We start from the raw sequence: 84244 nt of genomic DNA on the forward strand, positions 1-84244 counted from the left end.
CTTTGACTGTTTGGTGATGATGGCGGAGGGGACCCACGCGTTCCCATCTCGAACACGACCGTTAAGCCCTCCAGCGTCGATGGTACTTGAACCGCAGGGTTCTGGGAGAGTAGAACGTTGCCAAGCAACTATAAAGAGTCTTTTTGGAAGAAATTCCAAGAGGACTCTTTTTTTTACATCACTACAAAATAGCGTAAAAAACCATACTAGCCCTATAAGGAGGGATTAGTATGAAAGCATTTTTGGGTATGAAATGGATAGGTATTTTCTTAATTTGTCTTTTGGTTGCACAAGGTTGCTCGGTGAAGCTGGACGCAGTGAAGGAGGAGCTGGGGCCCCTTCAATCCTTGAATCATTTGGCCAGAGCTGATACATTCCTTGCTCCTAAGTTAGAAGCAGTTGCGAAGCAAGAAGCTCTTCCGGCAAAAGTAAACTCCCAGCATCAGATGCCTGCTAAGCAAGTGGTCAAAGGCATTTACGTATCGGCATGGTCTGCGGTAGGCAGCAAACTGGAACAATTGATTCGTTTAGTGGATGAAACGGATTTAAATGCCATGGTTATTGACGTGAAGAACGATTCGGGACAAGTTACATACGCCTCGGCAGTGCCTTTGGTGAATGAGATAGGAGCCAATAGCAGCGTCATCATCCGTGACCTGAAAGGGACGCTGAAGAGGCTGAAGGATAAGCATATATATACGATAGCACGCGTTGTCGTGTTTAAAGACCCCTATTTGAGTAAAAAGAAAAGCAATTATGCGATGAAGACTTATCAGGGCAATGTTTGGCAGGATAATAAAGGGACGGCGTGGGTCGATCCATACAAAGAAGAAGTATGGGAGTACAACCTTCAGATTGCCAAAGAGGCAGCGGAGCTGGGTTTTGATGAAGTACAATTCGACTATGTGCGATTCCCCGAAAACAGCAAACGGGTCGATGCTGAGGTCAAGTTCGATAATCCAAGCAAACGGAGCAAAGCACAGGTCATTGAATCTTTTCTCAGTAAGGCTAAGGAGCGACTAGGTGATGAGGTTTATTTATCCGCTGATGTATTTGGATTAACGACGTCCTCCGACAATGATATGGGTATAGGACAAGACTGGTCAATGATCAGCAAGCAGGTTCATTATATCTCGCCAATGCTGTATCCTTCGCATTACTCAAATGGGATGTACGGTATCAAGTATCCAGATTTGCAGCCCTATGCGGTTATTCATAAAGCGATAAGCGATGCGAATGGGAAAAACATGAGCCTTATGCGAGCAAGTGCACCAACGGCAGAGATTAGACCATGGTATCAAGACTTTACGGCTACATGGGTGAAACCTCACAAGAAGTACGGAAATATAGATGTGAAAGAGCAAATTAAAGCGGCTAAGGAGCAGGGTGTGGAACAATTTCTGTTATGGAATTCAAACAGCACATATTCCTATCGTTAACCGAATGTTCTTATTCGGATGGCTGCTGATCTCTGGAGAAGCCCTTTTCCTTGACACGAAAAAAGGGCTTTTGTTAAGATTGCAATCATATACGGTGAGCAGGATGTTTAGTCGAGGTTTTGAATAGACAGATCTAAGGAGGAATATGTGTTGTGAGGGAAGACAAGTTTGGTAAGGAAGGTTTAACGTTTGACGATGTGCTGTTGGTGCCAAGGAAGTCTGAAGTGTTCGGTAAGGAGATCGACGTTTCAACGGTTCTTGCTCCTCATGTGAAATTGAATATTCCGTTCATCAGCTCCGCAATGGATACTGTTACAGAATCTGCCCTAGCGATCGCAATGGCCAGAGAAGGCGGAATTGGAATTATTCATAAGAATATGCCTATCGAGCTTCAAGCTGAGCATGTAGACCGTGTTAAGCGCTCAGAGAGCGGGGTTATCACAAACCCTTTCTCCTTAACGCCTGAACATCATGTTTATGATGCAGAAGAGCTTATGGCGAAGTACCGGATTTCTGGTGTACCTATCGTGGATGAGACGAACAAGCTTGTTGGGATTTTGACGAATCGCGATTTGCGCTTTGTTCATGACTACTCAATTAAAATTAAAGAAGTAATGACGAAAGAAGGCCTTGTTACAGCTCCGGTGGGAACTACGCTTCAACAAGCGGAAGGCATTCTTCAAAAGCATAAGATTGAGAAACTTCCTTTGGTCGATGATAATTTTGGTCTGAAAGGGCTAATTACGATCAAGGATATTGAGAAGGCGATTCAGTTCCCTAACTCCGCGAAGGACGCACAAGGCCGTTTACTTGTAGGGGCAGCTGTAGGTGTTTCTAAGGATGTAATAGAGAGGGCTGCTGCGCTTGTCAAAGCAGGAATCGACGTAATTGTAGTAGACTCTGCACACGGTCATCACATTAACATTGCTGAAACTGTGAAGAAGCTTAGAGCGCAGTATCCTGAACTGCCTATCATTGCTGGAAATGTAGCAACAGGGGACGGTACACGTGATCTGATCAAAGCTGGAGCATCCATGGTTAAGGTTGGTATTGGGCCAGGATCCATTTGTACGACACGAGTTATTGCAGGAATTGGTGTTCCGCAAATTACAGCCATCTTTGATTGCGCGCAAGCAGCAGCTGAATTCGGTGTTCCCGTTATCGCCGACGGTGGTATCAAGTACTCAGGTGACGTGGTAAAAGCGATCGCGGCTGGGGCGAGTGCCGTTATGATTGGTAGTCTTTTTGCTGGAACAGATGAAAGCCCAGGAGAATCAGAAATTTTCCAAGGACGTAAATTCAAAGTTTACCGTGGTATGGGTTCCCTAGGCGCCATGAAGGAAGGCAGTAAAGACCGTTATTTCCAAGAAAACGAGAGCAAACTTGTTCCTGAGGGTATTGAGGGACGCGTGGCTTACAAAGGGCCATTAGCTGACACAGTGTATCAACTTGTTGGCGGACTTCGTTCAGGAATGGGCTATTGCGGTGCACGCAACATTCAAGAATTGATCCACGACACGCAATTTATCCGGATTACAGGTGCAGGTTTAAAGGAAAGTCACCCGCACGATATTCAAATTACAAAAGAAGCTCCTAACTACTCATTATAATTGTAACAATATGGCTATAATTGGAGGCGCAGGATTTGAACCTGTGTCTTCTTTTTTTTGTCTAATAGGGTGTGTTACAATATAAAATGTTATAAAAATTACTAGGGAGAGTGAAGTTGTGAGATTTTTTAGTTTTACAAGGAAAAAGATTGCTTTGGTGTTAGGTGTTAGTTTAATCGCTCAATCCGTACTTTTACATATACAACCGGCGTCCGCCGCAGATACCAAAACACCAGCCGCAACGCCAGCTCCAACGACAACTACAGCACCTGCGGGGAGCGAGTTGAAGGTCAACGCTAAATCCGCGATCATTATGGAAGCAAGCACAGGCGCTATTCTCTATGAAATGAATGCAGATGAGGCGCTTCCGCCGGCAAGTATGGCGAAGATGATGACCGAGTACTTAGCGATGGAAAGTATCAAAGAAGGCAAGTTCACCTGGGAATCCCAAGTCACAGCTTCTAAGAATGCTGCTGATGTTATTGGTTCTGGCCAGTTGATCGCAGAGAATGAAACACTATCTTTTAAAGATATGTTCAGTGCGATGTCCATCTATTCCGCGAATGATGCATCCGTGGCTTTCGCTGAGCTCCTTGGCGGGGGATCAGAAGAAAATTTTGCGAAAATGATGAATGATAAGGCTAAGCAATTAGGCATGTCCGACAAGGCTCATTTTATCAGCGCTACAGGACTCTCTCGTGCCGATTTGAAGGATCCACCGCAATCCATTGAGGGCGAAACCAAAATGACAGCGCGGGATGCGGCTATTCTTGCCTACAACATCCTTAAGGATCACAAGGAAATTCTCGATTTCACGAAAATTCCTACGTTAAAGCTGAGACCAACCGATAAAACACCTATGATCAATTGGAACTGGATGCTGGAAGGCAATTCAACGAATGCTAATTTCAAAAAGTATGCTTATCCAGGTCTGGACGGTTTAAAAACAGGTTCTACGGATGACGCGGGTTACTGCTTTACGGGAACTGCAGAAAAAAACGGGATGCGCCTTATTTCCGTTGTCATGGGAACGAAGACAGAACCGGAGCGTTTTAATGAGACTAGAAAGCTGCTGGATTATGGATTTAATAATTTCGAAATAAAACCTTTCCTAAACGCGAAACAAGCAATAGATTCTTTGAAAATCGTAAACATTAAGAAAGGCGTTCAAACGCAAGTGCCTCTAGTAACCAAAACAGGTCTAACCTTCGTTACGAAAAAAGGCGCGAAAGATACGGACTTTACAATCACGGCAGAGGCATTGGAAGAAAGCAAACTGGTAGCGCCAATTGCGAAGGGCGATACACTGGGTAAAGTAAAAGTTACTTACAATGGACAAGAAAAAACGGCAGATCTTATTGCTGATGATGATGTCGAAAAAGGAAGTTGGATTCGGCTGCTATTCCGCTCCATCAAAAACTTCTTTAGCGATATGTTTAAAGGCATCAAGGGTGGTTCCTAGACCAGATAATGGGTTGTATAATGCCCCTCCTTCATGTAAAATGTTTGTTTAGAAGTTTACTATCGAATCGTGTAGGAAACTGTATAAAATCGCACTAAGGTATAGGAGGAAATAAAGAATGGAAACAGGAACATCCCGCGTTAAAACAGGTATGGCCGAAATGCAAAAAGGCGGCGTAATTATGGACGTTATGAACGCCGAGCAAGCAAAGATCGCAGAAGCAGCTGGTGCCTCTGCTGTTATGGCGCTAGAGCGCGTACCTGCTGACATTCGTGCGGCTGGCGGGGTATCCCGTATGGCTGATCCAACTATCGTTGAAGAAGTTATGAAAGTCGTATCCATTCCGGTTATGGCGAAAGCAAGAATCGGGCACTTTGTAGAAGCAAAAGTCCTGGAGTCTCTGGGCGTTGATTATATCGATGAGAGTGAAGTTTTGACACCTGCGGATGAAGTGTTCCACATCAATAAACGTGATTTCACCGTTCCTTTCGTGTGCGGTTGCCGTGATCTAGGCGAAGCTTTGCGCCGTATTGGGGAAGGAGCTTCCATGCTTCGTACCAAAGGTGAGCCGGGAACTGGCAACATCGTTGAAGCTGTTCGTCACATGCGTCAGATTCAAGGTCAAATTCGCAAAGTTCAAGCGATGTCCAAAGATGAGTTGATGTTTGAAGCGAAAACAATCGGTGCTCCTTATGAATTGATGCTGCAAGTACATGAAACAGGCAAATTGCCGGTTGTTAACTTCGCTGCAGGCGGCGTAGCGACTCCAGCTGATGCTGCTCTAATGATGCATTTGGGTTCCGATGGGGTATTCGTAGGTTCTGGTATCTTCAAATCCGATAGCCCTGAGAAATTCGCAAAAGCTATTGTTCAAGCTGTAACACACTACACAGACTTTAACTTGATTGCAGAAATCTCCAAAAACCTAGGCAGCCCTATGAAGGGAATCGAAATCTCCAAGCTACAAGCTTCCGAGCGTATGCAGGAGCGCGGCTGGTAATGACGAAAATTGGGGTTCTCGCGCTTCAGGGCGCGGTAGCAGAGCATATTCGTGGCATCGAGATGGCAGGCGCCGAAGGCGTTGTAGTTAAGCGTACAGAGCAGCTTGCTGATCTTGATGGTATTATTCTGCCAGGTGGAGAAAGTACGACAATTGGTAAGCTTATGCGCACGTTTGGCTTTATCGATGCGCTTAGAGAATTTTCCGCCGCAGGGAAGCCGATCTTCGGAACCTGCGCAGGGTTGATCGTCATCGCGAAAGAGATCACCGGACAGCCGGAAGCTCATCTTGAGCTGATGGATATTACGGTGGCTCGTAACGCGTTTGGACGTCAACGCGAAAGTTTTGAGACGGATTTGCCGATCAAAGGCATAGACGAGAACGTTCGCGCGGTCTTCATCCGTGCCCCACTGATCGAGAAAGTGGGTCCGGATGTTGAGGTTCTGGCTACGTATAACGGCCAGATCGTCGCGGCGCAGCAAGGACATCTCCTTGCGGCATCGTTCCACCCTGAGCTGACAGACGATTTCCGTTTGCATAGTTATTTCTTAGATATGGTAAAAGAAAGTCAAGCATAATTGATGGTACAAGCACCTTGAAATCACCGAATACTTCGGTAAGGGTGCTTGCTTCCATATACAACCATTTTGCGCTAACGGAGGAATCTCCTTGTTTGATGTAAAGTTACTTCGAAACGATTTGGCTGCCGTGCAAGCAGCCATGCAAAACCGTGGTAAGCAGATTGAAGAGCTGAACGGTTTTACAGCCTTAGATTTAAAGCGCAGAGAGCTTCTGCAAGAAACAGAGCAGCTCAAAAATCGCCGCAACACCGTTTCCCAAGAGGTGGCTGGTCGTAAAAGATCCGGTGAGAACGCCGATGAGTTAATCCAAGAAATGAAAGTTGTCGGAGACCGCATTAAAGAGCTGGATGATGAGATTCGCGTATTGGACGAGTCCTTACAACAAGTTCTCCTCTCCATCCCGAATATGCCCCATCCTAGCGTCCCTGTAGGCCGCTCAGAAGAAGAGAATGTGGAGATGCGCCGTGTAGGGGATATTCCACAGTTCGATTTTGAAGTGAAGCCGCACTGGGAAGTAGCGCAGGAGCTGGGTATCCTGGATTTCGAAGCGGCGGCGAAGGTAACGGGCTCGCGTTTCGTCTTCTATAAAGGGCTTGGCGCAAGATTAGAGCGCGCATTGATCAACTTCATGATGGACCTGCACAGTGATGAGCATGGTTATGAAGAAATGCTGCCGCCTTATATTGTTAACCGCGATAGCTTAACAGGTACGGGTCAACTTCCGAAGTTCGAGGAAGATGTCTTTAAAGTAGAGAATTCGGAGTATTTCCTAATTCCTACGGCAGAGGTACCGGTTACGAATTATCACCGGGATGATATTTTGACAACAGAGCAATTGCCTGTTAATTTCGTTGCGTTCAGCGCTTGCTTCCGCTCAGAGGCAGGTTCAGCTGGTAGAGACACACGCGGCTTAATCAGACAGCACCAGTTCAACAAAATTGAGCTCGTTAAGCTTGTTAAGCCCGAAGACTCCTACGATGAGCTAGAGAAGCTCACAGGGCACGCTGAGCGCGTTCTACAGCTGTTGAAGCTGCCATACCGTGTGCTTTCCCTATGCACAGGTGATATCGGCTTCACATCAGCGAAGACGTATGACTTGGAAGTATGGCTTCCAAATAGCGGCGCGTACCGCGAGATCTCTTCTTGCAGTAACTTCGAAGACTTCCAAGCACGCAGAGCGAACATTCGCTTCCGTAGAGACTCTAAAGCGAAACCCGAGTTCGTACATACATTGAACGGTTCAGGATTAGCACTTGGACGTACGGTTGCGGCGATCCTCGAAAATTACCAGCAGGCGGACGGTTCGATTGTTGTGCCTGAGGTTCTTGTTCCATACATGAACAACGTAAAAGTGATCACGAAAAAATAGCACTTGCTTCTTAGCGGGAGTATGTGATATAATGCTTTTTGTCACTGCACAAGGTTGTCTCCTCTAGAGGGGACAGCTATCGTGGAGAGGTGGTCGAGTGGTTTAAGGCAGCGGTCTTGAAAACCGCCGAGGTCGCAAGGTCTCCGTGGGTTCGAATCCCACCCTCTCCGTAACCATGGTAATACCCCAATAGTTAAACGACATGGGGCATAAAACAACGAAACGCACTGGACTGTTGAGTACACGGTCTGGTGCGTTTTTTTTTTGCGTTCGTGACCGTTGGACTAGAATCCAAAGAAGATATTTATATGCTTAATATATTCTTTAAATTAGCTGGTGCAGGGATTCTTCAATTTTTCTAGAAGACCTATTGATAATCGTGAATGAGAGTGAGGACTTACTGGGTATGAAGAAAAAGAAAATAATGATCGGCATGGTCGCATTATTGCTATGTTTTGCCGGTGCTGTTCAGGCTGCCAGCAAGAATGGAGACTATAAGGGGAACCCCATTGTAAAAGTGTTATTTGGTGGAAAAGAGCTGAGCGTCGAAGATATGCCGGGTATCATTCAAGATGGGCGTACACTTGTGCCACTTTATTTGTTGAAACAAACCGGGGCGAGTGTAAACTGGGATGGGGACAAGTATGCGGTCGATATCTCGTACCCGAATCCGAATCCGACGAAGGATTTTGCGGCGACGATTCCTGCTCTGAATGAAAAGGCGAAGGCTTCTTCGGGGAAAAATGTGCAGCTGATCTATAACGAATTCGGTCCTTACCTGAAAGTCGACCTTGAGATGGCAAATGACACGAAAACCGATAATGATCATATTCTTGCTCTTTCGCAGCTTATCTTAAATTCTCCAGCCGAGGTCTTAATTGTTGGTGTGGTTCAAAAAAATATGGTGATGCGTTATATAACGGTAAAACGGCCGGATGCTGAAGCGTTCAGCCAGAAGAAGCTTTCGGCATATGATTTTTTTAGAACTTGGACTGCTCAAACAACTATGGTGCAAACCGACGCAATGATGCCGAATCGTCCGCAACAGGCACAAGCAACAATGCCTTCTTCAGTGCCAGGAGGTGGGCCATTCTGTCAGCAAATAACAGCAAACTATGATAAACAGATGCGGGATGCCGTTGAAAGGCATAATGCCAATCCAAATTCTCAATACGATGGTATCGATGAAACATTAAAGCAGTTAAAAGAGAACATGGATACGTCTTTGAAGGAAAATTATTGTCAAATTAATTAATCGGCTATTTCCATGGTAATACCCCAACCAAAAAGTCATGCGATTCCAATGAATCATGTGGCTTTTTTTGTTATTTCATTTAATGACACCGATTTACAAACAATTAACAATAAATTGACACAAAGTGGTATTTAGTGGTTTTCATTTTTTTTATAATGGACGAGGTATACCAAGCTAAGGAGAGTGAGCAACAGTTGAATACTGTTAGGAAGAGATTAATGTCCGTTATGTTATCGGCGGCTGTAAGTGTATCTTCGTTTGGCTCCATCGTTTCAACCGCAGCTGCAGAAGTCATCGTTGTACCAGGTACTCCGTATCAAGCGAACGGCAATTATGATGTTAATGTGCCGCACGTGTTTATTAACCAAGTTTACGGTGGGGGCTTAACCGTAGATTCTGGCAATACGGCCTCATCGCATGGTTTTATTGAGCTATACAATCCTACAAGTCAAGATGTCGTACTCAATGGATGGTCCTTGCAATACGCGGACCGCGGTTCATCGGCAAAGACAGGGCCAACGGGTGATTGGCAGAAGCTGGATCTCGAAGGTACGATTAAAGCAAAATCTTCTTTCCTTGTTCTTGGACAAGCTACAGGGGCAGGTTCTCCTAAATTTAATTTGTCAGCTACATATGACCAATTATGGACAGGACGCTGGATTAATAATAAAGGCCTGAAAGTTGCACTTTTGAGTAATCAGACGAAGTTAGAGAGTACGAATAAGAATCCTTTTGCCAATAATCCAAAGCCTGCTGGGTATGTAGATATGGTCGGTACGGGAAGCAATGATGGCGATAATGAGGATATTCAAACGGATATAGATGGCTATGAGATTGACTATCCAAAGGGGTCCGCGGAAGGTACATCCAAACAGAAGTCTATCCGTCGGAAAGCGTTAGTGGATACAGATAATAATAAAGTTGATTTCGGACAGTTTGATATCACTGGTGCCGCAACAACCGATCAGGATAGAGCAGTCAAAGGTCCAAAATACGGGAGTTATGGTTCATGGTTTTCCCAATTAGGATATACGAACAAAAGTTTGCCTAATGCGTATGAACAAACGGCATACTCCGTCACGATGAACGTATATGGAGGTAAACCACCGTACGCATTCACAGCTACGGGGCTTCCCAATGGTTTATCGATCAATTCAACCACGGGGGAAGTATATGGCTCACCTGCACAAGGAACGTCAGTAACAACAAACGTATACGTTAAAGTAACAGACAGCTCGCTTGCCCAGTACGGTCAGAATCTGTCCTTGACTGTTCTTGCTGCACCCGTTGCTAATGACGCTTTGAGCATAACCAAAATTGGACAATTCGCTGTAGGAGTTACCAATAAAGACGGCGGAGTAGCTGAAATTGTTAAGTACAACAAGGATAATAATAAGTTTTATTTAGTAAATGGTTCAGGTAATCCACCTAGTTTGGAAATTGTTCGCCTAGACCTTGAGCAAGGCCCAGTCAAAGAGAAAACGATCACGATGAAAGATTTGGTTGAAAAGGAAGGTTTCTTATATGGAGACCTGACAAGTGTGGATGTCAATACAAAGACGAAACGCGTTTCCCTTTCTGTTCAAGAGTTGGACTCTAAGAAGCCTGGGAAAATCCTTGTTATGGATTATGACGGTAACGTTCTGAAATCCTATGCAGCAGGTGTTCAGCCGGACATGATCAAAACTACTGCTGATGGTAGATATATTTTGACCGCCAATGAGGGTGAGCCGCGCACAAGTGGAGCAGATCCTGAAGGTAGTATCACCATTGTTGATACAACGAATGATACGGTTTCTAATGTTAGATTCAACAATGTCTCCGTTATTGATGCTAAGGTACATATTCGCGGTGCATCGGATGTAGCGACAGGCGCAGTTACGGGAGAAGGACAGAAAGCGGATGCGGTTTTTGATTTGGAGCCGGAATATATCGCAATCTCTGAAGATAACTCCAAAGCCTATGTTTCATTCCAAGAAAATAATGCAATCGGAACGGTGGACATTGCTTCCAAAACCCTTTTGTCTGTAAAAGGATTGGGTTTCAAGGATTTGAATCTTCCGGGTAATTCGCTAGACCTCGTCAAAGACAATGCGATTAAGTTTGAGAATGTTCCTTTCTACGGTATGTATATGCCAGATGGTATTTCTACGCAAACGATCAACGGCGTTCCGTATATCTTCACAGCTAATGAAGGTGATGTGACAGAATGGCCGGGCGTCAGAACCAATGGAAGCACGATTGGTGCTATGAAGGGCAGTTTGGTACCTGGTTCAGCGGCAGCCATCTTCCTAGCGGGAAAAACCGCCTATGACGGTGTTGAAGTTGCTGGTGATATGGGTCATGACAGCATTTATCTCTATGGCGGACGTTCCTTCTCGATCTGGCAAGCTAATACGATGGATCCCGTTTATGATAGCGGCAATGAATTTGAGAAAGTGACGGCACAGCGTTTACCTAACAATTTCAATGCAAGCAATAGTAAAACGGCGATGGATGACCGCAGCTCGAAAAAAGGTCCAGAACCAGAAGATATTAAGGTTAGTAAAGTTGGCAGCAAGGTACTAGCTTTTGTAGGATTAGAGCGCATAGGTGGTATTATGACTTATGACGTTACGGATCCCGTCAATGCAAAATTTATTAACTACACGAACTCGCGGGTATTTACGCCTAAAGATAACTTGAACACGGATACAGGGCCTGAAGGTATTGAATTTATTCCTGCAGCGATTAGTCCGAATGGTAACCCGCTCCTGCTAGTAGCTAATGAGGTGGGCGGAACTGTAGCGGTATACCAGCTGAACGTTCAAAAAGTTGCTTTGGATAAGACTGCATTATCTGTACCGACAGGTACTGCATCAACAAAACTAACAGCGAATATAAAGGATTCACAAGGAAATGGCGTCACAACGGGTACGGTGCAATGGAAATCGTCTAATCCTTCCGTTGCAACTGTTGATGCAGAAGGGGTTGTATCTTTCGTAGCTGTCGGCAACGCAATGATTACTGCTACTAGCCCGGATGGATATGGGGCTGCAGAAGCCAGCGTAACCGTATATTCCACTAGTAATTCCGATGATGATGGAGATGGAGAGACGCCAGCACAGTCTGGACCATCAGCTCCATCTACTGGACCAACTGTGCCAACAACTAGCGGTGACAAAGCAACGATTACTCCTTCTGTAACAAAAGATAGTGCAGGAACTTCGGTTGCTAACGTTTCTATTGATCAAGTCACTCAAGTTTTAAAAGATATGACAGAATCGACAAGCAAAGCGACTGTTCTTCAGATCCAAGCAGCTGTAGATGCAACTTCGAATCAAGTGGACGTCAAGCTGCCTGCAGAAGCAATGAATAAGATTGCAAACAGTACAACGACAGAAATGAAAATTGCGGCAGGCATCGGGCAAATTTCTTTTGACAAGCAAGCCGTATCCACGATCTCCTCTGCCGCGTCAACGGGGGATGTTTCGTTCTCCATACGCAAAACAGATGTGAATACCATTACGCAGAATATGGATGCCGCGGCGAAAGAAGCATTCGAAGAGGCAGTGAAAGACCGTCCGATCTTTGACTTTACGGTAACAGCCGGCGGTAAAACTGTTTCCAGCTTCAACGGGGGATCAGTGCAAGTTGAGATTCCTTACAAGCCAAGTGCAAATGAAGATGTTAACGCAATTGTGGCTTACTACATTGCAGATAACGGTGAGCTTACGAAGGTAACGAATAGCCATTTTGATTCAGTTACAGGGACATTAAGTTTCAATGTGAAGCATTTCTCGAAATACGCTGTTGGTTATCAGAAAGCGATTTACAAGGATACAGCGTCGAGCTTCGCAAAAGATTACATTACGTACCTGTCAGCACGAGACATTCTGAATGGTGTCAATGAGGATGTTTTCGCTCCAGAAGCGGATATTACCAGAGCTGACTTCACTTTGATCCTCGCTCGTATGGCTAATGCTGATTTAAGCTCTTACAAAGGCACTGGCTTCAAGGATGTTAAAGCGGATAGCTACTATGCCAAAGCCATTCAATGGGCAGCTGAGAAGGGCATTACGAGCGGCGTACGCGCAGGCGAATTCGATCCTCAGGCGAACATTACTCGCGGCCAGATGGCAGCCATGATTACCCGCTTCGCTTCTACTATGGACTATGTGTTGCCTAAAGCAACACAGGCGACAGATTTCGCAGATCAATCGGTCATTCCTGCTTATGCGGTAGAGGCAGCGAAATCTCTGCAACAAGCTGGAATCATTTCCGGTAAGCCGGGTAATCTCTTCGCGCCGCAAGACACGGCAACGCGTCAAGAAGCAGCTAAGATGCTGGCGGTACTTCTACAATTGATGGTGAAATAAACAGCAATTTCAAACAACTCCCCTTCGGCAAGAACTTAGGGGTGTTGTTGTTTTTTTACATGGATAAAAGCCGAGCGCCTTCCGCATTTTAAACATGTGGAGGTGTTACCTATGAGCAATGATAAGCTGTCAATTGATCAAACGGAATTGGTACAAGAGTGGAGCAATGTTCTCCCTACTACACTGCAGCCTACAGATCAGGCGCGTGTATGGGCCGATGAGGCCGATCCTCAGACCGTTAGGGTTCATATTGAGGCGGGTGGACATACGGGCTACAATTTCGATTTTAAAGTCAACTACGTGGATGCTAGAGAGGTTAAAGTGGAGTTGATGGATGTCCAACAGGGGACTATGCACATCGACGAGACAGGCGATGTTGTACAAAACCTTGTGGATGACTATGTTCGCCACATTCATGAATGCGCGCAAACGCTCCACAGAGTCACACACGTTTAAATGCGGAGGGGAGTTCACTCACATGACCAAGCAAAAAGCGCCAGATAAAAATTTGCAAAATGTAGACAAAGACTTCCGAACGAAGGCTGTGAACAGCCACAATAGACAGCAACAGCAGCAACAAGTGAACGATCGCAGACATCAAGATGCACTTAATCATGAAGAATAACTAGGAGGGAATGATCTCAATGAAATCAGATGCCTATGGAGTAACGGATACATCTCAGAACCAGTCCAGTGGGAATAGCCAGCGCCACAAGCAGCAAGAGCCCCTCTCAGGATCGAAAAAAGTAAAAAATCGTAACCATTCTAGGAATAATGGCCACGGTGAAGGCGCCGGTCACGGTCATTAAATAATTTGCCTTAGGATGATTAAAGTTCAATGATCCGGACATACTATATTTGTCGGTGAGCAGAGAGGTGTGGTTCCGTTGGAGCATTCCGCGAAACAAAAACCGTTGCATAGAGGACTTTCATACCTGTTATAATCAGGCTGGAGGGGATGTGCCAAAGACACTTACCGTGTTTTATAAGCAGATTTTCCTAAAGGTTTACGTGTAACACGTTTAAAAGAAATCAAAAAACACCGACAAAAAAAGAACCCCTTAAAAAGGGTTCTTTTTTTCGTTTATTTCTAGGTAAACCTTAGATGAATCGGAGGAGTCTGACTCTGTATGATCTCTCTCTGTGTCTCTCTCTTTATCTTCTGGATAATAGGAGGAGGAATAAGAAGTGGCAAACGGTTCAGCATGAACAGGCCGCGTTTTTCGATAAAGCAATAATTTGATGCCCCCACCGATAAGAATCACGGCTACAATCAACGTTTGGCCGAAGTTGTTCAGCCAATACATGTAGTTCATATTCGGGAAAAGCTGATGCAGGAACTGGACAATGACTTCTTTGAATATATAGTAGCCTCCGAGGAGGATGAGGACAAACCCGATGGAGCGATGATACGCTGACCAGTTTTCAACGATAGGCTTATCTACCAATGTGCCATTTTCATACTTCGAGATACTCTGTAAGCCATCAAAGAAGCTGAAGAACCACAGAATCGGAATCAAGAAGAAGAAAAAGGACAGCCGCAGCACATCCAGCACATAAATGGAGAACAAGAAAATCGCCATCAATTGAATGCCCCGCTTATTCATGGACAGATACAAATGAGCTGCACCTGGAAAAATGGCGATAATCGTTGCCAGTGTTCGGTTCTTACGGCCAGAATCGTCGCCTAAATGAAAATCATCGAACAGGCTGCGATCCACAAGAACAAGCCCCGCTTGCTTATGTTCTTGCTGCTTAAGCGCATCAAACATGGTGTAAAACCACAATACCGGCATAGCCAGGAGAAAAGCTACGAAACTTTCGTTATGGGTCATCATGGTGATGAAAAAAACGAGAACAGCAACGCCGAAGAACGAAACCATAGCAGTTAAACCACGCTGCATAAGACCTAGCTGGAAATGACCCAGGCCAGGGATAAAGGAAAGCAGCATTACTCTCGTTCTTTCTTGCTGCGCGGCAGCGTGAACGGCATAAGGATTAGGTTCCCAGGCGGGCGTGTGGTGGTCGTACGGCGGTTCAGCACCGTATGGCATCCCTTGCGGTCCGTAATAGGGGCGCGAGCGCAGTAAGTAGACGATCATATCAATCATATTGACGACAGCAACGAAAGCTGCGAACAGGAAAAGCGGAATTAGTATATCATCATCTGTATGACTGGCCGCTACACTGACGAACATGAGCAGTGAGGGACCAAAGAATCCTACCCCGTATAAAATGGCACGTAAGGGCCGATTCATATAGAGATGACCCGCTCCGGGGATGAATGACAATAGGAAAGCGACGATGCTGCTTTTATTAGGCATTAAGTGTGTAAACCTCCTTGTGGCTTATTTATTTTGCAAGGTATCCAGCCAGGTTAATGTTTTATTTAGCAATTGGTCTGATATCGGTTGATCGATCTTAATTGCTGAAGGAGGAGCGGGCTGTAAGGCGCCTTGAGGTCCCAACTCCTGTGATAATCCATGGAAAAAGCCAGTAGCCACTAATATCAGCGTTGCAGCCGCGGCAATCCCATAATGGAGCATCGTGGAGTGGTACCAAGAGCGCTTGGTACCCAACGTTCGTGTGAGCACGGCATCTACATACGTTCGTTCATCTATTTCCATGGTGGGCAGGGTCAGTGCCATTTGCTCCATACAAATCATATATCGAGTCAAACAATCATTGCATCGGTATAAATGAAGCTCCATTTCACTGATTTCATTTGGCAGCAGCCGCTCATTGATGTATAGACTCCAAGTTTGTTCATCATAATGTTTCACATGAAATCCTCCTCCTTCCAGTTGTTGCGGAGCCACTGCTTGGCCCTATACAGCTTCGATTCAATCGTTTTTACCGTTACCCCGTGAGCACTTGCTATATCTTGATAAGACTGATGTTGAATATAATAGGCCGTTAAGACTTCATGGTAATTAGCTGGGATTTCGTGCAGCTTCTTGCGGACGAGCTCTGTGGTCTCCTTCATCAACACTTCATGCTCCACACCATTAGAGGAAAAAGCAAAGGTTCCTGCGGGCTGGGCGGCTTGAGCTTGCATCGGAACTTCCATCTCTGCCGTCATTTCTTCCCTTCGCCTGCTGGCCGAGCGTTTAAAATCAATAGCCCGGTTCACCGCAATGCGGGTCATCCAGGTTTTGAGACCTTTCATCTGGTACTGAGGGAGGGAGAAATATATTCGGGACCAGACGTCCTGTGATAAATCCTCGGCATCTTTGGTATGGCGTACAATGGCGTAGATCGTTTGGAACAAGTATTGACGATAAGTCGCAACAAGTTCTCGGAACGCCGCCTCATCACCATTCAATATGCGTGTTACAAGCTCTTGTTCCTGAATGTGCTTCTCCTCCTCTCCGCATGAATAGACGAAGGCAACGATGGTTACCCCTGCACTTTACACAAAAAAAAGAGCGAATCGCTTAGATTCGCTTATTATCTGTTAAAGAGCAGCGGTAGATCCACTGGACGGGACTGCGGGAATCTTAGGCGTGCTTCTTACGAACCACTGAGATAGAAGCGCACTGAATACGCCAAGAATACCAAGCACGATAAAGCCTTGATTCAATGAGAACCAATCCCCGATCACGCCCATTAGCACGGGACCTACGAACATCCCTAGTCCATAGATGGCTTGGAAAAATCCCATCGCGGTTGCCCGCTTTTCCGCTGGCATATGTTTAATACTCATTCCCATCAGCAGTGTAAACGAAAGTCCCCGGCCAAAGCCAGCCAAGGCCTGGGTCATCATAAGCACCCATAAATGATGCGTGAAAGGTATCGTGAATGTAAAAATACCCATGAGGATAAAGCCCCATACAACCATTCGCTTCTCGCCGTATTTAGCTGCCCATTTCCGCCCACCGAATAAGGAAGCTAGCGCAACAGGTACATTGGCGAATAAAGAGAGCATGGATAGGGAGAACTTATCAGCGCCAAGGGCTGTAGCATAAACGGGGGTAAACCCGAAGACCGTGGCGAAGATGAGCACCTGCGACAAAATTGCCAGTAAGGACACGAAGAGCAGCGTCCGGTCTGCAGCCACATCTCCGATGGCACGCATCGTGATTTTGGGCGCATCTGGCTCTATTTTTTCAATCAAAAAGAAAGAACCGACAAACCCAAGCACCCCTAGCAGCGCCCCCAGAATAAAGGCAGCCTCCCAACCTAGCGAATCCGCCGCCCATCCCGCGGAGAGAATGCCGAGCACTTGCCCTAAGGAGTTGAAAAAAGAGATCGTTCCGATCGCTTTCGTCGATTCTTCGTGCTTATAGTAGCTCGTAAATAGAACGGTGAAGTCGACCCACGTTGCTGCGGCTGCACCTGCCAGTGCTCGGAGAATCAGAATCCACGTGAAATCGTGGGTGAACCAAAGACCTAGTCCGCCGATGGCTGTAAAAAACAATCCAAACGTAATAAAAAGTTTTCGCTTATGAAAGCGATCCGACATAATGCCTACAGGTATGCGCAGCAGCATTTGGGAAATCCCATACATGCCAACGATCCATCCCGCCAGTTGATGATTCCCGCCTAGGAATTCCACATAAGGGGCCATGATGGGAACGCTCGTATACATGGACATCCAGAACAACAAAGTGACTGCGCAAAACAAAGGAATGCGATAAGAGCTTGGGATTTTGTTTATTGTCACGGGGAGCTCCTTTCAGACCTAATCTATTACCGTTTTATTATAGAACATCGACTATGGCAAGGCTATGATTCCTTGTTTGCAAAATAAGACAACGGGTGGAAATTGCCTAGAAAACCCTTGATTTCCCGCTATATCTGGGTCACAAAAATGGATGATTGTAGGAAACAGGTGCACCATGTAAATTGAATCTTGTCGCCAGGCAATTACCTGCCGGCTGACATCATTACAACGAGAATGGAGGAATACAAGTGGGCGCGAGTCGATTGAAACAAGTCTGGTCAGGCATCGCTCGGGACAAATTTTTATATGTGTTAGCGCTTCCGGGGCTGCTCTACTTCCTTATTTTCAAATATGTGCCTATGTGGGGAATCGTTATCGCCTTTCAAAACTATTCACCCTATCAAGGCATGTCGGGGAGTCCGTGGGTGGGGCTGGAGCACTTTGCGCGGTTCTTCTCCAATCCGGATTTCTTCACACTCTTCCGAAATACGCTAGCTATTAACGTCTTATCCTTAGTGCTCTTCTTTCCGCTGCCGATTCTATTATCCCTAATGCTGAATGAAGTGCGCCATATGGTTTATAAGAAAATCATCCAATCGATTGTCTATTTACCTCACTTTTTATCATGGGTCATTATCGTAGGGATCACGTTCCTATTGTTTTCGACAGGTGATGGGGCGATCAACCAAATGCTAGTCGCCATGGGCTTCGATAAAGTTGATTTCTTAACGAACAAGAACTATTTCTGGGGCATGCTGACGGCTCAATCCATTTGGAAAGATGCTGGCTGGGGCACGATTATCTTCCTGGCGTCGATGGCGAGCATTGATCCTCAATTATATGAAGCGGCCAAAATGGACGGCGCCGGCCGGTTCCGCCAAATGTGGCACATTACTCTGCCAGGTATTCGTTCCGTTATTATCATTCTTCTCATTCTCCGGATCGGTCATATCATGGATGTCGGGTTCGAACAGGTCTTCTTGATGATGAACGGGGCTGTGTCCGAAGTAGCGGACGTGTTCGATACTTATGTGTACAGGCTTGGTGTGAAACAAGGTCAATTTAGTTACAGTACGGCAGTCGGATTGTTCAAATCAGTTGTCGGCTTGCTGCTGGTCATTGGTGCGAATAAGCTGGCCAAGAAATTTGGCGAAGACGGCGTTTATTAGAAAGGGAAGGAGGAATCCTAGATGTCATCTGAACATGTATCTACCAATATTGCTTCCAAAAGCGATCGCGTCTTCAACGCGGTGAACGCCATCCTGCTAGGAATAATGGGCATTATTACATTCTTCCCGCTCTATTACGTGTTCGTCGTTTCGTTCAGCGATCCATCCAGCTATATCTCCAGTGAGTTCAAGCTGCTTCCTGCCAAATGGAGCTTAGCATCATACAAATACCTGATGTCTACCGATGCTTTCTTGCATGCTATAGGAAACAGCGTTTTCCTAGCTGTGGTCGGGACAGTGCTTAGCTTGCTGGTAACATCCTGTCTGGCTTATGCGATTTCTCGTAAAAGGCTTCAGGGCCGTAAGTTCATCATGCTGCTCATCTTGTTAACGACCCTGTTTAATCCGGGGATCATTCCCCCTTATTTGTTGGTGAGAGACTTGCACTTGATTAACAGCACATGGTCGCTCATCCTGCCCGTCCTCACAAGCGGCTGGTATGTGCTGCTGATGAAAGGTTTCTTCGACAGCATTCCAGCTAGCCTGGAAGAATCGGCACGTATCGATGGCTGTAATGATATCAGCGTCTGGTATCGCATTATTTTGCCACTGTCGCTGCCTTCGCTTGCTGCATTCGGGCTGTTTTATGCGGTGGCCTACTGGAACACCTTCTTCACAGCTCTTCTCTATATCAACGATTTCACGAAGCAGCCGCTTCAAGTGTTGCTGCAGAATATGTTGATTGACGCTTCAACGGCAGCAGGCGGCGGTGCCGCAGCTGAAATGATGTCCGAGCAGCGGATTCCTCCGGAAACGCTCAAGATGGCGGCAGTCGTTATTGCGACTATCCCAATTTTGTTGGTATACCCGTTCCTGCAAAAACACTTTGCCAAAGGTGCAATGGTAGGTTCGGTTAAAGAATAGGTAATTGATGATAATTTGGGGAGGTTGTACAATAATGGTTATGAAAAAGAAAGCAATAAGCGTAGTAGCATCCACCCTTCTAGTTTCCTCTGTGCTCGCTGCATGTGGAAGCAAAGACAGCGCACCGGCTAGCAGCGGGGGAGAAGCAGCATCCGCCAAGCCAACAGAGATCAGCATTATGACAATGTATTACACACCGGAGCCTCCGGGGCCGGACAATGTCATCGTCAAAGAAATCGAAAAGAAAACAAACACAAAGCTTAAAATCACTTGGGTTTCACCAAACAACTATGGTGATAAAATCAACGTAACACTAGCTTCAGGCGATATTCCTGATCTGATCTTGCTCGATGATCCATTCAGTGCTCAAGTACGCGGCATGGTCGCTCAAGGCGCCTTCTGGGAACTGACTCCGATGCTCAAGGACTATCCGAATTTGATGGAATATCCGAAGGAATCCTGGGACAACACCAAGCAAGCAGATGGTAAAACGTACGGTATCCCGCGTGCTCGTCCTACGGATGGCGGAGGTTTCCCTTACCTGCGTAAGGATTGGCTCGATACGTTACATTTAGAAATTCCGAAAACAACAGATGAACTATATACCGTATTGAAAGCTTTTGTTGAGAAAGATCCAGATGGCAACGGGAAAAATGACACCATCGGTTACATCGGCTTCGTCGATCAAAATGGGATGGCTTACATGGGTCAGCTGCAAAACAGCTTCACGAAAGTCAATGGTGATTGGAAACTTGTAGACGGCAAATTGGTTAACGTAAACGTGCTGCCTGAAATGAAGGATGCGCTTACTTGGATGAACCGTGCTTACCAGGAGAAATTGATTCCTGAGGACATCGCGGTACTCAAGAATACACAAGCCAAAGACTTGTTGAAAGCAAATCGCGGCGGAGGCTTCCAAGATACAGCTGAAGCAGCATGGGAACCAACGGAAGAACTGCGTAAAACGAACCCTAAAGCTGACTTTATCCCACTAGTTTCGTTAAATGGCTATTCGAACAAAGACAGCGGATTCTTCGGTATGTACGCTATTCCGAAATCTGTGCCAGAAGCGAAAGTGAAACAATTGTTGAAATTCATGGATTACGGCGCTACGCAAGAAGGCTATGATCTAGCAAGCTTTGGCCAGAAGGATGTCCACTATACCGAGAAAGACGGCATCAAGACACCGACAGAGCAAGCAAAGAAAGATATTGTAGCTCAACAAGCGCTAGGTCAAATTTTCTTGAAATATGATAAGTACCTGCGTGCTTACCGCACAGGTATGCCGAATGATTACTTGGAACGAAACAGAAAAATCATTGATGAAAAAGTAAAAATCAGCGCTGGTGACCCATCGCTAGGTCTAAATTCCGATACGAACCAGAAGGTCGGTACGGAACTTAGAAAGAAAATTCAAGACATGAAGACCAAAGTCATTATGGGGAAAGAATCACTCAGCGCATGGGATAGCTATGTAGCTAAGTTGAAAACAGATCCGGATATGGTGAAAATTACGGAAGAAATGAATGCAGCTTATCAGAAACGCAATAGCGCGAAATAAATAAATACCGCCCCCCCGACGCCAAAAAATTGCGGCAGTCGGGGGGGATTTCGGCATTTGATGAAAGAGGGACAGATGATGTGGAGTCGATGGAGGCAGAGTTGGTATTTGTGGGCACAACGTTCCGGCAGGGGGAATTTTTATCGCAGAAGCTTGATCTTGGTGTTGTGCATTACCAGCTTGCCTACAGCCATCATCGGGTACACTTCTTACATTACGGGACGTGCGCATATTGAGAAGGAGATCATGCGCAACCATGATACCCTGCTGAAGAAAACGATGGATCGTATGAATGATAATCTGGCTCAGCTCGAGCTGGCTGCTACGCAGTGGTCTCTCGATATCAGGATGGATGCCAGAATTGCGGATATGAACCTGAAAGATGAATACAATACTACGCAAAATCTATATCGTTTTCTCGGTCTCATGAAGGGAGCGTACCCTTTAATTGATCAGGCGCAGCTATATTTGGACCGACAAGATCCTGTTATTATTTCGGATAGTGAGGGTATAGTTCCGATTGCTACTCAGGAGGAGCGGGATATTTTCCACACGTTAATGAAGCAAGCGCGAGGAGTTTTCTGGTGGGAGTCTCTGCCTAGAGGCAACGGGAAACCAGATTCGACCTCCATTGCTCTTATTGAGAAGCTTCCTAGCGTGGGTGAGCCGTATGGGGCTCTAATTTTATATTTAAATCGTGAAAAGCTGGTAGAGATGGTTGAAGAAATGGCCACGGATCCCAACGGTGCCGCGTTTCTCATGAGCAAGGATGGACATATTATCATTTCCTCAGGTAATGGGAATGAGGAGCATGCTGAATTAGAAGCAGCTGTTAGGGAAAGCGTCATAGGGCGGTCTGAGGAGATAGGCTCTTACATTCTAGACCGTAAAGGCCAGTCCTACTCGGTTGCTTTCGGCCAGTTCTCTCGTTCAGGCACACTGTGGAAATTCGTTACGGCAACCTCGTTATCGCAATTGACGGCACCCGTAGAGTTTATGTCTAGAAGTATGCTCAGTATTGGGGGAATCGGGCTTCTCTTGGCTGTGCTGCTTTCATGGGTGGCTTCTAAGCGCATTTATCAACCGATTGTGCGGCTGGTGAATGTGATCAAGGATTATAAGCCTACACAGGAGAGCCAAGCGGATGACCTTGCCTTTATTGAGCAGGAGTGGAGGCATTTAAGCCAGGAGAGCAGGGTGCTCGAATCCAAGCTGGATAAGGCTTATCCTGCCTTAAGGTCGGCGTTCCTTCTGCAGTTGGTACAGGGACATTTTTACTCCCTAAGCGAGGCAGAACTAAGAGGGCGGATGGCGAGCTTCGACTGGCAGACGGAGTCCCAGTGGTTCGTTCTGCTGCTGGTGCAGATCAGCGGTTTTGCAAAGGAAGATGGTCGATTCCTGGAAAATGAGGAACAACTGGCGACCTTCGCGGCAGCGAATATTGCGCAAGAGATCGTGAAGACGCAGAGCCAGAACGCGGAAATTATGAACTTTCAGGATATGACCGTAGGTATTCTGCTTTCCTACCCCATGGATCAGACGAAACAGCAGGCCAAAGACGAGTTGTATCTGCTGGCAGATGATTTGGGACAAACCATTAGCTCCCTTCTTAAAATGCAGACCACTGTTTCCATGGGGCGTTTAACAGCTAACGTGCAGGATCTGCCGCAGCTTTTGGTATTTCTGCGCAGCTCTATCCGCTATCGGGACTTGAAAGCAGCCCATCAAGTTCTGGACTTGGAGGAGATGCTCCCAAGCACCAATGACGATGTGCATTATCCGTTCGCTTTGGAGAAAGAGCTGATGCAAGCCATTCGTATGGGACAAAGCGAGCAGTCGCTGAGCCTGATCGAGAGTTTCATTCATGAGCTCGTCAGCCAGTCGAGCAAAGAAAAGATCCTCCAGGAAGGCGCTATGCAGGTACTGGGCAGTATGCTGCATACTATGCTGGAGTCAGGCTTTAATCCGCATCATTTCTTCGAGGGCTACAACCTGTACGAACAGTTGAATCAGCTTCGGGAACCTGAGCAGATGGTGCGCTTCTTCCAGACGAAGGTTATATCCCCTTATATTGAAGGACTGAATGAGTACCAGGACATCCATATGAAGCGGCTGGTGGAGCGCGTTACGGAGCGGATTCAGGAGCGTTTCATGAGCAGTGATATATCCTTGGAGGAGTGCGCGGACGCTTTTAATACGACGACCTATGCGCTTAGTAAGGCTTTCAAGCAAATCAATGGTGTGAATTTCATTGACTATTTAATTACTCTGCGTATGGATAAAGCCAAGAAACTGCTCGTTAGCACGGACCTCAAGGTCAACGAGATTGCCGAGCAGATTGGGTATCAGCCTTCGTATTTCATACGTCTTTTTCGAAAATATGAGAATATGACGCCGGGACAGTATCGGGATCGAATGAGATAAATGGAGCCTGCCGCTTTTGAAGCGGTGGGCTCTTTTTAATGAGGCTAAACCTGATGTGTAGGGATCTGCTTCACACGGTCTGCTTCATACCGAAGCAGGCCATGTTGCACTTTGTACAACACAGAAGCGGCTTTTGCCTAGCAATTGTCTGCTTCATTGCATGAAGTACACTCATTTGGACCTGTATGGTGTAAATACCTCCCCTCCCTCTCCATAATGTTGCACAAAGTACAACGAAACTGGGAATTCAGGCCGGACCTCAGTCATTTTGTTGCAGAAAGTACAACGTAGCGTATGCTTTTTCTTGAGTGCTACTGCTTAGTCCCTCTTCCTCTAATTTGGGGATAACCCTCCCTCTTTTTCGTTGTTAATAACGTTCGAAAAAGTCTGTATTTATGCTCCTGTTAGTATCACGGATTGACTTGGCGGCCTTTCATTTTATTAACATGTGGATAGGTAAAAGGAATTGAGTTTTTGCTGGAGGGAAAGAACTTTAAGCCGAGGATGTTTCTGCAAAGTGTGAAAACAGCTTTAAAAGAAAATAATTGTCTTGAGAATAAAAAATAAACGCCAGTTAGCGGCTAATACCGTTAACTGGCGTTTATTTGTATACGCGCCCGAGATGATTCGAACATCCGGCCTACAGTTTAGGAAACTGTTGCTCTATCCTGCTGAGCTACGGGCGCATGGCAAAGATTATGATAGCACGAAGCCTTAGGTGGCGCAACCTTTGAGTGGCAAGATTTAGGCATGTAATTGAATTTCGCTGAACGCTTCGTGCGATGAGGAACTACAGGCCACTATCTCTGCCAGATCACAGATTCCAAGGTTCAGACGGAACTACAGGGTCCTATTCAGCCAAGATAGCTTATATTGACGCTAAAAATGAAGATATAGCGGACCACAGTTCCTCTTCCCTCGCTAAAATGCTCAATATCCGGTGAATAACGGATCATAGTTCCCGCCCGTTCGCAGAAGTGGAAGCCACCGCTTACGACGAAACTTGCTCGCTCAACCGTTTACTCCTTGCCGCGCAGCTTCCGGAAGAACTGCGTCAGCATCGTCGCGCACTCCTCTTGCAGCACGCCGCTGACGACGTCGACCCGGTGATTGAACCGGTCCTCCTGCAGCAAGTTCATCAACGTTCCCGCGCAGCCAGCCTTGGGATCGGTAGTGCCATAGATCACTTGCGGAACGCGCGCTTGGACAATGGCACCTGCACACATCGGGCATGGCTCTAACGTGACGTAGAGCTTACAGTCAAGCAATCGCCAAGCTTGCAAATGTTCACTCGCCTGCTTGATAGCAATCATTTCAGCATGGGCAAGTGGATCCAGCGTAGTTTCACGTAGATTATAGCCGCGGCCAATAATTTGCCCTTGATGGACAACAACAGCACCAATCGGCACCTCGCGAATCGCTTCAGCTTTACGTGCTTCCTCTATAGCTGCTTTCATCCATGGAATATGCTCCATATATTCATCCACAGGGGGACACCTCACTAAAAATTATCTTATCCACATGTGAACAAAGGATCGAACAAATATTCGTTGTTAACAACCTGTGGATAACAATGTGTATAACTTAAAAAGTTGTGGATATTTATTTCTTTTTTCATTCATACAACAAATACAAGATGTATGCAAGAGAATTAGTTGATAATAGGGAAATCCAACCGTATAATGAGAGTTGATGTAGGTCTTTTAGACCATATAGCATGATATTGTACGACAAACCATGACATGACATGTGCAGGGTTCGATAATGGCAAACTTGCCGAAAGGTAAGGACGCAAAGCCGAGGGTCTACGGTTCCTATGGAACTACGACAGCCTGGTTACCGAAAATCGATGCTTTTTTAGATTGAGGTAATAGGCTGTCCCCGACAAAAGGGGCAGTCTATTTTTTTATATGAAACGCGGGGGAGGGTGATCAAGAAATGGTTAGCAAAGATAAATCAGCGAAGTATGGCAGCAAGGAAGGGTATGACGCTGATGTGATGATTGACAGCAAAGCAATGCTGAGCAAGGAAGATTTCGTAGCCACTGGCGTATTGACCTATGCACTCGGTGATATCATTGAAGTGGAGCTGCCGGAATATGATGTTTTTGCGCTGGGAGATAAGTGTAAAATGACGGTATACACGAAATCCGGGCTGTTCGTTATGGACACGACAGTTGTGGCCAAAGAGCGGGGCTCATTAATTGTTCTGAATCCTCCTGAAAACCGCAGGAAGTTCACGGAAAAGCGGGAGTTCCCCCGCGTGGATGTGAAGAATGAAGGGCTTCTCTTCGGACTTCAAGACAAAAACAAGAAACTTAAACATCAGTTTGAAACACCGATGCGGTTTTCTATCAAGAATCTATCCATTAATGGCCTAGGATTCACAATTAATGAGAATGTGATGCTAGAAAAAGTCATTCAGAAGAATTCCCAACTGGAAGTAGAGTTGATTTTGGGCTTTTTGGTGCCATGTACAATGGAAATTGTTCGGCAAGAAAAAACGAATGACGGCTATTATTACGGGGCTAGTTTTATTAGCATTCCAGAGGAGAAAACGAACGCGCTGCGCGGATTTATTTTAAAAAATCAGATTGAAACCTACTTCGTCCAGAAGCGGGAAAATGAAACAAAAAAAGCACTGGAAAAAAAGTCTGCGGCTAATCAGTAGCCTACAGGCTTTTTTTTGCGTTCCAAGTACTATATAATAAGAAGGATGATTTTCGAAAATTAAGGAGTTGTAACTACGATGGCTTTGAAAGCAGGTATCGTCGGTCTACCGAACGTAGGAAAATCGACATTGTTTAATGCAATTACACAGGCGGGGGCAGAATCTGCAAACTATCCGTTCTGTACGATAGATCCGAATGTTGGGGTAGTTGAAGTACCTGACGAGAGATTGCACAAGCTGGTAGAGATGATTGTCCCTAAAAGCATTGTTCCGACAGCCTTTGAATTCGTTGATATTGCGGGTTTGGTGAAGGGCGCGAGCAAAGGCGAGGGGCTTGGAAATAAATTTTTGGCACATATTCGTGAAGTGGATGCCATTGTGCATGTTGTCCGCTGTTTTGAGGATGATAATATTACTCACGTCTCCGGTAAAGTAGATCCGATTGGCGATATCGAGACGATTAATCTTGAATTGATCTTGGCTGACATTGAGTCTGTCGAGAAAAAGATCGAGCGCTCCCGCAAAAACCTGAAAGGCGGCGACAAGAAAGTTGTAGCTGAGGTTGAGTGTCTGGAACGCATCAAGGAAGCTCTTTATAACGATCTGCCAGCGCGCAGTATCGATTTGAGCGATGATGAGAAGCTGCTCGTTCGCGACCTTCACTTGCTGACAATGAAGCCTGTTCTTTATGCGGCCAACGTGAGCGAAGACGAAGTATCCACAGCAGATGAGAATCCATTCGTCAAAATCGTTAAAGAGTACGCAGAGAAAGAAAACAACGAAGTTGTTTCGATCAGCGCGAAAGTGGAATCCGAGATTGCTGAGCTCGAAGAAGAAGAAAAAGCAATGTTCCTCGAAGAGTTGGGACTTCAAGAGTCCGGCTTGAATAGATTGATTAAAGCAGCATATCGCAAGCTTGGCTTGTATACGTATTTTACAGCTGGGGTGCAGGAAGTTAGAGCTTGGACGATCCGCAAAGGAACGAAAGCTCCTCAAGCGGCGGGTGTTATTCATACCGATTTCGAGCGTGGATTTATTCGTGCCGAGGTTGTATCTTATACGGATTTGGTAACGGCTGGCTCCATGAATGGCGCGAAGGAAAAAGGGCAAGTGCGTCTGGAAGGTAAAGAGTACGTGGTAAATGACGGCGACGTTATGCACTTCCGATTTAATGTTTAATCAATAAAAAATAAAGAAAGGAGTGATCCGTTATGTTGGATCGACTTCAGTCCGTTGTGGACCGCTATGATAAATTAAGTGAGCTGCTGTGTGACCCGGATGTGACGAGTGATACTAAGAAGCTTAGAGAGTATTCGAAGGAACAGTCCGATCTTCAGGAAGCCTACGATGCTTACAATGAATATAAGAGCGTAAGCGAGCAATTGGCAGACGCGAAAGCGATGCAGAATGAAAAGCTTGATGATGAAATGCGTGAAATGGTGAAAATGGAGATCGATGAGCTTAGCGAGCAAGCAGCTAGTCTGGAAGAACAACTCAGAATGCTCATGATGCCAAAGGATCCGAATGACGACAAGAACGTCATCGTTGAAATCCGCGGAGCGGCAGGTGGCGATGAAGCCGCGTTATTCGCAGGGGATCTTTACCGTATGTATACCCGCTATGCGGACGGGCAAGGATGGAAAACGGAAATTCTGGATGCTTCCGTCAATGATTTGGGCGGATTTAAAGAGATTATTTTCATGATCACAGGTAAAGGCGCTTTTAGTAAGCTGAAGTTTGAGAGCGGGGCGCACCGTGTACAGCGTATTCCAGTAACTGAATCAGGCGGACGTATTCATACTTCTACTTCGACAGTTGTTGTGATGCCTGAGGCGGAAGAAGTGGAGATCATTATTAATGACTCGGATATCCGCGTAGATACATTCTGTTCAAGCGGAGCGGGCGGTCAGTCCGTTAATACGACGAAATCAGCGGTTCGCGTGACGCACGTGCCTACGGGAATTGTTGCAACATGTCAGGACGGCAAATCGCAAAACTCCAATAAGGAGCAAGCGCTTCGCGTACTGCGTGCACGGATTTCCGATAAGATTCGTGAGGAAGAGGAAGCGAAATACTCAGGCGAGCGTAAAAGCAAAGTCGGTACAGGTGACCGTTCCGAGCGAATTCGCACGTACAACTTCCCTCAAAGCCGGATTACGGATCACAGGATTGGTTTGACGCTCCACCGACTAGATACAGTGCTTAACGGTGACATGGCAGAAATCGTGTCGGCGCTAACGATTGCTGCACAGTCGGATGCTTTGGATAATGGGGAGCAGGCAATGTGATGCCGACTGCCTCGAAGACGATTAGAGAAGCCTATGTAGAGGCTTCTTCTTTTTTAGGGAAGTTGGGTGTAGCTGAGGCTGCTTCCTGTGTGGAGCTTTTGCTGCAGCACCTACTGGGCTGCAGTCGGACGGAACTGCTGTTCCGTTTCCAGGAACAGTTCCCTGCTGAGCTGGAGGGCGCTTGGCGCCAGCTAGTGGAGAGGAAGGCCGCGGGTGAGCCGGTACAGTATGTAATCGGCGAGCAGGATTTCTACGGCCTTACGTTCGCGGTTAGCCCGGCGGTGCTGATTCCGCGGCCGGAGACGGAGCTGCTCGTGGAGGCTTTGCTCCACGAGGGCTCGCGTCTGTTCCCGCAAGGCGCTCCGCTGCTTGCGGATGTTGGCACCGGGAGCGGCATCATCCCGGTGACCGTGGCTCACGCGCGCCCTGACTGGCGCGTGGCTGCCAGCGACATCTCCGCGGCAGCGCTGGAGATGGCCCGCTCGAACGCGCAGCGCCACGGCGTGGCTGCGCGGGTGGAGTGGCTCGAGGGTGACCTCCTCGAGCCTTATATTGAGCGCCGGATCGCTCCGGATATACTGGTGTCTAACCCACCATATATCCCTGATGGCGAGCTCCCGGCGCTGATGCCGGAGGTGCGGCTGTTCGAGCCGCACACGGCTTTGTTCGGCGGTGTCGAGGGACTCGACCTGTACCGCCGGATGGTTGGGCAGCTGCCGCTATTGCCGCGAATCCCGACTGTGGTCGGGTTCGAGGTGGGCATCGGGCAGGCGGAGGCTGTTGCGGCGATGCTGCGCGCCGCCGCGGATTGGGAGGAGATCCGGTTCGTGCCGGATCTCCAGGGGATTGATCGCCACGTGATCGCGATCCGGGCGCGGGAGCTCTAGGGTTCTTGATCTGTACGCACTTGATCTGTACGCACTTGATCTGTACGCACTTGATCATTTTCCCTTGATCTGTACGCACTTGTTCTCACTTAGCTATTAGGGAACTACAGTCCGCTATTTGCTTACAAAGGCACTTCTTCCACCTGTAAGGGGAACTACGGTCCGCTATATTGCGGCTTTGGCTCGAAAAACGTGCTAGGAGGCCCAAATAAGACCCTGTAGTTCCCCCAGAAAGAGGAAACAGCCTGTTTTCCTCGCAATAGAGTACTCCAGTTCCCTTAAGATGATCGGAATGCTGGTTTCGCTCTTACAACTCTATCAAATCTACCAAATTTAAATAGATTACTAGGTTTAGCCTCTCCTCTTTTTGCCTATACTGGCTAGTAGAAGCGAAGGGAAAGGGGCTTTTCCTCATGGTAAAAAGAACGGATCGCCATTCATTCAAGCACTTATTATTCGTGGCTTTTGCACTTATTGTTATGATAACTAGCTGGGAATCCAATCGTACCAATGCGGCGGTTATTTCGCCTACTATACCGGAAGAATCTATTCGCTTGCGTATTCTAGCAAACTCTGATTCAGCGCAGGATCAGGCTCTGAAACGTGAAATTCGTGATGCGATTATTGTGCGTATGCAGGACTGGGTTGTTGGCCCGCACTCTTTGGATGAAGCAAGAGCAGTGGTAGTGGCTCATTTGCCAGAGTTCGATGCGCTGGTAGGGCAAATGATCGAATCTCGTGGATATCGCTATACACATACGGTTGAACTTGGCAAAGTTCCTTTCCCAACGAAAATGTACGGCAACGAAGTTTACCCTGCAGGTGATTACGAGGCGCTTCGCGTCACGATTGGCAGCGGGGAAGGTCAGAATTGGTGGTGTGTGCTGTTTCCACCGCTTTGCTTTGTAGACTCTGTTTCAGGAGAAGCGGTAGCAGCAGCTGCTGTTGTAGCCAAAACAGAGAGCCAAGACAAGATTAAAACTTCACCTGCACCAACAGCAAAAGCAAAACAGGCTAAAGAGGTGAAAGTTAGCGCGGAAGAGAAAGTGCAGCCTGTTATTGCTGACGCTACTACTGATGCAGCTGCGGACTCACAGCCCAAAGTGAAGTTTTTCATTTGGGAAATGACTAAAAAGATCGTTTCATGGTTTAGTTAATTGGTTTAGTTAATAGGTTTAGTTATTTGTTTTAGTTTGTCTAGTTACTTGGTTGAATTAATACCTACAATTCATTTCGGAAGTAAGGATGATAGATCGTGACAAAATACTGGAAAGTGGACCCGGATAGGGTCAGTGACAACGGTGGAGAAATAGTAGAGGCCGCAGCGCTTCTGCGGAGCGGAGACACCGTAGCTTTCCCAACGGAAACGGTATACGGCCTTGGAGCTGATGCTACGAATACCACTGCGGTAGAACGTATCTTCTCAGCCAAAGGACGACCATCGGATAATCCACTGATCGTCCATATCGCGGATGCCGGGCAGCTCGCAGATCTCGTTGAGCCGACTAGTGTCACGCCTGATCATCATAGGCTTATGGAGGCTTTCTGGCCTGGCCCTCTAACGATTGTGCTGCCTGTGAAAACAGGTAGCATTTCGTCGTTGGTGACTGCCGGTCTTACGACCGTAGGCGTTCGTATACCCGATCATCCTGTAGCGCTGGAACTGCTTCGCAAAGCAGAACTTCCAATTGCAGCGCCAAGCGCCAACAGCTCTGGTCGACCGAGTCCGACGCTGGCTTCACATGTTCGAGAAGATCTTGATGGCCGAATCGGTGGGATTGTGGATGGCGGCGGGACGGGCGTAGGTGTTGAATCGACGGTGATTCAGCTTGTAGAAGGTGGGCTGTATATTTTACGTCCAGGCGGCGTTACGGCAGAGCAGTTGCAGTCCACGCTGCCAGCTATTCGAATTCATGAAACAGAACGGGAAGATGTACAAGCTTCAGAAACACCCCGTGCTCCGGGCATGAAGTACACGCACTATGCGCCGAAGGGATACATGCATATCGTATATGGAGATGATGCCCCTGCAGTGGCTGCTTGGATTCAGCGCGACATTCAAGCGGCTATGGAACGCGGGGAATCGACGGGTATTCTTACTTTTGAAGAGAGAGCCTCTCAGTTTGAAGCTGATCTGGTCATTGCGTGCGGCTCGTTAGCTGAACCAGAAACGATTGCTCAGGAGCTTTACGCCGCATTAAGGAAATTTGACCAGCAAGGGATTCAGTATATTGTCGCAGAAGGCTGCCCAGAAACGGGGATTGGTCAGGCAATTATGAATCGTCTGCGCAAGGCAGCCGGTCACCGGCTTGTACGTGTTTAGCTAGCATGATTCCCAGTTTGTCCGCATATCTTGGTTAAGAAAGCGGACAAGGGGGACAGCACTTATGCTCGTAAACGGCGTTGAATTTGGACAGATAATTACCATATTCATTATGGCGATAGCCTTGGGTTTGGATGCTTTTTCCTTGGGAATTGGTATCGGCATGAAGGGGATTCGCTTGGTGGATATTTTTAAAATAAGCATGGTGATTGGCATTTTTCATATCATAATGCCATTAATGGGCATTTTTATGGGGCAATATGTCTCGCTTCTCCTTGGTAATGTGGCTACTGCAGCTGGCGGATGTTTGCTCATTCTTCTGGGCTCCCATATGGTATATAGTTCAATTAGAGGAGAGGAAGCAACTTCTTTTGATCATAGATCCTTATGGGGGCTGACGATTTTTGCGCTTAGTGTCAGTATTGATTCATTCTCGGTAGGTGTATCCTTAGGGATGTTTGCGACGGATATCCTGTTAACCGTGCTTGTATTTGGTTTGTTCGGTGCGTTGCTTTCTGTAGCTGGATTATTGGTGGGCAGGCGGGTGAACGGCTGGGTTGGCGAGTATGGCGAAGCGTTTGGCGGGCTTATTCTGCTCGCGTTTGGGATCAAGTTTTTGCTATGATACAATAAGAGGCGGAGCTGGATCTGCTTATGTAAGTTAGAAAGCTCAGTTCATGTATAAATTAAAAGTTTGCTTATGCACAAGAAGTAAGTTTTCCTACGGAAAACTCAGCCTATGCTTACGAAGTAAGTTTTCCTACGGAAAACTCTGAGGAGGATCTCATGTTGCGAATTCTATTTGTCTGTACAGGAAATACGTGCCGCAGTCCATTAGCCGAAGGTTTGCTGCGTATCAGGGTGCACCAAGAAGGACTTGCGGCGGAAGTTCGTTCAGCTGGCGTATCCGCGATGACGGGCACTCCGATCTCCCGAAATAGTGCAGCGCTGCTGCAGGAAGCAGGGTTCAAAGAGTCTATTCGTTCATTAGCCATTCAAGAGTCTGAGGTGAAGTGGGCAGATCTCATTTTGACGATGACGATGGGGCATAAACGTACGGTTATCCAGCGGTTCCCGGGTGCAATTGATAAGATTTTTACGCTCAAAGAATATGTAGAGGACGATCATCGAATCCTTCAGGCGATTGAGGAAAGGGAGAGGCTGGTAACGGAAGTTCAGCTTAAGCAGGCTCTTTCACAAACGGTAACCGTCGAGGAGCGAAATCGGATTTATAAGCTTGAAGATTCAATTCCGGATTACGATATTTCTGACCCATACGGTGGACCATTGGAAGTTTATCGGCAGACGGCGAATGAAATTAACGGAAGTTTAGATAAATTGGTTAAAAAGATCCGCGAGCGAAAAGATGACCCGCAGCCTGGCAAATGATTTGCGGAGACATCTTTACACCTCACGTATAATGCGATAAGATGGATGTATCAAGCAAGACTCAATGTAACTGGCGACGAGTGGGAGTAACCACAATGGAGCATTGAGCTATACGGCCGGTCGCCTGGGCAAAAGAGCAACGCGCTATTTCTAGCGTGTCCGCTCTTTTTTTCGTTTTCTGGTGGACTTTGGGATATAATAGAATGGTCGAATTCGAACAAGCAAAGGAGCGTTCTATCCATGAAAATTGCCTTAGGTGCGGATCATGCAGGCTACCGTTTGAAAGATGTTATCATTCCTTTTATTGAATCATTAGGCCATCAGGTCATAGATTACGGGTGCAGCTCAGCAGATTCCGTTGATTATCCGGATTATGCGATGAAGGTTTGTGACGATGTAGTCTCAGGTCAAGCTGACAAGGGGATTCTGATCTGTGGAACAGGCATCGGGATGTCGATCGCCGCGAATAAGGTTCCAGGCATCCGCTGCGCGCTGGTCCATGATCTATTCTCTGCTAAAGCTACACGGGAACACAACGATACGAATGTATTAGCGTTAGGCGAGCGTGTTATTGGACCGGGTGTTGCTGAGGAAATCGTGAAAATTTGGCTGGAAACAGAATTTTCGCAAGGTGTTCGTCACCAGAACCGCATTAACAAGTTGCAAAGCATCGAAGATCGCTTCGCGATTCATCCATAAGGGTGACCACTATGACAAATTCCATACTTCACACGATCGCAGAGGATTTGGAAACAAATCTTCGTGAGTTGGTTAAGGTGGGCAATCTACGACCAGGACAAATTCTGGTCATTGGTACAAGCACGAGTGAAATACTTGGTCACCGGATTGGGACATCAGGGACGCTGGATGCAGCTCGGCCGATTTTTGAAACAGCGCAGCGCATAAGCCGCGAGTTCGGCTTGCACCTGGCTTTTCAATGCTGCGAGCATTTGAATCGAGCGCTTGTCATTGAGGAAGATCTACTCACGATCTCCCCTCAACTGGAGCCTGTGTCGGTCATTCCGGTGCCAAAAGCCGGCGGTTCCATGGCCTCATATGCGTATCGCCACTTCGCGAAGCCTGTTGTCGTTGAGACGATTCAGGCACACGCCGGAATTGATATTGGCAGTACGCTGATCGGGATGCATTTGCGCCGCGTTGCTGTGCCTGCACGGCCGCCCGTACGGAATATGGGTCATGCTTATGTGACCATGGCATTTACACGGCCTAAGCTGATTGGCGGTACAAGAGCTGTTTACACGCCGGAGGCTGCTGAGCAGCTCTACCAGCAAGCCGCGCCAGATGCGGATTGCTAGGCTAACTTATAGATATAAATTATCCTTTAGGAGGAATTCCATATGACAAACTTTCTAAGTAAACAAGATCCGAAAATCGTAGAAGCAATGAATCTAGAACTGGGTCGTCAACGTGACAAAATTGAGCTTATCGCTTCCGAAAACATCGTAAGCGAAGCCGTGCTTGAAGCAATGGGCACAGTCCTTACCAACAAATATGCAGAAGGTTACCCAGGCAAAAGATACTACGGCGGCTGCGAATACGTAGACATCGTGGAAGATATCGCTCGTGACCGCGCGAAAGAGCTTTTTGGAGCTGAACACGCGAACGTTCAACCGCACTCTGGTGCGCAAGCGAACATGGCGGTTTACTTGGCAGCTCTAAACCCTGGTGACACTGTTCTGGGTATGAACCTGGCGCATGGCGGTCACTTAACACACGGCAGTCCTGTTAATGCTTCCGGTATTCTTTACAACTTCGTTGCTTACGGCGTTAGTGAAAAAGATTTCCGCATCGACTATGACGATGTTCGTAAAGCAGCATTCAAACATAAACCTCGCATGCTAGTTGCTGGTGCAAGTGCATACCCGCGCACGATCGATTTCGAAGCGCTGGCTTCCATCGCAAACGATGTTGGCGCATTGTTCTTCGTTGATATGGCGCATATCGCTGGTCTGGTTGCTGCTGGTTTGCACCCGAACCCAGTGCCGCATGCACATTTCGTTACAACGACAACGCACAAAACGCTTCGCGGTCCTCGCGGCGGTATGATTCTTTCGCGCAAAGCTTGGGCAGCTGCGATCGATAAAGCTGTATTCCCTGGTTCCCAAGGTGGTCCTTTGATGCACACGATTGCTGCAAAAGCCGTTTCCTTCGGTGAAGCTCTGCAACCAGAATTCAAAACTTACGGCCAAAACGTCATCAACAACGCGCAAGCATTGGCGACTGCACTGACAGCTGAAGGCATTAACCTTGTATCCGGCGGTACGGATAACCACTTGATGCTGGTTGATCTGCGTAACCTGAACATTACAGGTAAAGACGCTGAGCACGTGCTTGATGAAGTCGGTATTACGGCGAACAAAAACGCGATTCCTTTTGACCCAACTAGCCCGTTCATCACTAGCGGTATCCGCTTAGGTACACCAGCTGTTACGTCCCGCGGTATGAATGAAGAAGCTATGCAAACGATCGCGAAAGTAATTGCTATTACATTGAAAAGCCCGAAAGACGAAGCTGTGCTTGAGAAAGCTCGTGGCATGGTGAAAGATTTGACGGCGCAATACCCGCTTTACCAAGGTTTAACTTACTAATTAATATAGAAAGGGCTGTACCAGAAGGTCATCTAAGACCTTTGGTACAGCCTTTTTTTATACGGCAGCATGATGCACCTTTTGCTCCGCTTCCTTCAGGCTAGGCAGAATGGATGCCATCAAGCCTATTCCGGCGACACCGGTCAACAGAATGAACAGCGCCATTGCCCCGGATGGTAGAAAACCGCCGATGATCATGTTCAATCCGCTAAGCATAATAGCCACACGATTCGTCATGCTGCTGAGCGCCATATAGGAGCTGCGAGCGTGGTCAGGGACAAGCTGTACCAGCAGCGACTGCTTTAATGGCACATAGGTCAGTTCACCTATAGTAGCAATGAGCATTAGCAGCATAAGCATGATCGGTTGATTGCCGAACACCAGATAGGTATAGCCGGCTACGTTAAGAAACATGGCGAACAGCATCATCCTGGTGTCGGAATTTCCCTTGAGCAGGCGGCCAACAAAGAGGGAGAGCAGGACGACAGCGAGCGTATTCTCCGTGCGTAGTACGCCGACGAGCGGCAGGCCATCGATGGTGGCTGACATACCAGGAAACCAAGGGGTGTGGTGAATATCTTGTGCGAGTCGGATACCGATATAGCCGTTTAAATTCATTTCGACCGAAACGATGAGTACACTGGAGATGAGATAGATAAGGAATCTGCGGTCGAGCAGCACTTCTTTATATCGATCATACATGGAAACCCGTTTAGGACTTGAAGGTTGGACTCCGTCATCCGTGAACTTCATTTCTTCGGCTGGCATTGTTTCTTTCATGAAAAAGGCGGTCACCAACAGCGCAACAAGTGACATTACGCTAGCAACGAGCAGAAGTTCAAAGAGATAGTCGCTAAAGAAGAAGCCACCAACCATCCCCGCAATGGAAATGGCCAGATTGTTGGACCAATAATTGATCCGATAAATGGCTTTACGAGTATCAGTTCCTGATACATCAATCAGCATGGCTTCTACGGCAGGCTTGCTTAGTCCCCAAGAAGCTGTGCTGATGACTGTCATAATCAGCGTAAGTCCTGCTGAATGCCAGATCGGCGAATTGGCGAATGTCATGATGACATAGGCTAGAAGGGCAACGCCTTCTCCAATTAGCATCATTTTCTTGCGACCGACTCGGTCCGCGTAATGGCCGCCGATTGTCGCGCTGATTAGAGCGACAGCAATAGAGATGGTCGTCGCTGTGCCAGCAATCGTTGTGCCGAGTGTGCGTGCAAAATAAATCGACATGAAAGGAATAACCATATTGCTGAGTATGTTGGTCAGAAAGCTCAGAGCAATGCGCAGTCGCACATTAGGGTGGAATTGAAAGAATGTCATGCGCCGTCACCTGTTTCAAAGTATCGTCAACGTCTGTGTTGTGTTCACCCATCATAACAAATGACCATGAGTTAAAAAGTGTACGGATCTTTGGAAAACTTTCACCTTTTATCCCATCTGCAGACGGTTGACGAAATGGCAAGGCAGAACTATACTCTTTGGTAATTCGTGTAAAGGAGGGGACTTTCATGCAGCTTGCCTTGCAATATGCGCAATTGAAAACATCAATCATGCGTGTTTCACAGATCCCTCACACGTATATGGACGTGCCTGTCTCCGTTGAAGAAATCTCCGGCTACCTGTATTGTACGGAACGCAATGTGAAAATTTTGATTCGCAAAATGACCGAAATGGGTTGGATTGTCTGGACGCCGGGGCGAGGCCGAGGACATCGCTCAATGATCCGGTTTCTGGTTCCAGCTGAGGATGTGCTGATGGCGGAAGCGAAAATTCATGTTGAACAGGGAAATTTGAACAATGCGATGAGTTTGTTTCAAATGGAAGGTTTGGACGGGGGCGTGATGGATCGTTTTCTTGCCTGGTTAGGCAGTTATTTCGGATACACAGGGAACTGTGAATCCGGAAATCTTGAAACTCTGCGGCTGCCGATGCAAATTCGTGTGTTGACGCTTGACCCGGCAGATGTGCTATTCTCGCGGGATCTTCATTTTGTGAAGCAAGCCTTTGACACGCTGCTCTATTTCAATCCGATCTGCGGCAGCCTGGAGCCAGGTTTGGCTCATGAGTGGGAATGCAATGCGGATGCGACCGTATGGACTTTCTATTTGCGAAAAAGGGTGAGATTCCATCATGGCCGGGATCTGACGGCGGACGATGTTGTGTTTTCTTTCAATCGGTTGCGCTCGCTGGGCACAGAGGATTCTCCGAGTCGTTGGCTGTTGAAATCTGTGAAGGATATTCGTGCTGTCGACCGGCTGACAGTTCGGATGGAGCTTACTGCGCCGAATTATATGCTTCCACATTATGTTAGTTCCTACCAAGCAGCGATTGTACCTGCTGATGTTTACAGTGCGAATAAGGTAGCGGATGCTAGTATGCTTCCCGTTGGAACAGGCCCATTTCGGATTACGAGACACGATGCAGGAGGCATTACCTTAGAAGCCTTCGAGGATTATTACAAGGAGAGCGCTCATTTGGATCGCATCGAGCTGCTTTATGTACCGGATAATGTCAGTGACCGTAGATGGCAGCAATTGAATTTCCAGATGGGGAAGCTTAACCATTATAAACAGCCTGCGCCCGCGCATTGGTGTAAAAAAGAAGTGATGATGCTGGGTTCCAGCACAGTTGTGTTCAACTTTCGCAAGAATGGTCCCCAGCAAGCGTTTGAATTCCGTCAGGCATTTCAGCTTATCTTGGATCGATGCGGATTGATTAAGGAGCTTGGTCTTTATCATGCGAGGCCTGCGGCCGATTTCCTGCCATCCGAATCGCCAGCAGCTGAGCCAGATGATTATCAGCCAGAACGCGCGAGGGAACTGCTCAGGGAGTGTGGATACAATGGGGAACCCATTACTATGGTATCTACGCAGAAGAACCAGGCCCAAGCCGAATGGATTCAAGCTCGCTGCGAAGAGGTGGGCATTCCCGTTGTTCTGAAGTTGTACACCTTTGAACAAATGGCGAAGGTACCGCTCTTGTTAGAGGTCGATGTCATCATAAGCGGAGTTGTTGCAGATGATGATGAGGCTCGCTGCCTCATCGAGATGTATAAAGTAGGCAGCCTGGCGGTTCGTGTCTGTGCAACGGATGAACAGCGTCAAATTTTTGATGATACCATTTCAGCCATTGAAATCGAGCCCAATAGCCAGATGCGTCTACTACGAATTCGCAGCATGCAAGACCTCGTATCGCAAAACTGCGCCGTCTTATTCCTTTTGCATACGACGCAGCAATTGGTGTACAGTCCTCATCTACAAGGCATAACGTTTAATACGCTCGGATGGTTTGACTTCAAAAACATTTGGTACCACCCGGGCCCCGTCGAAGAATAAATGAGATGCAAGAACGCTTGGGAGATGCTCTCAGGCGTTTTTTTACGTAAATAAGGATATTCATGGTAGGTTTGGTTTTTCGGAGGATAAGTTGGATAACATATGATATAATGAACGAGGTTTGTCGTACCTTGACGCTAAAATGGGTAAAATACATATAACATTGTGGTTTTTTAGGAGGCAATTATGGGGAAGTTATTTATTTGTGATCATCCGCTTATTCAGCATAAGCTGACTTTCATTCGGGATGAGAATACGAAAACAAAAGATTTCCGGGAGCTCGTAGACGAAGTAGCTACTTTAATGGCCTATGAGATCACGAGAGATATTCCACTTGAGCATGTGCAGGTGAAAACACCTGTAACGACGGCGGATTGCCGCATTATTTCCGGCAGAATGCTGGGACTTATTCCTATTTTACGCGCTGGATTAGGGATGGTTGATGGCGTGCTTAAGCTGATTCCTGCAGCAAAAGTAGGACATGTTGGTCTATACCGTGATCCTGACACGCTACAGCCTGTCGAATATTATGTGAAGTTGCCGACAGATGTCCTGGAGCGGGAACTCATTGTGATCGACCCAATGCTCGCAACAGGCGGTTCAGCGAATGCAGCGATTGAAGTATTGAAACGCAGAGGCTGTACACAAATGAAGCTGATGTGTTTAATTGCTGCGCCAGAAGGAATCAAAGCGGTTCAACAAGAGCATCCAGATGTAGATATTTATGTGGCGGCCGTGGATGACTACTTGAATGATCATGGCTATATCGTACCTGGATTGGGAGATGCGGGAGATCGCCTGTTCGGCACGAAATAATAGACTTATGACGATGGGGGAGAAGAACCAATGAAACGTTTGAAAGTCATTACGATTTTCGGTACTAGACCTGAAGCGATCAAAATGGCTCCGCTGATTAAGGAGCTGGAGAAGCATCCAGAACATATCGAGTCTCTTGTCTGCGTGACGGCTCAGCATCGCCAGATGTTGGATCAAGTGCTCGATATTTTCAAAATTACACCAGATTATGACCTTAATGTGATGAAAGAACGTCAGACGCTGAATGAGATCACGATGCGTGTGCTGCAAGGCTTGGAGCCAGTTTTCCAAGAGGCGAAGCCGGATCTGATACTCGTGCACGGCGATACGCTCACAACATTCCTAGCTAGCTATGCGGCATTCATGCAGCAGATCCAAGTTGGTCATGTCGAAGCGGGTCTTCGTACGTGGAACAAAATGTCGCCATATCCGGAAGAAATGAACCGTCAATTGACGGGCGTTTTGGCGGATTTGCATTTTGCACCAACGCAGCAATCAGCCGATAATTTGCGCAAAGAAAATAAATCGGAATCGCAAATCTATGTAACAGGGAATACAGTTACAGATGTCTTCCAATATACCGTGCAGGAATCTTTTGAACATCCTGTTCTGGAATGGGCGAAGGGCCGTAGGCTGATCTTGATGACAGCGCATCGCCGTGAAGCTCAAGGTGAGCCGCACCGCCAAATTTTCCGTGCAGTGAAGCGTATTGCGGATGAATTTGATGATATTGCAATCGTCTATCCCGTGCACCCAAGTCCAGCTGTCAAAGAACCAGCACATGAAATTCTGGGCAACCACCCGCGTATCAAGCTAGTAGAACCATTCGATGCTAGTGAATTCCATAACTTCTATCCGAAGACGCATATGATTCTGACAGACTCAGGCGGTCTTCAAGAGGAAGCGCCATCATTTGGCGTGCCAGTTCTTGTCCTTCGTGACACAACTGAGCGTCCGGAAGGCATTCAAGCGGGCACTTTGGAGTTGGTTGGAACAGACGAGGAGAAGGTCTATGAGCGTGCACGCGCGCTTCTGACAGATCCAGATTTATACAACAAAATGAGCCAATCCGCTAACCCTTACGGCGATGGCAAAGCATCCCAAAGAATCGTTCAAGCGATTCTGCATCACTTTGGCAAGGTCTCGGAGCGCCCTGAAACATTCTAACCGTGACAAAATCATGACAAACGCTACAGCGTACAGTTCGACTGTTTGGTTTGGAAACTCGCAAACCTTAGAGCCGCAAGGCTCTGAGGAGTTTCGGGCTGCGAGTACTGTTAAGTTTCGTCAATTGACAAACATCGCATTGCTTCGATACAATAAATGAGGATTCGTAGCACTATGTCTACGAAACAGGTTTTCCTCAGAGGAAAGCCTTCAGGAGGGATGCTATGAAACGGCAAAATCCCAATGATAATCCGTGGCGAGCAGTAGCGTTAACTAGTGCAATTGGTATTGACCTTGTCGTTTGTTTAGGAGCCGGATACTTGTTCGGTGATTGGCTGACACGCGTACTAGGGGGACAATTCTGGTTGTTAGGCGGATTTTTGCTAGGGCTTGTAACCGGAATCATTAGCATTTACTTCATGATAAAGCGGTACGGAGGGCTATGATGGATGAATTTTCAGCCACTCTGAAAACGGTTCAAAATGTGTTTCTTTTCTTTTTATCCTTTTGTTTGGCTGCATGGGCGCTTCTTGTCGATTACCGGGTTTATTTGGCGGGCATTATGCTTGGATCTATCGTAAGCATGATCAATGCTAGGTTCTTGGCCTGGAAGATTAACAAGTTGGCAGCAGCTGCGATAGAGCAGAAAGGGCGCAAGGTGACCCTAGGTTTTCTGACAAGAGCAGCAATTGCTGGCTTCGCAGGTTTGGTTGCCGTTCGGTATCCGGAACATGTCGCTTTAACCACGACGATTGTTGGATACTTTTTTGCTCAATTGGCAACACTCGTACTGGGTATTCTTTCTATTAGGAAGTCTAAGAAGTAATTCCATTCGATGAAAGGGGTGAAAATGGAAAACATGGAACATCACGTACCAGAATTTGAGTGGTTAGGTATTCACTTCGACGCATCAGCACTGATGATGATCGGAATTACCACTATTATCGTGCTTATCCTTGCAATCGCAGGGGCTAGCCGTGCATCCGTAACGAATCCTTCAAAAATTCAAAACTTCATGGAATGGACGATTGAGTTTGTAGAAGGCATCATTGGAAGTACGATTGGTTCTAAGCATGGCAAAGGCTTTATCGCGCTTGGTCTTACGCTCATTATGTACATCTTTATCGGCAACATGCTCGGCCTTCCTTTCTCGATTGTAACGGAAGATCATGTATCATGGTGGAAATCACCAACAGCTGATATCGCAGTAACAGGAGCATTAACGGTTATCGTTATCGTACTAAGTCACTACTTAGGCATAACACGTAACACGAAACATTACTTCGCGCATTACTTTGAGTACAAAGGGGCAATGTTGATCCTTCATTTAATTGAAGTCGTATCAAAGCCGCTTACGCTCGCTTTCCGTCTTTACGGTAACATTTATGCAGGTGAAATTATGATATCTGTCATTATCGGAGCTGGTTGGTTTGGAATTGCGCCTCTCTTTGTATGGCAGGGCTTCAGTGTGTTCGTAGGTGCGATTCAAGCGTTCGTATTTACAATGCTAACAATGGTTTACATCTCACAAACGTTGATCCATGAAGAACATTAAGAGTAAGACTTACCTCGGGTAGTCTCGAGTCACTTATACACAAAACAAACCTAAGAGTTTAAGGGAGGATTTTATCAATGGGAGCAATAGCATTAGTAGCAGCAGGTATCGTATTCGGTTTAGGAGCACTAGGTGCAGGTATTGGTAACGGTTTGATCGTAGGTCGCGCTTTGGAAGGTATTTCCCGTCAACCAGAACTACGTGGTACGCTTCAAACAACAATGTTTATCGGGGTAGGTCTAGTAGAGGCAATGCCGGTCGTTGCATTGGTTCTTGCGTTCATCTTTATGGGAAAAGCTTAAGAAACCGTTTGGCGGGGATGGCCGTAGTCGCCACCACGCCTTCGTTTTGCCCATGTTATCAGAAGGGAGTGACGTTACTTGCATATTGAATGGTCCACATTTTGGATTCAACTTATCGCGTTCTTAATTTTATATTTGTTGCTTTCTAAATTTGCGTTCGGTCCTCTATTCGGAATGATGGAGAAACGCAGACAATTAGTTAAAGATCAAATTCAAACAGCTGAAGCGAGCCGCAAGCAAGCTGATCAACTGTTAGAGGAACAAAAACAAGCACTACAACAAATGCGTAAGGAAGCTTACGATATCATCGAACAAGCGAAACAAACAGGTTCTAAACAGGCTGATGATATTGTTCGTGCAGCTGGAGCAGAAGCATCTCGTCTGAAAGATGAAGCTTTAAAAGATATCGAGAACGAGAAGAACAAAGCGGTTGCCGCTCTTCGCAGCCAAGTTGGCGCAATGTCCGTTCTGATTGCCTCCAAAATTATTGAAAAACAAATCGACGAAAAGTCACAAGAGCAATTGGTTGAGCATTACCTCAAAGAGGTAGGAGGCAACGTATGAGTGACATCGTCGTAGCGAAGCGTTATGCCAGAGCTCTTTTTGAAGTTGCTAAAGATAAGGGAATTATTTCCCAAGTCGAAGAAGAGTTGAAATCTGTAGCTAGTGCGATTAGGGACAATGCAGACTTGCAGAAGTTCCTGAACCATCCGAACATCGGGGACACCGTCAAAACGGACCTGCTGAAGCAGATTTTTGAAGGCAAAGTTTCCGAACCGGTGTGGAACACGCTGCTGGTCTTGATTGATAAAAGAAGACAAGCCATTTTGTCCGCTCTTGTGGGCGATTATGTGAAGATTGCGAATGAAGCGCTTGGACAAGCGAGTGCAAAAATTTATTCCGCTTTTACACTGACAGAAGCTCAACAAGCAGAAATTGCATCACATTTTAGCAAAGTTACGGGAAAAACGATTCGTGTTGAAACTGTTGTTGAGCCTAAGCTGCTCGGCGGCATTCAAGTGCGCATTGGTGACCGTTTATATGATGGAAGTTTGGCAGGCAAGCTAGACCGTTTGTCCAAAGCTTTGGTTTAATAACAAGCACTGTAAGAATAGGGGTGACGTTCGTTGAGTATCAAACCTGAAGAAATCAGCTCATTGATTAAACAACAGATTGAAAACTATAAATCCGATATGCAAGTGGTTGATGTAGGTACAGTCATTCAAGTTGGGGACGGTATCGCTCGTGCTCATGGTTTGGAAAACGTAATGGCAGGCGAATTGCTTGAGTTTTCGAATGGCGTTTTGGGCTACGCGTTTAACCTTGAAGAAAGCAACGTAGGTATCGTTATTCTTGGACCTTACAAAGATATCCGTGAAGGCGATCCAGTAAAACGTACTGGTCGTATCATGGAGGTTCCTGTAGGGGAAGCTTTACTCGGCCGTGTTGTTAACTCCTTGGGTCAACCTGTTGATGGTCAAGGACCTATTGCTACAACAGAATTCCGCCCTGTAGAGAACATGGCTCCAGGCGTTATGGCTCGTAAATCCGTTCATGAGCCAATGCAAACAGGTATCAAAGCGATTGACGCGATGGTTCCAGTTGGTCGTGGTCAACGTGAGTTGATCATTGGTGACCGTCAAACAGGTAAAACAGCGATTGCAATCGATGCTATCCTTAACCAAAAAGGTAGCGGTGTGAAATGTATCTATGTTGCTATCGGTCAAAAACAATCCACAGTTGTAGGCGTTGTTGAAAAACTTCGTGCTGCTGGCGCTTTGGACTACACAATCGTTGTAACAGCATCTGCTTCCGAGCCTTCACCAATGCTTTGGTTGGCTCCATACGCAGGTTGCGCAATGGGCGAGTACTTCATGTACAAAGGCGAGCACGTATTGATCGTATACGATGACTTGTCCAAACAAGCCGCTGCCTACCGTGAGTTGTCCCTCTTGCTACGCCGTCCACCAGGTCGCGAAGCATACCCAGGTGACGTATTCTACTTGCACTCCCGTTTGCTGGAGCGCGCTGCGAAATTGAACGATGAGCTTGGCGGCGGTTCGATTACTGCGCTTCCATTCATCGAGACACAAGCGGGCGATATCTCCGCTTACATTCCGACGAACGTAATTTCCATTACGGACGGTCAAATCTTCCTTGAGTCCGACCTGTTCTACTCCGGTCAGCGTCCAGCGGTTAACGTTGGTAACTCTGTATCCCGTGTAGGGGGCTCTGCTCAAACGAAAGCAATGAAAAAAGTTGCCGGTACACTGCGTGTAGACTTGGCTCAATACCGTGAGCTTGCTGCGTTCGCTGCGTTCGGTTCTGATCTTGATAGAGCAACAAAAGCCCGCCTTGATCGTGGGGTTCGCACACTCGAAATCTTGAAGCAAGGCGTGCATCAGCCGCTTTCCCTAGAGAAACAAGTTTGCTCCCTGTACACGGTTGTTAAAGGCCACTTGGATGACATTCCAGTACAAGACGTAACTCGTTTTGAAGAGCAATTCTTGGCTTACTTGGAATCCAATCGTACGGAAATTTTGAATAGCATTCGTGATACCAAAGATATTACTGCGGATAACGACAAAGCGCTTGTTGATGCTATCAACACGTTCAAAAAGAGCTTCGCGGTTTCTGAATAATAGTTGAATGCCTGAACTTTCCTTGCGAAAGGAATCAGGCGACGTGTTATGCCTGAGATTGGGCAGCAAATAGGCTGCCTGAGATCAGGCCTTCGAATGAAGGCTTTCCAAAGCCTCAAAAGAGAGGTGACAGGTATGGCAAAAGGAATGCGCGAGATTAAGCGCCAAATCAAATCGACACAAAACACGAAGCAAATTACGCGTGCGATGGAAATGGTTTCAGCAGCGAACTTGCGTAGAGCTCAGCGAGCAGCGGAAGCAGCGCGTCCTTACTCGGATAAGCTGAAAGAAGTGGTTGCTAGCATTGCAGCAGGTTCCAAAGGTGTGAAGCATCCGATGTTGCAAACACGTGAAGTGAAGAAAACGGCTTACTTGGTTATCACTTCGGATCGTGGTTTGGCTGGAGGCTACAACGCGAACGTATTGCGGAAGGTTATGACGGAGATTCGCGAAAGACATCAATCCCCGTCGGAATATGCTATTTTTGTAATCGGACGTAAAGGTAGCAATTTCTTCAAAAAACGTAATGTTGAGATCGTTCAAGAAGTTACAGGACTTCCGGATTCTCCGAAGTTCTCGGATATTAAATCAATTGCTGCTTCTGCTGTTGCTAATTTTGAGAAGGGTGCGTACGACCAATTGTTCTTGGTGTACAACAAATTCCAAAATGCAATCAGTCAGATACCGACTATGATTCGCTTGCTTCCTATGGAAGACGTAAAAGGTGCTTCAACGGCTAGTTACGAGTACGAGCCGTCTGCGGAAGGCGTTCTAGAAGTACTGCTGCCTAAATATGCGGAAACGATTATTTATAGCGCAGTATTGGAAGGTAAGGCAAGTGAGTTCGGTGCAAGAATGACAGCGATGAACTCCGCAACGAAAAATGCAACGAAGATGATCAGCAGCTACACATTAGCATACAACCGTGCACGTCAAGCTGCCATTACGCAAGAGATTGCGGAAATCGTCAGCGGCGCGAACGCGAACGCTTAATTGATAAAACGCCTCGCTTAGAGGCGAAGCTTTTCTTAGGAGGGAAACCATGAGCAAAGGGCGCGTTGTGAATATTACAGGGCCTGTCGTCGACATTGAGTTCGGACGCGGACAACTCCCTGAAATTCTGAATGCAATCAAGATTGAAAAAAATGAAGGCGGAAAATCGGTTACGATTACGGTTGAAGCGGCGGTTCACCTTGGTGATAACCTCGTTCGTTGCGTAGCGATGTCTTCCACTGACGGACTTGTGCGTGGCGCTGAAGCTACTGACACAGGAGTTCCAATTACTGTACCTGTAGGCGCAGCAACTTTGGGACGCGTGTTCAACGTAGTTGGAGATCCTATCGATGGGATCGAAACTATTGACCGTACGTTAACTAGTCCAATTCATAAAGAAGCTCCTGCTTTCGAGAACTTGTCCACGAAATCAGAAGTTCTTGAAACGGGAATTAAAGTTATTGACCTTATGGCTCCTTACGCAAAAGGTGGTAAAATCGGTCTCTTCGGCGGTGCGGGTGTAGGTAAAACCGTAACAATGCAAGAGTTGATCCATAACATTGCACAAGAGCACGGCGGTATCTCCGTTTTCGCAGGCGTTGGTGAGCGTACTCGTGAAGGTAATGACCTTTACCACGAGATGAAAGACTCCGGCGTTATTGAGAAAACAGCGATGGTATTCGGTCAAATGAACGAGCCTCCAGGCGCGCGTCTTCGTGTAGCATTGACTGGTTTGACAATGGCTGAATATTTCCGTGATGTTGAAGGAAGAGACGTTCTTCTGTTCGTTGATAACATCTTCCGTTTCACACAAGCAGGTTCCGAGGTATCGGCTTTGCTTGGACGTATGCCATCAGCGGTAGGTTACCAACCGACTTTGGCTACAGAAATGGGTCAATTGCAAGAGCGTATTACATCCACGAAAAAAGGTTCCGTAACTTCGATTCAAGCGATTTACGTTCCTGCGGATGACTATACGGATCCAGCTCCAGCTACAGCGTTCGCTCACTTAGATGCGACAACGAACTTGGAGCGTAGTATCGCAGCTGCGGGTATTTTCCCAGCGGTAGATCCACTTGCTTCCTCTTCCCGTATGTTGACGCCAGAAATTCTAGGCGAAGAGCACTATAAAGTAGCACAAGGAGTTAAACAAGTTCTTCAACGTTACAAAGAGCTTCTGGATATTATCGCGATCTTGGGTATGGATGAGTTGTCCGATGAGGATAAACTAGTTGTTACTCGTGCGCGTCGTCTCCGTCTGTTCTTGTCTCAGCCGCTTCACGTTGCTGAGCCGTTCAACGGTTTCCCGGGCTTGTATGTTCCATTGAAAGAAACTGTGCGCAGCTTCAAAGAAGTTCTTGAAGGTAAGCACGACAACCTTCCTGAAGTAGCGTTCCACAACGTAGGTACGATTGAGGACGCAATCGAGAAAGCGAAAACGCTGTAAGGTTACCTTTGGTAAACTGCGCGTTAGCTGAGGAAGGAGAATCCAAGTGAGTACATTCCTACTTGAAATTGTTACTCCTGAGCGCAAAGTGTACGCTGAACAAGTGAACATGTTGGTCGCAAAGGGTGTCGAAGGGGAGCTTGGAATTCTGCCGAACCACATTCCACTCGTGACTCCATTGAAAATTAGCACGATTACTGTGAAGAAACAGGGCTCCAAAGACGAAATCATCGCAGTGAACGGCGGATTCATGGAAGTGCGTAAGGACAAAGTGGTCATACTGGCGGAAAGCGCCGAGCTGCCAGAACAAATCGATGTGGATCGTGCGAGAGCAGCGAAAGAACGTGCGGAGAAACGCCTTGCTGAAAACAAGCAAGATAACGTTGATTTCAAGCGTGCGGAAGCCTCTTTGCAAAGAGCATTGAACCGGATCAGCGTGTCCGGCAAATAATAGATGTATAACGAAAAAGCGGTGGAACTTCGGTTCCGTCGCTTTTTTTGTTGCCATGGATTAATTTTGATAAATATGGAAATTATACTCACAAAGTATGTAAAAGATAGGGTTTGGAATTAGTCATCGACTCTCCAGAGCTCTTTTGGTATAATATTGAAGGTGATTATTACCAATTCGAATCAATGATTTGAGAAAGCAAATAAGAATGGAGGCGGTTACATTCAGATGATGTATACAAATAACTATGTAATCGTAGCGATTTTTCTTGGGTTAGGTATTCTCCTCCCCGTGGTAGCGCTTACGATAGGCAAATGGTTAAGACCGAGCAAACCCGTTGTGGAGAAGTATACGACGTATGAGAGTGGGAACGAGCCCGTTGGTGAAGGGCAAATCCGGTTTAACATTCGATATTATTTGTTTGCTTTGATGTTTGTCATCTTTGATGTAGAGACCGTGTTCCTGTATCCCTGGGCTGTTGCATTTAATCAGCTTGGACTTTTTGCTTTAGTGGAAATGTGCATTTTTGTAGCCTTGCTAGCCATAGGATTAATATACGCTTGGAAGAAGAAGGTGCTGCAATGGACTTCAGTCTAGAGTCGATCTCCCCAGAAGAACGCGAAGAGTTAAACCGCAATGTATTTATGACGACACTGGAGCAGGTGAAAGCTTGGGCTCGCAGTAATTCACTTTGGCCTTTAACGTTTGGTCTTGCTTGCTGCGCCATTGAAATGATGGGTACAGGCGGATCGCATTATGATTTGGACCGTTTTGGAGTCATCTTCCGTACGTCCCCTAGGCAATCCGATGTGATGATTGTAGCAGGGACAGTTACGAAGAAAATGGCTCCTTTGCTGCGCCGTCTTTATGAGCAGATGCCTGAGCCGAAATGGGTCATCGCGATGGGCTCCTGCGCAACTGCGGGTGGTCCGTATGTGAAATCTTACTCCGTTGTCAAAGGTGTCGACCAGATCGTTCCGGTGGATGTCTATATACCGGGTTGTCCGCCGAACCCGGCAGCACTCATCTATGGAATCAACAAGCTTCAGGAGAAGATTCGCTATGAAGCGAAGACGGGTAAGCAGGTGATTAATCGATGAGTGAGGATAAGAAGCCGGAGGAGAAGGTCGAGTTCGACAAGGCAGCCTCTGCGGAAGAGAGCAAGGCTGAAGAGACCAAGGCTGAAGAGAGCAAAGCAGAAGAGAGCAAAGTAGAAGCGAATTCAGCGCAGACGGCGTCTGCATCTGAGGAGAAGCCCGCTAGCGCAGCACCGGCGGCCCCCGCGGCGGAGAAGCCTGCCGAGGAGAAGACCGCCGAAGAGAAGGCAGCGGAGCGCGCCGCGGCGAGAGCCGCCCGCCTCGCGGCGAAGGCGGCTGCCGCTGAGCCGACGGGCGAGCCCGCGTCGGCAGCAACACCATCCCCTGAAGCTGCAGGGGATGACGAGAAGGCGGCCAAAGCGCAGGCCGCCGCAGAAGCCCGCGCAGCGCGAGCTAGCGCGCGCGGAGCGAAGACCGATGCGGCGGATCCAGCCGCGCCGAAAGAGCCTTCACCGAACCAGCCGCTGCTAGACCGGCTGGTTGCGATCTTAAAAGAGGGCGTAGGCGAAGACGCCGTCGTCGATCAATTCATCAACGAAAGGGACGGGCACCGTCCTTACGTTATCATTCACAGCTCCCGCTGGCCGGAGGCTGCGGTGACGCTGCGGGATCACGAAGAGCTGCGCTGCGACTACTTGCGCAATCTCTCCGGTGTGGACCAAGAGACGCATCTGGAGGTAGCGTATCATTTGCTTTCCCTCACTCACAAGCGTGAGTATTGTGTGAAGGTGAAAACAGACCGGGATCAGCCGAGCATCCCATCCGTTGCTCTTGTGTGGCCAACCGCCAACTGGAACGAGCGGGAAGTGTATGACCTGCTGGGAATTGATTTCCCCGGGCATCCCAACCTAGTAAGAATTATGATGCCTGACGATTGGGTCGGCCATCCACTGCGCAAAGATTACGAACCGCATGACCCGGAGGTGTAGCATTTGTTACGGACAGAAGAGCTCCTGCTAAACGTTGGTCCTCAGCATCCTAGTACGCATGGCGTTTTCCGCGTGATTGTGAAGCTGGATGGAGAAGTCATCAAAGAAGCTATACCCGTTATGGGCTATCTACATAGAGGCACAGAGAAGCTAGCTGAGAATCTGAGTTACACGCAAATTATTCCTTATACAGACCGTATGGATTACGTCTCTGCTATGACAACGAACTATGTTCTTGTCCATGCCGTTGAGAAAATGATGGGACTGGAAGTCCCGGAACGTGCCGAATTTCTTCGTTTGATCGTGATGGAACTTCAGCGGGTTGCCTCCCATATGGTGTGGTGGGGAACGTATTTGCTGGATATCGGAGCCATGAGTCCGTTCTTATTCGCTTTCCGCGATCGGGAAATTATCATTGATCTGTTTAATGAGCTTTGCGGAGCCCGTTTGACTTACAACTACATGCGTGTAGGCGGGGTGAAATGGGACGCTCCAGACGGTTGGATCGATAAAGTTAAGAAATTTATCCCGTATATGTACGGCAAATTAGAAGAATATCATACCCTTGTATCCGGAAATGAGATTTTCCTTTCCAGGATTAAGGGAGTAGGTAAATATGACGCTGACACAGCCATTGCGTATGGGCTTAGCGGCGCTAACTTGCGATGTACGGGTGTTGACTGGGATATCCGCAAAACGCAGCCGTACAGTCTATACAATCGCTTTCAATTCGATGTGCCTGTACGAAGCGGCGGCGATTGTTATGATCGCTATCTAGTACGTATGGAAGAAATAAAGCAGTCCCTGCGTATTTTAGAGCAAGCTGTGGCACAGTTCCCTGAACAAGGCGAGACTATGGGCAAAGTGCCTAGGGTTATTCGCCCTCCAGAAGGAGAAGTGTATGCGGCTATTGAGTCTCCTCGTGGAGAGATTGGCTGCTATATTATTTCCCGAGGCAAGCAAGAGCCATTCCGCTTGAAATTCCGCAGGCCATCTTTCGTTAATCTGCAAATTTTGCCCAAACTCCTGGTCGGTGAATCGATGACCAACCTGATTACGATACTGGGCGGCATCGATATTGTCGTTGGGGAGGTGGATGCCTAATGGTAAATCTGCTGGAAGAGAGTCTAACATGGACGAACTTCTTTGTATTCCTTTTCTGGGGCATCGTTATGCTGCTGTTGGTCCTTGGCTTCGTTACTTATGCGATCTACTTTGAGCGGAAGGTCATTGGCTGGATGCAGCTGCGAATTGGACCGAACCGGACGGGGCCGTTTGGGCTTCTGCAGAGTGTCGCGGACGTGTTTAAACTGCTTATTAAAGAGGATACCATTCCCAAAAAGGCGGAGCGCGAGCTGTTTATTCTAGCGCCTGTCATTACGTTCATTCCTTCGTTTACGATTATTGCGGCTATTCCTTTTTCGGATCGGATGTTTAATGCGAATTTGAATGCGGGTCTGCTTTATTACGTTGCCCTTACGGGGATTTCTACGATTGGGATTATTCTTGGGGGCTGGGCATCAAACAACAAATATGCCCTGCTAGGCGGTATGCGTTCAGCAGCGCAAATGATCAGTTATGAGGTTCCGCTAGTTATCTCCGTTATTGGTGTCATTATGATGACCGGCAGTTTGAATCTGCACACCATCGTTGACCACCAAGCCGGAGGCTTCTGGCATTGGAATTTCATTCCCCAGATTCTAGGTTTTATCATCTTCGCAATTGCCGGTGTTTCGGAGCTTAACCGGACGCCCTTCGACTTGCCGGAAGCAGAGTCCGAGCTTGTTGCGGGCTACCACGTGGAATATAGCGGCTTCCGCTTTGCATTTTTCATGCTGTCGGAGTACGTCTATGTGTTTATTATTGCTTCACTCACTAGCCTGATTTTCTTAGGCGGATGGCATTCACCTTTCCCTTTCCTTGATTTTATTCCGGGGATCCTATGGTTCCTGCTGAAATTCTCCCTCGTTGTGTTTGTCTTGTTCTGGCTGCGGGCGACGTTGCCTCGTGTACGGATTGATCAGCTCATGGGATTCGGCTGGAAAGTGCTGCTGCCCTTGGCGTTAGTCAATATGCTGGTGACGGCGATCATTATGACGATCTTTTAACAAAGCCTACGATGCAAGTTTCCTAAGCAAAACTCTAAGGAGTGAAACGAATGAAGGGCATAATTAAAGGCTTAGGCGTAACGTTGAAAAGCATGACACAGAAAAAAATCACGTACGCATACCCTGAGGTCCCGATAAAAATGCCGGATCGTTTTCGCGGTATTCAACATTTTGACCCAGAGAAATGCATCGTGTGCAATCAATGTGCGCGTATTTGCCCAACCGAGTGTATTACACTGACGGGGAAAGCGAACCCAGACCCTGAGAAAAAGGGTAAGGTTATCGATACGTACGATATCAACTTCGAAATTTGTATCTTGTGCGACCTTTGCACAGAGGTGTGTCCGACGGAAGCGATCGTGATGACGAATAATTTCGAGCTAAGTTCATATAGTCGCGATGACCTTTTCAAAAATTTGGAATGGTTAAATGAAAACAACCAAAACATTCGCCAGGAGAACAACTCGGCCATGCCAAAAGGGGGGGCCAAGAAAGATGTTTAACGGAATTGGTGATTTCCTCTCCAGTGGATCAAGCTGGGCATTCTTCATTTTTGCCCTTCTTGCCATCGGCGGAGCGATCTTTATGATTTCTTTTACCAAAGTTGTTCATATGGTCATTGCCGTTGCGCTTACGTTCATTAGCTTGGCGGGGCTATATATTATCCTTGAGGCTGAGTTTGTAGCTTTCGTACAGGTGTTGATCTATGCAGGGGCTATCTCCATCCTCATGATTTTCGGCATTATGATGACGAAGCACAGACAAGGGGAAGAGGAAGAGCCGAGGCGTCCTTGGCTCGAAGGTTTGGCGATTGTTGGCGCTTTAGGCTTGTTCGGAGTGTTATTTTATGCGATTCAAAAAACGACTTTCGTCTCACAAGGCGCTCTAGATGCCGGCAAAGACAATACATTAGAAATCGGTAAGCTGCTGTATAACCAGTATGTAATTCCGTTCGAAATCATGTCTGTACTGCTGACGGTAGCTTTCATCGGTGCCATTGTCGTCGCGAAGAGAGAGGAGGATTAGCTATGGGTAATATCATTACTCCCTATCTCACGTTGGCAGCAATCCTGTTCTGTATCGGTCTGTACGGCGCTTTGACGAAGAAAAATGGGGTCATCGTGCTATTGTCTATCGAGCTCATGCTCAATGCGGTGAACTTAAATTTGATCGCGTTCTCCAAGCTTGGGGATCATCCAGCGCTGACAGGTCAAATATTCTCGCTCTTCAACATTACAATTGCAGCTGCAGAAGCAGCTGTCGGAATAGCGATTCTTATTACAATTTACCGAAATAAAGGGACAGTAGATGTAACGGATTTGGATTCTATGAAGCGCTAGGAGGCTAACAAGGATATGGTATCGGACTATTCACAGTACGCCTGGCTCATTCCGTTGTTTCCGTTGATTGCTTTTCTAGCGCTTACGGCTATGGGACGTCAATTAAAGGACTTGGGCATTTATATCAGTATTTTTGCGATGTTCGCCTCGTTTATTGTCGCTGTACTGATATTTGTTGAACGCATCGGCGGCAAAGTTGAGGATTATACATGGGATAAGCTGAATTGGCTGCAGGTAGGCGATTTCACCTTGAATATGGGGTTTGAGGTCAACAATCTGAATGCCTTAATGCTGGTTATCGTCACGTTGGTCTCTCTCCTCGTTACGATTTACTCAAGAGGATATATGAAAGGCGACGAGCGAATCCATGTGTTCTTTGGTTATATCGCTTTGTTCTCTTTCTCCATGTTAGGCTTAGTTATTTCGGAAAACATGTTAGAACTCTACATTTTCTGGGAGCTTGTTGGGGTTTGTTCCTTCCTGCTCGTAGGTTTCTGGTACCACAAGCCAGAGGCGAAGGCTGCTGCGAAAAAGGCATTCATCGTTACCCGTATCGGGGACGTGGGTCTGTTCCTTGGCATCCTGCTGCTGTTCTGGTACATGCCAGGTCATGCGCTTGATTTTACATCTATACATAATGCCTTTACTACGGGCAAAATCGATCCGACAATCGTTACTTGGATTGCTGTTCTGATCTTCATCGGGGCAATGGGGAAATCAGGCCAGTTCCCGCTGCATACCTGGTTGCCAGAAGCGATGGAAGGTCCGACGCCAATTAGTGCGTTGATCCACGCAGCAACAATGGTTGCCGCAGGGGTGTACTTAGTTGCGCGTACGTTTGATATTTTCCATGCTTCGCCGGATGCCTTAATGGTTGTTGCTTATGTGGGGGGCTTTACGGCTATCTTTGCGGCAACGATTGGGATCGCGCAGAATGATATCAAACGGATTCTCGCCTATTCGACTGTCAGTCAACTCGGCTACATGATGATGGCACTGGGCATTGGCGTTTCGTATACGTCCGGGATGTTCCATTTGTTCACACATGCGTTCTTCAAAGCATTGCTCTTCTTAGGCGCAGGCAGCGTGATTCACGCCGTGCATACGCAGGATATTAATGAAATGGGCGGCTTATCCCGCAAAATGAAAATAACGACGTGGACATTCGCAATTGGCACATTGGCTCTCTCAGGGATTTTTCCTTTCGCAGGGTTCTGGTCGAAGGATATGATTCTGACAGAAGCGTACGAGCATAACCAGCTGTTGTTCTGGGTTGGTGTGATTGCGGCTTTCTTCACAGCCTTCTATATGTCCCGACTCTTCTTCCTCGTTTTCCTAGGTTCGCCTAGAGGGAAGGCGCAAGGGGCGCAAGGGCATGACAATCACGCTCATGAGCCGCATGAGTCGCCGTCCACGATGACGATACCGCTTATCATCCTGGCTGTACTTGCTGTGGTTGCGGGTTTTGTGAATACGCCGTTCAACGAGTGGCTCGGCCACTGGTTAACGGGTCAAGAACACGACGAGAAAGCCAACTGGATCGTTATTATTTTATCCACACTCGCAGGGCTGCTTGGTATTGGTCTAGGCTACTTGATCTACTTGAAACGTACGATTCCACGAGATGTCATCTCTAGTAAACTGCCATGGTTGTATACGCTGCTCAACCGTAAATATTTTGTAGATGAAATCTACGACGGCATTATCGTCAAACCACTGCGCGGTCTGGGATGGATTCTTGAACTGATTGATGTGTACATCATTGATGGTATCGTGCGTTTGGTCGCCTTTACTGTCGTCAGCCTTGGCCGTTTGGGCTCCCGTCTTCAAAATGGTCAGATGCAGACCTACGGTGTCATCATGATTCTAGGGATGCTGATCTTGGCGCTCGCCATCGCAGGAAGGAGGTTCATCCATGCCGGCTAATCTACCTATACTCAGTCTAATCGCTTTCTCACCGTTGCTCGGCGTGCTGGTCCTGCTCTTCATTCGAAGTGATCGCGGCCGTTTAATCAAAACGATCGGTATCGTCACGACATTGATTCCACTTATTTTGGCAGCGTGGCTGTATGTGGACTACAACTTTCAAGGTGATCCGATTCAGTACAAAGAACAACTCGACTGGATCAAAGTCCCTCTTAATCATGAGGGAATTCAACAAATTACATCATATTTCTTTGAATTCAAATACAGCGTAGCCGTAGATGGAATTTCATTGCCGCTTGTCTTTTTAACCGCTCTTGTGTCGTCCATGGCTGCTCTAGCCTCGGTGTACATCAAGAAACGCTGGAAAACGTACTTTATTTTATTCCTGCTGCTGGAAACCGGTATGTTTGGCGTCTTTATGGCTCAGGACCTGTTCTTGTTCTTCTTGTTCTTCGAAATTACGCTCGTGCCGATGTTCTTCCTGATCGGAATATGGGGGTATATGAACAGAGAGCAGGCGGCTAACCGCTTCCTTCTCTACAATGGTCTTGGCTCAGCGATCATGCTGATTGCCTTCCTTATTCTTGTCAGCACGGCTGGATTCAACCAAGACCCGTCGCAGACAGAGGCTATCATTTACTACAGCGGAGATATTCATACGATTGCACATAATTTGCTGCAAGATCCAGCCGCTTACGTGAATCAAGAGGGAGCTCCATTCTTCTTAAGCCCAGCCATGAAATGGACCGTGTTCATTATGCTGCTGGTCGCCTTCGGTATTAAGCTGCCGATCTTCCCGTTCCATACGTGGATGCTAAAAGTACATACAGAGGCTCCGCCTGCTGTCGTTATGATTCACTCCGGTATTTTGTTGAAAATGGGAGCTTACGGCCTTATCCGCTTCGGGATTCTCTTCTTCCCAGCGGAAGCGAAGCAGTGGGCCTGGATGCTAGCGCTCCTAGGTGTAATCAACATCGTGTACGGCGCCATTCTCGCGATGGTGCAAAAAGACTTCAAACTCGTGCTGGCTTACTCGAGTATCAGTCATATGGGCATCGTCCTGCTCGGTCTCGCTGCATTTAATGTATCGGGCCTGCAGGGAGCCGTGTTCCAATTGATCTCACACGGTCTGATCTCGGCCCTGATGTTCCTGCTCGTCGGCAGCATCTACGAGCGGACGAACACGACCGAGCTCGATCGCTTAGGCGGTCTCGCCTCGTCGGTTCCCTTCATCAGCGGGATTCTGCTGATTGCGGGGATGGCCTCACTCGGATTGCCGGGCTTATCCGGTTTCATCAGTGAGTTTCTCGCGTTCCTCGGACTCTTCGAGACACACCGGGTGTACGCGATTATCGGTACACTGGGGATCATTCTCGCAGCGGTTTATGTGCTGCGCGGGGTGCTGAACATCACGTTTGGCCCTAAGCAGCCAACCTTGGTCCTGCAAGGGATACGCGACGCGCGGTTAATCGAGGCGGTGCCGATGATAACCTTAGTAGCGTTCATCCTATTGCTCGGGGTGTACCCAAGCGTGCTGAGCCAGCCGCTTCAGCAAACGATAGGCAGCTTGGATCAATTGATCCAAAGTGTAGCCGGGAAGATAGGAGGTTAGTCCGGTGGAACAGCTTCGACTCCAAGTCTCCGATTTAGTACATCTGCTGCCTGAGCTTTCGCTGGTTGCCACCGCGATCATCCTATCTCTCTTGGATTTGATCCTGCCAAGCAGGTTAAGTCGTTCCGTTATTGGATGGTTGACCTTGGTCGGCCTTGTGATTTCTGGTGTATTCGTCTTGCTTCAGCTGAATCCGGATGAGGCGATTCAGCTGCTCAATCAGAGTTATAGAGTGGATGACTTCTCCAATCTGTTGAAATTATTCACTATAGTAGGAACCGGATTCGTTGTTCTGATGAGTCTAAGTTTCGTGAAGGAAGATACAATCCCGCATGTAGGCGAGTACTATTACTTCTATCTGCCCGCAGCGTTAGGTGCAATGATTATGTCATCCTCCGGTGATTTAATTACGTTGTACGTAGGGCTGGAACTGCTTAGTATTACCTCATACTTACTTGTAGCGATGAAGAAGAAGGATAGCAAGTCCAATGAAGGAGCGTTTAAATACCTAGTAATGGGCGGCATATCTTCAGCCATCATTTTGTATGGCATGTCCTTCTTGTACGGCATGGTGGGATCGAGCAATCTTTCGCAGATTGGCGCTGCGCTCCCATCGCTCATTGGTTCGTATGAGCCGCTGCTCTATGTTTCGTTCTTCATGCTGCTTGCTGGATTCGGCTTCAAAATCGCCGCCGCCCCTTTCCACAGCTGGGCGCCGGATGTCTACCAAGGCGCACCGACGCCAGTGACGGCTTTCTTGGCTGTCGTGTCCAAAGGTGCCGGTTTTGCCATCCTTTTCCGAGTTTTCTACGTCTTGTTCGGATTTACGTCTTTTGAGGAATCGAAATTCCAATCCGATGTGTTCCTGGCCATTTCGGTCATGGCTGCAATCGCTATGGTGGCGGGTAATTTCATCGCCCTGAAGCAAACGAATATGAAAAGGCTATTGGCTTACTCGGGAATTGCCAATGCAGGATATTTGCTGGTTCCAATTGCTACGTACTTCTCAGGTGTCCATTACGCGAATTTCTCTGAATTCATTTTCTATCTGATCGCGTACTTGTTCATGAATATCGGGGCTTTTGCGGTGCTGATGATTATCGAGCAAGCAGAGGGGCATACCGAGGCCAAAGGCTTTGGAGGCCTGTATTATCGGGCTCCTTTTACAGCTGCTGCGATGGTATTGATTGTGTTGTCCTTAACGGGAATCCCGATTTCCGGCGGATTCTTCGGTAAGCTGTACATCATACTCGGTACGATGCAAACCCACCAATACTGGCTCGGCTCTTTAATGATCGCGACAAGTGTTGTATCGTTTTACTACTACTTTGGCGTCGTTCGCCAAATGTTCATGCGCAGCGATTATGAGCCGGCTGAGGTGAAGGTGCCTATTACCCTGGGCATAACGGTCTGGTTATGTGCTATTATTGGCGTAGTGCTAGGCTTTGTGCCGCATCTCGTACTCAGATGGATTGAATCCATCTTCATGCTAACGAAGGATTTTATCTTGATGTAAATGTTATGGAGTCCTCCCTTCGGTGGGAGGGCTTTTTTTTGTTTTGCCCACTAGAAACTGTATGTGGTAATTGCCTCCAAATCACACACAAATCCCATAATTGCATGTACAATAGACAGAAGTGGATAAGCTCCCTAAACTTTTCTTAAAAGTTCTGAACTTTTTGCGAAGAAAAACCGTTATATGTATCGAGAAGACGGGTAATGTGGTATAGATAGATAAGGCAAAAGACCATTACGAGATAAAGGAACTGTGATTTCATGAAATTCATTCGACACTTATGGCTCATCGTCCTGATGATGCTCGTTGTGGAACTTACAGTGATGGTTACAAAAACAGAAGCAGCGTATCCCGTTTCGACGGATCCCATGAGGGTGAAACAAACCTATCTGGATATGATCCATATAGATCAAGCGTGGGCTGCGGCTGGAGATTCCCGTGCGTCCATTGTAGTAGCAGTGGTTGATACGGGTGTTGATCTTACTCATCCTGATTTAGTAGGTAATTTGGTAGATGGTGTGAACTTGCTTCAGCCTTCAAAAAAGCCAATTGACGATAATGGACACGGAACGAATGTAGCTGGCATCATTGCGGCATCGATCAATAACGATAAAGGTATTGCAGGTATAGCTCCGATTGCCAAAATCATGCCGATTAAAGCGCTGGAGTCAGATGGAACCGGCGGAGAAGCGAAGCTTGGTGAAGGCATTAAGTATGCCGTGGATCATGGAGCGAAGATCGTCGTACTTTCCCTGGGACTGAATAAGTACTCGGATTACATGGCAGGTGTTGTACAGTATGCAGAGGACCACAATGTATTGTTGGTTGCTGCTGTCGGCAATGAAAGCATGAGTGTGAAATATCCTGCGGCATATCCAACGGTATTAGCTGTAGGAGGCGTTACGGCTGATAAGCAGGCAGACTCTCGTTCGAATTTTGGGCCTGAGCTGGATTTAGTTGCACCATGGGATGTGTATACCACAGCTCTAGGCGGCGGCTATCAGTATCAAGACGGCAGTTCGATGTCTGCACCGCAGGTTGCTGGGGCAGCTGCACTGGTGTGGAGCAAATTTCCAACGATGACCGCGTATGAAGTGAGATCTCAGTTGGAGCAGACGGCAGATGATCTGGCAGAAACCGGATGGGATGCCAAAACAGGATACGGACTGCTGCGGGTGGATATGGCGCTGACTAAGCCTTATAAAGAGGATCGATTTGAGCCCAATGATCGTCAGAATCAAGCGGCTAAGTTGCCAATACATACCTCTGTGAAAGCGACATTATCCTCCGCGCTGGATGAGGATTGGTACGCGATTGATGCGGCCTATGACGGATATATTGAGCTGTGGTTGCAGAACACGGATAGCTCAGGTATTCGAGTACGCTTTGATTCGGGCGAAACCTTTATTGCGAATAATTCCTCGGATAGAACTCAGCCTTTCAAGGTGAAAGTGACCAAAGGGCGAACGTATTTGCAGCTTCAGTCCGTAGATCGTGAGCGGAAAACGGGAATTAATTATAGCTTGCGAACGGATTTTGTTATTTACACAGATCCATTTGAAGATAATGATAAGCAGTACAAAGCATTTGCTCTACCCGAGCGCAGCCAAACGATTCACGGAACCTTTCATCAAAAAGGAGATATCGATTGGTTCGTCTTAAATCTGGAGCACTCGGGCTCAATGAGGTTGAAGCTCTCCGTGGATACGGGTCGTATAGATCCGATGATTCTCTTTCAGAAGGAAGGGGAGAAGTCGATATCTATTGACCAAGGCGGTGACGGTGGAATTGAGATCAGCTCGCTCATGGATGTATTTCCAGGGCAATACTATATTCGAGTCAGTAATACGAAGGATTATACCGAACCGATTACAGGTGAATATACACTGGAAATCGAATATACGCCGAAGTTGATTGATCCGAATGAACCTAATGATAAATCGTATCAAGCGACTTTTGCAGCGATGAATTCGGTGTACGAAGGTTTGTTTAATACCAACGATGACGTTGACTGGTTCGAATTCCGGATGGGCCAAAACGGTCTGGCACAAGTACGATTGACCAACATCCCAACTTCAAGGACGATGTACGCAACACTATATGACAGCACCTTGAAGGAACAAGGCTTTTATAGAAATGAATACGGTACGGATCAGCTGTTTCTTGAGAAAACACTGAATGCAGGCACCTATTATATTAAGCTGCAAGCAAATCAATGGTTCATGAGTCAAATGTACAGGTTGAAAATTGGCAGCTACACGCTGGTAAGCGGTTTTGCCGATATTGAAGGGCACTGGGCTCAAGATGCGATAAGCAAGCTTACGGAGCAAGGCGTGATCAGCGGTTATGGAAATTACCGTTTTGCTCCGAATCAGTCGATTACACGTGCAGAGGCGGCGACGGTGTTGACTCGAGCTTTGAAGCTGACTAAGCGCAAGGATCTGAAGTTCTCCGACATGGATGCTTCACATTGGGCTTATGAGAATGTAGCCAAAGCGCTGCAAGCCGATATCGTCGCAGGATACCCGAATGGAACATTTGGACCCGATCGCACGCTTACACGTATGGAAATGACACAAATGCTTGCCCGCAGCATGAATATGACAGGGAAGAAGCGAGGGAACTCACCTTTTAACGACGTAGATGAGTCTTACTGGGGTCTGGGTATTTTGAAACAAATGTCGGCTGATGGTTGGATCACGGGCTATGCAGATGGCTCGTTCCATCCCGATGAGCAAGCCACACGCGCTGAATTCGTCTCGATGCTAGTGAAAGTAATGAATCGGTAGAACCGAAAAGGAGTGGCCTATGGGAGAAACAGACAAATGGAATGAAGCCGCGAAGTATGCTTCGGTAATGAACATGGTCGATATTGTGGTTTACATCCTATGTATCGGCCTCGCGTGGTGGGCGTTGCAAGCGTTCCGCTTTGATGTGCTGCTTAAGAATCCAAAAGGCGCTCAAGCCATTATGCTCCAAATCTTGCTTTCTATTGGGCTCGGGCACTTAGTCGCTAGTTTTTTCATCCAATATTTAGGTCTCTCCATGGGCTTCGGAAAGATGTTTTAATTCCTTTTTTCGAATAATGATTTAAATTGTTGTCAACAATGGATAGTAGAACGGATCGAAAATGGAGATCCTATTCGAACTCTATGTAAGTGTTTCAGAATACCAAAAGAACACAGTTGTAACTATGTGGCTTGTGATGATAAACTTAGGAAATGTGCAAAACCTTGTAATTAAAATAAGTGCGCGGAGGGACCATGATGAGCAAAATTATCGTCCGCGGTGGCCGAAAGTTAGCTGGCAATGTGAAAATCAACGGAGCGAAAAATGCGGTACTGCCGATTATTGCAGCTTCCATTCTGGGGTCGGAAGGTGAAAGCGTCATCCACGATGCGCCTCCCCTTGACGATGTACTAGTCATTAATAAAGTATTGCAAAGCTTAGGTATCGAAGTATCCTATGACCGACAGGTGATTCGTGTTCGTGCGGAACGCATTGACACATGCGAAGCATCCTATGATCTAGTCCGTAAAATGAGAGCCTCTTTCCTTGTTATGGGGCCATTGTTAGCAAGACGTGGGCAAGCGAGAATTTCTCTCCCAGGCGGTTGTGCGATTGGCACGAGGCCGATTGATCAGCATCTCAAGGGCTTTGAAGCGATGGGTGCCGATATTGAATTGGGTCAAGGGTATATTGAAGCTAGAGTGAAAGGGCGCCTGAAGGGTGCCAAAATTTATTTGGATGTAGCCAGCGTTGGCGCAACCGAAAATATTATGATGGCTGCTACGCTTGCTGAGGGCACAACCATCATTGAGAATGCAGCCAAAGAGCCGGAGATTGTCGACTTGGCTAACTATCTGAATGCGATGGGTGCGGTTATTCGCGGCGCAGGAACAGGCGTTATTCGTATTGAAGGCGTAGAGAAACTTTGTGGGGCCGTACATACGGTTATACCGGATCGTGTAGAAGCGGGAACATATATGATCGCTGCTGCTATTACTGGCAGTGAACTGTACATGGAAAATGCGATTGGTGATCATCTCCGTCCTGTTATTTCCAAAATGCAGGAAATGGGCGTTATCATCGAAGAAGATGAGAACGGCATTCGCGTGCGTGCGTCGGGGCCGCTACGTGCAGTTGACGTGAAAACGCTGCCGTATCCGGGCTTCCCAACCGATATGCAGTCGCAAATGATGGCGCTGCTGATGGTGGCGGATGGCACGAGTCTTGTGACGGAGACGGTGTTTGAGAATCGCTTCATGCACGTAGAAGAATTCGCGAACATGAATGCCCACATTAAAGTCGATGGGCGCACAGCGATCGTCAGCGGTAATGCTACGCTTCGCGGTGCAAAAGTGTGTGCAACCGACTTGCGTGCTGGAGCGGCGCTGATTCTGGCGGCTTTGGCAGCGGAAGGTGAGACCGAGATTACAGGCGTTCACCATATTGATCGCGGCTACGTCGATATTACGGATGTATTGCGCGGACTTGGTGCCGATATTTATCGGTCGGTGCCTCAACAAGTGGAACAGGAAACGGCAGAGCTGGGGTTTTTCAATATCCAGCCAACCTTAGCGTAGGATGAATAGAAAGAACCGTCGGAGTGAGCTCCGGCGGTTTTTTTATTTTAAATAGTTGGGGGTAGTGCTCGGGGAACTATGATCCGTTATTTCCACGAAAATGCATGATTTCCAAGGCAAGAGGAACTATGATCCGCTATTGTACTGATGTCACCTCAAAAACGCCATATGGAGGACAATTAAGACCCTGTAGTTCCGCTCAGAGAGAAAATAGCTCATTTTCCTCGAAATAGAGGACTCCAGTTCCGCTGAGCTAACTATTTATCTATATTTTGGATCTATTTATCTTAAATTGAAGGTGGGAGGGATTTGTGCCAGTTGATTATCTGGGCAGATTCCTCTTTGTTTTATGCATTTATACAAATTTTGTAAAAGTTTACTATTGCTTAAATCTCATAAAATAGTATTATTAATTATGTATTTAATTCCATTTTTTAACACTAATAGAAAGGAAGGATGAGTTTAACTAGAACGTTGAAGTCTATTACTCGAACCAATCGGGTAAAACATTAATCGAGCGAGGGAGAGATAATTAATGATGATGAGAAGAAAAGGTTTTACTTCAATGCTTACTATTATTTTAACCGCAATAATGATCGTACCTGCATCAGCTCATGGTAATCCAACTAATCCGCCTCCATTTAAGACAGTCCTGACAACAGGATGGGGTCATTCGTTATTTTTGAAGGCAGATGATACTTTATGGGCCTGGGGTGATGCGAACTTCGGACAATTCGGCAACGGTCCAGGTCAGAACAGCAGCGCTGTTGCTGTTCAAAACACACTTGTGCAAAATATTATTGATGTTTCGGCAGGAGATGAACACCACAATTTGGCTTTACGCAACGATGGCATCGTATTCGCGTGGGGTACTAACGGTGTTGGTCAACTGGGAGATGGCATGACCTATATAAATCGTAACAACCCGGTTCAAGTGAATAATTTAACAGATGTAATCGATGTCGAAGCTGGGTTCTACCATAGTTTAGCATTAAAGTCGGATGGAACGGTATGGGCTTGGGGGAGTAATATTTTCAGTGAATTGGGTGATGGAACAACAACGACTCCGTTAACTCCGGTGCAGGTGTCCGGGCTGAGTAATGTATCCTACGTGTCGGCCGGCTCCACTCACAGTCTTGCCATAAAGTCGGATGGAACGGTATGGGCTTGGGGCAATAATACAGACGGACAATTCGGAGACGGCACTACGACGAGTCATACGACTCCGGTTCAGATTCCAGGTCTGAGCAACGTAAAAGTAGTAGAAGCGGATGAGCAGCATAGCTTTGCGATTAAAAATGACGGAACGCTATGGGCATGGGGTTATAACGATTTTGGCCAACTGGGAGACGGAACGACAGGTTCGACATATCTAAGCCCTGTTCAGGTAGCAGGCCTAAGCGGGGTAACGGCTGTCTCTGCGAGTGGAACTTTCACTGTGGCACAAAAGTCAGACGGAACGGTATGGGCATGGGGTCATAACTATTGGCGCGAACTTGGAGACGGCACAAGGATTGACCGTTATACGCCGGTTCAAGTAACAGGTCTGTAAATCTTAAGTTGCAATGAACAAATGTTCCACGAGTTCTAAATGATAAGATCCCCTCATGGTTGACAATGATAAAAGGTCATCTGCCAAGATGAAGTTGACCGTTGTTGACCGGAGGGGATTTTTCTATTTGGACGCAAAATTAGATTCATAAACTACCTTACGTGTTCTAATCTATTAGCGCCTCTCATAAGCTAAGTCATACCAAAATACCTGCTAGTAAACGCGCTTATGGAGGCTGCTGAGACGATGTTGAAGAAAAAACGTGTTCCTGGCCGCGGGGCCATCCTATGGATGGCTGTTTGTTTGTCTTCTATGCTTTGCGTCATCCTTCTTGTTCCCGGATTGCTAGTCAAGAAGATTCCGGGCGGAGACGATCCACCGCCTGGACAGCTAGCGATCGATGGCTCTCATCAAGAGACGGTGACCGCTCAAGGGCTGATGATCCCTGTCTATTTGACCAAAAAAGATGAGATCGAAACGGTGCCGCTGGAGCAGTATGTGAAAGGTGTGCTTGCGGCAGAAATGCCAGTAGAATTCGAGCTAGAAGCGCTCAAAGCGCAAGCAATGGCAGCGAGAACGTACGTTGTACGCAGGGTGCTGGAGAAAGATTATAGTAATGTGCCTGTTAATGATGCGCTTGTAACGGATACAACCGCACACCAAGCCTATCTGACTGATCAGCAGTTAAGAGAGAAGTGGACGACAGAGACGTATGAGAAGAATATGGCGAAGATCGATAGAGCTGTGAACGAAACGAAAGATATGATTTTGACTTATGAACACAAGCCTATTAACGCTACTTTTTTCTCAACAAGCAATGGGTATACGGAAAACTCAGAGGATTACTGGCCATTCATGAGTCCCTATTTGCGCAGCGTGCCGAGCCCATGGGATGTGAAATTGTCTTCCCGTTACCAAGAAACCGTAGATATCACTTACAAGAATATGCTGCAGAAGCTAGGCGTTACGAGTATAGCGACCACAGGTACCGGGACAAAGAGTATGAAAGTACTAGAATGGTCAACGGGACATCGGATCAAGAAGATGACGATTGGAGGGAAAACATTCTCTGGCCGTGAAGTAAGAGAGAAGCTAGGGTTAGCATCCTCTCAATTCGCTTGGAAATGGTCCGGCTCCAAAATTACATTTACAACCTACGGATACGGTCACGGTGTTGGCTTAAGCCAATGGGGCGCTAACGGAATGGCCAAGGAGGGCAAGACTGCAGCGCAAATCGTAACCTACTATTACACAGGCATATCTATTGAAAAAGCGACGCCTTTTATCCAAAAATCTTAGTTTATAACGTTTCTATAAAAATATCTTTCTTCAAGTATAAAACCTTTAAATGTGTCAAGAATGGTTGATGAGGTGATTAACCATGAGTGATCAAAACAAAGGTTTTCAAAAAGAAGAAGCTCCTAAAACTGTTCAAGGGGCACAAGGAAGTCCATCCGCATGGAAGAGGTTGCTTGCTAAGAAATGGGTATTCCCAGCAACGTATGTAGCAGCAGCGGCAATTATCTTAACCTTAATGTGGGTGTACCAGGACACAGGTACGAAAACAGTCAGCCAAGACGATCTGGGCATTAAGGTAAGCAGTGACGATCAAGCACCTGACAATTCCAAAGATGGGGCGCTTGCCGTTAACGCACCAGCAGAAGCTATGCAATGGCCTGTGAAAGATAGAGCGGCTCTAGACGTATCCATCCCGTTCTATGACACTAATGCAACGAATGAAATCAAACAGGCGGCAATGATTCAGTATAACGATCAATTGACGCCGCATACCGCAATCGATTTGAAAGCCAAAGATGGCGCAGCATTTGATGTATTGGCCGCTATGAGCGGTAAAGTTACAGCAGTTGAGCAGAACCCGGTTGTCGGCAGTCTTGTCGAAATTACACACAGCAATGGCTTGATCAGCGTGTACCAAAGTTTAGCTGAGGTCAAAGTGACCAAAGGTGCTGAAGTGAAAAAAGGCGACGTCATCGCAAAAGCGGGACGTAATGAGTTCGAGAAGGAAGACGGCGTGCACCTGCACTTTGAAGTGCGTCAAGTTAGCGATAATGCCGCTCTGAACCCAGAAACGATTTTAAACGCTAAACAGTAATTGGTTAAAATGAAAAGGCAAGCAGGTGGCTTCGTCACCAACCAGCCTACATAGAATGAGGGCAGCGGGTATATCCTGCTGCTTTTTTGCTTTGAAGCCTAGGGTGTATTCCCTCATGGCTTGCCCTCCATCACGTACACAAAAGACTTGTCCTTGCCAAAAAAGACCGCATAAGCCCTTATTTCCTGATTTTTTTGAAAATAAATATGGGAAATGGGCCTGTCAGGCTTGGTTACGTAGAATATCTAGTCATGCCCCTCATATACTTTACCAAACTATCTCGAGTAGGGAGGCGAGGGGAGTGCACGATTACATCAAAGAGCGAACCATTAAGATTGGTACCTGTATCGTCGAGACCAAGAATACGGTTCGCACCATTGCGAAGGAATTCGGTGTTTCCAAGAGCACGGTGCATAAGGATTTGACGGAAAGACTGCCGGAAATCAACCCGGACCTGGCCAACCAGGTGAAGCACATTTTGGAGTATCACAAGTCCATTAGGCATCTAAGGGGAGGAGAAGCGACGAAAATCAAGTATCGAAAGACACGAAACCCGAAGCACTCCGAGAACTTAGTCACGGTCAAATCCTAAAAATACCTTCATCCCGACGGTTTCCTGGAACTGGACATGTCGAAATTTCACGGAAAAAGAGGAATTAATGCATTTGCAGCGAATTTAGCTTATAATTAGAACTATCTATAAGAGCGCCGATTCTTCACGGGATGGACGGTAGATTTAGGGAGGATTAACTTGAAATGTTAAGCAAGGATATTGGGATAGATCTCGGCACGGCTAATGTGCTCATTCATGTGAAAGGACGCGGCGTTGTGCTCGATGAGCCTTCTGTAGTAGCGATTGAAAGCGATACGAAACGCGTGCTTGCTGTAGGAGAAGAAGCTTTCCGCATGGTGGGTAGAACTCCTGGCAACATTATCGCGATTCGTCCATTGAAAGATGGTGTTATCGCAGACTTTGATATTACAGAAATGATGTTAAAGCATTTTATTGCAAAAGTAGGGGGCAAGAACTGGTATTCGCATCCGCGCATCCTGATTTGCGCCCCTACGAACATCACCTCGGTTGAGCAGAAAGCGATTCGCGAAGCGGCTGAGCGCAGTGGTGCCCGAGAGGTATTCATGGAAGAAGAACCGAAGGCAGCTGCAATTGGCGCCGGTATGGACATTTTCCAACCTAGCGGCAACATGGTTGTTGATATTGGCGGAGGGACGACAGATGTGGCCGTGTTATCCATGGGCGACATCGTCACCTCCTCTTCCATCAAAATCGCTGGCGACAAGTTCGATATTGCGATCACGAAGTATATCAAAAATAAGTACAAGCTGCTGATCGGTGAGCGGACAAGCGAAGATATTAAGTTGAAAATCGGAACGGTATATCCACACGGCAGAGATCAAGAGATGGATATTCGCGGTAGAGATATGGTATCCGGATTGCCGCTTACGATTACGATTCATTCGAGTGAGGTCCAGGAAGCCCTATGGGATCCGGTTTCATCGATCGTAACGGCTGCGAAGAGCGTTCTGGAGCGTACGCCACCTGAACTTTCTGCAGACATCATTGATCGTGGCGTTATTCTGACAGGCGGCGGAGCTTTGCTGCATGGCCTGGATCAGTTGTTAGCGGACGAGCTGAAAGTTCCAGTATTAATTGCGGAAGATCCAATGTCTTGCGTAGTTAAAGGAACAGGAATTATGCTCGACAACTTAGATAAAGTTTCCAAACGCAAATTTAACTAGGCAGTTTATCCAAGAGGTGAAGAGATGCTAAGAGGACTGTATACCGCGGCGGCAGGAATGATCTCCGAGCAGCGCAGACACGATACCATTACGAACAATATTGCTAATATTAATTCCCCGGGTTTTAAACAAGGTAATGCCTTGTCTCGCTCATTCCCGGAGATGCTGATTTCTACCATTCGCGGTGGACAAGGTGCCTCAACAGCACCGCTTGGGAAGATGAGTCTCGGTGTGTTTTCGGAGGAGAGTATTTCCGTTCACGCACAAGGTGATCTGCAGGAAACGCAAAATCCGTTTGACTTTGCTCTTGTGTCGAACATTCAAGTGCCAGGCATGGCTTTTGACGCTTCAGGGAAATACGTGAATGCGGACGGCGAGCGCACGTTCCAGCCGCAAGCACTATTCACAGTGATGAATGCAGATGGAGAGCCTCGGTATTCCTTGAATGGTAAATTCACCGTAGATCCGACAGGACAGCTCGTGAACGCCAATGGTAATCAGGTATTGGGCCGTGATGGACAACCCCTGCTGCTTGTTGATGGAGCGGGTCAGCCCATTCGGTCCTTTAAGGTGACAGACAAAGGGGAGTTCCTTGACGGGAACGGTCAACCGCTGCTGAACCAAGCTGGACAACCAGTAGGATTAATGCTTTCGCGTGCAGAGGACCCGAATCTGCTGCTGCGTGAAGGTAATGGTTTGCTGAGGATTAATCCAGGCGACGAAGCGACGGTTACGCAGGTTGCTGTAGGTGATCAAGTGGAGGTTCGGCAAGGCTTTATCGAGCGTTCCAATGTGGATTCTGCGCAGTCTATGGTCGATATGATGTCGGCACTTCGCGCGTATGAAGCCAACCAGAAAGTCATTCAATCTTATGATAAAAGTATGGACAAGGCAGCGAACGAAGTAGGACGCGTCTAATCTAGCTTGCGAAGGAGCCACACATGAACAATTCTATGATTAATTCATCGGTATCCATGCACAGCTTACAGCAGAAGCTGGATATCTTGTCCAATAACATAGCAAACATCAATACAAACGGTTTTAAGAAAAAGGATGCCTCTTTTGAGGATGTTCTGACCAATGTGCAGTCGCAGCCGGAGGGATTTCGCCAACAAGGCAGGTTCTCACCTCTTGGTTTTAACCAAGGATGGGGATCAAAGCTGGTACAAATCCAAACGAATCTGAAGCAAGGCCCTATTCAGTCCACGGGTAGTACCTCGGATTTTGCGATTCAGGGAGACGGGTTGTTTCAAATATCTGTCAGCAAGGTGGATGGGAACGGAAACCAGGTGATCCAGCCTGCATGGACACGTAACGGTGCTTTCAATTTAACGCCTGATGCTAATGGTGATACGGTGCTCACTACCAAAGAGGGTCATTTTGTTACTGGGATAGACAATACAGGGGCAGAGGACAAACCAATTGTTATACCTGCTGGCTTTAGACCTGTCGTTCAACCAGATGGCGTCATCAATGGATACAGTGAGCAAGATCCGAATGCGGAGCCACTTATTCTTGGACGGATTAAGCTGGTTCGTGTCGTGCGCCCACAATTGCTCCAAGATGTTGGGGACAACCTATATACACTTCCTGCGGGAATTACGGAGGCCGAGAAGGCGAACATTTTGCAAAATGTGAATCCGGGGCTGGATACAACCAATAATCGGGTTACTTTGATGCAGGGGTTTCTGGAGCAATCCAACGTCACGCTTTCCGACGAAATGACGGATCTTGTGATGGTGCAAAGAGCGCTTCAACTCAATTCCCGGGCGATTACATCTTCCGATCAGATGATGAATATCGCGAATAATTTGCGCGGCTGATCGTAGAAAGGGAGGGATAGGGCTCGATGTCTGACAAGCCTAACAAGCCTACTCCAAAGAAAAAAGCACCACGGCCGAAATGGCTGAACATCATATGGCTTATTTTCAAAATCATACGTATTCCCGTTCTTTGCGTGCTAGCCGTTTATATCGGACTATGGGTCGGATACTCTAAGCTGGGCCATCAGCCTTCAGCAGAAATCCTCCATATGAGCACTTGGCGGCATTTATACGATCTGGTATTTGCGAATTAATTCAAACTCCCTTATTGGGAGTTTTATTTTTGTGTAAGCAACTGTATAATGAATGAAGGCTAATCGTCAGATACCAGATAAAAGGCGCAGGAGGGGTACTTTGAATATTCCGAACATGCTCACCATTAGCAGGTTTGTTCTTATCCCTGTGTACCTCATCATTTTTTTCGGCGGCCATATCCAGATAGCCTTCCTGATTTTGCTGGCAGCAGGGCTTACTGATATCCTAGACGGTTATATTGCCAGAACTCGAGGTTTGGTTACACCTGTTGGTGTTATGCTGGACCCCCTTGCGGATAAGTGCATGATGATTGCGGTCATCCTATCTCTGCTTATTACAGAGATGATACCATGGCAGGCGGCGGCAGCGATTTTCATTCGTGATCTAGGTATGATCATGGGTTCTGCTTTCGTTCACTTCAGGGGTAAATTAACCGTTCCCGCCAATGTGATGGGGAAATTAACGACAGTACTTTATTATCTTGCCATTCTCTTCATTGTTTTTCATTTAGACTTCGCCATTACGTACTTGTGGTTCGTGATTGGTGTTTCCTTCTTAACTTCCTTCATTTATATTTTTCAATTCTTGCTTTTAAACCGGAGGGCCAAAGCGAAATAAACCTATAACGTAAAAAGAGCCTATGTAAGGGCTGTGCACACACCTCTTTACATAAGCTCCCCCTATATGAACCTTCACTTCTGCAGTTAATGAAGGGACAACAGTATTGTAAGTGATTACCTTGTATTTTATACAAGAGAATTGAAAGGAGTATTACCCGTTATGTTAGATATCAACCAGATTCAAGAAATAATTCCACATCGCCCACCTTTTCTGCTCGTTGATCGCATTTTGGAAGTTGAGCAAGGCGTGAAGGCGGTAGGGATTAAGAATGTTACAATTAATGAACCGTTTTTTGCAGGACATTTCCCAGGGTATCCGGTTATGCCGGGTGTGCTGATTATTGAAGCTTTGGCACAAGTAGGCGCTGTAGCTGTCCTCTCCATGCCTGAGTATAAAGGTAAAATTGGTTTATTCGCTGGTGCAGATGGGATTCGCTGGCGTCAACAGGTCGTGCCTGGCGATACACTGACATTAGAGATGACGATTACACGTGTCAAAGGAACCATTGTCAAAGGTAAGGCTGTGGCAAAAGTAGGCGAGAAAGTGGTAGTCGAAGGTGAACTTATGTTCGCCCTTGCTAATAAATAACCCCATAGATAAAAAGGAGATGAACCTGACTACTATGACGCGCGTACAAACAGAGTATCAATTATGGCTGAACGATCCAGCAGTGGATGCACAAACGAAAAAGGAACTACTTGCAATTCGGGAAGATGAGAAAGAAATTGAGGATCGCTTTTACAAAGATCTCGAATTCGGTACAGGTGGGCTTCGCGGCGTGATTGGCGCTGGAACGAATCGCATCAATGTCTACACCGTTGGTCGTGCAAGCCAAGGTCTTGCACAGTATGTGAATAGCACAGGCGTACAGAGCCCTTCTATTGTACTGGCTTACGATTCACGTCATATGTCGCCGGAGTTCGCTCTAGAAGCTGCCCTGGTATTCGCAGGAAACGGCGTAAAGGCTTATTTATTCAAGACGTTGCATGCTACACCACAGTTGTCTTTTGCTGTGCGATATCTGGGCGCGACAGCAGGCGTTGTCGTGACAGCAAGTCATAACCCACCTGAATATAATGGATACAAAGTATATGGTGCAGACGGCGGACAACTCGTTCCTCAGTTTGCGGAGCAAGTCATTGCCGAAGTTCAGAGCATCGACTCTTTTGATAAAGTGAAGAAACTGAGTCAAGAAGAGGCAGAAGCGCAAGGCCTTCTTACATGGCTTGGCGAAGATGTGGATCAAGCGTACATAAAGGCAGTAACCGCGATTAGTCAAAACCCGGAAGTGATTAGAGAAATTAGCGACGATTTCCGCGTTATCTTTACGCCTCTCCATGGAGCGGGTAATGTACCGGTCAGAGCGGTATTGGAAACCCTCGGTTTTGGACAAGTCCGTGTTGTTGCTGAGCAGGAGCTGCCGGATGCACAGTTCTCAACCGTGAAGTCTCCGAATCCGGAAGAACGTGAAGCTTTCACACTTGCTATCGCACAGGCGAAAGAGTGGAATGCTGATATCATTATCGGGACTGACCCGGATGCAGACCGTATGGGCGCTGTAGTGAAGGATCACAACGGAGAGTATTTTGTTCTAACAGGCAACCAGTCGGGAGCCATTATTGTTAATTATTTATTATCAAGCTTGAAGGAACGTGGAACACTTCCAGCCAACGGCGTAGTTGTCAAAACGATCGTAACGAGCGAGATGGGCGCGGTAATCGCTGGCCATTATGGAATTCCAACGTTAAATACGCTAACTGGTTTTAAATACATCGGTGAAAAAATGACCCAATTCGAACAAACAGGTGAGCATACGTTCCTATTTGGCTACGAAGAGAGTTATGGTTATTTGGCTGGGGATTATGCCCGAGATAAAGATGCCGTTATTGCAGCTATGCTTATCGCAGAAGCGGCAGCTTATTATAAGAAGCAAGGCAAGACATTATATGAAGTCCTACAAGGACTGTACGAATCCTTTGGTTACTTTTTGGAAAAACTGGAATCAAGGACACTCAAAGGGAAAGACGGCGTAGAACAAATCGGACGCATGGTAGAAGCTTGGAGAACGAATCCTCCAACAGAAATTGCCGGTACACCGGTAACGGCTATGGAAGATTACGCCACAGGGGTAAATGGACTTCCGCTCGAGAATGTGCTGAAATTCAAGCTGGAGGACGGTTCCTGGTTCTGCTTGCGCCCGTCGGGTACTGAGCCTAAGATTAAGTTTTATTTTGCAGTAAAAGGATCAACAGGTGCAGAAGCCGCAGAACAGTTGGATCGCATTATTCAATATGTGCTTAGCCGTGTAGACGGATAATGAAATAGGGTCAATTGAACCTCTTCAGAACCTAAGTCAGGGATAGGACGTCTAATGAATTGATGGAATAAATCCGTATTCATTTGGCCTATTTCCTCGAATCTAGGAGCTGAAGGGGTTTTCGAATGTATATGGGACTAGAAAGTAAATGCTCTAAGGAGTGGACAATTGGTGAATTGGTATAAAACTTGGAATAACCCGCTCAAAAATGTTTTATGGTGGCTTGTCATTATCGGTATGCTAGGCTCGCTTCCGCTAGCTTACATGCGTCACCAAACGGAGACTTCGACGAAGAACGTCGAGTTTGTTTTTGACTATCGTGACTTATTGGACATTTCGGATGTGCAAACAAATCCTCAGAGCTTCGTCGCGCAGCAGTTGAAGAATATGAAAGCCGCTGGCATTGGATCAATGGCCGTTTATGAAAGTACGCTGGGCGAATTCAAAGAAAGCCGCCATATTGAGTTGTATAACTCAAGGGACGCAGCTGCGCTAACCCAAACCTTCGGTGATCCTAACGAGAACTTCACCTATGTGTTGTTCAAGGACAGTGCGACTCAGCAGAAGCTAGAGCCATTAATTCAGAAAACATTTGCTGACCTTAACGTTGGCATTAAACCATGGAGCTTCAAAAATCGTAACGGGCTCATTATTCAAATGAGTTTGGACGATGCTTCCATCAAAGGGATGGACCCTGACCCGATTACGCTGCAAATGTTGAAGGAGCAAGGCTTCCAAATCGTAGTGCGTCTATCTAATCGTCGACCTTTCGTCACAAATGAGATGGATAAGTTCCTGAAGCAGCTGCATGATATCGGTGTGAAAAGAATCATTGTCGATGGCAATGAAGTTCCGGGTTATACAGAAGAAGATACAGAGGTTAGCCTTAACAAAATGGCAGATCTACTGAACAAGAATGGCATTGGCTTAGCAGCTATCGAATTACTGAAAGAGCCCCAGAAGGGTTTTAACACATTAGCCAAACAAACGAATTACAATGTTGTCCGGCTGCATTCTTTCACGGAGAAAGATGGAGAGAAGCTAATGGAGCCGCTGAAAAAAGCTGAGCTGGAAGACCGCATTCAAGGCGTTGCGGATCGATTCGTGCTTGCGGTGAAAGATCGCAATATCCGTATGGTTTTCTTGAACGCTAAGCCGCTTAAGAGCCTTGATAAAGGTAAATTGGTAGACCCTCTTTCCGCTTTTTATGAGAGTCTGCAAGGGAAAGACGGAGCGATTCCGCGTATTGAGAAAGCTGGCTTTACGCTTGGTTTAGCCCAGACATTCGATGTTCATACGACGGGATGGCAAAAAGTCGCCAGCGCCTTTATGTTGATTGGTGGATTAAGCATCATCGTGCTCATGATTTCTTTCTTCATTCCAGAAGCTACACTCGTGTTTTTTGTGCTCGGTTTGATCGGTTTGGTTGGTCTACATACCTTATCCGCTAACTTATACGCACAAGCACTTGCCTTGGCATCAGCGATTTCTGCCCCGAGCATTGCGATTATGCTAGCGATTCGAACGGTTCGTTCGGGGGCCGCGGCGAAATGGAAATCAGGTCTTGCGTTTGCACTCTGGACACTCATCAAAACATCAGTGATTTCACTCCTTGGTGTTGTCTATGAGGTTGCGCTTCTAAATCACATTACGTACTCGCTGGTTCTGCAGCAGTTCCGTGGTGTAGGTGCGCTGCATTTGCTGCCTATCGCAATCGCAGGTGTGTACTTGCTGTTCTTTAGCGAGAATAATACCTATAGCGATAAAATCATGAATATCCGCCGTATCCTTACATCCTTTATCAGTGTGTTGTGGATCGTTGTTGCCGGCATTGGTCTGGCTGCTATCTTCTATTACTTATCTCGCACGGGTAACGAAGGACAAGCTTCAACGGTGGAGAAATTATTCCGTTCGTTCCTGGAGAACACACTGGGCGTACGTCCGCGTACAAAAGAGTTCTTAGTAGCTCATCCATTATTCGTTCTTGGAGCATATTTATCCTTACGATATAGACATGCTGTCTACTTGATTTTCATAGGTGTAATTGGGCAGCTTTCCATCGTTGATACCTTTGCTCATTTGCACACACCGCTTCATATTTCTCTCATCCGTATATCCTACGGAATCGTATTTGGTGCTATCATTGGCCTCGTTCTGATCGCAGCTTGGGAAATCATCACAAGGAGTTGGAAACGATGGGTGCCAAAGTTGTCAAAATAGCGCTATCCGGCTACTACGGTTTCGATAATAGCGGCGATGAGGCTGTGCTTCAATCTATTTTGTTCGCTTTGGAGGAGCAAGGCAGGGAGCAGGGCATTCGCATCGAGCCGATCGTGCTTTCCGCGAATCCAGAGAAGACGTCAGCGATGTATGGCGTCCAATCTTATCACCGCATGAAACCGGGCTCACTTCTCCGCGCATTACGGGAAGCAGATGGTTTGATCAGCGGCGGCGGCAGTTTATTGCAGGATGCTACAAGCTCCAAGACGATTCCGTATTACTTAGCGGTTTTGAAAATCGCACAATGGCTTGGTAAGCCTACGTTTATTTACTCCCAGGGCATCGGCCCGGTGAACCGCCGGATGTTCGATGGCTGGATCCGCGGCGTGTTCAGGCGCAGCGCCTATATCTCTGTCCGCGACGCGGAATCCGCGGAGCTGCTTGTGAAGATGCGCCTCCCGCGGGAGCGCATCGCCGTCGTGCCCGACCCGGTCATGGGCCTGCCGCTTCGCGGCGAGGCTGGGACCAGCGGGTCGGCAGAGGGCTTGCGGACGGTGGGTGTATCCGTCCGCTTCTGGAACGAGGACCGCTCGGAGCTGGAAGCTCTCTCGCGGTCCTTGGCAAAGCTGCTCGCCGCCGATAGCAATGTGCGGCTGCGGTTCTTGCCCTTCCACCTCCCTTCGGACGAGGTGGCCTCGCAGTTCGTGATCGACCGTTTGGGCGATCACGGCTCTAGGGTAGAGATGGTGCCGGGCATCGTCCATCCGCAGGATATGCTCGCGCAGGTCGCGGGATGCGACCTGCTGATCGGGATGAGGCTGCATTCTTTGATCTATGCAGCTTCGCAGTATGTGCCTATGGTCGGCATCTCGTATGATCCGAAGATCGACCAGTTCCTCCATAGGCTCGGCATGAAAGCTGCAGCATCGACGTCTCGTTTCGATGCTGATGCATTGGCCCAGGATGCTGCGGCTCTCCTGAACGGCCGAGAAGCTTGGGCGGCGTCGAAGCGCGACGCCATTGAAGAGCTTAAGGCGCAGGCGCAATTTCCTGCGAAAAGCATCATCTCCTTTTTTAATAAATAAAAAAAATTCAACCAAAACGTGAAAGCCAACGTCACATAAAGGAAGAGATATCTATGAGCTCAACATCAACAACGACCCCAGGTGGAGCTGTGTCTGCCCAAGCTATACCGAAAGTTCGTATATACGGGGTTCCTGTCTCCAAAATGGGCATGGACCAAACGGTTGCCTATCTAGCGAAGGCGATTGAACAAAGACAGCCTCACCAAATCATAACGGCCAACCCGATTATGGTTATGTCAGCGCTGGATGACCCAGCTTATATGAGCATGATGCAGCAAGCCGAGCTTATCGTTCCTGATGGAACGGGTGTGGTCTGGGCTGCCAATTATGTCGGAGAGCCTGTCGCAGAGCGGGTCCCTGGTTATGATTTGCTGAATGAGCTGATGAAAGCTGGAGAGTCGAAGGGCTGGAAAGTCTATCTGCTGGGGGCTTCTAATGAAGTCATTCAAGCGGCAGCTGACAAACTGCGGATGAACTACCCCGGAATTCAGCTAGTTGGCGTGCGCGACGGTTACTTTACTGATGCTCAGGATGCCGAAGTCATTCAATCCATTGTTGATGCAGCGCCGGATCTTCTATTTGTAGGGAGAGCGTCAGCGAATCAGGAGCCTTGGATCGGCAAATACAAAGGGCAGCTTGGCGTTCCAGTTATGATGGGAGTCGGGGGAAGTTTTGATGTTCTTTCGGGCAAGCTAAAAAGAGCACCAGTTGTATTCCAAAAACTACGTCTTGAATGGTTCTACCGCCTGTTACAGGAGCCGTGGCGCTACAAAAGAATGTTATTACTCCCCAAATTCGCGATGAAAGTGATGCGTGACAAAGAGAAAGTCACAAAACCATGAAAATTTTCATGAAAATTGGCTGAAAACGGTCATTTCAGACAAATTTAGCAGTAGTATTTGTGGACAAATGGGAGTATAATTCTCTTCGGCGGATCACCTGCCACCCAAGACAAGAGGAGCTGTGAAGAAGACATGTATGGATTATACGCGATTGGGTTCATCGCCGCCTGCATTATTGCAGTGCTGCTGACACCCCTGGTCAAAAAATTTGCCTTCTGGGTTGGAGCTGTAGATGCCCCTAACCATCGAAAAGTTCATACCCGAATTATGCCACGTCTCGGAGGCTTAGCTATTTTCCTTGCCTTTGTCGGAGCTTATTTCGTCGTCTCTCCAGCACTTGATGCCGTTAACTCCAATGCAGCGTTTGGTTTGCTGCTAGGCGGATTAGTTATCGTCATTACGGGGGCTTTGGATGACCGGTTTCAACTATCCCCCAAATGGAAGCTACTTGGGCAACTCATTGCTGCATGTATCGTTGTTTCCTTTGGCCTCAAAATCGATCTCGTTAACATTCCGTTCGGAGAGACGAACCTGCCTATCGGTTGGTTGAGTATCCCGATTACGATATTGTGGATCGTTGGCGTATCCAATGCCATTAACCTGATTGATGGTCTTGATGGGCTGTCCGCGGGCGTATCTGGTATTGCTACCACTACGATTCTTGTATTAGCTCTTATGATGGGCAATGTAACTGTTATTCTATTGGCTGTGATCTTACTAGGAAGTATCGTCGGCTTCATGTTCTACAACTTCCATCCCGCCAAAATCTTTATGGGCGACTCAGGCGCCTTGTTCCTAGGGTTCGCACTGGCAACACTCTCGATCCTCGGCTTCAAACAAGCTGCCGTTGTATCGCTTTTAATCCCGATTATGATTCTAGGCGTACCATTATCCGATACTTTCTTCGCGATTATGCGCCGTTACGTGAATAAATTGCCGATCTCGGCACCGGACAAAAGCCATCTCCACCATTGCTTGTTGCAGCTTGGCTTCAGTCATCGTACAAGCGTACTGATCATTTACGGGATTGCTTCCGTATTTGGCGGCAGCGCGGTTGTATGCTCTGTCTTCATTTCCCAAGATTCTACTTGGGGCTTGATCATGATCATTGTTGCGCTATTCCTCGTGATGCTAGTTGGGGCAGAAGCAATCGGCATCATTAGCAAAAGTCGCAAGCCGGTACTTAACTTCCTGCAGAGACTTGTAGGCAAGACTGTACAGAGCGACAAATAATCAGCACTTATAAATGGTTTTCTTCTTAAATCCAACCTTCGGGTTGGATTTTTTTCCATTTTGTGAACTTTTTTCTTTCTCTAAACAATTGAGAAGTTTTAACCGATAAATAAGAGATAAAGAACTTTTGGTAGAATGATATTTTGAAGGACATAAGGAGGAACTAGCTTTGAAGACCAAGCAAAGAAATAAGTGGATTAGCATTAGCCTCATGGTTGCCATGTTGTTGGCCTTGCTTCCGCCACTCACGGCTTCGGCCGCGCCAGTTTTGAATATTACGAATTTGTACGTACATACGGATCCCAATCCTGCGGACCCTCCAGGGACAGAATTTAAAGACTCATCCGTTCAACGTTTTACTACCAATCCAATTACGTTAAGTGTAGACATCAATGGTATTCCGAGAGAACAAGTATCGGAAATTTATTATGAAATAACGAACGTAACCACAGGGATTACCACGCCTAATCGGACCAATCGCCCTGTTGTAAATTCGGATAATAACAATCAAATTACTTTTCAAAATGTAGAGCTGACAGAGGGCTTGAATAGAATTGTCATTAAGTTCGAAAGTACATCAAGCATACCCTCCTTACCGGGCTGGGCCTACTTTACCCCTGTTTCCAATATAACGAATTTAAAAATCAACGACGATGTACTCACAGATGGAGGTATGTTTCCATCTTCAGGTCCTTATACGAATGTAAATATCACTGGTAATGCTAACAATGCCTATCAAGTGAATGCTATTGTTAATGGCACTACGTATGAAGCATCGAATTTCTACAACGGCATTTTTACTTTCCTTACGAACACAGGAAGAAATACAGATATTAATTTAAAGCCAGGGGATAACCAAATTCAGTTTATTTCCAAGAATCCAACTAATTATTATACGACGAGCAGACAGTTTAAGTATGATAATGGTTTAGGTTTTGCTTATAACGGTAATGTACGTTTTATGAGTGAAGCAGCATCAGCGGATAAGAAATTGATCACTGAGCCAACCTTAGAAAGTGCAACGGAGAAAGACATTACGTTCACAGCAGATATCAAAAACAGCAAAGGCAACATAACTGCAGGCGTACTTGATTATGTTTATGCGGAGATAAGCGTTGCAGGAGCTGCAAGCTTCCGTTATACGTTTGCTGACGCTAGTATAAGTAATGTTAATGGAACATTATCTGGCGGTGGAGCCATTACTCCCGTTGTTTCGCTAAAGGACAACACATCGAAATACAACACATATCAACTTTCAGTCAGCATGCCTTTATCTCTTAGTGCTACGACACAGCAAATCGAGGTTAAACTCGTTACTTCTGCTGGGTATCCTAACACACCAACAACCTATTTGTTCAATTACACGAATCCGGCGCTGCCTTATTTGATGAGTGTTGCTCAACAGTTCAACCCAATTGGCGGTCCGCAATTTGAAGTTAATTTAAGTGAACAAGGTACGAGCCAAATCAATGAGTTTCCTGCTAAACTCAACATCTATACAAATGCTAATACACAAAAAGTAAATGTGAATATCCCTGGATTTACCGGGAATGGCGATTTTGACGTAACTCAAACTTCTCCTGGTATTTACAGAGCAACAGTTGATTTACATGATCTTACGGATGGTTTAACAACGATGACGGTTATACCGAAAGATAGCGCGGGAACACTGAATAATGCCGGTAAAAAGGTATATAGTTTGAATATTTCGGGAGCGCCGTATGTCATTGTTAGTAATCTTTATAATGGCAAAGTGGTGAAAAGCAAGGGAGAATTATCTTGTGGTGCAGTTGGTGGGCCTTGTATCACAGGTAAAATCGTAAATCTGCCTCCTGCTAATTATCCGCTAGTGAAACTGTCTATTAATGATGTTGACATTCCAATTAGCAAAACAACAGCTCCAATTGGCTCGTTAATTGATAGCAATGGCAATTTTACGATTACTGAAACAGCATTGAATGCCCTATTCGGTGGTACTGCTTCTGGTACGGCATTTACTAGTTTGTTTGATGCGGATGGTAAGAAATCAGTTAAGTTCTCACTATATTTAAAACCGGGTACAGAAGAAATTTTAGTTACTCAATCGAACTATGATGTATTTGTACTTAGCGATTACGCGCCAATTATCGAAAGATTAATACCAAATGTTAATTTGACGCCATCTACAGATGGAGATACAACAGGTTCATACTTAACATCTTCCAGTGTGCTTCAATTAGCAGGCACATTGCGAAATGCAGAGTTGAATACTGAGGCGATTCTATATCTAAGGAAAGCTCCTTCAGGCGCTAACATGACGCCTCCAACCTTAGTAGCGAATGGCGGAAAGCAAGAAGTCTCCGTCGATGGTAAGTCCTATAAGATTGATTTCGGTACAACAACGTATACAATGGATCAATACGGTGATTACGTTTTCGAGATTGTTGCTAAGAATAACTCTGGGCGTACAACTAGTAAAATGATCACAATTACGAAGCAGCCAGTCAGCTACCTTCTTCTCCAGCCAAATAATTTCGTGAAAAACGCAGATAAAATTGATCAAGCCAATGTGAACACGAACTTTCAGACTGTCATCATTCAAGCTGATGGTGCAGAGTCTGTAGTATTTGGAAAAGTAGCGGCAATTCAAACTGAGCCGGGCAAATTTAGATACGACGTAGCAAACCTTAAAGCCGGCAAGAATACAATCACCTTTGAAATTACCCGCGGGCCTAATAAAGTCAAAGGTACTTTCATCTTAATGAATCAGAATACGCCAATTGAAGGGGCGCAGTTCAGAACGACTTTGACGTCTAAAATGAGTGTGTTTAATGGCGATCTTCAATTGTCATTCCCTAAAGACACAAAAGTGATGCGTAATGATAGAACCGCTTCTGAACAGTTCATTACAGCAGATCGTAAGCTTGTATTTGGTATCGCTAATCAGGATGATGGACGTGTAGATAAAGCTTCCGAAATTGCATTTGTAGGAACAAGGTTCTTACAAGAGCCTACTGGACGATTCAGACCTGCGAGTAAATTATTCTGGGTGGATGCAGGGGAAGTAGATCTTTCTGCAGCTGACAATAATGACACGCTAAAAGCCGCGCTGCAAGGGTCTGGAAATCTTCCGATTCCTTCAAACCCTGGACCAGGCGAGAAGAACTTTTTCTCGCGTTATATCAAAAGCATTATGATTCCAACGCAACACGGAACAATGACTTTGAAGTATGATTCAGATATAAGAACGGACTCATGGAAGTATGTTACTGTGTATCAGTATGGTACCTTCCTTGATCCAAGTGGCAGTGGTAATCAATATGTAGGTTGGAAAAACATTGGTGGCGTTGTTGATGCCAAATCTCATACAATTAAAGTACCAGTTGAGACATTTGGATACTTCCAGGTTATGTACATGGATAACAGCTTTAATGACGTCACTTCGCACGACTGGGCACGTGATTACTTAGATGTTTTATATTCAAAAGGTGTTATGAATAACAAAACAACGGGTCAATTCTTACCGAATGATGCAATTACTCGCGGTGAATTTGTAACTCTGTTAGTAAAAGGTTTTGATATCCCTCTAATTAATGATGATACATCTTATCATACAAATGACCCTACGAACCCTAACTTCCAAGGTACATTTGCAGATGTTCGCAGAGGCTTAGGTTTACCGAATAGCAGCAGCTTGTTCGACTTCATGCACATTGAAGCTGGGGCTAGGACAGGGATTGTTCGAGGAAACTCTAATGGATTATTCTTGCCTAATAACTCGATCAGCAGAGAAGATGCTGCTGTGATGATTGCTCGTGCCGCTAATATGAAAGTGAATAGTGACAATGTAAAGTCAATGGCAAACTTGAAAAAACAATTTACAGATGCTGATGACAGCATCATGAGTACTTATGCTATGCCTTCTGTTGAAGCTGTAGTAAAAGCCGGATACATGGATGGAATCAAGAATGTTCCTGTTGAGGGTCAAAAGAAAGATACATTCAGCTTTGATCCGAAAGGCAACATGACAAGAGCGCAAGCTTCCGCAATTGTGTACCGCGTCATGCAGCAAAACAGCAAACTTCCTAAATAAAGAATAGAAAAGAGACTGTGTCCGATCTTATGGATACAGTCTCTTTTCTATTTGGAAATAGGAGGGTTTGCATTCAGTTTATATTAAGCTAACTTTTAGATGGCATTCAGGTTCTCTACTTATTTGCTTCACAATTATTATGTAAATTGTAATTGTGAGTGAAAGTTGTACAAATCGATAAGTATCCACCACGTAAATCGACTCTACTGGAAAATACTTATCAATGAAATAATGCATATACTCACGTATACTAAGTCATGTAGCCGAGGTGATAGACGCGAAGCTACACGGAATCTTGCAAGAATGATTGGAGAGTCGTCCCGCTGGTTATAAGTTTTTATAACAAAAAAACTTTAAAATATTAGGAGGAAACAAACCTTTATGAAGAAAACTCTTTCCGTAGTTCTTACATCCGCTATGGCTCTTTCCATGTTCTCATCCCTAGCATTCGCTGCAAAGTCGTCTGCTGATTTCACGGACTTGAAAGACCTAGATGCAGCTACAAAAGCGAAATTCGATGCGATGATCTCCG

Annotated in this window: 75 protein-coding genes, 2 tRNA genes, 1 rRNA gene and 2 riboswitches; of the genes, 71 read left to right on the top strand and 7 right to left on the bottom strand. The window is 46.7% G+C overall.

Annotated features, from left to right (window positions below):
• Positions 1-9 precede the first annotated feature (9 nt).
• The 13 genes from rrf (at position 10) to GQF01_RS09235 (ending at position 13883) form a co-directional block, all read left to right on the top strand.
• Positions 10-126 (top strand): 5S ribosomal RNA (gene rrf / locus GQF01_RS09180).
• 104 nt (positions 127-230) lie between these two features.
• Positions 231-1439 (top strand): putative glycoside hydrolase, encoded by a 1209-nt coding sequence (locus tag GQF01_RS09185; protein ID WP_161406539.1) that lies wholly within the window; start codon positions 231-233, stop codon positions 1437-1439.
• A gap of 152 nt (positions 1440-1591) precedes the next feature.
• Complete coding sequence (gene guaB, locus GQF01_RS09190; RefSeq protein WP_161406540.1) at positions 1592-3049, top strand: IMP dehydrogenase; 1458 nt, start codon at positions 1592-1594, stop codon at positions 3047-3049.
• A 118-nt stretch (positions 3050-3167) separates the two neighbouring features.
• On the top strand, positions 3168-4511 hold the full coding sequence (locus tag GQF01_RS09195; RefSeq protein ID WP_161406541.1) for a D-alanyl-D-alanine carboxypeptidase family protein: 1344 nt from the start codon (positions 3168-3170) through the stop codon (positions 4509-4511).
• Positions 4512-4629: 118 nt separating this feature from the next.
• Positions 4630-5511: a pyridoxal 5'-phosphate synthase lyase subunit PdxS gene (pdxS, locus tag GQF01_RS09200; protein ID WP_161406542.1), complete on the top strand. Its 882-nt coding sequence runs from the start codon at positions 4630-4632 to the stop codon at positions 5509-5511.
• Positions 5511-6089, top strand: coding sequence for a pyridoxal 5'-phosphate synthase glutaminase subunit PdxT (gene pdxT / locus GQF01_RS09205; RefSeq protein ID WP_161406543.1), 579 nt, complete (start codon positions 5511-5513; stop codon positions 6087-6089). The genes pdxS and pdxT overlap by 1 nt, the downstream gene beginning before the upstream one ends.
• Positions 6090-6180: 91 nt before the next feature.
• Complete coding sequence (gene serS, locus GQF01_RS09210) at positions 6181-7461, top strand: serine--tRNA ligase (RefSeq protein WP_161406544.1); 1281 nt, start codon at positions 6181-6183, stop codon at positions 7459-7461.
• A gap of 83 nt (positions 7462-7544) precedes the next feature.
• Positions 7545-7631: transfer RNA gene (locus GQF01_RS09215), tRNA-Ser, on the top strand.
• A 236-nt stretch (positions 7632-7867) separates the two neighbouring features.
• Positions 7868-8716, top strand: coding sequence for a stalk domain-containing protein (locus GQF01_RS09220; RefSeq protein WP_161406545.1), 849 nt, complete (start codon positions 7868-7870; stop codon positions 8714-8716).
• 218 nt (positions 8717-8934) lie between these two features.
• Positions 8935-13074, top strand: a complete 4140-nt coding sequence (locus GQF01_RS09225) for a choice-of-anchor I family protein (protein WP_161406546.1) — start codon at positions 8935-8937, stop codon at positions 13072-13074.
• A 111-nt stretch (positions 13075-13185) separates the two neighbouring features.
• Positions 13186-13530: a hypothetical protein gene (locus GQF01_RS09230; RefSeq protein WP_161406547.1), complete on the top strand. Its 345-nt coding sequence runs from the start codon at positions 13186-13188 to the stop codon at positions 13528-13530.
• Positions 13531-13552: 22 nt separating this feature from the next.
• A complete protein-coding gene (locus tag GQF01_RS35890) occupies positions 13553-13699 on the top strand; it encodes a hypothetical protein (protein ID WP_202556207.1) in 147 nt (48 codons plus the stop codon).
• 19 nt (positions 13700-13718) lie between these two features.
• The gene (locus GQF01_RS09235; RefSeq protein WP_328803426.1) at positions 13719-13883 is read left to right on the top strand and encodes a small acid-soluble spore protein P; all 165 of its coding nucleotides are present in this window, start codon (positions 13719-13721) and stop codon (positions 13881-13883) included.
• A gap of 252 nt (positions 13884-14135) precedes the next feature.
• Here the strand turns inward: GQF01_RS09235 and GQF01_RS09240 are convergent, their stop codons facing one another.
• The 4 genes from GQF01_RS09240 to GQF01_RS09255 form a co-directional block, all read right to left on the bottom strand.
• A complete protein-coding gene (locus GQF01_RS09240) occupies positions 14136-15398 on the bottom strand; it encodes a hypothetical protein (protein WP_202556209.1) in 1263 nt (420 codons plus the stop codon).
• A 24-nt stretch (positions 15399-15422) separates the two neighbouring features.
• Positions 15423-15857, bottom strand: coding sequence for a hypothetical protein (locus GQF01_RS09245; protein ID WP_161406549.1), 435 nt, complete (start codon positions 15855-15857; stop codon positions 15423-15425).
• Positions 15854-16399, bottom strand: a complete 546-nt coding sequence (locus GQF01_RS09250) for a sigma-70 family RNA polymerase sigma factor (RefSeq protein WP_202556211.1) — start codon at positions 16397-16399, stop codon at positions 15854-15856. The genes GQF01_RS09245 and GQF01_RS09250 overlap by 4 nt, the downstream gene beginning before the upstream one ends.
• A 132-nt stretch (positions 16400-16531) precedes the next feature.
• Positions 16532-17740 carry an MFS transporter gene (locus tag GQF01_RS09255; protein WP_161406550.1) on the bottom strand — a complete coding sequence of 403 codons (1209 nt, stop codon included), beginning with the start codon at positions 17738-17740 and terminating at the stop codon, positions 16532-16534.
• 248 nt (positions 17741-17988) lie between these two features.
• On the opposite strand from GQF01_RS09255, the gene GQF01_RS09260 reads away from it, so the two are divergent.
• From GQF01_RS09260 to GQF01_RS09275, 4 genes are read left to right on the top strand one after another with little or no spacing between them, the layout of a single operon-like run.
• Positions 17989-18909 carry an ABC transporter permease gene (locus GQF01_RS09260; protein WP_328803427.1) on the top strand — a complete coding sequence of 307 codons (921 nt, stop codon included), beginning with the start codon at positions 17989-17991 and terminating at the stop codon, positions 18907-18909.
• Positions 18910-18930: 21 nt separating this feature from the next.
• Positions 18931-19833 (top strand): carbohydrate ABC transporter permease, encoded by a 903-nt coding sequence (locus GQF01_RS09265; protein WP_161406551.1) that lies wholly within the window; start codon positions 18931-18933, stop codon positions 19831-19833.
• 34 nt (positions 19834-19867) lie between these two features.
• Positions 19868-21394 (top strand): extracellular solute-binding protein, encoded by a 1527-nt coding sequence (locus GQF01_RS09270; protein WP_235959314.1) that lies wholly within the window; start codon positions 19868-19870, stop codon positions 21392-21394.
• Positions 21395-21454: 60 nt separating this feature from the next.
• Positions 21455-23818 carry a helix-turn-helix domain-containing protein gene (locus tag GQF01_RS09275; RefSeq protein WP_235959333.1) on the top strand — a complete coding sequence of 788 codons (2364 nt, stop codon included), beginning with the start codon at positions 21455-21457 and terminating at the stop codon, positions 23816-23818.
• 612 nt (positions 23819-24430) lie between these two features.
• On the opposite strand, the gene GQF01_RS09280 is transcribed toward GQF01_RS09275, so the two are convergent.
• A tRNA-Arg gene (locus GQF01_RS09280) sits at positions 24431-24504 on the bottom strand.
• A gap of 333 nt (positions 24505-24837) precedes the next feature.
• Complete coding sequence (gene tadA / locus GQF01_RS09285) at positions 24838-25293, bottom strand: tRNA adenosine(34) deaminase TadA (protein WP_202556224.1); 456 nt, start codon at positions 25291-25293, stop codon at positions 24838-24840.
• Positions 25294-25574: 281 nt separating this feature from the next.
• A riboswitch (cyclic di-GMP riboswitch) is annotated at positions 25575-25662 on the top strand.
• A 94-nt stretch (positions 25663-25756) separates the two neighbouring features.
• Between tadA and GQF01_RS09290 the strand changes: the two genes are divergently transcribed.
• The 11 genes from GQF01_RS09290 to glyA all read left to right on the top strand — a co-directional run bounded on the left by GQF01_RS09290 (position 25757) and on the right by glyA (position 35984).
• Complete coding sequence (locus tag GQF01_RS09290; protein ID WP_161406554.1) at positions 25757-26488, top strand: PilZ domain-containing protein; 732 nt, start codon at positions 25757-25759, stop codon at positions 26486-26488.
• 78 nt (positions 26489-26566) lie between these two features.
• Positions 26567-27667: a redox-regulated ATPase YchF gene (ychF, locus tag GQF01_RS09295; RefSeq protein WP_145668607.1), complete on the top strand. Its 1101-nt coding sequence runs from the start codon at positions 26567-26569 to the stop codon at positions 27665-27667.
• A 32-nt stretch (positions 27668-27699) separates the two neighbouring features.
• A complete protein-coding gene (gene prfA, locus GQF01_RS09300; RefSeq protein WP_161406555.1) occupies positions 27700-28776 on the top strand; it encodes a peptide chain release factor 1 in 1077 nt (358 codons plus the stop codon).
• A complete protein-coding gene (gene prmC / locus GQF01_RS09305; RefSeq protein ID WP_161406556.1) occupies positions 28776-29663 on the top strand; it encodes a peptide chain release factor N(5)-glutamine methyltransferase in 888 nt (295 codons plus the stop codon). Before prfA ends, prmC begins: the two co-directional genes overlap by 1 nt.
• A gap of 413 nt (positions 29664-30076) precedes the next feature.
• Positions 30077-30820: a stage II sporulation protein R gene (gene spoIIR, locus GQF01_RS09310; RefSeq protein WP_161406557.1), complete on the top strand. Its 744-nt coding sequence runs from the start codon at positions 30077-30079 to the stop codon at positions 30818-30820.
• 98 nt (positions 30821-30918) lie between these two features.
• Positions 30919-31986 (top strand): L-threonylcarbamoyladenylate synthase, encoded by a 1068-nt coding sequence (locus GQF01_RS09315; protein WP_328803428.1) that lies wholly within the window; start codon positions 30919-30921, stop codon positions 31984-31986.
• Between the two features lie 64 nt (positions 31987-32050).
• Positions 32051-32611: a manganese efflux pump MntP gene (locus GQF01_RS09320; RefSeq protein ID WP_161406558.1), complete on the top strand. Its 561-nt coding sequence runs from the start codon at positions 32051-32053 to the stop codon at positions 32609-32611.
• Between the two features lie 161 nt (positions 32612-32772).
• A complete protein-coding gene (locus GQF01_RS09325) occupies positions 32773-33375 on the top strand; it encodes a low molecular weight protein arginine phosphatase (protein WP_161406559.1) in 603 nt (200 codons plus the stop codon).
• A gap of 56 nt (positions 33376-33431) precedes the next feature.
• Positions 33432-33512, top strand: a riboswitch (ZMP/ZTP riboswitch).
• Positions 33513-33615: 103 nt separating this feature from the next.
• Positions 33616-34074, top strand: coding sequence for a ribose 5-phosphate isomerase B (gene rpiB, locus GQF01_RS09330; protein ID WP_161406560.1), 459 nt, complete (start codon positions 33616-33618; stop codon positions 34072-34074).
• A gap of 11 nt (positions 34075-34085) precedes the next feature.
• Positions 34086-34691: a TIGR01440 family protein gene (locus GQF01_RS09335; RefSeq protein WP_161406561.1), complete on the top strand. Its 606-nt coding sequence runs from the start codon at positions 34086-34088 to the stop codon at positions 34689-34691.
• Positions 34692-34733: 42 nt separating this feature from the next.
• Positions 34734-35984, top strand: coding sequence for a serine hydroxymethyltransferase (gene glyA, locus GQF01_RS09340; RefSeq protein WP_161406562.1), 1251 nt, complete (start codon positions 34734-34736; stop codon positions 35982-35984).
• A gap of 57 nt (positions 35985-36041) precedes the next feature.
• Here the strand turns inward: glyA and GQF01_RS09345 are convergent, their stop codons facing one another.
• Positions 36042-37319 carry an MFS transporter gene (locus GQF01_RS09345; RefSeq protein ID WP_161406563.1) on the bottom strand — a complete coding sequence of 426 codons (1278 nt, stop codon included), beginning with the start codon at positions 37317-37319 and terminating at the stop codon, positions 36042-36044.
• Positions 37320-37507: 188 nt separating this feature from the next.
• On the opposite strand from GQF01_RS09345, the gene GQF01_RS09350 reads away from it, so the two are divergent.
• The 43 genes from GQF01_RS09350 (at position 37508) to GQF01_RS09560 (ending at position 83712) form a co-directional block, all read left to right on the top strand.
• A complete protein-coding gene (locus tag GQF01_RS09350) occupies positions 37508-39334 on the top strand; it encodes an ABC transporter substrate-binding protein (protein ID WP_161406564.1) in 1827 nt (608 codons plus the stop codon).
• Between the two features lie 186 nt (positions 39335-39520).
• Positions 39521-40150 carry a uracil phosphoribosyltransferase gene (upp, locus tag GQF01_RS09355; RefSeq protein ID WP_127453437.1) on the top strand — a complete coding sequence of 210 codons (630 nt, stop codon included), beginning with the start codon at positions 39521-39523 and terminating at the stop codon, positions 40148-40150.
• Between the two features lie 30 nt (positions 40151-40180).
• Positions 40181-41317, top strand: coding sequence for a non-hydrolyzing UDP-N-acetylglucosamine 2-epimerase (gene wecB / locus GQF01_RS09360; protein WP_161406565.1), 1137 nt, complete (start codon positions 40181-40183; stop codon positions 41315-41317).
• Positions 41318-41541: 224 nt separating this feature from the next.
• Positions 41542-41763: an AtpZ/AtpI family protein gene (locus GQF01_RS09365; RefSeq protein WP_127453433.1), complete on the top strand. Its 222-nt coding sequence runs from the start codon at positions 41542-41544 to the stop codon at positions 41761-41763.
• Positions 41763-42143, top strand: a complete 381-nt coding sequence (locus GQF01_RS09370; RefSeq protein WP_161406566.1) for an ATP synthase subunit I — start codon at positions 41763-41765, stop codon at positions 42141-42143. The genes GQF01_RS09365 and GQF01_RS09370 overlap by 1 nt, the downstream gene beginning before the upstream one ends.
• A gap of 33 nt (positions 42144-42176) precedes the next feature.
• Entirely contained in the window at positions 42177-42872 is a 696-nt protein-coding gene (gene atpB, locus GQF01_RS09375) for a F0F1 ATP synthase subunit A (protein WP_145668583.1), read from the top strand.
• Between the two features lie 77 nt (positions 42873-42949).
• Positions 42950-43174, top strand: a complete 225-nt coding sequence (gene atpE, locus GQF01_RS09380) for a F0F1 ATP synthase subunit C (protein ID WP_028556930.1) — start codon at positions 42950-42952, stop codon at positions 43172-43174.
• Positions 43175-43252: 78 nt separating this feature from the next.
• Positions 43253-43738 carry a F0F1 ATP synthase subunit B gene (gene atpF / locus GQF01_RS09385; protein ID WP_161406567.1) on the top strand — a complete coding sequence of 162 codons (486 nt, stop codon included), beginning with the start codon at positions 43253-43255 and terminating at the stop codon, positions 43736-43738.
• Positions 43735-44268 (top strand): F0F1 ATP synthase subunit delta, encoded by a 534-nt coding sequence (locus GQF01_RS09390; RefSeq protein WP_161406568.1) that lies wholly within the window; start codon positions 43735-43737, stop codon positions 44266-44268. The genes atpF and GQF01_RS09390 overlap by 4 nt, the downstream gene beginning before the upstream one ends.
• A gap of 33 nt (positions 44269-44301) precedes the next feature.
• Positions 44302-45816 carry a F0F1 ATP synthase subunit alpha gene (gene atpA, locus GQF01_RS09395; RefSeq protein ID WP_161406569.1) on the top strand — a complete coding sequence of 505 codons (1515 nt, stop codon included), beginning with the start codon at positions 44302-44304 and terminating at the stop codon, positions 45814-45816.
• A gap of 135 nt (positions 45817-45951) precedes the next feature.
• Positions 45952-46809, top strand: coding sequence for an ATP synthase F1 subunit gamma (gene atpG, locus GQF01_RS09400; RefSeq protein ID WP_161406570.1), 858 nt, complete (start codon positions 45952-45954; stop codon positions 46807-46809).
• A gap of 49 nt (positions 46810-46858) precedes the next feature.
• Positions 46859-48256 carry a F0F1 ATP synthase subunit beta gene (atpD, locus tag GQF01_RS09405; protein WP_161406571.1) on the top strand — a complete coding sequence of 466 codons (1398 nt, stop codon included), beginning with the start codon at positions 46859-46861 and terminating at the stop codon, positions 48254-48256.
• A 46-nt stretch (positions 48257-48302) separates the two neighbouring features.
• Complete coding sequence (locus GQF01_RS09410; protein ID WP_161406572.1) at positions 48303-48707, top strand: F0F1 ATP synthase subunit epsilon; 405 nt, start codon at positions 48303-48305, stop codon at positions 48705-48707.
• A gap of 231 nt (positions 48708-48938) precedes the next feature.
• Positions 48939-49304, top strand: coding sequence for an NADH-quinone oxidoreductase subunit A (locus tag GQF01_RS09415; protein ID WP_145668664.1), 366 nt, complete (start codon positions 48939-48941; stop codon positions 49302-49304).
• Positions 49289-49807 (top strand): NuoB/complex I 20 kDa subunit family protein, encoded by a 519-nt coding sequence (locus GQF01_RS09420; RefSeq protein ID WP_127453417.1) that lies wholly within the window; start codon positions 49289-49291, stop codon positions 49805-49807. The genes GQF01_RS09415 and GQF01_RS09420 overlap by 16 nt, the downstream gene beginning before the upstream one ends.
• A complete protein-coding gene (locus GQF01_RS09425; RefSeq protein ID WP_161406573.1) occupies positions 49804-50733 on the top strand; it encodes an NADH-quinone oxidoreductase subunit C in 930 nt (309 codons plus the stop codon). The genes GQF01_RS09420 and GQF01_RS09425 overlap by 4 nt, the downstream gene beginning before the upstream one ends.
• A 3-nt stretch (positions 50734-50736) precedes the next feature.
• Positions 50737-51837 carry an NADH-quinone oxidoreductase subunit D gene (locus GQF01_RS09430; RefSeq protein ID WP_145668568.1) on the top strand — a complete coding sequence of 367 codons (1101 nt, stop codon included), beginning with the start codon at positions 50737-50739 and terminating at the stop codon, positions 51835-51837.
• Positions 51837-52841, top strand: a complete 1005-nt coding sequence (nuoH, locus tag GQF01_RS09435; RefSeq protein ID WP_161406574.1) for an NADH-quinone oxidoreductase subunit NuoH — start codon at positions 51837-51839, stop codon at positions 52839-52841. Before GQF01_RS09430 ends, nuoH begins: the two co-directional genes overlap by 1 nt.
• A 50-nt stretch (positions 52842-52891) precedes the next feature.
• Complete coding sequence (gene nuoI / locus GQF01_RS09440) at positions 52892-53344, top strand: NADH-quinone oxidoreductase subunit NuoI (protein WP_145668561.1); 453 nt, start codon at positions 52892-52894, stop codon at positions 53342-53344.
• Positions 53337-53867 (top strand): NADH-quinone oxidoreductase subunit J, encoded by a 531-nt coding sequence (locus GQF01_RS09445; RefSeq protein WP_161406575.1) that lies wholly within the window; start codon positions 53337-53339, stop codon positions 53865-53867. Before nuoI ends, GQF01_RS09445 begins: the two co-directional genes overlap by 8 nt.
• A gap of 2 nt (positions 53868-53869) precedes the next feature.
• Positions 53870-54181 carry an NADH-quinone oxidoreductase subunit NuoK gene (nuoK, locus tag GQF01_RS09450; RefSeq protein ID WP_145668556.1) on the top strand — a complete coding sequence of 104 codons (312 nt, stop codon included), beginning with the start codon at positions 53870-53872 and terminating at the stop codon, positions 54179-54181.
• A 15-nt stretch (positions 54182-54196) separates the two neighbouring features.
• Positions 54197-56107 (top strand): NADH-quinone oxidoreductase subunit L, encoded by a 1911-nt coding sequence (gene nuoL / locus GQF01_RS09455; RefSeq protein WP_161406576.1) that lies wholly within the window; start codon positions 54197-54199, stop codon positions 56105-56107.
• Positions 56097-57719 (top strand): complex I subunit 4 family protein, encoded by a 1623-nt coding sequence (locus GQF01_RS09460; protein ID WP_161406577.1) that lies wholly within the window; start codon positions 56097-56099, stop codon positions 57717-57719. The genes nuoL and GQF01_RS09460 overlap by 11 nt, the downstream gene beginning before the upstream one ends.
• Before the next feature lie 4 nt (positions 57720-57723).
• On the top strand, positions 57724-59235 hold the full coding sequence (locus tag GQF01_RS09465; RefSeq protein WP_161406578.1) for an NADH-quinone oxidoreductase subunit N: 1512 nt from the start codon (positions 57724-57726) through the stop codon (positions 59233-59235).
• Between the two features lie 260 nt (positions 59236-59495).
• Complete coding sequence (locus GQF01_RS09470; protein ID WP_235959322.1) at positions 59496-62024, top strand: S8 family peptidase; 2529 nt, start codon at positions 59496-59498, stop codon at positions 62022-62024.
• 19 nt (positions 62025-62043) lie between these two features.
• The gene (locus GQF01_RS09475; RefSeq protein ID WP_235959324.1) at positions 62044-62304 is read left to right on the top strand and encodes a DUF1146 family protein; all 261 of its coding nucleotides are present in this window, start codon (positions 62044-62046) and stop codon (positions 62302-62304) included.
• 197 nt (positions 62305-62501) lie between these two features.
• A complete protein-coding gene (murA, locus tag GQF01_RS09480) occupies positions 62502-63821 on the top strand; it encodes a UDP-N-acetylglucosamine 1-carboxyvinyltransferase (protein ID WP_161406579.1) in 1320 nt (439 codons plus the stop codon).
• Positions 63822-64356: 535 nt separating this feature from the next.
• Positions 64357-65373, top strand: a complete 1017-nt coding sequence (locus GQF01_RS09485) for an RCC1 domain-containing protein (protein ID WP_161406580.1) — start codon at positions 64357-64359, stop codon at positions 65371-65373.
• Positions 65374-65619: 246 nt separating this feature from the next.
• On the top strand, positions 65620-66672 hold the full coding sequence (spoIID, locus tag GQF01_RS09490) for a stage II sporulation protein D (RefSeq protein ID WP_161406581.1): 1053 nt from the start codon (positions 65620-65622) through the stop codon (positions 66670-66672).
• Between the two features lie 82 nt (positions 66673-66754).
• Positions 66755-67486 (top strand): M23 family metallopeptidase, encoded by a 732-nt coding sequence (locus tag GQF01_RS09495; protein ID WP_161406582.1) that lies wholly within the window; start codon positions 66755-66757, stop codon positions 67484-67486.
• A gap of 301 nt (positions 67487-67787) precedes the next feature.
• Positions 67788-68078, top strand: coding sequence for a sporulation transcriptional regulator SpoIIID (gene spoIIID, locus GQF01_RS09500; protein WP_029195640.1), 291 nt, complete (start codon positions 67788-67790; stop codon positions 68076-68078).
• A 164-nt stretch (positions 68079-68242) separates the two neighbouring features.
• Positions 68243-69244, top strand: a complete 1002-nt coding sequence (gene mreB / locus GQF01_RS09505) for a rod shape-determining protein (protein ID WP_079417018.1) — start codon at positions 68243-68245, stop codon at positions 69242-69244.
• Between the two features lie 24 nt (positions 69245-69268).
• Positions 69269-70162, top strand: a complete 894-nt coding sequence (locus GQF01_RS09510) for a flagellar hook-basal body protein (protein ID WP_161406583.1) — start codon at positions 69269-69271, stop codon at positions 70160-70162.
• A 23-nt stretch (positions 70163-70185) separates the two neighbouring features.
• On the top strand, positions 70186-71067 hold the full coding sequence (locus tag GQF01_RS09515; protein ID WP_161406584.1) for a flagellar hook-basal body protein: 882 nt from the start codon (positions 70186-70188) through the stop codon (positions 71065-71067).
• A 26-nt stretch (positions 71068-71093) separates the two neighbouring features.
• Positions 71094-71321 (top strand): DNA-directed RNA polymerase subunit beta, encoded by a 228-nt coding sequence (locus GQF01_RS09520; protein WP_161406585.1) that lies wholly within the window; start codon positions 71094-71096, stop codon positions 71319-71321.
• Positions 71322-71421: 100 nt separating this feature from the next.
• Positions 71422-71940, top strand: coding sequence for a CDP-alcohol phosphatidyltransferase family protein (locus GQF01_RS09525; protein ID WP_235959327.1), 519 nt, complete (start codon positions 71422-71424; stop codon positions 71938-71940).
• A gap of 162 nt (positions 71941-72102) precedes the next feature.
• Positions 72103-72531 (top strand): 3-hydroxyacyl-ACP dehydratase FabZ, encoded by a 429-nt coding sequence (gene fabZ / locus GQF01_RS09530; protein ID WP_161406587.1) that lies wholly within the window; start codon positions 72103-72105, stop codon positions 72529-72531.
• 34 nt (positions 72532-72565) lie between these two features.
• Positions 72566-74260: a phospho-sugar mutase gene (locus GQF01_RS09535; protein WP_161406588.1), complete on the top strand. Its 1695-nt coding sequence runs from the start codon at positions 72566-72568 to the stop codon at positions 74258-74260.
• A gap of 171 nt (positions 74261-74431) precedes the next feature.
• Positions 74432-76480 (top strand): DUF5693 family protein, encoded by a 2049-nt coding sequence (locus GQF01_RS09540; protein WP_328803429.1) that lies wholly within the window; start codon positions 74432-74434, stop codon positions 76478-76480.
• Positions 76456-77565: a polysaccharide pyruvyl transferase CsaB gene (csaB, locus tag GQF01_RS09545; protein ID WP_161406590.1), complete on the top strand. Its 1110-nt coding sequence runs from the start codon at positions 76456-76458 to the stop codon at positions 77563-77565. The genes GQF01_RS09540 and csaB overlap by 25 nt, the downstream gene beginning before the upstream one ends.
• 53 nt (positions 77566-77618) lie before the next feature.
• A complete protein-coding gene (locus GQF01_RS09550; RefSeq protein WP_161406591.1) occupies positions 77619-78407 on the top strand; it encodes a WecB/TagA/CpsF family glycosyltransferase in 789 nt (262 codons plus the stop codon).
• 132 nt (positions 78408-78539) lie between these two features.
• Positions 78540-79640 carry a glycosyltransferase family 4 protein gene (locus GQF01_RS09555; RefSeq protein ID WP_145668526.1) on the top strand — a complete coding sequence of 367 codons (1101 nt, stop codon included), beginning with the start codon at positions 78540-78542 and terminating at the stop codon, positions 79638-79640.
• Positions 79641-79809: 169 nt separating this feature from the next.
• Complete coding sequence (locus tag GQF01_RS09560) at positions 79810-83712, top strand: S-layer homology domain-containing protein (RefSeq protein ID WP_161406592.1); 3903 nt, start codon at positions 79810-79812, stop codon at positions 83710-83712.
• Positions 83713-84244: the final 532 nt, after the last annotated feature.

Origin of the sequence: Paenibacillus silvestris (assembly GCF_009882985.1) — a bacterium.
Classification (GTDB): domain Bacteria; phylum Bacillota; class Bacilli; order Paenibacillales; family NBRC-103111; genus Paenibacillus_E; species Paenibacillus_E silvestris.

Coding starts and splice junctions, on each gene's coding strand:
- GQF01_RS09185 (WP_161406539.1), top strand. CDS start 231: ATGAAAGCATTTTTGGGTATGAAATGGATAGGTATTTTCTTAATTTGT.
- pdxS (WP_161406542.1), top strand. CDS start 4,630: ATGGAAACAGGAACATCCCGCGTTAAAACAGGTATGGCCGAAATGCAA.
- pdxT (WP_161406543.1), top strand. CDS start 5,511: ATGACGAAAATTGGGGTTCTCGCGCTTCAGGGCGCGGTAGCAGAGCAT.
- GQF01_RS09220 (WP_161406545.1), top strand. CDS start 7,868: ATGAAGAAAAAGAAAATAATGATCGGCATGGTCGCATTATTGCTATGT.
- GQF01_RS09225 (WP_161406546.1), top strand. CDS start 8,935: ATGTCCGTTATGTTATCGGCGGCTGTAAGTGTATCTTCGTTTGGCTCC.
- GQF01_RS09230 (WP_161406547.1), top strand. CDS start 13,186: ATGAGCAATGATAAGCTGTCAATTGATCAAACGGAATTGGTACAAGAG.
- GQF01_RS35890 (WP_202556207.1), top strand. CDS start 13,553: ATGACCAAGCAAAAAGCGCCAGATAAAAATTTGCAAAATGTAGACAAA.
- GQF01_RS09235 (WP_328803426.1), top strand. CDS start 13,719: ATGAAATCAGATGCCTATGGAGTAACGGATACATCTCAGAACCAGTCC.
- GQF01_RS09240 (WP_202556209.1), bottom strand. CDS start 15,398: ATGCCTAATAAAAGCAGCATCGTCGCTTTCCTATTGTCATTCATCCCC.
- GQF01_RS09265 (WP_161406551.1), top strand. CDS start 18,931: ATGTCATCTGAACATGTATCTACCAATATTGCTTCCAAAAGCGATCGC.
- GQF01_RS09270 (WP_235959314.1), top strand. CDS start 19,868: ATGGTTATGAAAAAGAAAGCAATAAGCGTAGTAGCATCCACCCTTCTA.
- GQF01_RS09275 (WP_235959333.1), top strand. CDS start 21,455: ATGAAAGAGGGACAGATGATGTGGAGTCGATGGAGGCAGAGTTGGTAT.
- tadA (WP_202556224.1), bottom strand. CDS start 25,293: ATGGAGCATATTCCATGGATGAAAGCAGCTATAGAGGAAGCACGTAAA.
- GQF01_RS09290 (WP_161406554.1), top strand. CDS start 25,757: ATGGTTAGCAAAGATAAATCAGCGAAGTATGGCAGCAAGGAAGGGTAT.
- ychF (WP_145668607.1), top strand. CDS start 26,567: ATGGCTTTGAAAGCAGGTATCGTCGGTCTACCGAACGTAGGAAAATCG.
- prfA (WP_161406555.1), top strand. CDS start 27,700: ATGTTGGATCGACTTCAGTCCGTTGTGGACCGCTATGATAAATTAAGT.
- prmC (WP_161406556.1), top strand. CDS start 28,776: ATGCCGACTGCCTCGAAGACGATTAGAGAAGCCTATGTAGAGGCTTCT.
- spoIIR (WP_161406557.1), top strand. CDS start 30,077: ATGGTAAAAAGAACGGATCGCCATTCATTCAAGCACTTATTATTCGTG.
- GQF01_RS09320 (WP_161406558.1), top strand. CDS start 32,051: ATGCTCGTAAACGGCGTTGAATTTGGACAGATAATTACCATATTCATT.
- GQF01_RS09325 (WP_161406559.1), top strand. CDS start 32,773: ATGTTGCGAATTCTATTTGTCTGTACAGGAAATACGTGCCGCAGTCCA.
- rpiB (WP_161406560.1), top strand. CDS start 33,616: ATGAAAATTGCCTTAGGTGCGGATCATGCAGGCTACCGTTTGAAAGAT.
- GQF01_RS09335 (WP_161406561.1), top strand. CDS start 34,086: ATGACAAATTCCATACTTCACACGATCGCAGAGGATTTGGAAACAAAT.
- glyA (WP_161406562.1), top strand. CDS start 34,734: ATGACAAACTTTCTAAGTAAACAAGATCCGAAAATCGTAGAAGCAATG.
- GQF01_RS09345 (WP_161406563.1), bottom strand. CDS start 37,319: ATGACATTCTTTCAATTCCACCCTAATGTGCGACTGCGCATTGCTCTG.
- GQF01_RS09350 (WP_161406564.1), top strand. CDS start 37,508: ATGCAGCTTGCCTTGCAATATGCGCAATTGAAAACATCAATCATGCGT.
- upp (WP_127453437.1), top strand. CDS start 39,521: ATGGGGAAGTTATTTATTTGTGATCATCCGCTTATTCAGCATAAGCTG.
- wecB (WP_161406565.1), top strand. CDS start 40,181: ATGAAACGTTTGAAAGTCATTACGATTTTCGGTACTAGACCTGAAGCG.
- GQF01_RS09365 (WP_127453433.1), top strand. CDS start 41,542: ATGAAACGGCAAAATCCCAATGATAATCCGTGGCGAGCAGTAGCGTTA.
- GQF01_RS09370 (WP_161406566.1), top strand. CDS start 41,763: ATGGATGAATTTTCAGCCACTCTGAAAACGGTTCAAAATGTGTTTCTT.
- atpB (WP_145668583.1), top strand. CDS start 42,177: ATGGAACATCACGTACCAGAATTTGAGTGGTTAGGTATTCACTTCGAC.
- atpE (WP_028556930.1), top strand. CDS start 42,950: ATGGGAGCAATAGCATTAGTAGCAGCAGGTATCGTATTCGGTTTAGGA.
- GQF01_RS09390 (WP_161406568.1), top strand. CDS start 43,735: ATGAGTGACATCGTCGTAGCGAAGCGTTATGCCAGAGCTCTTTTTGAA.
- atpG (WP_161406570.1), top strand. CDS start 45,952: ATGGCAAAAGGAATGCGCGAGATTAAGCGCCAAATCAAATCGACACAA.
- atpD (WP_161406571.1), top strand. CDS start 46,859: ATGAGCAAAGGGCGCGTTGTGAATATTACAGGGCCTGTCGTCGACATT.
- GQF01_RS09415 (WP_145668664.1), top strand. CDS start 48,939: ATGTATACAAATAACTATGTAATCGTAGCGATTTTTCTTGGGTTAGGT.
- GQF01_RS09420 (WP_127453417.1), top strand. CDS start 49,289: ATGGACTTCAGTCTAGAGTCGATCTCCCCAGAAGAACGCGAAGAGTTA.
- GQF01_RS09425 (WP_161406573.1), top strand. CDS start 49,804: ATGAGTGAGGATAAGAAGCCGGAGGAGAAGGTCGAGTTCGACAAGGCA.
- nuoH (WP_161406574.1), top strand. CDS start 51,837: ATGGTAAATCTGCTGGAAGAGAGTCTAACATGGACGAACTTCTTTGTA.
- nuoI (WP_145668561.1), top strand. CDS start 52,892: ATGAAGGGCATAATTAAAGGCTTAGGCGTAACGTTGAAAAGCATGACA.
- GQF01_RS09445 (WP_161406575.1), top strand. CDS start 53,337: ATGTTTAACGGAATTGGTGATTTCCTCTCCAGTGGATCAAGCTGGGCA.
- nuoK (WP_145668556.1), top strand. CDS start 53,870: ATGGGTAATATCATTACTCCCTATCTCACGTTGGCAGCAATCCTGTTC.
- nuoL (WP_161406576.1), top strand. CDS start 54,197: ATGGTATCGGACTATTCACAGTACGCCTGGCTCATTCCGTTGTTTCCG.
- GQF01_RS09460 (WP_161406577.1), top strand. CDS start 56,097: ATGCCGGCTAATCTACCTATACTCAGTCTAATCGCTTTCTCACCGTTG.
- GQF01_RS09470 (WP_235959322.1), top strand. CDS start 59,496: ATGAAATTCATTCGACACTTATGGCTCATCGTCCTGATGATGCTCGTT.
- GQF01_RS09475 (WP_235959324.1), top strand. CDS start 62,044: ATGGGAGAAACAGACAAATGGAATGAAGCCGCGAAGTATGCTTCGGTA.
- murA (WP_161406579.1), top strand. CDS start 62,502: ATGAGCAAAATTATCGTCCGCGGTGGCCGAAAGTTAGCTGGCAATGTG.
- GQF01_RS09485 (WP_161406580.1), top strand. CDS start 64,357: ATGATGATGAGAAGAAAAGGTTTTACTTCAATGCTTACTATTATTTTA.
- spoIID (WP_161406581.1), top strand. CDS start 65,620: ATGTTGAAGAAAAAACGTGTTCCTGGCCGCGGGGCCATCCTATGGATG.
- GQF01_RS09495 (WP_161406582.1), top strand. CDS start 66,755: ATGAGTGATCAAAACAAAGGTTTTCAAAAAGAAGAAGCTCCTAAAACT.
- mreB (WP_079417018.1), top strand. CDS start 68,243: ATGTTAAGCAAGGATATTGGGATAGATCTCGGCACGGCTAATGTGCTC.
- GQF01_RS09510 (WP_161406583.1), top strand. CDS start 69,269: ATGCTAAGAGGACTGTATACCGCGGCGGCAGGAATGATCTCCGAGCAG.
- GQF01_RS09515 (WP_161406584.1), top strand. CDS start 70,186: ATGAACAATTCTATGATTAATTCATCGGTATCCATGCACAGCTTACAG.
- GQF01_RS09520 (WP_161406585.1), top strand. CDS start 71,094: ATGTCTGACAAGCCTAACAAGCCTACTCCAAAGAAAAAAGCACCACGG.
- fabZ (WP_161406587.1), top strand. CDS start 72,103: ATGTTAGATATCAACCAGATTCAAGAAATAATTCCACATCGCCCACCT.
- GQF01_RS09535 (WP_161406588.1), top strand. CDS start 72,566: ATGACGCGCGTACAAACAGAGTATCAATTATGGCTGAACGATCCAGCA.
- csaB (WP_161406590.1), top strand. CDS start 76,456: ATGGGTGCCAAAGTTGTCAAAATAGCGCTATCCGGCTACTACGGTTTC.
- GQF01_RS09550 (WP_161406591.1), top strand. CDS start 77,619: ATGAGCTCAACATCAACAACGACCCCAGGTGGAGCTGTGTCTGCCCAA.
- GQF01_RS09555 (WP_145668526.1), top strand. CDS start 78,540: ATGTATGGATTATACGCGATTGGGTTCATCGCCGCCTGCATTATTGCA.